A 114738-nucleotide genomic window follows, 5' to 3' on the forward strand; every position below is an offset into this window, starting at 1 on the left:
GCGTGGCCCTGGCCGCGCAGAACCTCGGCGCCGCGGGACGCACCATCGGCTGACCCGCACCGCCGCCGACGACGCCGGCCGGCCGCCTCCCGAAGGAGGGGGTCGGCCGGCGTCGTCGGTGAGGGCGGGGCAACCGGGGCGGGGTGCCCCCGGGTCTCAGGCTCAGTCGGGGATGCTGGGGGACTGTGCCGGCGAGGCGGCCGTGGAGGCGGCGGGCTCCGCGGAGGGATCCCCCGTCCCCTCAGCGGGGGTGGCCGAGGGCGAGGCGGCGCTCTCCGCGGCGGCGGCCGCACTCGAGGAGGCCGCGGCGGCGGCCGCCGCACCCTGGAACGGGCGGGGCGGCTGGCCCGGGGCCACGGGGCCCGGGGCGCCCTCGGGGCGGTCGATCGTGGACTGGTCCGTGAGCTGGTCCTCGGGGATCCGCCCGGTGGGCAGCGCGCGGGCCGCCTGGAGGGACTCCTCGTCCATCTGCGCGTCCAGGAAGAACGGGGAGCTCTTCTGGATGATCTCGCGGTAGTGCGAGGGGTCCTTCAGCACGGTGTCCGCGAGGTGGTCGCGGGCCTGGGTGACCACGGTCGTGCTCTGGGCGACGGGGGAGTCCTCCACCTGGGTGAGGCCGTCGTTGGCGTCGCCGTAGCCCTCCATGGCGCCGAAGATGACGGAGACCATCTCGGTGCCGTCCTCGGTGCAGGCCCACCCGGTGCGCTGGGGAAGCAGGGGTGCGCCGTCCTGGCCGCCCACCATGCCCGGACGCAGCAGCGCGAGCAGGCCCTTGCCTGAGGCCTCGTCGAAGGAGTACTCGTCGGCCACGGCGGCGGGCTCGGGCCGGCACCAGTCGAGGCGCTCGCCGTCGAGGTTGTGCTGGTAGCTCACGGTGACCACGGGCATGCCGGTGCTGCGCTTCGAGTCGCCCTGGTAGACGCAGGACAGGAACTCGTGGGTGGCGTCGCGCGAGGCGTACTGGTCCACGAAGCCGATGGCCGACGGATTCGGGATGTGGGTGGCGACGGCGTCCATGGTCCGCTGGTCCAGCACGTCCCGCGTGCAGTTCATGACGGCGACGGTGTTGTTCTTCGCGGCGGCCACAGACTGCCAGCCGCCGGAGGCGGCGCCGTCCTTGATGCCGGGGCCCACGGTCTGCAGGGCCTCGCGGGGCTCGGGGCGGCGCGTCCCCTCCGCGGCGGCCGAAGCCCTGGCGGCGGCCACGCGGGACGCGGCGGCGGCGGCCGGGTCCGTGGGGGTGGGGTCCGCGGTGGAGGCGGCGCCGGTGGCGGACGCGGACGCCGTGGGGCTGGGCGACGGGGTGGTGCCGCCCGACTCTCCGCCCGCGGCACAGCCGGCCAGGACGAGCGCGAGGGCGGCGGTGCCGGCGGCCGCGGCGGCGCGGCGACGCGGGGACTCGGGGTAGGACATGGCGTGGGCTCCTTCGACGGCATCGCGGGCCGGGCGCGCGGAGAGATGCCTCCCGGCCGGATGCTCGCCCTACGGTACCGGACCGCTGGATAGACTCGCGGGCGAGACCGCTCCGCGCGGTGACCCCACGCGGAACGCCCGAGGCACCCGAGGAAGAGGAGCACCGCATGTCCGAGTCCCTGATCGGCCGCAACCTGATGGAGCCCGCGGCCACGCGGCTGCCGGAGGAGCCGGAGGTGCTCGCCCGGCTCGAGGCGGGCGACCTCCCGGAGGACATCGTGCCCGTGGCCCCCACCTCCTCCCTCGTGTGGGCGCTCATGGCCGAGGACGCCTGGAGCGAGGGCCGTGCCGTGGACTCCTACGCGTATGCCCGCGTGGGCTACCACCGCGGCCTGGACGCTCTGCGCAAGGCCGGCTGGCGCGGTGCGGGCCCCGTGCCGTGGAGCCATGAGCCGAACCGCGGCTTCCTCCTGAGCCTGTACTCCCTCGGCCGCGCGGCCGCAGGCATCGGCGAGTCCGAGGAGGTCGAGCGCATCCGCACCTTCCTGCGCGACTCGGACCCCACGGCCGCCGAGCAGATCGAGGCCTCCCAGCAGGGCGGGGCCGCGCGGGCCTGAGGCCGGCGTGAGGCACTCCAGGGACGCCGACGACGACGTGGCCAAGCTCTACTTCCGCTACGGGGCGATGAACTCCGGCAAGTCCACGGGACTGCTGCAGGCGGCCTTCAACTACCAGGAGCGCGGCCAGCGCGTGCTGCTGGCGAAGCCGGCGGTCGACACGAAGGGCGACGCGCGGATCCTCTCCCGCCTGGGCGTCTCGAGCCCGGTGGACTTCGTGATCCCGTCGGGCGCCGACGTCGTGGAGCTATTCCGCCGGCACGCCGCCGGCGACGACCCGGACGCGCTCCTGGACCACGTGGACGCGGCGCCCGTGGCGTGCCTGCTCGTGGACGAGGCGCAGTTCCTCGAGCCGCGCCAGGTGGACGACCTCCTGCGCATCGCGGTGCTGGAGGGCGTGCCGGTGATGGCCTACGGCATCCGCACGGACTTCCGTACGCACTCGTTCCCCGGCTCCGCCCGCCTGCTGGAGGTGGCGCACTCCCTCGAGGAGCTCAAGACCATCTGCCGCTGCGGGCGCAAGGCCGTCTTCAACACCCGCAAGGTGGTGGACGCCGCCACGGGCGCCGGGCGCTTCGTGTTCGAGGGGGACCAGGTGGCCATCGACGGCGTCGAGGTCACCTACGAGTCGCTGTGCGCGGCGTGCTACCTGGACGAGTCGGGCGGCCGGCTGGGCTGACGTTGGAGCCTGGCGGGACGGGCGACCCCGTCACCGCGGCCGGTAGTCCTCGCGCACCGCCCGCTGGATGGCCTCGATCCGCTCGCCCGTCCACTCCTGCCCGAGCACGGCCGCCCAGTAGGGGGTCAGGCCGGGCTGGGAGGGGCGGGAGAGGAGCTGGCCGCGGCGGGGCCCGCCGGTGGGGGACGACGGCGGCGCGGGCGGGTACGCGACACGCTCGCCCGCGCGCTCGGGCCACCTCCACCAGGGTCGCCGAGGAGCGGGAGGGCGGGGGCGCTGGAGCTCGACGTCGGTCGACACGGGGTCAGCTTAGAGAGGGGCCGGGGCGGGAACGTGAACGGCGCGCGTCGTCTGACGGTCGACGGCCGGTGTCGTGCGACTCCTTCGAGTGGTCATCCCGCACTCGTCTCCTGAGGGCCGCCTGGCGGAGGCGGCCCGCGCTCTGGAGGCAGCTCTGGCGGCGGGGGCTCACGGAGGGGCGGTGACGCATCGCCCGGGGTGGAGTGCCGGCGCCGCCCCCGCACCCGCCACCTTGATGGCAGGCTGAGCTCGGCGGCGTCGCCGCCTCCGGTGGCACCCGCCGTTGCTCGGGTGCGCCCGACCCGACCGAACCCCGTGAGGACCGCCCCATGACCGCCGCACCGGACTCCACCGACGTCAACGGCCTGCCTCCGGAGCCCGCGCTCCCGGACCCGGCGGACTTCGACCTCGATGAGGACTGCTGCCTCGGCGGCTGCTGCGAGAAGGGCGCGGCCTATCGTGCCGCCCTGGACGCGGTGGAGCAGGCGAGGATCGTGCGGGCTGCGGCCGTGCGCGACGCCCGCGCGCGGTGACGATCGCCCCGTCCTGGTCGCGACGTCGTTCTCAGCGCCCTCCCGTCTCGTGCCGGAAGGCGCGCGGGCGGCGCCCGTTCCGGGCGGGCAGGAGTGGTTCCTGAACACCGTTCACTGAACACTGTTAGAGTATTGGCCGTCACTCCCACCGACGGGGCCGCGCCCCGCCCATCGAATGAGGCCCGCATGACCGCCACGCAGGACGCCCCCACCGCCGACGACGTCGCCGGGGCCATCCACGGCTCCCCGTCCGGCGCCGATCCCGCCGCCCCGCTCGACTACGACGCGCTCGTCGCCCGCGTCGACGCCGGCCACCGCCTCACCGCGGAGGAGGCCGTCGCTGTGCTGGACGCCCCGGACGCGGACACGTTCCGCATCGTCGCGGCGGCCTCGCGCCTGCGCGAGAAGCACTTCGGCCGCACGGTCAAGGTCAACTACCTGGTCAGCCTCAAGACCGGCCTCTGCCCGGAGAACTGCACCTACTGCTCCCAGCGTCTCGGCACCGAGGCCGAGATCCTGCGCTACACGTGGCTCAAGCCGGAGGAGGCCGTCCGCCAGGCGGGCCTGGGCATCGCCGGCGGCGCCTCGCGCGTGTGCATGGTCGCCTCCGGCACCGGCCCCACGGACCGCGACGTCGACCGCGTGGCCGGCATGGTCGGCGACCTCAAGGCCCAGCACCCGGACGTCGAGGTGTGCGCGTGCCTCGGCTTCCTCAAGGACGGCCAGGCCGAGAAGCTCAAGGACGCCGGCGTCGACGCCTACAACCACAACCTCAACACGGCCGAGTCCCACTACGAGTCCATCTGCACCTCCCACACCTACGAGCAGCGCGTGGACACCGTGCAGCGTGCCGGCGCCGCCGGCCTGTCCTCCTGCAGCGGCCTGATCGCGGGCATGGGGGAGACGCACGAGCAGCTCGTCGAGGCCGTCCTCGCGCTCCGCGACCTGGACTCCGACTCCATCCCCGTCAACTTCCTCATGCCCTTCGACGGCACACCACTGCAGGGCCATCAGCAGCTCACGCCGCTCGAGTGCCTCCGGATCCTCGCCATGGTCCGCCTGGCGTGCCCGGACAAGGAGCTGCGCATCGCCGGCGGCCGCGAGATGCACCTGCGCTCCCTGCAGCCGGTCGGCCTGCAGGTGGCCAACTCGATCTTCCTCGGCGACTACCTCACCTCCGAGGGCCAGGACGCCGAGGCGGACCTGCAGATGATCGCCGACGCCGGCTACACCGTGCTCGGCGCAGACACGGCCGCGGCCCCGGGGGCGGACGACGCCGCCGCCTCCTCCTCCGGCGGCTGCTGCGGCTCCGGCGGGTGCGGAGGAGAGGGCGAGCCGACCGCGGAGGCGGGCGCCGACGTCGTGATCCCGGACGAGCCGATGCCGGACATCGCGGACCCGGCGGCGGGCGGCCCTGCCGCGCCCAAGCCCGAGCTGCGCCGCCGCGGTGCAGGCACGGACGCCCCGGCGAACGCCTGAGCCGTCCGCGCTCCAGCGACATGACAGCGGTGCCGTTCGGCGGAGGTGCCGCTGAGGCGCGGTCGCCCCCGGGGCCGTGTCCTGGCCCACTGTTAGACTCCGGGGGTATCTGCCCGCGAGCCAGAAGTGAGTGAGAAATGCCAGCCATCGCGATCGTCGGCGCCCAGTGGGGCGACGAGGGCAAGGGCAAGGCCACGGATCTGCTGGGCGGCCGCGTGGACTACGTGGTCAAGCCCAACGGCGGCAACAACGCCGGCCACACGGTGGTGGTGAACGGCGAGAAGTTCGAGCTCAAGCTCCTTCCCGCCGGCATCCTCTCGCCCAACGCGGTGCCCGTGATCGGCAACGGCGTGGTGGTGAACCTGGAGGCGCTGTTCGAGGAGATCGACGGGCTCGAGGCCCGCGGCCACTCGTGCGACCACCTGCTGATCTCGGCGAACGCGCACCTCGTGGCGCCGTACCACCAGACGATGGACAAGGTCACCGAGCGCTTCCTCGGCAAGCGTGCCATCGGCACCACGGGACGCGGCATCGGCCCGGCCTACATGGACAAGGTGGCCCGCCTCGGCATCCGCGTGCAGGACATCTTCGACGAGTCCATCCTGCGCCAGAAGATCGAGGGCGCCCTGCGGCAGAAGAACGAGCTCCTGGTGAAGCTCTACAACCGCCGCGACGTGACCGTGGACGAGATCGCCGAGTACTTCCTGGGCTACGCGGAGCGCCTGCGCCCCATGGTGGTGGACTCCGTGAACCTGCTCAACGACGCCCTGGACGAGGGCAGGGTCGTGCTGATGGAGGGCGGCCAGGCCACCTTCCTGGACGTGGACCACGGCACCTACCCGTTCGTCACCTCCTCCAACCCGACGGCGGGCGGCGCGTCCGTGGGCGCGGGCATCGGGCCGACCCGCTTCTCGCGGACCATCGGGATCGTGAAGGCGTACACCACGCGCGTGGGCGCCGGCCCGTTCCCCACCGAGCTCTTCGACGAGATGGGCGAGCAGCTGCGCACCACCGGCGGCGAGTTCGGCGTGAACACCGGGCGCCCGCGCCGCACCGGCTGGTACGACGCCGTCCTGGCCCACTACGCCGCGCGCGTCAACGGGTTCACGGACTACTTCCTCACCAAGCTGGACGTGCTCACGGGCATCGAGAAGATCCCGGTGTGCGTGGCCTACGACGTCGACGGCGTGCGCCACGACCGCATGCCCATGACGCAGACCGAGTTCCACCACGCGAAGCCGATCTTCGAGCACTTCGACGGCTGGACCGAGGACATCTCGAGCGCGCGGACGCTCGAGGACCTGCCGGAGAACGCTCGGGCCTACGTGCTCGCCCTGGAGAAGCTCTCCGGCTGCCGCATCTCGGCGATCGGCGTCGGCCCGGGCCGCGATCAGGTGGTGCAGATCCGGGACCTGATCGAGGACTGAGCCCGGCCACTGCGCCGGCTTCCTGGTGAGGACACGCCCTCAACCGCCCGATTCAGGGCACCGTGACGGTGTGTCCTCACCAGTACGTGGGTACGGGCGTGCGCCCCCGGGCGTCAGCCGAGGGGGCCGGGGACGAGGACCTCGTCGCGCACCCCGCAGGAGGCGACGGCGTCCCGCACGTCCCGGGGGAGGTCCGCGGAGGGGACCATGCCGCCGGTGAAGCCGGTGGCGACGTCGGCCTTGACGATCCGGCCGCCGCCGGTGTCCACGGCGACCACCCGCCCGTTCTCGAGCACGACGGACGCCTCGGGCAGGGCGATCAGCGTCGGCCGCCGATCACTGGCCGCCACCTGAGGGTCCGGCAGCACGGCGAGGCACCCCTGAGCGGTGAGGCCCAGGGGACCGGAAAACAACGCGCTCGACTGCCCCTCGGGCTGCTCCCATGGTCTCTCCGCGCTCAACCAGCGGACGCCCTCGGCCTCCTGGAGGCTCACGCGGGGCACGTTCGCGTCCATGAGGGAGCATCCGATGAGGGCGACGGCGCCGCCGGCGGCGAGGGCCGTCGTCGTCAACGGGCGCGAGGCGCGAGCGGCGGAGGCGAGGGAGCGGTGCGGGTCGTTCATGGTGGTGTCCTCGGGTGATGGCGATCGGGGCGGTCGCGGATGAGGGCCACCCTAGGGCACTCCCCACCCGGTTGCTTTCGAGCGTGAAGAGGGCGCTGTATCGCGTTCAGAAGTGGCCATTCCCTCCTTTCCACGCTCGAAAGCGCGGGCGGACATGCCGAGGGGGCGGGGACCACACGGCCCCCGCCCCCTCGTCCTGCAGCCGGGTCAGTCGGCCAGGCGGCCGGTCGTCGGGAAGCGCTCCCACACGCGGTGCGCGGGCATGAGCTCCTTCAGCTGGGCGACGGCATCGTCGCCGCCGTCCACCGCGAGCACGCCCGGGGTGCCGGTCAGGCCGAGCTCGTCCAGCACGGTCGCGCCCTCGCCGACGGCCACGACGGCCTTGGCGTGGCGCCAGGCCTCCTGCACCAGCTTGGCGACGCGCGGGTCCACGGCGTCCGGGGCGTCGGCGGCGGCCTTCGCGTCCAGGCCGTGCTGGGCGTCCACCGCGGGCGGGGTGGCGCCGAGCACCACCACGGCGTCCAGCTCGACCGAGGCGGCGGTGAGGTAGGCGCGCTGCGCCACGACCTCGCCGGCCACAGGGCCGCCCTTGGGGGCGATCACGAGCGGCACCATGCCGGCGTCGTGGACGCCCTGCACAGCGTCGCCGAGCACCTTCTCGTCCACCTGCGGGCCCACCACGAGGCCCACCTGGCGGCCGTCCAGCGGCCAGGTCTGACCGATCTGGGACAGCGCCGGAGAGGGCTGCACGTCCGCGGGGGCCTCGGCCGGCTCCGGGACCTCGAGGCCCAGGCCGTCCGCCACGGTCTTCGCCAGGCGGGCGTCGATCGCGGCGAGGGCGCGCAGCTGACGCACGCGGATGGTCTCCTCGTAGCACTTGGCCAGCTCGAACGTGTATGCCTGGGCCACGTGCTCGCGCTCCACCTCGGAGAGGGAGAGGAAGAAGAGGCGGGCCTGGGAGAAGTGGTCGTCGAAGGAGGCGGCGTGGCCGCGCACCTTCTCCGCCGAGGCCTCGATCGGCTGCGGGTGGTCGATGAACGGGCGTCCGTCCGCCGGGGTTTCGAACGGCACGCCGCCGTCCAGGGAGTTCGGGCGGTACGGGGCCACGCCGCGGTGCACGGCGGTCTGGTGCATGCCGTCGCGCAGCATGTCGTTGACCGGGGCGTGCGGGCGGTTGATGGGCAGCTGGGTCCAGTTCGGCCCGCCGAGGCGGGAGAGCTGGGTGTCCAGGTAGGAGAACAGGCGGCCCTGCAGCAGCGGGTCGTTGGTGACGTCGATGCCCGGGACCAGGTTGGCCGGGTTGAAGGCCACCTGCTCGGTCTCCGCGAAGTAGTTCGAGGGGTTCGCGTTCAGGGTCATGCGGCCGATCGGCTGCACGGGGGCGAGCTCCTCGGGGACCAGCTTGGTGGGGTCGAGCAGGTCGATGCCCTCGAACATCTGCTCCTCGTTGTCCTCGAACACCTGCACGCCGAGCTCCCACTCGGGGAACGCGCCGGCCTCGATGGCGTCGGCGAGGTCGCGGCGGTGGAAGTCCGGGTCCGCGCCGTTGGCGATCAGCGCCTCCTCCCAGGTCACCGAGTGCACGCCGAGGACGGGCTTCCAGTGGAACTTGACCAGCACGGTGGAGCCGTCCGCCGCGATGAGGCGGAAGGTGTGGATGCCGAAGCCCTCCATGGTGCGGTACGAGCGCGGGATGCCGCGGTCGGACATGTTCCAGATGGTGTGGTGCTGCGCCTCGGTGTGCAGGGAGACGAAGTCCCAGAACGTGTCGTGCGCGGACTGGGCCTGGGGGATCTCCCGGTCCGGGTGCGGCTTCACGGAGTGCACGACGTCCGGGAACTTGATCGCGTCCTGCACGAAGAACACCGGCATGTTGTTGCCCACGAGGTCCCAGGTGCCCTCGTCGGTGTAGAACTTCGTGGCGAAGCCGCGGGTGTCGCGGGCCAGGTCCATCGAGCCGCGCGAGCCGGCCACGGTGGAGAAGCGCACGAAGACCGGGGTCTCCTTGTCCTTGGCGAACACGCCGGCCTGGGTGATCTTGGCGGCGGTGCCGTAGCCGCGGAACACGCCGTGGGCGCCCGCGCCGCGGGCGTGGACCACGCGCTCCGGAATGCGCTCGTGGTCGAAGTGGCTGATCTTCTCGCGCAGGTGGTGGTCCTGCAGGAGGGTCGGGCCGCGGCGGCCGGCCTTGAGGGAGTGGTCCGAGTCCGCCAGGCGCACGCCGTGCGCGGTGGTCAGGAACTGGCCGCCCTGGGCGACGGCGGCCGGATCGGCGCCGGTGGCCTGGCCGGTGGGGGACACCGTGGCGGGGCCCTTCTGGTCCGGGGCGGGGACCGCGACGGGGGCGTCCGGCGAGGTCTGCGCCGTCGGCTCCATCAGCTCGGGCGTGAGGGGCCCGGGGGTGCCGGGAATGGGGGGCTGCTTCGAGGTCATGATCGTTGCCTTCCGTGTCGACGGTCCCGCGCGGCTGCGCGCGGGCGAGGTCTGCCCTCCCAGCGTGGACCCCCCCTGTGGGTGCTGACCAGTCGTGGCAGGCTGGGTGCATGAGGATCAGCGTGGGACAGTTCGGGCCGGGGGCCCGGGTCGAGCAGAACCTGGCCGCCGCCGGACGGCTCGCCGAGCGCGCCGCCGCGGAGGGCGCGGGGCTGCTCGTGCTCCCGGAGGAGGCCATGCTCGCCGCCCGGGCGACGTCGGAGGCGGACTTCCCCGGCGCCGTCGCGGCTGCGTGGGGGCCCTTCGCCGAGGGGCTGGCGGGGCTCGCCCGCGAGCACGGCCTGGCGGTCATCGCGGGCGGCTACGAGCCGAGCGGATCCGACCGCCCGTACAACACCCTCCTCGCCGTGGACGCGGCGGGTGCCGTGGCCGGCTCCTACCGCAAGCTGCACCTCTACGACGCCTTCGCGCACCGCGAGTCGGACCGCATCACCCCGGGTGACGGCGGAACCGCCGTCGTCCAGCTGGCCGGCCTGCGGGTGGGCCTGCAGACCTGCTACGACCTGCGCTTCCCCGAGGTGTCACGGGCCCTCGCGCTCGCGGGAGCGGACGTGATCGCCACCCCCGCCGCGTGGTTCTCCGGCGAGCACAAGGTGGACCACTGGCAGACGCTCCTGAAGGCGCGCGCCGTGGAGAACACGGTGTGGGTGGCGGCGGCGGACACGTGCGCCCCGGACTCGTCCGCGAGCGGGGGCACCGTGGGCCACTCGGCGGTGATCGATCCGCTCGCGCTCACCGTGGCGGCCTTGACCGACGAGCCCGAGGCCGTGGCCACCGCCGATGTGACCCGCGAACGGATCGACCAGGTGCGGGAGTTCCTCCCCGTGCTCGCCAATCGACGCGCGGACGTCCTCTGACGGTCCGCGTTACCCCTTTGCCTGGGAGCACGCCTAAAATCAGCTCAGACGTGCATCCACGCGGGCGCCCCCCCCGGCGCTCGGAACGCGCCCCGTGCGACGGGGAGGAACGGGAGTATCCACATGAACACCGCCCAGAACCCCGCCCACGGCGCCACCGCCGTCGAAGCCCGCGCCGGCCGCACGGAGCCCGTGCGCCCGGTCCGCCACGCCACCGTGGACGAGACCATGATCGAGCCGACCCGTCCCGTGGACGGCTGGGGCTTCGCCAACCGCGTGATGATCGCCGCGGCGGTGCTGACCATCGCCTTCATGATCGCCCGCGTGGTGCTCTTCCCCGAGGCCGGCACCGCTGCGGTGCGGGACCTGAACCTGGAGCAGAACGGCTTCCTCCCGTCCACCGGCGAGACCGGCCGCGGGTGGGTCGTCACCCTGCAGTCCGTCATGTTCGGCCTCGTGGGCGGCGCCCTCACCGCCGCGTTCGGCTACGGGATCGTCCTCATGATGGGGGGCGCGGCCCGCTCCGCGGCCCGCTACGTGATCGGCGGCGTGATCGGCGGCCTGATCGCCGCCGCGCTCCTCCTGATGGTCTTCTCGAACACGGCGGTCGAGTCCATCGGCTTCCACGTCTTCTGGCTGCTTCCGCTGGGCGGCCTGATCGGCGGCCTCTGGGCGGGGCTCACCTCCGCGCGTCGCTGACCCACGACGGCGGTCCTCCCGTGCACGCCCGGCACGGGCGGTCAGAGGACCGCCGGACGGAACCAAGGCCCCGAGGCCCGGCATCGCGCCGGCCCTCGGGGCCTTGGTCCGTCATCACTCGCACCGTCATCACTCGCACCTTGATGAGGTGCCTTCAGCGTAGGAGCCGAGGGTGGGTAATCCAGGGGAGCCGCCTGTGGTTTGGCTGGGAACGGTTCAGTCGCCGGAGAGCACGCGCGCGATGCGCGCCGTGGCGGCCACCAGGGCCCGGCCGCAGCGCTCGGCCAGCTCGTCCGTGCACCGGTAGTCGGGCACCAGGGTGCTGAGCGCCCCCACGACGGCGCCCCGCACCACGACGGGGGAGGTCAGGGCGGTGACGTCCGGCTCCACGGAGTGGGTGCGCTGCGTGTACTCCCCGGCGGGCACCTCTCCCCGGAAGGCGCGGCCCACGGCGCTCTCCGCGAGCGGCACCGTGCGGCCCACCCAGTTGGTGTGCCGGACCGAGTGGGTGCCCTCCACGATCGCGATGTAGAGCGCGGTCTCGCCCGGACCGTGGATCGCCAGGTACACGGACTCGCCGGTCCCGGCGACCACCTCCTCCATCGCGTCACGCGAGAGGGCCACGAGCGGTTCCCGCGTGAAGGCCCGGGCGCCGATCTGGAGGAGACGCGGTCCGGGGCGGTACTGGGCGTCGTCGTCGCGGGCCACGAGTCCCGCGCTCTCGAGGCTGCGCAGGAGGCGCAGCGCCGTGGAGGGGGGGAGGTCGGCGGTCCGCGCCGCCTCCGAGAGACTCAGGGGCGCCTCCTCGGTGACGGCCGCGAGCAGCTCGAGCGCGCGGTCCACGGTGCGAGTCGATGCGGTGGCCATGAAGGGGAGAGTACTGCCCGGCACGCCGAGGGGGCTTGCATGTGTCGATGCTCACTGTTTCAATGGGTGACAACACGTTGCCGCTCAACGGCAAGCCTGGGGAGTCCCCCTCGGCGACGCCGCGCACCGCCTTCTCGAGAGGAACCACCATGGCCGAGGGCTTCACCCAGCACGATCCGTCCCGCACCATCCGCGCCGACCGCGGCACCGAGCTCTCCGCCAAGTCCTGGCAGACCGAGGCTCCCCTGCGCATGCTGATGAACAACCTGGACCCGGAGGTCGCCGAGCGCCCCGAGGACCTGGTCGTCTACGGCGGCACCGGCCGCGCCGCCCGCTCGTGGGAGGCGTTCGACGCGATCGTCGAGACCCTCAAGGACCTCGAGGACGACGAGACGCTGCTCGTGCAGTCCGGCAAGCCCGTGGGCGTCATCCGCACCAACACGTGGGCGCCGCGCGTGCTGATCGCCAACTCCAACCTCGTGGGCGACTGGGCCAACTGGAAGGAGTTCCGCAAGCTCGAGGCCGAGGGCCTCATGATGTACGGCCAGATGACCGCCGGCTCGTGGATCTACATCGCCACCCAGGGCATCCTGCAGGGCACCTACGAGACCTTCGCCGCGATCGGCCGCAAGAAGTACGACGGCACGCTCAAGAACACCCTGACCCTCACCGGCGGCTGCGGCGGCATGGGCGGCGCCCAGCCCCTGGCCGTGACCCTCAACGGCGGCGTCTGCCTGATCGTGGACGTCTCCGAGGAGCGCCTGCGCCGCCGCATGGGCAAGCGCTACCTCGACGAGGTGGAGACCGACATCGACAAGGCGATCGAGCGCGTCATGCAGGCCAAGCGCGACGGCGAGGCCGTCTCCGTGGGCCTCGTGGGCAACGCCGCCGAGGTCTTCCCCGAGCTGCTCGAGCGCCAGAAGGCCGGCGAGGTCGAGATCGACATCGTGACGGACCAGACCTCCGCCCACGACCCGCTCTCCTACCTCCCGCTGGAGTACACCGTGGAGGAGTGGCAGGCCGAGGCCGAGGCCGACGCGGACACGTTCACCAAGAAGGCCCAGGAGTCCATGGCCCGCCAGGTCGAGGCCATGGTCGGCTTCCAGGACATCGGCGCCGAGGTCTTCGACTACGGCAACTCCATCCGCGACGAGGCCCGCAAGGCCGGCTACTCCCGCGCGTTCGAGTTCCCGGGCTTCGTCCCGGCCTACATCCGCCCGCTCTTCTGCGAGGGCCTCGGCCCGTTCCGCTGGGTGGCGCTCTCCGGCGACCCGGAGGACATCCGCGTCACCGACGAGGCCCTGAAGGAGCTCTTCCCCGAGAACGAGCACCTGCACCGCTGGCTGGACGGCGCCGCCGAGTTCGTGGAGTTCGAGGGCCTGCCGGCGCGCATCTGCTGGCTCGGCTACGGCGAGCGCCACAAGGCCGGCCTGCTCTTCAACCAGCTCGTGGCCGAGGGCAAGGTGAAGGCCCCGATCGTGATCGGCCGTGACCACCTGGACTCCGGCTCCGTGGCGTCCCCGTACCGCGAGACCGAGTCCATGCTGGACGGCTCCGACGCGATCGCCGACTGGCCGCTGCTCAACGCCCTGACCGCCACCTCCTCCGGTGCCACGTGGGTCTCCATCCACCACGGCGGCGGCGTGGGCATCGGCCGCTCCATCCACGCCGGCCAGGTGGGCGTGGCGGACGGCACCGAACTGGCCGCGGCCAAGCTCGAGGCCCTGCTGACCAACGACCCGGCCATGGGCGTCTTCCGCCACGTGGACTCCGGCTACTCCCGGGCCGCCGAAGTCGCCGCCGAGCGCGGCGTGCGCGTGCCCATGGAGGCGAAGATCCGCGACTGAGCGGGTCTCGGCGCGGGCGGCAGCCGCCGCCCGCGCACCTGAAGAAGCGGCCCGGGCGGGCATGACCGCTCGGGCCGCTCGGTGAAAGGACACCACGATGGCGCAGGCCCATCCCGGAGACGCAGAGCTGCATACGAACACGACGGCGATGGCCGCCATCCGCAACGACGATCCCCGCCCTCCCGCGCGGTGGCGCATGCTGGTGTACTCGGCGATCGGCGTCTTCATGTTCTTCGTGCCGATCACCATCGACGGGGTCAGCACCATCCCCCTCGACCACATGGTGACCTGGGTCCGCAGGATCCTGGGACCGGCCGAGCGCTTCGTGGGCCTGGCCATCATCGCGGCCGGCGCGGTGTACCCGTTCGCGACCGGCCGGTGGCGCCAGGGCCCCATGCGGATGACCTTCGCCTTCCTCGCGGTGCTGGGCTTCGCCACCGCGAGCATGGTGGTGTTCGGCTTCGGCCCGAGCTGGATCCTGGACAAGGCCATCGGCCCGTTCCTGCTGGACAAGCTCGTGGTCCCGGTCGGGCTGATCGTGCCCATCGGCTCCGTCTTCCTCGCGCTGGTCATCGGATACGGACTCATGGAGTTCGTGGGCGTGTACCTGCGCCCGGCCATGCGGCCGATCTGGAAGGTGCCCGGCCGTGCGGCCGTGGACGCCGTGGCCTCGTTCGTGGGCAGCTACGCCCTCGGACTGCTTCTGACGAACCGCATGTACCGCGGCGGCCGGTACACGGCGAAGGAGGCGGCCATCATCGCCGTCGGCTTCTCCACGGTGTCCGCGACCTTCATGGTGATCGTGGCCCGCACGCTCGGTCTCATGGACGTGTGGCTCTGGTACTTCTTCGGCACCCTCGTGGTGACATTCCTCGTCACCGCCATCACCGTGCGCATCCCCCCGCTGAGCCGCATCCCGGACGAGGTCCACCCCGGCGTCGAGCACCATCCGGAGCAGCCCGTCACGGCCGACCGCTTCAGCGTCGCGCGCCGGGCCGCGGAGCAGACGCTCGCCGAGGCTCCGTCGCTGGGGCGCAATGTGTGGCTCAACTTCCGCGACGGTCTCGTGATGGTCATGCAGATCCTGCCGTCCATCATGTCCGTGGGCCTGATCGCGCTGCTGCTGGCCACCCATACCCCGGTCTTCACGTGGGTGGGCTACCTCTTCTTCCCGCTCTTCGCCCTCCTCGGCTTCTCGGACCCGGGCCTGTTGGCCACGGCGTCCGCCACCTCCATCGCCGAGATGTTCATCCCGGCCACCATGGCGGCGGGCCACGAGGACTTCGTGGCGCGCTTCGTGATCGGTGTGATCTGCGTGTCCGCGATCATCTTCTTCTCGGCGGTGGTCCCGGCCATCCTCGCCACGGACATCCCCGTGAAGCTCTGGCACCTCGTGGTCGTCTGGGCGGAGCGTGTGATCCTCACGATCCTGCTCGCCACCCCGGTGGCCCATCTCGTCGCCGCCCTGACCTGACATCCTGGGAACGTCGCTCCTCCGTCTCCCTCGCCCGCCCGCTCCGAAAGGCCCCCATGCGCTCCACGCTCCTCACCGACATCGCCGAGCTGACCACCGTCGACCCCGAGGGCCGGGTCCTGGCGGACGCCGCCGTCGTGGTGGAGGACGAGCGGATCGCGTGGATCGGCGCCGCCGCCGAGGCCCCCGGGGCCGACGAGCGCGTGTCCGTGGGCGGGCGTGCCGTGCTGCCCGGCTGGGTGGACTCGCACACCCACCTCGTGTTCGACGGCGACCGCTCGGCCGAGTTCGAGGCCCGCATGGCCGGGGAGTCCTACGCCGCCGGCGGCATCGGCGTGACCACGTCGGCCACGCGGGAGGCCTCCGACGAGCGTCTGCGCGCGCTGGTCGCCGGGCGTGTGGCGGACGCCGTCGCCGGCGGCACCACCTACCTCGAGACGAAGACCGGCTACGGCCTCTCCGTCCAGGAGGAGGCCCGTCACGCGCGCCTGCTCTCGGAGCTGAAGGCCGAGGGGCAGATCGACGAGGTGACGTTCCTCGGCGCCCACCTGGTGCCGAAGGGCCGCGAGGCGGAGGACTACCTCGACGACGTCGTCGGCCCCATGCTGGACGCCGTGCGCGAGCACGTGGGCTGGATCGACGTCTTCTGCGACAAGGGCGCCTTCGACGCCGCGCAGACCCGCCGCGTGCTCGAGGCGGGCACCGCCGCGGGCCTGCGCGTGCGCCTGCACGGCAACCAGATCGAGGAGGGCCCCGGCGTCGGCCTGGCCGTCGAGTTCGGCGCCGCCTCCGTGGACCACGTGAACTTCCTCGCCGACGCGGACGTCGAGGCGCTGGCCGGCACGTGGGGCGACTGGGACCGCGCGTCGGCCGCCGGCACCCCCGGCACCGTGGCCGGCTGCCTGCCCGCGTGCGACCTCTCCACCCGCGCCCCCCTGGCCCCGGCCCGCCGCCTGCTGGACGCCGGGATCGAGATCGCGCTGGCCTCCAACTGCAACCCCGGCACGAGCTACACCACGTCCATGAACTTCAACGTGGCCACCGCGGTGCTGCAGATGGGCCTCACGCTGGCCGAGGCGCTGCGGGCCGCGACGCTCGGCGGCGCGATCGGCCTGCGCGCGCAGGACCGCGTGGGCAGCCTCGAGGTCGGCAAGCGCGCGGACCTCCACGTGCTCGACGCCCCCGCCGCCATCCACCTCGCCTACCGCCCCGGCATGCCGCTCACCCACGCGGTGTGGCGGGCCGGCCGGCGCGTCGTCTGAGGTCGCCCACCCCGTACGATCACCGCCGGGACCACCCGCCCGGTGACGCCCGACGTCGGACACACCCGCCCGGCGTCGGGCCCGACCCACCCCACCACCCGAGGAGCGCACCGCCCATGACCACCCCTCCCGCCACCGTCACGCTCGGCACGTCCGGGGCCACCCTGGACGACGTCGTCGCCGTGGCCCGCCACGACGCCCGCGTGGTGCTCGCCGACGACGTGCTCGAGACCGTCGGCGCGGTGCGCCGCCACGTCCAGGCACTGGCCGAGGCCGAGACCCCCACCTACGGCGTCTCCACCGGCTTCGGCGCACTCGCGGACAAGCACATCCCGCTCGAGTCCCGCGCGCAGCTGCAGAAGTCGCTGATCCGCTCCCACGCCGCCGGCATGGGCCCCGTGGTGGAGCGTGAGGTCATCCGCGCGCTGATGTTCCTGCGCGCCACCACGCTGGCCTCCGGCCGCACGGGTGTGCGCCCCGTGGTCGTGGAGACCTTCGTGGCCATGCTCAACGCGGGCATCACCCCGGGCGTGCGCGAGTTCGGCTCGCTCGGCTGCTCGGGCGATCTGGCCCCGCTGTCCCACGTGGCGCTCGCGCTCATGGGCGAGGGCGACGTCGTCGGGGAGGACGGCGCGCTGCGTCCGGCCGGCGAGGCGCTCGCCGAGGCCGGGATCGAGCCGGTGGAGCTGCGGGAGAAGGAGGGCCTGGCCCTCGTCAACGGCACCGAGGGCATGCTCGGCATGCTGATCATGGCCCTGGCGGACCTCGACGAGCTCGCCGACACCGTGGACCTCACCGCCGCCATGTCCGTGGAGGCACTGCTCGGCACCGACCGCGTGTTCGTGCCGGAGCTGCACCTGCCGCTGCGCCCCCACCCGGGCCAGGCGGCCTCCGCGGAGCGGATGCTGAAGATCCTGGCGGGCTCGCCGATCGTGGCCAGCCACAAGGAGGGCGACTCCCGCGTGCAGGACGCCTACTCGCTGCGCTGCGCCCCGCAGGTGGCCGGCGGCCTGCGCGACACCCTCGCGTACGTGCGCACCGTGGCCGAGCGCGAGCTCGCCGCGACCGTGGACAACCCCGTGGTGCTCGACGACGGCCGGGTGAGCTCGAACGGCAACTTCCACGGGGCGCCCGTGGCGTACGTGCTGGACTTCCTGGCCATCCCGGTGGCCGACGTCGCCAGCATGTCCGAGCGCCGCACCGACCGCATGCTGGACCCGGCCCGCTCGCACGGGCTGCCCGCGTTCCTCGTGGACGACCCGGGCGTGGACTCCGGCATGATGATCGCCCAGTACACGCAGGCCGGGCTCGTCTCGGACATGAAGCGCCTGGCCGTGCCCGCGTCCGTGGACTCCATCCCGTCCTCCGCGATGCAGGAGGACCACGTCTCCATGGGCTGGCATGCCGCCCGCAAGCTGCGCTCGGCCGTGGAGAACTTCCGCCGCGTGCTCGCCGTCGAGCTCGTGGCCGCCGCCCGCGCGATCGAGCTGCGCGCCCCGCTGCAGCCCTCCGCCGCGACCGGCGCCGCCGTCCGCGTGATCCGGGAGGCCGGTGTCCCCGGCCCGGGCCCCGACCAGTACATGGCCCCGCAGCTGGCCGCCGCCGAGCAGGCCCTGCGCGACGGGTCCGTGCTGGCCGCCGTGGCCGAGGCGCTCGCGGGCGCGTCCGTCGACGCCGAGCCGCAGGACCTGGCCGAGGAGTCCGAGGGCGCGGAGGCCGAGGGGCACTGACGCCGCGGAGCGGTCAGACGCCACAGAGTGGTCACGACATGCCGCGTCCGTCTGCACGAGGCGGCGTGTCGTGACCACTCTGTGTGTGGAGGGGTCTGTGTGTGGAGGGGTCTGTGTGTGGAGGGGGCGGCCTGCGGGTCGGGCCCGGTCACCCCGGCTCAGGCCGCCAGGTCCACGTCCTTCGTCTCCTTCATGAACAGGCCGGTCAACCCGGTGAGGCCGCCGACCACCATGAGGTAGATCGGGAACGCGCTGGTCCAGCCCTGCGCCGTCAGCCACGTGATCAGGTACGGCGCCGTGCCGCCGAAGATCGCGGTGGCCAGCGAGAGCATGGTGGCCACGCCCCTGGCGCGCACCGCCGTGGGCAGCACCTCGGACCAGACGGCGCCGTTGACGCCGAACAGCAGCGCCACGGCCAGCAGGGCGATGGTCTGCACGAGCAGGAACGAGGCGAAGGTGCCGTCCAGCATGCCGAACAGCGGGAACGGCAGCAGCACGAAGAGCAGGCCGAAGGCGATGACCAGCGGACGGCGCCCGACCCGGTCACCCAGCAGGCCCGCCCCGAGGATGGCGGCCAGGAAGATCACCTGGGCCACGAGTGAGGCCGAGAGGGTGGTGGACTTGTCCATGTGATGGGCCACCTGCGCGTGCGTGGGCAGGTAGATCAGCCACGTGTAGAACATCAGGGAGCCGCCCGCGGAGACCAGGAAGATCGTCAGCAGGCCGCGCCACACCGCGCCCGGCTCCCGACGTGGGGCCTCGTCCGCGGTGGGCACCACCTGCTGCGCCGCCGTGAAGTGCTCCGACTCCGTCAGGCTCCGTCGCAGGTACAGCGCGTAGAGGCCGAGGACGCCGCCGATGCCGAACGCCACGCGCCAGCCCCAGGACGCCACCTGCTCGTGGGAGAGCAGCGTGTTGATGGCCAGACCCACGAGGGTCGCCAGGATCGTGCCCACCACCACGGACACCCACGACGTCGCCCCGAACAGCCCGCGCCGACCCTGCGGCGCGCGCTCCACGAGGTAGGTCACGGAGGTGCCCATCTCGCCTCCGTGCGCCAGGCCCTGCAGCAGGCGGGCGATGACGAGGATGACCGAGGCGAAGACGCCCACCGTGCCGTAGGTGGGGGTGACGGCGATGATCAGGCTGCCGAGCGCGGTGATCATCATCGCCGCGAAGAGGCTGCGCTTGCGGCCCACCCGGTCCGCGTAGGCGCCGAACACGTAGCCGCCGATGGGGCGGGCGACGAAGCCCACCGCGAAGACGGCCAGGGTCGCGAGCAGCCCGGAGGTGGGGTTGTCCGTGTGGAAGATCTGCGCCGCGAAGACCGGGGCGAAGATCGTGTAGACGTTCCAGTCGTACCACTCCAGCGCGTTGCCGAAGTTCACGGCCAGCATGTCCTTCAGGCTCCGGGGGCGGGCCTGGGGCACGGGAGTGGGCCGGGCCGCGCCGGTGGCCGCGGTGCTCATGCCCGTCCCTCGAGGCCGGCCTGGGCATCGCCGTCGGCGCCGGGCACCCGCATCTCGAAGGTCTCCCGCACCACGGTGTAGTCGAAGTAGCCCAGACGCGCGATCGGCTGGATGCGCGGGATGTCGATGCGGCCGTCGGCGGTGATGACGTCGTCGTCGATGTGGATGGTGTCCACGTGGGCGAAGACCACGTCGATGGTGCCGACGTTCGAGTCGCCCTTGATGCGGTGCGTCGAGTGGTAGCGGCACTCGAAGCGCACGGGGGACTCGGCGACCATCGGGATGGGGTGGTTGTCCGCGTAGACCTTGGTGACGCCGTGCTCCGCGATGCGGTCCCACTCGCTCTCGCCCGGCTCCAGGGCCATGGCGGAGACGTTGACGGCCTCGCGCAGGTCGTAGGTGGCCATGTTCCACACGAACCAGCCGGTCTGCTCCGCGTTGAGGACGGTGTCCTTGCGGCGTCCGTCCGGGTACTGGTTCGCGGAGAACATCACCATGGGCGGGTCGAAGGTGAGGTTCTGCCACTGGCTGTAGGGGGCGATGTTCTCCATGCCGTCCGGGCTGACGGAGGACAGCCAGCCGATGGGCCGCGGCACGGTGGAGCTCTTGAAGGGGGAGAAAGGCAGGGGGTTGGCGTCGTGCTGCGGGCGGTACTTCATGAGTCCTCCATGTGATGGCGGTAACAGGATGTGGGCCACGCTACGCCGCATATTCCGGATATATCAAGCGGATGTGCGCAGATGACTGCCTAGGCTGGGCTTATGAACAAGTCGGAGGAGGCCTACACCCGCCTGACGCAGAAGATCGAGACCGGGGAGCTGCCACCGGGCGCCGTCCTCAGCGAGGCGGCCCTCATCGCCGCCGCCGAGACGGGACGCACGCCCCTGCGCGAGGCCGTGCAGCGCCTCATCCGCGACCACTGGCTCCTGACCGGTGGGGGACGTGGCCTTCAGGTCCCCGCGATCTCCGTGGACGACCAGCTGGAGAGGCTGGAGGTGCGGCGGTCGCTCGAGGCGCTGGCCGTGGGATTGGCCTGCGCGCGGGCGGACGAGGAGCAGCTGGCCGCCGTCGCGGCCCACGTGCGGCACCTGCGCACGGTGGAGGATCTGCCGGCGTACGTCGCCGCCGTCGGGCGCTCGCACGAACTCCTGCGCACGATCGCGAACAACCGCTATCTCGCCGATTCCCTGGTCCCGCTCCAGGGGCTCTCCCGGCGGTTCTGGCTCGCCACCACGAAGGGTCTGCCCGACGAGGTCGAGCGTGGCCGGGCGTTCTACGTCCCGGCGCTGGAGGCGGTGACCCGGAGGGACTCGGCGGGAGCCCGGGCCGGGGTGCTGGCCCTGCACGACTTCCTGGCACGCTCGGCGCTGGACTACGCCGCCCGACGCGCGGCCCACGGCAGCGCCGAGCCCCCGGCCCCGTGGGCGGAGGGTCGCTGACGCGCGGCCCCCGCGCCTGAACGAGTCCCGGCCCGCTCAGGCCAGCAGCGACGCGTCCGTCCGGTGACGGCTGACGATCGCGTGGATCAGCCGGGCCGCGGCCTTCGCCGTGCGGCCGTCCACGTCCAGGGAGGGGTTGAGCTCCACGACGTCGGCCAGGGCCAGCTTCCCGGACTGGGTGGCCTCCAGCGTGCACGCGTGGATCACCTCGTACGGCACGCCGAAGCCGGCCGGTGCGCTCACCCCCGGGGCGACGGCGGCCGGCAGCACATCCAGGTCGATCGTCAGGTAGAGCACGTCCACCGCGTTGATGAACGAGCGCACCCAGCGGCGCACACCGGTGACGTCGGCGGTCTGGGCCTGCTCGTCGGTCACCCACGTGACCCCGCGTTCGCGCGCGGTGTCGAACAGGACGCGGGTGTTGTTGGCCTCGCTGATGCCCACCACCGCGTAGGAGAGCTGATGCTCCGCCCCCTCGGCGTCGCGCAGCACCTGCAGGAACGGGGTGCCGGAGCTGGGTCGCGGCGCCTCGCGCAGGTCGAAGTGCGCGTCCAGGTTGAGGATGCCCACGCGGGTGCCCGCACCCACGCGCCTGGACCCGGTCAGGCCCGTGATCGAGGCGTAGGCGGTCTCGTGCCCGCCGCCGAGCACGACGGCCAGGTCGTGGGCGTTCAGCAGCCCGCTGACCACCGTGCTCAGCTCGGCCTGGCCGGCCTCGAGCTCGCCCGGGGCGCCGTCGTCGCCGCGGTCCACGGACACGTCGCCCGCGTCCACGAGCGTGCCCGTGCCCGCGAGGTACGCGAGCGAGGCGAGCGCGCCGCGCAGCGCCTCCGGGCCGTCCTCGGCGCCCACGCGGCCGTGGTTGCGGCGCACGCCCTCGTCCGAGGCGAAGCCGACGAGCGCCGTGGACCGCGCGCCCGACGTCGGCGCGCCGGCACCGGGGTGGCGCTGCGTCGTCGTGGGCTCACCGCGGCCGTCGGCGGGGCGCACGACCTGGTGCCAGCGCAGATGCTCGGGGGCGTCGCCGTCGGTGCGGCCGGTCCAGGCGGGGGAGGGGGAGGGGAGCTCGGAGGTCATGGTCCCATCCCACGCCATCGACGGGCGGGTGCGCAACGAGGGCCGGACGACGCCCGACACGGGGCGTCGCCCGTTCAGCGGTCCAGTTCCTGGCGCCGCGAGCTGATCACGCCGGTGACGAAGCCGGCGAGGTTGAGCCCGCCGTGGAAGCGGGCGTGTTCGATCTTCACGCAGCGGTCCATCACGATCTCCAGGCCCGCGGCCTCGGCCTGACGCGCGGCGTCCTCGTTCCAGATGCCCAGCTGCAGCCACACGGTCCGGGCGCCCACGCGGGCGGCGTCCGCCACCACCTCGGGGGCGTCGGAGGACTTGCGGAACACCTCCACGAGGTCCGGGGTGACGGGCAGGTCGTCGAGCGAGGCGTAGACGCGGTGGCCGAGGATCTCCTTGCCGGCCGCGGCGAGCACGGGATTCACGAAGTAGACGTCGTATGTGGTCGAGCTCAGCAGGTACGTGGCCACGAAGTAGGACGCACGGGCCGGCTTGTCCGAGGCGCCGACGATCGCGATCGAGCGGGTGCGCCGCAGGATCGCCAGGCGCTCGGGGGCGCTGGGGCCGGTCCAGGTCCGCTCGGGGTGGGTGGTGCTCATGGCTCAGGCCTCCTTCTCGACGTCGGCCTCGACGGCGGTCGGCGCACGGACCGGGGCGACGTCGTCGTCCTCTCGGGTGCGGCCCGTGGCTGCGGTGAGGGCCTGGTCCAGGTCCCACAGGATGTCCTCGACGTCCTCGATCCCCACCGAGATGCGGATCAGGTCCTCCGGCACGCCGCCGGCCACGAGCTGCTCGGCGGTGAGCTGCTGGTGCGTGGTGGACGCCGGGTGCAGCACGAGCGTCTTGGCGTCGCCGATGTTGGCCAGGTGGCTGGCCAGCCGCAGGTGCGCGATGAAGTCCGCGCCGGCGTCGCGACCGCCCGCCACGCCGAAGCTGAACACCGAGCCGACGCCCCGGGGCAGCAGCTCCCGGCCGCGCGCGTGGTGGGGATGGCCCGGCAGGCCCGCGTACGCCACCCAGGCGACGCGCGGGTCCCCGTCCAGCCACTGCGCCACGGCCTGCGCGTTGGCCAGGTGCGCGTCCATGCGCTGCGCCAGGGTCTCCACGCCGATCATCAGCTGGAACGAGGACTGCGGCGCCAGGGACGGGCCGAAGTCGCGCAGCTGCTCGGAACGCAGCTTGGTGAGGAACCCGTACTCGCCGAAGTTGCCCCACCAGGAGACGCCGCCGTACGAGGGCACGGGCTCGGTCATGGACGGGAACTTGCCGTTGTCCCACGGGAAGCGGCCGGACTCCACCACGACGCCGCCCAGCGTGGTGCCGTGGCCGCCCAGGAACTTCGTGGCCGAGTGGATCACGATGTCCGCACCGTGCTCGATCGGGCGGATCAGGTACGGCGGCGTGAGCGTCGCGTCCACCACGAGCGGGACGCCGTGGCGGTGCGCGACGTCGGCCAGGCCCGGCAGGTCGACGATGTCGCCCGAGGGGTTGGCCACGATCTCCACGTACACGGCCTTGGTGTTCTCCTGGATCGCGGCCTCGTAGTCGGCGGCCTCCATCGAGTTCACGAACGTGGTCTCCACGCCGAAGCGGCGCAGGGACACGTCGAGCTGGGTGATCGTGCCGCCGTAGAGCTTCGAGGAGGCCACGATGTGGTCCCCGGCCCCGGCGAGCGCCGCGAAGGTGACGAACTCGGCGGCCATGCCGGACGCCGTCGCCACCGCGCCGATGCCGCCCTCCAGCGTGGCGATCCGCTCCTCGAACGCCGCGACCGTGGGGTTGCCGATGCGCGAGTAGATGTTGCCGTACTTCTGCAGCGCGAAGAGGTTGGCCGCGTCGTCCGCAGACTCGAACACGAAGGAGCTCGTCTGGTGGATCGGCACCGCGCGGGAGCCGTGGACGGCGTCCGGGACGGCGCCGGCGTGCAGGGCCTTGGTGCGGAATCCGAACTCGTGGTCGGCCACGGCGGTCCTCTCTGGCAGGGGGCGAGAATGCGCGCCCCACCCTGCCAGGCCCGGGCGACGACGTCGGACACCGCGTCACATACGCGCCGCCGGGGCGCTCGCGGCCCCCGGCCGCCGGCCCCCGACCCCGGCCTCCCCGGCGAACGAGGTGTCACGAAACGTTGGAATGGCGCCCGCATTCCCACATTTCGTGACACCTCGTTCCGAGAGGAGGGGGAGCGTGGCGGGGAGCAGCAGGCGCGTGGTCATCGGTTCAGGGCCGCCGCGATCCAGACGGCCGCGGGCAGACCGACGATGAAGACGCCCACGAACCCATAGGTGAGAAGGCGGCCCGTGCGCGAGGCGAGGTTCACCGTGGCGCCCACGCCGTAGCCCTCGCGCTTGGGCGGGAAGGCAGAGGGGTCGTCGGGGTCGCGCTTCAGGCCCGCCGCGGTCCACTTCTCCTCCTCGGCGGCCTCCTCGGCGGTGGGGCGGTGGCCGAGGTCCTGGGCGACGCGGTCCGACCAGCGGGTGCCGCCGCGGATCGCCGCGCTGAGCGCGACCATCACCCCGACCATGAGGAGGGTGAGGCTGAGCGGCATGAGCCACCAGGGCATCCGCCACGCGCCCGCGGTGAGGACCTCCACCGTCGACGGGAGCATCGGGAGCAGGGTCAACGCGGCGATCCACCCGAGGGCCGTGCGCATGCCGCGGTCCACCCCGGCCTGCCGCACGCGCCGCCACGGGGAGGCGTCCGGAGGCAGGGGAGACATCATCGGCACGATGGCGGCCATGAGCGCCATGAGCACGGTCATGCCGAGGGCGACGATCGGCCCCATGCCGACGGTGCCCAGGGACTTCTCGTCCCAGTCGTCGGGACGGCCGTCGATGCCCCAGTGCACCGGGACCCGGTCCGGGAGGTCGGGCAGAGCGACCGTGACCCACCCGAGCATGCCGATGCACACCGCCGCGGTCAGCAGGAACGGCAGCCAGGGCCGCCACGCCCCGCGGCGCAGGGCCTCCCGCTCGGCGGCGGGGACGTCGTCGTCGGGCCGGCCCGGGCCGGGGGGTGTGGCGGGGGTCATGCGTTCAGGCTACAGAATCCTGTGGACGCGCTGAGGGCGGCGGGCGTCAGGCCCGCGCCGCCCGGTCACCGCGGTCCGTCGCCCGGCGCATGCGACGCTCCGGCGCCCGCCCCAGCCACACCGCCGCCGCACACGCCGCGACCACGAGCAGCATCCCGGCCACGTCCGGCACGTCCAGCACCTGCCCGCGCACGGCCCACGCGGTGAGCGCGGCGGCCACGGGGGACAGGCACGTGAGGAGGGAGAACAGTGCGGTGGGCATGCGGCGCAGCACGTGCATCTCGATCCCGTACGGCAGCGAGGAGCTCAGCACCGCCACCACCAGCCCGACGCCCAGCACGACGGGGTCGAGCAGGGCGGGCCCCGCCGTCGTCGCGCCGATGGGCAGGGCGAGGAAGGAGCCCGCGACCATGGCCAGCGCGAGCCCCTGCACCCCGGGCAGATGCCCGCCCGCGGCCCGACTCATCAGGATGCAGCCCGCCCAGAAGGCGGCGGCGCCCACGGCGCACGCCACGCCCACGGGATCCAGCCCGGCGCCCGCGCCCGCGCTGAACCCGTCCCGGCCGAGCAGCACGATGCCCGCAAGGGCGACGCCGGCGCAGGCCCATGCGTCCCAGCGCCGCCGCGCCAGGACGGACAGCGCGAGCGGTCCGAGCACCTCGAACGTGACGGCCACGCCCTGGGGGATCCGGTCGAACGCCTCGTAGATGAGCAGGTTCATCCCGGCCATGGTCAGCCCCAGCCCGACGACGGCGGTCCATCCCTGCGCGGTCAGGCTCGCCAGGGCGCGGCGCCCGGGGCGGGCGAAGGCCAGCAGCAGGAGGGCGGAGAACACGAGGCGCAGGGCGACCATCCCGGAGGCGCCGACCTGACCGAACAGCAGGCCGGCGATGGAGGCGCCGAGCTGCTGGCACAGCACGGAGAGCAGGACCAGCAGCACGGGAGGCACGCGGCCAGCGTACGGGTCATCCAGGGGCGGCCGGACGCGTTCGGCGGTGCGGCAGCGCCGTCGTGACTCCGGCCCGGGGCCCGGTTCAGACCGTGGGCGGGCGCGCTCCTAGCGTGGCGGCAGACCACGCACTCGGCCGTCGGTGCCGGACACCACCGCTGACCGCCCCGCTGACAAGGACCCCCATGACCGAGACCCTCACCGCCGCCCGCGCGGAGGACGTCCGCCCCGAGCCGCCCCGCGCGGAGGCCTCCGTCCTCACCCCGCCCGAGGTCGACGTGGCCGACCTGCCCCGCGACCTCGCCGGGCTGCGCGCCCACTTCGCGCCGCTGTTCGCGCAGATCGCGGAGGGCTCCCGCGAGCGCGATCACGAGCGCATCCTGCCCTTCGAGGAGGTCCGCGCGCTCCACGCCGCCGGCTTCGCGGTGCTGCGCGTCCCGGCCGAGGCGGGCGGGCCCGGCGTCGACGTGCGCACCGCGATCGCCCTGCTCGTGGACCTCGCCGAGGCCGACTCCAACGTGGCCCACCTCTACCGCTCACACCTGGGCTTCCTCGACGCGCTGCGGTTCCAGCCCGAGGACGTCCGCACGCGCTGGTACGGGCGCGTCCTCGCCGGCGCCACGGTGGGCAACGCCTCCACGGAGAAGGGCGGCAACGCGCTCGGCACGCTCAACACGGTGCTCACGGAGGACGCGGCGGAGGCGGGCGACGACGGCGCGGCGGACTCCGCGCCCGCGTGGACGCTCTCCGGCACGAAGTACTACGCCACGGGCTCGATCTTCTCCTCGCACACCCGCGTCTCCGCCTCCGTGCGCCGCGCCGACGGGAGCGTGGACGCCGGGCGCGGCTTCGCCGTCGTGCCCGTGGACGCCGCCGGCGTCACCCTCGAGGACGATTGGGACGGCTTCGGGCAGCGCCTCACCGGCACGGGCACCGCGGTGTTCGAGGATGTGAGGATCCCCGCGGGCGACGTGCTGCGGCGCATCCCCGGCACCCCCGAGGCCGTGTTCGAGGCCGCGTACTTCCAGCTGATCCTGCTCGCGGTGCTGGCCGGGATCGCCCGGGCCTCCCGCCGCGACGCCGCCGCCCGCGTGGCCGCGCGCGTGCGCACCTTCAACACGGGCCTGGGCCTGCCGTTCCGTGAGGACCCGCTGATCCAGGAGGCCGTGGGCCGGATCGCCGCGAAGGCGTTCACCGCGGAGGCCGCGGTGCTGGCGGCGGCGGAGGCGCTCGACGCCGCGCTCGCCGCCGGGGCGGCCACCGGCGCCGACCGCTGGGGCTACGACGGGGAGACGCCGCTCGCGTTCGCGAACGCCGAGGTCGCGGTGGAGCACGCGCAGATCACCGTGCCCGAGCTCGCGATCGGCGCCGCGCAGGAGCTCTTCCTCACCGGCGGCGCCTCGGACACGTCCACCGCCAAGGGCCTGGACCGCCACTGGCGCAACGCGCAGACCGTGGCCACACACAACCCCATCGCCTTCCGCGCCCGGGCCGTGGGCGACTACTGGATCAACGGCACCCTGCCCGAGGGGCTCTCCGCGATCGGCGATGCGCCGGCGACGGGTTCAGGGCCGACCGACGCCGCGGCGTCCGCCGTCGTCATCACCGAGGGGGACGCCCGATGAGCACCGTCCTGGACGCTCCGGAGGCGACCCCGCCGTCGTCGGGGCCCGGCACCGGGAACGCGCCCGCCTCCCCGGCCGCCCCCGCCGAGGACCCCGCGGCCCGGCGCCATCGCACGCGCGCCGTCGTCTCCTCGCTGCTGGGGACCACGATCGAGTGGTACGACTTCTACCTCTACGGCCTGGCCGCCGCCCTCGTGTTCAACGTGCAGTTCTTCCCGGGCGCCACGCAGCTCGGAGCCACGCTCGCCTCCTTCGCCACCCTCGCGGTGGGCGTGGTGATGCGCCCGCTCGGCGGGGTCGTGGCCGGGCACTTCGGGGACCGCGTGGGGCGCAAGGCCCTCCTCGTGGTCTCCCTCCTGCTCATGGGCGTCTCCTCGTTCCTCATCGGCCTGCTGCCCACCTTCGCGCAGGCCGGCTGGTGGGCCGTCGCCGGTCTCGTCCTCCTGCGCCTCGTGCAGGGCGTCTCTGCCGGGATGGAGTGGGGCGGGGCCGCGCTGATGTCCGTGGAGCACGCCCCCGCGCACCGCCGCGGCTTCTTCGGCTCCTTCACGCAGATCGGCTCCTCGGCGGGCATGCTGCTGGCCACGGCCGCGTTCAGCATCGTCCACCTGTTCACCACGGAGGAGCAGTTCGCCGCCTACGGCTGGCGCATCCCCTTCCTCGCCTCGGCCGTGCTCGTGGCGATCGCCCTGGTGATCCGGCTCGGCGTGCAGGACGCGCCGGAGTTCCAGGAGCGGCGCGCGGCCGGCGAGCTCAGCGCCTCCCCGGTCCGCGAGCTGCTGCGGGACCACGGCCGGGCCGTGCTCGTCACGGCCGGCCTGCGCCTGGGACAGAACGGGGTGTACTACCTGATCACCGTGTACCTCGTGAGCTTCCTCGTGCTGCGCGGGCATGACAGCGGGATCCTCCTCACCTCGATCATGGTCGCCTCCGCGATCGGACTCGTGAGCACCCCGCTGTGGGCCGCGCTCTCCGACCGGTGGGGCCGGCGCCGGGTGTCCCAGCTCGGCTACGCCCTCATCGCCGGCGCCGGGTGGGCCGTGTTCGCCGTGACCGAGGCCGGGCTGATCGCGTGGCTGCCGATCGTCGTCGTGCTCGTGATCAACGTGGCCCACGACTCCGTGTACGGCCCGCAGGCGGCGTGGTTCGCCGAGCAGTTCCCCGTGCAGGTGCGCTACTCCGGCGTGAACCTCAGCTACCAGATCGGCACGGTGCTCGGCGGCGGCATCGCCCCGTTCGTCGCGGCCCTGCTCTTCGAAGCCGGAGGGCGCACCCCGTGGCTGATCGCCGCGTACCTCACCGTCCTGGCCGGGCTCTCCCTGTGGGCGTCCAGCCAGGCCGCCGATCCGACCGCGCGCCGCGGCGAGGCGTCCGGATCGGCGCCCGCCGTCTCGACCGTCCAGGAGACCCGATGACCCCGCAGCCCGAGGCGCAGAGCGCCCAGCCCTTCCTGCTCAGCGCGTTCGAGATGATGACGCCCGTGCACCAGTCCCCGGGGCTGTGGCGGCACCCGGACTCGCGGATCGCCGAGTTCGACCGCCTCTCCTACTGGATCGACCTCGCCCGCACCGTGGAGGAGGGCGGGTTCACCGCGCTGTTCCTCGCGGACGTCCTGGGCCTGTACGACGTGTACGACGGCGGGGTCGAGGCCACTGTGCGCGGCGGTGTCCAGTGGCCGCTGCTCGAGCCGACCGTGGCCGTGCCCGCCATGGCCGCCGTGACCGACCGCCTCGGCTTCGGCGTGACCGCGTCCGTCACGTACGAGCAGCCGTACCAGTTGGCCCGCACCTTCGCGACGCTCGACCACTTCACGCAGGGCCGCGTGGCCTGGAACGTCGTGACCAGCTACCAGGACTCCGCGGCCCGCAACCTCGGGCTGGACGGGCAGCTGCCGCACGACGAGCGCTACGACCGCGCCGACGAGCACCTCGACGCCGTCTACCGCCTCTTCGAGGGATCGGTGGAGCCGGGCGCCGTGGTCAAGGACGCCGCCGCCGGCGTCTTCGCGGACCCGGAGCGCGTGCACCCGGCCGGCGTGGCGGGCACGCACTTCCGCGTCCCCGACACCGCGCTCACCCACCCCGGTCCGCAGGGCACCCCGTTCCTCTTCCAGGCCGGCGCCTCCGCGCGGGGGCTGCGGTTCGCGCAGGAGCACGCCGAGGCCGTCTTCGCCATCGGCCCGACGGCGGCGCACGTCCGCCGCTTCGTCGAGCAGACGCGGGCGGGGCTCGTCGACGCCGGCCGCGCCGAGGACGCGATCCGTGTGCTCGCGATGGTGACCGTCGTCGCCGCCGAGACGGACGAGGCGGCGGAGGAGCGGCTGCGTGGCTACGCGGACTTCGTGGACGTCGAGGGTGCCCTCGCCCTGTTCGGCGGATGGACCGGCGTGGACTTCGCGGGCCTGGACCCGGACGCGCCGCTGGAGCACGTGGTGACGGACGCGAATCGCTCCGCGCTCGCGGCCTTCACCGCGGACCCCTCGGGGAAGCTGTGGACGCTGCGGGACGTGGCCGAGTTCGTGGCGATCGGCGGGCGCGGCCCCGTGATCGTGGGCTCCCCGGCGACCGTGGCGGACGAGCTCGAGCGCTGGCAGGCCGAGACCGGTGTGGACGGCTTCAACATCTCCGCGGCCGTGCGCCCGGCCGACCTCGAGCGGTTCACCACGCTCGTGAGCCCGGAGCTGCGCCGCCGCGGCGCGCTGCGCGAGCCCGAGGCCGGGAGGACGCTGCGCGAGAACATCACCGGCGCGGGGCCGCGCTTGCCGGAGGATCACCGGGGCGCGGGGTTCCGCGGCTGACCTCCCCGTCCTCAACGAGCCCTGCGTTGTGCTGCCGTTCCCGCGGGAACAGGCACCACAACGCAGGACTCGTCGCGCCGTGGCGTGGGAGAGTGAGGGCATGACCCGCCCCGAAGAGCCCGGCCGCCCCGCCCGCCCCCAGACCGTGCTGACGGTCCAGCGCACCGAGCGCCTCAGCCCGCACCTGGTCCGCCTGACGCTCGGCGGCGAGCAGTTCGCGGACTTCCACGCCCGCTGGGCCGCCAAGGGTGCGGCGGATCAGTACATCAAGCTGCTCTTCACCGACCCCGTGCTCGGCCTCACCCCGCCCTACGACCTGGACGCCCTCCGCGAGCGCCTCACGCCCGAGCAGATGCCCGTCCGCCGCACCTACACGGTGCGCGCCGTGGACGCGGCGGCCGGCACGGTGGACGTGGACTTCGTGGTGCACGGGACCGGTCCCGACGACGGCCTCGCCGGTCCGTGGGCCGCCTCGGCACAGCCGGGGGACACGGTGGCGTTCATGGGACCCGGCGGCAGCTACAGCCCCGATCCCGGGGCGGACTGGCACCTGTTGGTCGGTGACGACTCCGCCCTGCCCGCGATCGCCGCCGCCCTGGAGGACCTCGCGCGCACGGCCCCGGACGCCGTCGGGACCGCGCTGATCGAGGTGGGCGGCGCGGAGGACGAGCTGCCGCTCGAGGCACCGCTCGGCGTCGAGGTGCGCTGGCTGCACCGCGGCGGGGACTTCACCCCGGAGGCGACGCGCTGGGCTGCCGAGCTGCGCGCGCTCCCGTGGCACGAGGGCCGGGTGCACGCGTTCGTGCACGGGGAGCGCGAGCAGGTGAAGGCCGCGCGGGCGTACCTCACGGACGAGCGCGGGGTGGACCGGCGGTCCATGTCCGTCAGCGCCTACTGGGCGTTCGGCCGCGCCGAGGACGCGTTCCAGGCGGAGAAGCAGACGCCGGTGGGGCAGATCTTCCCCTGAGGGGTGACGTGCCCATGCGACGAACCCTGCGTCGTTGTGCCTGTCGCGCGGTCTCCAGGGCGACAGCGCAGGGCTCGTCACCCGGGGCAGGGCTCACGCCGCGTCGGCCGCCGGGCGCTTCACGAACCACACCGCCACCACGTTGAGCGTGAACACCGCCGCGCCAGAGAGGAACGCCAGGTGCACGCCGTCCATCATGGCGGCCCGCGCCGGCAGGCCTGCCGCGGCCGACGACGCCGTCCCCACCGTGAGCAGCGTGATGAACAGCGCCGTGCCCGCCGCGCCGGCCACCTGCTGCAGCGTGGACATCAGGGCGGAGCCGTGCGCGTACAGCGGCCGGGGCAGGGCGCTGAGCGCCGTCGTCATGAGCGGGGAGAACAGCAGGGAGAGACCGATCGAGATGGCCACGTGCAGGCCCACCACCATGAGGGCGCTCGAGTCCTCGCTCAGCGTGGTGTAGCCCCACAGTCCCGCGGCGCCGAGAACCGAGCCCGGCACGACGAGCGGGCGCGGGCCGACGCGGTCGTAGAGGGTTCCCACCACGTAGCCGAGCACCGCCATCACGACGCCGCCGGGCAGCAGAGCCAGGCCGGACTGCTGGGTGCTCCAGCCGAGCACCTCCTGCAGGTAGATGGGCAACAGGATGATGGTGCCGAAGAGGGCCATCATGGACACGAGCATCACGCCCAGCGCCACCGTGAACGTGGGCCGGGCGAGCGTGCGCAGGTCCAGGAGCGCGCGGTCCTTGAGCCGCAGCTGGCGGGCCGCGAACGCCGCCAGGGCCAGCACACCCACCAGGATCGGGATCCACGGCGCGACGGCCGCGTGCCCGCCCGCGGCCTCGCCGATGCTGGAGAGGCCGAAGACCAGGCCCGCGAAGCCGACGGCGGAGAGCGCTCCGGAGGGCACGTCCAGGCGGACAGGATGCGGCTCGGTGACGTTGCGGACCCACGCGGCGCCGGCGGCCAGAGCGAACAGGGCGATGGGCAGCACGGTGAAGAACAGCCAGCGCCACGTGAAGTGCTCGAGGATCACTCCGCCCACGGTGGGGCCGGTGGCCGGGGCCACGGCGATGACGATCGAGATGACGCCCATGATGCGCCCGCGGCGGGCCAGCGGCACCACGTTGAGCACCGTGGTCATCAGCAGCGGCATCATGATGGCCGTGCCGACGGCCTGCACCACGCGTCCGGCGAGCAGGATCCCGAAGGTCGGCGCCAGTCCCGCCAGAGCGGTGCCGAGCGTGAACGCGCTCATGGCGATGATGAACACGGTGCGGAGGGTGAACCGGTTCAGCAGCCACCCCGTGAAGGGGATGACCACGGCCATCGTCAGCATGAAGCCGGTGGAGAGCCACTGCGCCGAGGCGGCCGAGACCGAGAACTGCTCCATCAGGCGCGGCAGCGCCACGGACATGATCGTCTCGTTGAGGATCACCACGAAGGCGGCGGAGACGAGCAGGCCGATGAGTCGGCCGGTGCCGGGGGCGAGGGTGTCGGCGACGAGGGCGCGCTCGCCGTCGTCGTGCGCGGGGCCCGGGGAGCCGGCGTCGGGGGATGAGGTCACGGGGGCCTTTCAGGGGGCGGGACCGAGCGGGGAACGGCCGCCAGTCTATGGGGGCGGGCGGGACCCCGCCCCGTGACGGTTCCGGACGGGGGTGAGAGGCTGACGTCGTCATCCTCGATCCGCGAGTCGGCCAGGCCCGCGGGCTCGCCCTCCTCCGAGATCCAGTCCGCGAACGCGGACCTCGCCGGCGAGAGCGGGGCGGTCAGGCGCGGGCGGCCAGCACCTCCGCGATCTGCCCGACGCACCACTCGTTCTGCAGGCTCGTGGTGTCCCCGAGGCGGTCCCCGGTGTGCAGCTGCGAGAGGAGGCGCCGCATGATCTTGCCCGAGCGCGTCTTCGGCACATCCGGGACGAACACCACCTCGCCCGGCTTGGCCACCGGGCCGATCACCCGGCCGACGTGCCGGCGGAGCTCCTCGGCGCGCTTCGTCGCGACGTCCTCGCCCCCGTCCGCGAACGCCGTCGCCCACTCCCGGCTCGGCACGACGAAGGCCACCGCCGCGTGACCGGTGCGCTCGTCGGGCACGGGGCACACGCCCGCCTCCACCACATGGGGGTGCGCCACGAGCGCCGATTCGATCTCGATCGTGCTCAGCCGGTGCCCGGAGATGTTGATGACGTCGTCGATGCGCCCGAGGATCCAGACGTCGCCGTCGTCATCGGTCTTGGCGCCGTCCCCGGCGAGGAACCAGCCCTGCTCCGCGTAGTCCGCCCAGTAGGAGCGGAAGTACCGTGCCGGGTTGCCCCACACCGTGCGCGCCATGGACGGTGAGGTCCGGGTGACCACGATCTTGCCCTGCAGGTGCGCGGACACGGGCGCGCCGTCGTCGTCGACCACGGCCACGTCGACGCCGGGCAGCGGGCGGGAACCGCAGCCCGGCTTGAACGTGGTGTCCGTGGGGCGGGGGGAGATGACGGTGGAGCCCGTCTCGGACTGCCACCACGTGTCCACCATGGGCACCGGGGTGCCGGTTCGCTCGAGCCCGGCCCGGCCGATCTGGGTGCGGGCCCACGCCCACGCCTCGGGATTCACGGCCTCGCCCACGGTGCCGATCAGGCGGATGGACGCGAGCGAGGGGCCGCCGGCATCCTCCGCCGGGATCCCGTCCGGGTGCCAGCCCATGAGCGAGCGGATGAGCGTGGGCGCGGTGTAGTAGCTGGTCACACGGTAGCGGTCGATCACCTCGAAGTGACGGCCCGGATGTGGCGCATTGGGCACGCCCTCGTAGATCACCTGCGTGACGCCGTTGGAGAGCGGTCCGTAGATCTCGTAGGTGTGGGCGGTGACCCACGCGAGGTCAGCGGTGCACCAGTGCACGTCGTCGCCCCGGCGGGACACGTCCGGGTGGGAGAAGAGGAAGTCGTGCGTCCACGAGGCCGCGGCGAGGTAGCCCGCCGAGGTGTGCACGAGACCCTTGGGCTGCCCCGTGGTGCCCGAGGTGTACATGATGAACAGCGGGTGCTCGGCCTCGAAGGCGCGCGCGGCGTGGGTGGCCGGCTGGCGGTCCACGACGTCGTGCCACCACAGGTCCCGGCCGTCCGTCCACGCGATCTCGCCCGGTCCGGTGAGGCCGCAGCGGTCCACCACGAGCACGTGCTCGACCTGGTTCTGACCGGCGACGGCGGCGTCTGCGTTCTCCTTGACGGGCACCACCTTCCCACGGCGGTGCTGGCCGTCCGTGGTGACGAGCAGCTTGGCGCCGGTGTCCTCCACGCGGAAGCGCAGCGCCTCGGCGGAGAAGCCCCCGAACACGAGGGAGTGCACCGCGCCGATGCGCGCGCACGCCAGGGCGATGACGATCGTCTCCACGATCACGGGCAGGTACACGACCACGCGGTCGCCGGCGGTGATGCCCAGCTCCTCGAGCGCATTCGCCGCGCGGGCCACACGGCGCTGCAGGTCCGCGTAGGTCACGGCCTCGCGGTCGCCCGGCTCGCCCTCGAAGTACAGGGCCACCTTCTCCCCGCGGCCGGCGTCCACGTGCCGGTCCACGCAGTTGACGGCCACATTCAGGGCGCCGTCCGCGTACCAGCGGATGTCCGGGCCGCGCTCGGCCGCCGGATCGGACGGGGCGAGGTCCTGCACGCGGGTGAAGTCACGGTCCCACGTGAGGCGCCGTCCGACGGCCTCCCAGAAGGCGAGCCGCTCCTCCTCGCGCACGCGCTCGCCATCGCCGCGGCCCCCGTGCGCGAGGCCGGCGGGACGGCCCGGGTGCACGTCCGGGTCGGCGGCGTCCACGACCTCCCGCGGCAGCGGGCCGGGCAGCGTGGCGAGCGCGGCGGCGGGGACGCCGTCGTTCGGGCGGCGCACCGGATCGGCGGGGGAGGCTGCGGGGACGGACGCGGTCACGGGAGGGAACCTCGGTTCGGTCGGGGGTGTGGCGAGCGCAAGCGGCGGGCGTCTCGGAGGAGCCCGGGCTCGGTCCTCGAGCGTACGAATGCCCGCGGCCGCCCCGCCCGCCCCGCGTCACGCAGGGCCGGCCGCCGCCTGCCGCGCCGCCGGCTGCCCGGCACCCCCGGGGCGCTCTGGAAGAGTGGTGCCCATGCAGAGCCCCGCCGCCGACCACGCATCCCTCTCCGCCGAGTTCGCCGAGGTGTTCCACGCCGCCGCCCAGGGCGAGCGGGCCCGCGAGGCCGGGCGCCACCTGCCCTTCGTGGCGCAGCAGCGGCTCCAGGAGGCCGGGCTGGGGAAGGTCAGCGTCCCGGCCGAGTTCGGCGGGCGCGGAGCCGGGCACGAGACGGTGCTGCGCCTGCTGGCCGACCTCGCCGCGCGGGACGTGAACACCGCACACCTGTGGCGTTCGCACCTGGTGTTCGTGGCCGCCGTCGACGACCAGCCTCAGCGCCTGAGGAAGGCCTGGATGCCTCACGCCGCCGCGGGGGAGTGGGCCGGCTCCGCCCTCGCGGAGCGCGCCGGATCCGGGGCCGCGCCGGGCCGGGCGGCGGCGCGTGCCGCCCGCGACGAGGGCGGCACGTGGGTGGTCACGGGCCACAAGTACTACGCCACGGGCTCGGCGTTCGCGCAGTGGACCATCGTCACGGTGGGCGTGGACGGGGCCGACCTCGTCTCCCGACGCAACTCGAAGCGGGCCGGCGGCGCGGTGCGCGAGCCGGAGCGGGCGATCGCGGTGGTGCGCGTTCGCCAGCCGCGCGTGCGCATCAAGGATGACTGGGACGGATTCGGCCAGCGGCTCACCGCCACCGGGTCCGTGGTGCTCGACGGCGCGGCCGCGGAGGACCTGCTCGAGGTGCCGCGTTCGCACGGGCCCGTGCCGGTGCTCGAGGAGGCCACGCTGCTGGCCCTGCAGGTGGGCGTGGCCCGCGCGGCCCTCGACGAGGGCGTGGCCCTCCTGAAGGCCCGCACCCGAACGTTCAACACCGGCACGGCGGACCGCCCGCAGCAGGATCCGCAGCTGCTCGAGATCGTGGGGCGCATGGCCGGGCAGGTGAGCGCGGCTCGGCTGCTCGTGCGCGAGGTCGGGAGGGCCATGGACGCCGCCGCGGCGTGGGACGCGGCCCATCCGGACGACGTCGAGGGCGAGGTGAGCGCCCGCCTGTGGGACGAGGCGATGGACGCGGCCTACCGGGCTCAGGCCGTGGTGCCGGACTTCGTCCTCGAGGTCTGCACCCGGATCTTCGACACCCTCGGCGCCTCCGCGACCTCCACCGAGCTGCAGCTGGACCGCCACTGGCGCAACGCCCGCACCCTGGCCACGCACGATCCTGCCGTGTTCAAGGTCCGGATGGTCGGGGACCGCCTGGTCAACGGCGCGGCCCCGGTCGCGTACACCTCCGCCGGCGAGGTCCCGGAGGACTGAGCGCGGCGGGGTCGGCGGGCACGGTGGCCCCACCACGACGACGGCGGCGCACCCGGGCGGGGGCGTCGCCGTCGTCGTGGTGGGGGCGGTCCTGTGACGACGTGTGCGCGGCGCCGAGATCCCCCACGGCCCTGGCGGCCGCGATGCGTCCTCGCCGGTCGGCCCGGCTGTGAGGCGCGGGGCCGGTGTGATGAAGTCATTGCACCCATCCAGAGCGGCCGAGAGATCTGGCTCGACGACGCCGCAGCAGCCCGCCTCACCCGCCTCCCGCAGGCAGGGTGAGGGCCAGGGTGCTCCCGCCAGGACCGATGGACGCGTCCACGCTTCCCGGGCCCCGCCGTGCGGCGGCCCGACGCGAGAACCCGTGCGCCGGTCGCGACCCGATGAAGGAGACGCCGTGCTGGAGATCGTCGATCTGCACAAGAGATACGAGTCGAAGACCGGGCGACCGGTCGAGGTGCTGAAGGGCATCGACCTGACGGTGCCGGACGGATCCATCACCGCCGTGGTCGGTCCGTCGGGGGCCGGCAAGTCCACCCTGTCCCGCTGCATCTCCCTCCTGGAGACGCCCTCCTCCGGGCAGATCCTCGTGGACGGGCGCAACCTGTCCGAGCTCTCCGGGCGTGCGCTGCGGGACAGCCGCCGCTCGATCGGGACGATCTTCCAGCACTCGGCGCTGCTGCGCCGGATCACCGTCGCTGAGAACGTCGCACTGCCGCTGCGCAACCTCGGAGTGGAGCACGGGGAGATGGAGGCGCGGGTGGCGGAGCTCCTGGAACGGGTGGATCTGCTGCACAAGGCGGACGCCTACCCCGGCCAGCTCTCGGGTGGTCAGGCGCAGCGGGTCGGCATCGCCCGGGCGCTCGCTCTTCGACCTCGCATCCTCCTCTCGGACGAGTCCACCTCAGGTCTCGATCCGCGCTCGACCCATCAGATCCTCCGCCTCCTCACCGAGCTGCGCGCCGACCTCGGAGTCTCGATCGTCCTCATCACCCACGAGATGGAGGCCGTCCGGGCCGCGGCCGACGAGGTGGCCTTCCTGGACCACGGGCGGATCGCGGAGCACGGACGGGTCGCCGACCTGATCGGACGCGGGGACTCTCCGGCGGCCGGCCAGCTCCTGCCCGTCCACCCGGTGGAGCGGGTGCCCGGTGTGCGCACCGTCCTGCGCGTCTCCCTGGGCTCCGTCCCCGTCGACCCCGCTTGGTTCGGCGACCTCGCCCGCGCCGTGTCCGCGGGGGTGAGCCTGCTGGGCGGCACCCTCGAGGACCACGGCACCCGTCCGCTCGGCCGGCTGGTGATCGGGCTCGACACCGACGATCAGCGGCAGGTCGCCGCCGCCGTCGCGGTTCTGGACGCCGCCGGGCTCCGGGTGATCGTGGAGGGCGGTGCCGACGTGCCCGTGCGCGGGCGTCCGGCCGACGCCGACCTGACGCGTGAGGTCGCGGGGGTCGCCGCATGATCGCGCTCGCCGCCGCCGCCTCCGAGCCGCTCACCTTCGACACCCCGTGGAGCGAGATCCCTGCGCTCCTGCTCCCGGCCTACGGCGAGACCTGGGCGATGGTCGGGATCGTCATGGTCTTCGTCGTGGCCTTCGGCGGGATCGGAGGCGTGCTGCTGTACAACACGTCCTCCCGTGGGCTCTTCCCCCATCCCCGCTGGCACGGCGTCCTCAGCTGGGTCGCCAACATGGGGCGCTCGCTCCCCTTCCTCGTCCTGATGGCCGCGATCATCCCCTTCACCGCGTGGATCACGGGGACCACCCTGGGCATCCGTGCCGCCGTGGTGCCCATGGTCATCGCCGGCGTCCCCTTCTTCGCCCGGCTCGTCCAGAACACCCTGAACGACCTCCCTCGGGAGAACCTCGCCGTCGGCCTCGTCACCGGCAGCTCGCCGGTCCAGATCATCCTGCAGACCCAGCTGCGGGAGGCGGTGCCGGGCCTCGTCTCGGCCCTCACCCTCAACACGATCTCGATGCTCGAGTACTCGGCCATCGCGGGGACCATCGGTGCCGGCGGCATCGGCTATCTGGCCGTCACCTACGGCTACCAGCGGTTCGACATGACCGTCATGGCGGCGACCATCGTCGTGCTGATCGTCAGCGTGCAGCTGGTCCAGTTCGCCGGCGACCGCCTCGCCCGGTCCCTGGAACGCCCGTGACCGATCACGGCCGGGCGTCCTCGCCGGGACGCCCACGTTCTCATCCTCGCCCTTCCCCTCGCCCGCTCGACCTCATCAGGAGGCACCCCTTGCCGCGTTCCACTCCGTCCACCACCGGCCACGACCACGGGTTCACCCTGCGGCGGCGCACCGACCGCCTCCCCTGGACCGTGGCCGCCGTCGCCGCGATCGTCGCCCTGGCTCTGGGGGTCATCCTGATGCGGGGTGCGGCCCATCCGGCGGTGGCCGCCGGCGGATCGGCGGCGGCCGTCGACCGGCCCCTGCGGGTCCACTACGAGCCCGCCATGGCAGGCGAGGAGCGCATCCTCGAGTACGTGGCGGCGGAGATCGCGCCGCAGCACGGTGTCACCATCGAGCCGGTCGGGATCGCGGACTCGGTCCAGGCGAACCGCGCGGTGGCCACGGGTGAGGTGGACGCCACCATCTTCGAGCACCAGTGGTACATGAAACAGGTGGCGGACGGGAATGGGTTCGACCTGACGCCCACCACGGAGCTGTACCAGTGGGCGTTCGGCCTGTACTCCTCCCGCTACGACTCCCTGGACGGCGTCCCCGCCGGGGCCGTGGTGGCCGTGCCCACGGACCTCGCGAACCAGGGGCAGGCGTTGTGGCTGCTCCAGCGTGAGGGCCTGATCGAGCTGGACCCGTCGATCGAGCCGCGCACTGCCCGCCTCAAGGACGTCACCGCGAACCCCCGCGGCTTCGACTTCCAGGAGATCGACCTGCTGTCCATGCCGCGGACCCTGGACTCGGTGGACGTCGCCGTCGGATACACGAACCTGTTCGACGCCGGCAAGGTGAGCCGGGACAAGGGGATCCTCTTCCCGGACCCGCCCCGGAGCTTCGCCTCCCGCCTGATCGTCGCCACCGACGCCGTGGAGTCGCCGGAGACCAAGAAGCTGCAGGAGGTCTTCAGCGACCCGAAGTTCAAGGAGTACCTCGAGACCACCGACGATCCCCTGGTCGCCGGCGTGCTCACCCCCGTCTCCGAGGACTGACCCGTCGGGCACCCCGCAACCCCGGGTCACACGCCGGCGGCCGCGCGGCCCTCCCTGCAGGGCGCGGCGAAGGTGACGTTCCGCGCGCCTCGCCGCCACCCCGAATTGCCCCCCGCATCGGCCGGGGCTGGACTGAGCGTCCGACCTCTTCTGCCCTCCACTCCCGAAGGACCTCCTGCCATGACCACCGAGAACACCGCCCAGCCCGCCGTCCCCGCCGCCCCCCCGGCCCCGGGCCGCGGCCGCGAGCTCCTCTTCAACGCCTTCGACATGAACTGCGTGGCCCACCAGTCGCCGGGCCTGTGGCGCCATCCGGACGACCATGCCCGCGACTACAACACGCTGGGCTACTGGACGCACCTGGCCAAGACCCTTGAGCAGGGTCTCTTCGACGGCCTGTTCATCGCGGACGTGCTCGGCCCCTACTCCGTCTACGGGGGCACCTCCGAGGCCGCCATCCGCACTGGTGCGCAGACCCCGGTCAACGACCCGTTCCTGCTGGTCTCGGCCATGGCCGCCGTCACCGAGCACCTCGGCTTCGGGGTCACCGCCGGCACCGCCTACGAGCACCCGTACCCGTTCGCCCGCCGCCTGGCCACGCTGGACCACCTCACGGGCGGCCGCGTGGGCTGGAACGTCGTCACCGGCTACCTGCCCTCGGCGGCCCAGAACATGGGCCAGGACGACCAGATGGAGCACGACGAGCGCTACGAGCACGCGGACGAGTACCTCGACGTCGTCTACAAGCTCCTCGAGGGCTCGTGGGAGGACGACGCGGTGGTCTACGACAAGGAGACCGGCGTGTTCGCGGACCCGGCCAAGGTCCACGACATCGCCCACGAGGGGACGTGGTTCAAGGTGCCCGGCCATGCCGTGACCGAGCCCTCCGCGCAGCGCACCCCCGTGATCTACCAGGCCGGCGCCTCGACGCGCGGCCGCGCCTTCGCGGGCAAGCACGCCGAGGCGGTCTTCATCAACTCCCCCACGAAGGAGCTGGCCAAGGCCACCACCGCGAAGATCCGCCAGGCCCTCGTCGAGGCCGGCCGCGACCCCTACGACGTCAAGGTCTTCGCCATGCAGACCGTGGTCACCGGCGCCACCGACGACGACGCCCGCGCCAAGTACGACGACCTCGCCCAGTACGTGGACCCGCTCGGCGGCCTCGTGCTGATGTCCGGCTGGATGGGCATCGACCTCTCGCAGTACGAGCTGGACGAGCCGATCGGCGACGTGCAGTCCAACGCCATCCAGTCCGCGGTGGAGACCTTCCAGAAGGCCTCTGGCACGGACGAGGAGTGGACGGTCCGCAAGCTGGCCGAGTGGGTGGGCATCGGCGGCTTCGGCCCGGTGATCGTGGGCGGCGGCGCATCGGCGGCCCGGCAGCTGGCCGAGTGGGCAGACGAGACGGACGTGGACGGCTTCAACCTGGCCTATCACATCACCCCCGGGACGTTCGAGGACGTCGTGGAGCACGTGGTGCCCGAGCTCCAGCGTCTGGGCCGCTACAAGACCGCGTACACGGACGGCACGCTGCGCCACAAGCTCTTCGGTCGTGGCGACCACCTCCCGGAGGGCCACCACGGGGCGTCCTTCGCGCTGCGCCGTCGTCGGTAAGGTGAGGCGCGAGGACCGCGGGCCCACCCCGCGGCCGCACCGAGGAGGAGAACATGCAGCGCAGACGTGCCGTCCACGCGGCGGGACTGGGGCTCATCGGCGCCCTGGCCCTCGCCGGGTGCGCGTCGGATCCCCAGCCCGGGGGTGAAGCCTGGAAGCAGGCCCGCACCCAGCTCGACGAGGCGGACTCGGTCCGCCTCTCCACCGCGTACACCACGGGACGCCAGGGCCCCAGCGTGGTCACGTGGGACATCGCCGGCACGCTCGACGGCGGCAACGCCACCTCGACCGCCACCATGGGCGTGGGGGAGGACTCCCGCATGGTCGTGGACACCCGCACCGTGGGCGAGGACGTCTATGCGCGCGTCAGCACGGAGGGCCAGGACGTCCCCGCGCAGGTGCGCGCCGCGTACGGCGACGACGGGTGGAAGCGCCTCCCCGCGGACCAGGCGCAGGCCCAGGCGAACCCGCTGCGCACCGAGCTGGACCGGATCGCCCTCCCCGCCGCGGACGCCCTCGAGGGTGCGGACGTGGAGCCGGAGGAGGTCGAGCTCCAGGACGGCCACGCCCAGCGGTACGCGGTGCCGGCCGACGTCGCGGGCGCGGCCCAGGCCGCCGCGGGCGAGGGCGAGCCCGTCCGCGTGCGCTCCTTCACGGTGGATGAGGACGGCTCCCTCGTGGGCCTGCAGGTGGAGGCCGCGAACGCCCTCCAGCAGTACGAGCTCAGCGACTGGAACGCGATCGACCCGGCCGAGGTGCCGGAGGAGGTGTCCGAGTGATGCGTGGCGACCTGATGAAGCGGCGCGGCGCGCGCCGGGCCCTCCCGCTGGCCGTCCTGGGGACGGGGGCGGCCCTGCTGCTCTCGGGGTGCGGGGCTGACGGCGGCGACGCCCCCGAGGCGTGGGCGAAGGCCCGCACCCAGCTCGAGCAGGCCGACTCGGTCCGCATGGTCACCGAGCTGCGCGCCGGCGCGCAGACGTCCGCCGGCGCCACCGTGCCGGACTCCACGGACATCTCCGGGTCGACGTCGGGAGAGGCCTTCCGCTACGTGAGCGAGTTCCGCGACGGCGCGTACACCACGCGCGACGAGAGCCGCACCGTGGACGGGCGCACCTTCTCCCGCTTCACGCTCGAGGAGCGCGGCGGCGTGGCCGGGGAGGACCCCGAGTACGCCGAGAAGTGGACCGCGGCCGAGGCCACGGGCGACCCGTCCGCACAGGGCATGGGGGCCATGGTGGACTCGCTGCTGGCGGCGCTGCCCGCCGGCGACGGCCTGGACGGCAAGGAGGCGGACGCGGACACCCTGCGCCGCAGCGGCCAGGACGCCGTGCGCTACGTGCTCGACGTGCCGGCGAGCGGGGAGGGCGGCGGCGTCGCGCTGCGGGCCTTCACCGTGGCCCAGGACGACGGCGAGCTGCTGACCGTGGAGACCGAGTCCGCGGGCACCGGGGCCGTCACCACGTTCTCCGAGTGGAACGCCGTGCCGCCCATCGAGGCGCCGGCCGAGGATGCGATCGCCGAGCCCGCCGCGGCACCCGCGACCTGACCCTCGACGGACGCGACGCGGCCCGCCGCCCCGGAGGGGGAGGCGGGCCGCGTCGTCGGTCCGGGGTGCGCGGGTCAGCGGGCCGTGGGGCCCTCGTCGCCGAGCGGGGTGGAGGGATCCGAGATGAAGTCCGGATCGGCGCCGGTCGCGTTGGCCGCCTGCACGTTGTCGTTGTTGGACTCGGTCACGCGCTGGTCGGCGAAGGAGTCCTCCGAGCGGCTCGCGCGGTCATCGCCCTTGAGCGCGTCCTTCTCACCCGCGCCGACCTTGGCGGCGAGGTCCTGGACCTTGTCCGAGTTCTTCACCTCGGCGAACTTCTGCTGAGCGGTCTCCTGCACGTGTCCCACCTTCTCCTGGGTCTTGGGGTCGTTCCAGAGCTTCTGCGCGTTCTGGGACATCTTGTCGAGGTTCTGGCGGCCCTCGCCGGAGGCGAGGAAGTAGCCGAGGGCGGCACCGAGGCCGAGAGTGAGCCAACGCATGGTGTTCTCCTTCTGTGTCTGACGGTCAGATCTGCCCCGCTGCGGAGGGCCCACCCGGAGGAGGTGCCGTTCCACAGTGGAATCACGCCCTACTCTCGCCCCGCCGAGGGCACAGCGTCAACGTCTCAGGGGCACCGTGCGCTCCCCATGACGCCGGTGCACCCGGTGGATCGCCTCGATGCCTGCGCACGCGAGCCCGGCGATCACCAGGGACGCGGTGAGCACGTCCGGGGCAGGGACCTCGAGGACGTGGTACCAGCGGGAGGCCGGCACGAGCACCACGAGGGCGAGCACCGCGTACATCGCGGCGATCAGCACCGCCGTGCCGCGGGTGAGCGGCCGCGCCATGGTGCTGAGGACCCAGAGGCCCGCCAGCGTCAGGGTGATCATGGCGGCGGTCTGCAGCTGCGCCGTGCCCACCTCGCCCGCGGCCCGGTTCCGCACGTACCAGCCCAGGGCCAGCATGGCCGCGAGGATCACCGCGCCGCTGGGCAGGGCGAACCGCAGCGCACGCCCGAGGAACCCCGGCACGTAGCGCCGGGCGTTGGGCAGCAGCGCGAGGAAGAACGTGGGCGCGCCGATCATGATGAGGTCCACCGTGGAGGCCTGCCGGGGCAGCAGCGGGAACGGCCAGGCCAGGAGGGAGAACACCACGCCGAGCAGCAGCGCATACGTGGTCTTCGTGAGGTAGATGTGCGCCAGGCGCTCCATGTTGGCGATCACCTGGCGCCCCTCCGCGAGCACAGCCGGCAGGCGGTCGAAGCGCCCGTCGAGCAGCACCATCCGGGAGACGGCCTTGGTGGCGGATGCGGCGTTGCCCATCGCGATCCCGAGGTCGGCGGTCTTCAGCGCGAGGGCGTCGTTGACGCCGTCGCCCGTCATGGCCACCACGTGGCCGCGGCTCTGCAGGGCCGCGACCATGGCCCGCTTCTGCTCCGGGGCGACGCGGCCGAACACGCTGTGGGCCTGCATGACCTCCGCGAGCTCCTCCGGATCCGAGGGCAGGGTGCGCCCGTCCACGGCGTCGCCGGGCACGTCCACACCCACGGTGCGGGCGACGGCGGCCACCGTGCGCGGACTGTCCCCCGAGATCACGGCGATCCGCACCCCCTGATCCCGGAAGTACCCCAGGGTCTGCGCGGCGTCCGGGCGCACGTTCTCCTGGAACGTGAGCACGGCGGCCGGATCCCGGCCCGCGGGGAGCTCCTCGCCGACGGGCGCGGCGTCCGCGCGGCACAGCAGCATGGTGCGCAGCCCGCGGTCCGCGCTGTGCGCGCAGCCCGCCCCGACGGCGTCGGTGCGCTCCGGGCCCAGGTGCGCGGCGTCCAGCAGCGCCTCGGGGGCGCCCAGCAGCCACGTCCCGGCGAGGCCTGGGGCGTGGGCGTCGGCGTCTGGACCGAAGACGACGGCGGACCAGCGCCGGGCACTGGAGAACGGGACCGCGGCGATCGGGATGGGCACGGGCGCGGCGGCGAACGGCTCTCGGAGGGCGGCCGCCGTCGGGTTGGCGTCCGGGTCCGCACCGAACCAGGCCAGCGCCGCCCGGGTGGCCGGGGAGATCTCAGCCCTGATGCCAGGCGCGGCACCGGCGTCCCCGGCGTGCGGCGGGCTGGCGCCGTGGAAGCTCACGCCGCCCTCCGTGAGCGTGCCGGTCTTGTCCAGGCACACGGTGTCCACGCGGGCCAGGACCTCCACGGCGGGCTGCTCCTGGATGAGGACCTCGCGCCGGGCCAGCTTGAGGGCGGCCACGGCGAACGAGATGGTGGTCATGAGCGCCAGGCCCTGCGGGATCATGCTGGTCACGGCGGCCACGGACGCGATCAGCGCGGGCTCGAGCGTCTCCTCGCGCGGGGCGGAGAGCGCGCGTCCCCAGCCGCCGGCCGCGGTGACCTGGCCGTTCACGATCACGGCGATGATCGGCACCAGGGCGATCGTGAGCCAGCGGGCCACCTTCTCGAGGCCCTCGCGCAGCTCCGAGTGGATCGCCCGGTACTTCCTGGCCTCGGCGCCGAGGCGGGCGGCGTGCGAGTCGGGGCCCACGGCGGTCGCGCGGACCAGCCCGGTGCCCGCGACCACGGAGGAGCCGGAGAGCACGGCGTCGCCGGGGCGCTTGGGGACGGGGTCGTTCTCCCCGGTGAGGAGGGCCTCGTCGAGGTCCAGGCCCTCCGAGGCGAGCACCTCGGCGTCCACGGGCACCTGGTCGCCGCGGCGCAGCACCACGACGTCGTCGAGCACGATCTGGACGATCCGCACGGGGACGCGCTCCCCGTCGCGGACGACGAGGGCGTCGTCCTGGTTCAGCAGGGCGATCCGGTCCAGGGTGCGCTTGGCGGAGTACTCCTGCACCACGCCGATGACCACGTTGGCCACGGCCGCGAGGCTGAAGAGGAGGTCGAACCAGCGGCCCAGCAGGACCACCACGAGCGCGCACAGGCCGATGGCCAGGTTGAACAGCGTGAGCACGTGCACGCGCAGGATGGTGGCGAGGCTGCGGGAGGTGTCCCGCGGCTGCGCGTTCGTGAGACCGGCCGCCTCCCGCTCGGCCACCTCGGCGTGGGTCAGCCCACAGATCGGATCGGCCCGCAGGCGCACGCTCGCATCGGTCACCCCATGAAACTAGGGGGACGGGCCGGGGGGGCACATCCGCCCCAGGGTGGATCTCGGCCCCTGCCCACCCCACCCTGAGTCCCCCGCGCCGCCGCCTCGCTCAGCCCCCCCACGCGACGAGCCCTGCGTCGTCGCTGCCATCCGGGGCGGATGACGGCGACGACGCAGGGCTCGTCAGAGGCGGGCTCAGCCGCCGGGTCAGGCGTGTGTCAGATCAGGCGTCGACGCGGCGGCCGACGCCGTTGCGCACCTCGGTCTCGCGACGGTGCACGGCGCGGGCGCCGGCCACACCGGCGAGGGAGGACACGAGCGCGCCGAGAAGCAGGCCGCCGAAGGTCCACCAGGCGCCCTGGGCGATCTCGTCGCGGTTCTCCTCGAACGTGCGCTGCGCGTCGTTCGCGGCCTGCTCGGCCTGGGTGCGGGCCTGGTCGATGTCCTGCTGGTCGACCTGCTGACCGGCCTCCTGCGCGTCCTGCGTGGAGATGTCGGTGGCCTGGGCGGCGGTGTTGGCCACGCCGCCGATCACGCCGCCGATGCCGCCGATCACGGACGAGCCGAGCAGCGTGGCGGCCAGGATGAGGCCGACGAGGGAGGTGGCCCAGGTGGCGAGGCCGTGCAGCAGGCCGCTGCGCACGCCGAGCGCGCCCGCCACGAAGCCGGCGGCGGCGAGGCCGAGCACCAGCGTCACGAGCGCCCAGATGCCGGTGGCCGTGCCGCCTGCGGCGCTGAGGCCCAGGGCGGTCGCGAGGACGCCCAGCAGCACCAGCACGGCGAGGAAGGTCATGACGCCGGCGAAGATCGCGCCCCACGAGACGTTCGAGGAGCGGCGGCCGTAGTCGGTGCCCAGCCACGAGTCCCGGGCGGCGTCGTCGTGACGGGCCGCCTCGACGTGGGGGGCGGAGGAGCCGTGGTCCGGCGTGCCGACCGTCTCGGTGCGATGCGTGGTCTCGGTGACGTGCGGGCCCTCGGTCGGCACGGTGCGGACGGACTCGACGGTCTCGTTCGGGCGGGCTGCGTCTCCGTGACGCGGCGGGGTGCTGTTCGTGGACATGGTCATCCTTTCAAGGCGGGGAAGCGCGCCGTGCTTTCCACGGCGGCAAAAGAGACCGCGATCGTTGGCTGACTGAACATCACCAGGCTCTCCGGTCTCCGTCCACAGTCTCAACACGCGGCCCGGGGGGTTCGGCAACACCTGGCCGCTCCCGGATGCGGACGGATGACACGGTCCCGGCATGAGGACGAGCCCTGCGTCGTCGCTGCCATCCGGGGCGGATGACGGCGACGACGCAGGGCTCGTCACAGGGGTGGGGCGCCCGCTCAGCCGAAGTGCTTCGGCAGGGTGGCCTCCCAGGCCTCGCGCAGCTCGGCGATCGGCAGCTCGAACCCGCCCTGCACCTCGAGGGCGCCGGACTCCACGTCCACCACGCCGATCCGGGTCACGGTGTAGCCGCGCGCGGTGGTCATGTCGTTGAAGCGGACCTCCTCGGTGCGCGGCACGGACACGACGGCGCGGCCCTGCGTCTCGGAGAACAGCGCGGTGAACAGGTCCACGCCGTCGCGGCGGAGGACCTCGTCCAGCACGATCCGCGCGCCGACGCCGAAGCGCAGCACCATGTCCGCCAGGGTCGCCGCGAGGCCGCCCTTGGAGACGTCGTGCGCGGCGTCGATCATGCCGTCGCGCGAGGCGTTGACCAGCAGCTCGCCGAGCAGGCGCTCCTGCTCGAGGTCCACCTTCGGGGGCGTGCCGCCCAGGTGGCCGCGCAGGTTCGCGAACTCGGAGCCGTCCAGCTCATCGCGGGTGACGCCGAGCAGGTAGACCGCCTGCCCGTCCGCGTCCCGGCCGAAGCCCGAGGGCGTGCGGCGCGCGACGTCGTCGAGCTGGCCCAGCACGCCCACGGTGGGGGTGGGATGGATGGCGACGCCGCCGGTCTGGTTGTAGAGCGAGACGTTGCCGCCGGTGACGGGCACGCCGAGCACCTGGCACGCATCGGCGAGGCCGCGGACGGCCTCGGCGAACTGCCACATCACCTCGGGGTCCTCGGGGGAGCCGAAGTTGAGGCAGTCGGTGACGGCGAGCGGCACGGCGCCCACGGTGGCCACGTTGCGGTAGGCCTCCGCGAGGGACAGCTGCGCGCCCGCATACGGGTCGAGGTACGCGTAGCGGTCGTTGCAGTCCGTGGCCAGGGCCACGCCCATGCCCGTCTCCTCGTCCACGCGGACCACGCCGGCGTCGTCGGGGGAGGCGAGCGCGGTGTTGCCGCGCACGTACCGGTCGTACTGCCGGGTGATCCAGGAGACGTCCGCCATGTTGGGGGAGGCCATCAGCTCGACGACGGCGGCCTTGAGCGCGTCGCCGTCCTGCGGCAGGTCCTGGCCGGCCGCGGAGGCACGGAACGTGTCCGCCTGGAGCGCATCCTGGAAGGAGGGGCGGTGGTACGGGCGCTCGTACACGGGGCCGTCATGGGCCACGGTGCGCGGGTCGACGTCGACGATGACCTCGCCGTCCCACGTGATGACGAGGCGGCCGTCGCCGGTGACCTCGCCGAGCCACGAGTACTCCACGTCCCACTTGGCCATGACGGCCTCGAACGCCGCGACGTTCTCCGGCGTCACGACGGCCATCATGCGCTCCTGCGACTCGGACATGAGGATCTCGCCCGGGGTCAGCGTGGAGTCGCGCAGCAGCACGTCGGTCAGCTCGACGCGCATGCCGCCCTCGCCGTTGGAGGCGAGCTCGGAGGTGGCGCAGGAGATGCCCGCGGCACCGAGGTCCTGGATGCCCTCCACGAGGGAGCCGTGGAACAGCTCGAGACAGCACTCGATGAGCACCTTCTCCGCGAACGGGTCGCCCACCTGGACGGAGGGGCGCTTGGCGGGCTTGCCGCCGGCGTCGAAGGACTCCGAGGCCAGCACGGACGCGCCGCCGATGCCGTCGCCACCGGTGCGGGCGCCGAAGAGCACCACCTTGTTGCCGACCCCGGACGCGTTCGCCAGGCGCAGGTCCTCGTGCTTGAGCACGCCCACGGCGAGCGCGTTCACGAGCGGGTTGCCCTGGTAGGAGGCGTCGAAGGAGACCTCGCCGCCGATGTTCGGCAGGCCGAGGCAGTTGCCGTAGCCGCCGATGCCGGAGACGACGCCGTGCACCACGCGGGCGGTGTCCGGGTGGTCGATCGCGCCGAAGCGTAGCGGGTCCATGACGGCCACGGGGCGGGCGCCCATCGAGATGATGTCGCGCACGATGCCGCCGATGCCGGTGGCCGCGCCCTGGTAGGGCTCCACGAAGGAGGGGTGGTTGTGCGACTCCACCTTGAAGGTCACGGCCCAGCCGTCGCCGAGGTCGGTGACGCCGGCGTTCTCGCCGATCCCCACCATGAGGTTCTTCTTCATCTCCTCGGTGAGCTTGTCCCCGAACTGGCGCAGGTGCACCTTCGAGGACTTGTAGGAGCAGTGCTCCGACCACATCACGGAGTACATCGCGAGCTCCGCCGCGGTGGGGCGGCGGCCCAGGATCTCGCGGATCCGCGCGTACTCGTCCTCCTTGAGGCCGAGCTCCGCCCACGGCTGGGCGACGTCCGGGTTCGCCGCGGCGTGCTCCACGGTCTCGATGTTGAACTGCTGGCTCATGCGGCGCCTCCCCGGCTCGCGAGGGTGGTCAGGACGGAGGTGAAGAAGCCCAGGCCGTCGGTGCCGGCGCGCACGCCGTCCGCGGTGTCCGGGCCGAAGCCGGCCTCGACGGCGTGCTCCGGGTGCGGCATCAGGCCCACCACGTTGCCCGCCGGGTTGGCCACGCCCGCGATGTCGCGGCGCGAGCCGTTGGGGTTCCAGCCCTTGTAGCGGAACACCACGCGGCCCTCGGCCTCGAGGGCGTCGAGGGTGGCGTCGTCGGCCACGTACTGGCCGTCCTGGTTCTTCAGGGGCACGGTGATGGTCTGGCCCGGCGCGAAGTCGCGGGTCCACGCGGTGTCCGTGGACTCGACCGTGAGCTCCTGGTCGCGGCAGATGAAGTGCAGGTGGTCGTTCTTGATCATCGAGCCCGGCAGCAGGTGGGACTCCGTGAGGATCTGGAAGCCGTTGCAGATGCCGAGCACCGGGAGCGCGTCCGCGCCGCCCTGCGGGCCGCCGGCCGCCTCCGCGATGGCGTCCATCATGGGGGCGAAGCGGGAGATCGCGCCGGCGCGCAGGTAGTCGCCGTAGGAGAAGCCGCCGGGGACGACGACGGCGTCCAGGCCGGACAGCGCGGCCTGCGGGTCCGCGTCGGCGTGCCACAGGGCCACGGCCTCCGCGCCGGCGAGGCGGATCGCGCGGGCGGCGTCGACGTCGTCGAGCGTGCCCGGGAAGGTGACGACGCCGATGCGGGCGCCGGACAGGGGAGTGGCGGGCGTCGAGTAGTCGCCGATGAGGGGGAGGTCCGCGGCCATCAGGCGTGGGCCTCGTCGTCGGTCCCCGCCTCGTCGACGAGCTCGACGTTCACGACGTCCTCGATCACCGGGTTGGAGAGCATCTCCTCGGCGGCCTTGCGGGCGGCGGTCAGGATCTCGTCCGTGACCTCGCCGTCCACGGTGAGCTCGAAGCGCTTGCCCTGGCGGACCTGGCTGAACTGGGTGAACCCGAGGCGGGGCAGGGCCCCGTTGATGGCCTTGCCCTGCGGGTCGAGGATCTCGGGCTTGGGCATGACGTCGACGACGATGATGGGCATGACACGCTCCTGGGTGCGGGATGGACGTGGCGCGGGAGGGCCCGCGAGGCTGAGGTCGCGGAGCGTGACGGGGTCGATGCCGTCTCACGCCCGGTTCCGAGCGCTCCGCGAGCTTGCCGCCCCAGTCTACGCGGGCGGGTGATTCTTCGGGTCGGTGGACATGGACGGGATCTGTGGCCTGGACGCAGATTCCGTCCATCTCATCAGACCGTCCGGCGTTCCCCTGCCGGACCGGAAGCCAGCGTCGATCTCGCTGGCACTGAGCACCGGCCTGGAGCTGGGAGTGGTGCTCGCCGTTCCCCTTCCCGCCGTGCAGCGGCACCTCGGCGGGCACCTGCCTCTCCGCGAGTCGATCCCGTCCCTGGACGCCCTGCCCCTCCGTCACCCGGCGCCCGCCTCGCACTGGGCCGAGGAGGACGCGGAAGGCCTGCCGAGCAGATCGGCGCGGGAGCGGTTCCGGGAGGCATGGGACTTCGCCGATGCCAGGTCGGAGTCTCCGGGCGAGTCCCTCAGCCGCGTGCTGATCCATGACCTCGGGTTCGCCGCACCGGGGCTTCAGCACAGGGTCGACGACGCCGGTGGGAGGTTCGTCGCCCGGTGGATCGGCCCGCCGGGCTGTCGGCTCAGGGGGAACGCCCGGCCATCGTGCCCGGCGTCCCGCGTACTCTGGCGCCATGCGTCAGACCAGCCGCCCCGTCCGCCCCGCTCGTCCCTCTCGTTCCGTCCGCCCGATCAGCCCCCTCGGCCCCGCCCTGCTCGCGGCCGCCGCCGGCGTCGTGCTCACGGGCCTGCGCGGCATGCGTGCCCGCTCGCAGCGGCGCACCGAGGCCGAGTCGGCCCGGAAGCGCGTGAGCCGCCGCGACCGCGCGTGAGCACGGCCCGCACGGAGCACGAGGCGCCCTGCCCGTGCGGATCCGGCTCCGCGCTCGCCGCGTGCTGCGGCAGGATCCACGCCGCCTTCACTCATGACGGCGCGCTGACCGCGCCCACCGCGGAGGCGCTCATGCGCGCGCGGTTCAGCGCCTTCGCCCGGCTCGGCGCCGCAGAGGTCGCCCACGACGGCGGCGCCCGCCTCGCCCGCGCGATGGTCGCCTACCTGCGGGCCACATGGGTGCCGGAGACCAGGCCCGCCGTCGAGGACCTGATGCCGACCTCTGCCGACCCCGCGCCGCGGTTCACCCGCCTGGCCGTGCTGGACCTCGGCGGCGTCGGCCCCGACGCAGCGGAGGTGGAGTTCGTGGCGGTGGGGCAGGGCGAGGGAGGCAGGTTCCGCCTGCACGAGCGCAGCCGCTTCCGCCGCGACGCCGGGGCGTGGCTCTACGTGGACGGCCAGATGCGCTGAGGCGGCTCCCCCGGTGAGGAGTCGGCGATCATGCGTCCTCGTCGGGGGCGAACAGCTGCTCGATCGGCCGCCCGAGGACCGCCGCGAGGCGGAAGGCGAGCGCCAGCGACGGGTCGTGCCGGCCCTTCTCGAGCGAGATGACGGTCTGCCGGGAGACGCCGAGCTCGTCGGCCAGGCGCTGCTGTGACCAGCCGAGGCGTGCCCGCTCCTCCGGGAGGGAGTTGTCCACGCTCTCAGCCCCGGCGCTTCTGGACGAGGTAGCGGGCCGCGACGTCGAGCATCATGAATGCCACCAGGCACGCGCCGACGAGCCCGAGCTCTGCCTCCCACCGGGTCATCGTGACGACGAAGGTGCCAAGTCCCAGCACCACCAACAGGTCGTGGAACGCGCCGGTTGCCGCCTTGTCGTACCACTGCGACTCGATCGACTGCTCGGGGTGCCGCACCGCGCCCTCGAGGGTGTCCCGGTCCACGAGGAGGGCCCAGACCAGCACGAAGCCCACGGGCAGGCAGGAGGCCGTGATGAGGGCGGCCACGAGCCAGGGGCGGCCGGGGTCCGGGTCGCCCGCGAGCGGGCCGAGCCACCAGGCCGCGGCACCGATGAGCGCCGCGAGCACGATGCCGCCCGCAAGGCTCATCCCGATCAGGCGCCCCGTCCCGCCGCCGAGCTTCGCCGACCGGCCCCAGCGACTCCGGGGTGCCGCGGCGGCATCGGGGTGCACGGTGTCTCCGCGACCCTCCGTGAACTGCGTGGTCTGGGTGATCTCGTCCATGGTTCCCTCCTTGTGGCCGTGACGGGCGCTCGGTCGCACCCGATGACACGAGGATGCATGTAAAGCACGCTTTACGTCAAGTGTGCTTTACAGGCGTGTCGCAGGGTGTCCCGAGTGGGCTCGGGCGCAGCCCGCCGCCCTGGGCCGGCCTCCGCGGACCCCCGAGGAATGTCCCGCCCTCACCTGACGTTGGCCACCGGAGTGGACGAGCCGCCGACCCGCGACGGCCGTGGAATCCCGGAAGGTCGGATCCCCGTGAAGATCGACGTGTGGTCGGATGTCATCTGCCCGTTCTGCTACATCGGCAAGCGCCGCCTCGAGCTCGCCATCGAGGAGACCGGCGTGGACGCCGAGATCGTGTGGCACAGCTTCGAGCTCAACCCGCAGGCGCCGGCGTCGTACGGCATGACGCTGCCCGAGGTCATGAGCACGGCCTACGGCGCGAGCACGCCCCAGGCGCTCGCGGTCCTCTCCCACGAGGAGGAGCAGGCCCGGAGCGTGGGCCTGGACTTCCAGTGGCGCACCGCGAAGCCGGGGAACACGTTCACCGCCCACCGCGTGCTGCAGCTCGCCGCGTCCCGCGGGCTCGGCGCCGAGGCGGAGGAGCGCTTCTTCCGCGGCTACTTCTCCGAGGGGGAGGAGATCGGCTCGGCCGACGTCGTCCGGAGGCTCGCCCTGGACGTCGGCCTCGAGGCGGCCGAGGTGGACGAGGTCCTCGCGGGCGACCGCTATGCGCGCGAGGTGCGCGCGGACGAGCAGCGTGCCGCGGACCTCGGCGTGCGCGGCGTCCCGTTCTTCGTGGTGAACGACTCCGCCACGGTCTCCGGGGCCCAGAGCGTGGAGCACTTCGCGGCAGTCCTGCGCGACGAGGCCGCCCGGGTCCAGGCCCCGCCGTCCGACGGCGGCGCCGTCTGCCACGACGGGGTGTGCGAGTTCCCCTCGGCCTGAGGACGGGCCGCCACCGCGGGTCCGCGGACTCTCAGCCCCGGGGCCGGCCGGCGGGCGTGAGGGGGAATCGAGGCGCCCCTCCCGGGCCTCCGACGCGCCCTCAGAACGAGCTGAAGATCCCCGCCGCCACACTCATCACGAGGCCGATGATGCACAGCCACGTCACGATCAGCACGATCGGGCGTGGGCGGCGGGGCGCGTCGTCGTCGTCGAAGCGCACGCCGCGCAGTTCCGGGGGCAGCTCACTCATGCCGCTCATCCTCCCAGGCCACGGCGCGTCTCCGGCACCCCGATGCCTGCTGACGCCTCCAGGCCTTCCGACCCACCGTGCCCCTCCAGCGCCTCCATCGCCTCCAGCAGCCGCCTCCGCAGCGCCTGCGCCCGCTCCGCGAACCCGCGCTGCGCCCGCGCGTACTCGGCCCGGCCCTCGGGCGTCTCGATCCGCACGGGCGGGTAGTCGCCGCCGGCCAGGTCGGTCACGCCGGTGAGGTCGTACGGCGAGGCCCGCATGTCCAGGGCCCGGATGTCCCACGCGAGGTCGAAGCAGTCCGCCACGATCTCCGAGCTCACCCACGGCACGAGCTTGTACGCCCACTTGTAGAGGTCCATGCCCGCGTGCAGGCATCCCGGCTGCTCCATGTCCCGCATGCCCTCCCGCGTGGGGAGCGCACCGTCGTCGCCCTCGTTGAGCCCTCGCGCCTCGGGCGCGAAGAAGCGGAAGGCGTCGAAGTGCGTGCACCGGATCCTCTGGGACTCGACCACCGCGTCCGTCCCCGCCGCGCCCAGGCGCAGAGGCAGCTGGGAGTGGCGCACGCCGTGCACGTCCGCGCGGTACGCCATGGCCCACTCGTGCAGGCCGAAGCACCCCAGCCGGGGCGCTCGAGCGGAGGTCCGGGCGAGAAGGTCGCGCGTGAAGGCGACGCCGGTCGCCCGGTCGCGTGCGAAGGCCGTCTCGTCCACGGTCCAGCCCGCGGCCGGCGACGGCGGCCCGCCCGGCGCGAGCGGCTCTCCCGCGCGCACGCGGCGCACGTGCTTCCACGTCCCTCGGGCCGGGGCGCCGGACTCCTCGGCCTCAGCGGCGGAGTTCGACCCGGCGTCGTCGTCGGCGAGGAGCATGCCCGCCCCGGGATGCCAGCGCGCCAGCGCCGCGGGGGAGTGGGCGTAGTAGCCGAACAGGAAGTCCTGCACGGGATGCTTCTCGCCGCGCATGTGCAGCGCCACCAGCGGCGCGGTCCGCGCGGAGATCCGCTCCCGGTGCGCGCGGGCGCGCGCCCGCCACTCCTCGGCGGGGAGCACGACGACGGCGGGGCGCGCGTCCCCGGTCGGCGCGGCGACAGGAGTGGGCGGGTCGGTCTGGATCTGGAGCATGGCGCATCCATTCTCCCGCGCCGCGCCTCCCTCCCGGTCCCGACGACGTCCACGCGGCCGCCGGCCGGACCGTGCCCCGCGCCCGGCGGGCCCTCTGTGTCGCTCCTGGGGGGGGGGGGAGGGCTGACGATCGTCTGGCCAAACCGGACGCTGTGAGCTACATTGCATCCATCCGACTGTGGTGCGAGTCACACAGGCCCTCCGGCCTCGACTGCCCCCGCTCCCACCGCCTCAGCGACGAAGCGGCACCCGGACCTGTCCTTGATGAGAAAGGCGGAGGCCATGCCCCGTTCCCACACCCCTGCCCGGCGTCGTCTCGCCGCCGCCGTCCTCGGCGCCAGCCTGCTCGGCGCTCCCGCGCTGGCCGCTCCGGCCTCGGCTGTCCAGCCGCCTTCCGGCGCCGCCGCCTCCAGCCCCCAGGGCAAGCTCAGCGTGGACCAGCAGTTCGAGGACGGCCGCTACTTCGTGATCCTCGCGGATCAGCCCTCGGTGACCGCCGAGGAGGCCGGAGCCCCGGCCCCGGGCGCCGCGCCCAAGGAGAAGTTCGATCCGTCGCACCCCCGCGTGAAGAACTACGAGGCCAAGCTCAAGCGCCAGCAGGAGAAGGTCGCGCAGGCCCACGGCGTCGCGCCGGCCATGACCTTCCAGCGCGCCGTGAACGCGTTCGTCGCCGAGCTCACCGCGGAGGAGGCGCTCCAGCTGAGCAAGGACCGCAGCGTCCTCGCTGTGACTCCGGACGAGCAGGTCGCCCCCGACTACACCTCCACCGAGTTCCTCGGCCTTCCCGGCAGCAACGGCACCTGGAAGACCACGTACGGCTCCGAGAAGAACGCCGGCAAGGGCGTCGTGGTCGGCGTCATCGACTCCGGCATCCACCCGGACAACCCGTTCATCGACGGCGAGCCGGTCGGCCCGCTCAAGGGCAAGCCGAAGGTGGGCGAGCCGTACCGCACCGCGGACGGCCAGATCGCCATGCTCAAGGCGGACGGCACCACCGCCGTCGCCGAGTGCGAGACCGGCCCCGACTTCCCGGCCTCCTCGTGCGACAGCAAGCTGCTGGGCGCCTACGCCTTCTCCGAGGACTTCGAGCGCTTCGTCCCGATCGACGAGCGCGACCCCAACGAGCGCATCTCCCCTCTCGGTGTCGCCTCCCACGGCACCCACGTGGCCACCACGATCCTGGGCAACACCGGCGTGGCGCAGGACATCAACGGCGACTCGTTCGGCGAGGGCGCCGGCGTGGCCCCCGCCGCGAAGCTGATCTCCTACAAGATCTGCTGGGAGGACACCGATCCGGACACCGGCGGCTGCTACACCTCCGCCTCCGTGGCCGCCGTCGAGCAGGCCATCGAGAACAACGTGGACGTGCTCAACTACTCGATCTCCGGCAACAACACCTCCGTCGTGGACCCGGTGGCCATGGCCTTCCGCTCCGCCGCCGAGGCCGGCATCTTCGTCTCCGCCTCCGGCGGCAACTCCGGCCCCACCGCCAACACCGTGAACCACTCCTCCCCGTGGGTCACCACCGTGGCCGCGGAGACCTTCTCCAACGAGCTCACCGGCACCGTGGAGTTCTCGGACGGCACCAAGGTCCGCGGCGCCTCCTCGTCCCGCACCGGCGTCGGCCCGGCGGAGGTCGTGCACGCGTCCCAGGTGGCCGCCGCCGGCGCCACCGCCGACCAGGCCCGCCTGTGCCTGCCCGGCTCCCTGGACCCGGCCAAGACCGCCGGCAAGATCGTGCTCTGCGAGCGCGGCCAGAACGCCCGCGTCGAGAAGTCCCAGGTGGTCGCCGAGGCCGGCGGCGTCGGCATGATCCTCGTGAACGTCACGCCCAGCTCCCTGGACGCGGACATCCACTCGGTCCCCACCGTGCACACGAACGACGCCTCGATCATCGAGAAGGTCAAGGCCGGCGGCCTCACCGCCACGATCGTGCCGCAGGACACCACGGGCCTGCCCGAGGACCCGCTGCCCCAGATCGCCGGATTCTCCTCGCGCGGCCCGTCCAACGCCGTGAACCAGGAGTTCCTCAAGCCCGACGTCGCCGCCCCCGGCGTGAACGTGATCGCCGGCGTCTCCCCCCTGGACCCGTCCTACGAGGGCAACGAGTTCGGGCTCATGTCCGGCACGTCCATGGCGGCCCCGAACCTCGCCGGCATGGCGTCCCTGCTGATCGGCAAGCACCCGGAGTGGTCGCCCATGGCGGTCAAGTCGGCGCTCATGACCACCGCCGGCGACGTGTTCACCGCGGACGGCTCCGTCAACGAGGACAACTTCGCCACCGGTGCCGGCTCCGCGGACCCGAAGGCCGCCGACCGCCCGGGTCTGGTCTACGAGTCCGACGCCACCCAGTGGGACGCCCTGATCATGGGTGACATCGCCGGGCGCGAGGTCAACATCCCCTCCGTGGCCATCCCCGATGTGGTGGGCTCCACCTCCGTGACGCGCACCGTGACCGCCCTCGAGAACGGCCGCTGGCAGTTCTCCGGCTCGGTGCCCGGCTTCGAGGTGACCGCCTCGCCGTCGTACCTGGACCTCAAGAAGGGCCAGTCCGCCGAGGTCACCCTGACCTTCACCCGCACGGACGCCCCGACGAACGAGTGGACCCACGGCTCCTTCACCTGGAGCACCGCCAAGGGCAAGTCCGTCCCGGAGGTCACCTCCCCGGTGACCCTCAAGGCCCTGGCGGCCACCGCGACGTCGTCGGTCACCGGCTCCGGCGCCTCCGGCTCCGCCACGGTGGAGATCAACCCCGGCATGACCGGTGAGCTGACCCCGCAGATCCTGGGCCTCGGCAAGGTGGACGCCACCCCCGTGACCAAGACCCCGGGCGAGTCCATCTCCGTCAACGAGAACACCTCCACCGCGGTGAAGACCGTGACCGTGGGCGAGGGTGCCAAGTCCTTCGTGGCCAGCATCAACGCCGGCGCCTCGGACGCCGACTGGGATCTCGCCGTGGTCACCCCCGAGGGCAAGGTCGTGCAGATGGCGACCGAGTCGGCGAGCGAGACCATCACCCTCGACAACCCGGTGGCCGGTGAGTACCTCGTGATCGCCAACCTCTACGCCACCGCCGACGGCGGCGCGGACGACGCGTCCCTGGACACGCTCGAGCTGCGCGAGGACGCGGGCAACCTCACCGTGACCCCGAACCCCGTGCCCGTCACCAACGGTGAGCTCACCGAGGCTGAGCTGTCCTGGTCCGGCCTCACCGACGGCACGTGGCGCGGACAGGTCATCTGGGCCGACGGCGCTGCGACCGACGTGACCGTCACGGTCCCGTGACCGGAGCCTGACCCCCATCGTCCTCGTTGACGAGACGGGCGCTCACGACGCCGCCCCTGCACCTTCTCCGTGACGGTGCGGGGGCGGCGTCGTCCATGTGCGCGAGGGAGGGCGACGGCGGCGCGTGCGCCGCTCAGTCCTCCTGGTCCAGGCGCGGGGAGAGCAGCGCTGCGAAGCCGGTCCATCCGGCGTCGGGCTCGAGCAGGGCGCCCGGGCCCCCGGGGCCGGCGTCCGGGCTCAGCGCCCGGTGCCCCCGTAGACGGTGGCCTGCTCGTCGGCGTCCAGGTCGAACGCGGTGTGGATGGCGCGCACGGCGTCGTCGAGCTTGTCCTCCGCGGTGACCACGGAGATGCGGATCTCCGAGGTGGAGATCATGTCCACGTTCACGCCGGCGTCCGAGAGGGCCTTGAAGAAGGTGGCCGAGACGCCCGGGTTGGAGCGCATGCCCGCGCCCACGAGAGAGAGCTTGCCGATCTCCTTGTCCGACTCGATGTCCTCGAAGCCGATGCGCTCCTGCGCTGCGCGCAGGGCGGCCAGGGCGTCCTTGCCCTCCACGATCGGGAGGGTGAAGGAGATGTCCGTGCGGCCGGAGCCCGCGCGCGAGACGTTCTGCACGATCATGTCGATGTTCACGTTGGACTCGGCGATCACGCGGAAGATCTCGGCGGCCTTGCCCGGGACGTCCGGGACGCCGACGATCGTGACCTTGCCCTCGGAGCGGTCGTGCGCCACGCCGGCGACGATGGGCTGTTCCATGGGAGCGCCTTCCTGCAGGGTGATGGTGTCGTTCGGGTCGGGCATGATCCACGTGCCCTCGTGGTCGGAGAAGGAGGAGCGCACGTGGATCGGCACGCCGAAGCGGCGCGCGTACTCGACGGAGCGCAGGTGGAGCACCTTGGCGCCGGAGGCGGCCAGCTCGAGGGTCTCCTCGGAGGAGAGCTCGCCGATCTTGCGGGCGGTGGGCACGACGCGCGGGTCGGCCGAGTACACGCCGTCCACGTCCGTGTAGATCTCGCACACGTCCGCCTTGAGCGCCGCGGCGAGGGCGACGGCGGTGGTGTCCGAGCCGCCGCGGCCCATCGTGGTGATGTCTTGGGACTCGGGGCTCATGCCCTGGAAGCCGGCCACGATGGCGACGGCGCCGTCGTCGAGAGCGCCCTGCACGCGGTGCGGGCTGACCTTCACGATCCGGGCGCGGCCGTACGACGTGTCCGTCATCATGCCGGCCTGCGATCCCGTGAAGGAGCGGGCCTGCACGCCCTCGGCATGGATGGCCATGGCCAGCAGGGACATGGAGATGCGCTCGCCCGCGGAGAGGAGGATGTCCATCTCGCGGGCGGGGGCGGCGTCGGTGAGCTCGGCGGCGAGGTCGAGCAGCTCGTCCGTCGTGTCGCCCATGGCCGAGACGACCACGCACACACGGTGGCCCGCGGCGACGGTGGCGGTGACGCGGCGGGCGACGCGCTGGATGCCGGCGGCGTCGGCCACCGAGGAGCCGCCGAACTTCTGCACGATCAGGCTCATGGAGCTCCCTTCGGGCGGGGTCGAGACGAGGTGTCCCCACGGACCGCTCCAGTGTAGGGGCGCACCGCCTCCGGTCCCGCAGTGTGATCCGGGACGTCCGCATCGTGAGCTGCCGGGGCTGCGGGGACCGTGGGGTCGGTCCGGGCCACCCGGAACCGCCCGGAACCGCCCGAACCACCCGTGAGGATGACCCCGCGCCGCGCGGGATCATCCTCTGGGCGGACGACGTCGTCGCCCCGCCCCGGTCAGCATGGAGGCATGACCCTCTCCTCGGTGCTCGACGTCTCCCCACCTCCGCCCGCCGCGGGCAGCGGGATCGTGGCCCACGGCCTGGCCCGCTCCTTCGGTCCCGTCCACGCCGTGCGGGATGTCTCCCTCACCGCGCCCGCCGGGACCGTGACCGCCCTCGTGGGGCCCAACGGCTCCGGCAAGACCACGCTCATGCTCCTGCTCGCCACGCTCCTGCGTCCCGACGCCGGCTCCGTCGCCGTGGCCGGCGTGGACGCGACGGCCGACCCGCAGGAGGCCCGCCGGCATCTGGGCTGGATGCCGGACACCCTCGGCGTGTGGGAGTCGCTGACCTGCCACGACATCCTCACGAGCCTGGGACGGCTCTACGGGATGGGCCGCGTCGCCGCCGCCGCAAGGGCGGACGAGCAGCTGGAGTGGGTGGAGCTCACCGAGTTCGCCCGCCGCCCCGCGCGCGTCCTCTCCCGTGGCCAGCAGCAGCGCCTCTCCCTGGCCCGCGCCACCGTGCACCGCCCCGCCGTGCTCCTGCTGGACGAGCCGGCCAACGGGCTCGATCCCACCTCCCGCATCCGCCTGCGGGACGACCTGCGCGCCATGGCCGCCGCGGGGACCGCCGTGCTCGTGTCCTCCCACGTGCTCGCCGAGCTCGAGGAGATGTCCGACCGCGCGGTGTTCGTGCGCGAGGGCGCCACCGTCTCCACGCAGGACTTCGCCGCGGCCGGCGCGCAGACCCGTCCCTACCGGATCGCAGGGCCGGACCCCGCGCGTCGGGACGAGCTGGTCCACGCCCTGGCCGCGCACGGTCTGGTCCCCGGCGCCGATGCCGGGAACCGCCGGGACGGCGTCGTGGTGCAGGTGCGCGGCGAGCAGGCCGCCGCCGAGCTGCTCGCGGACCTCGTGCGCGACGGCGTGCCCGTGAGCCACTTCGCCCCGGAGGGCTCCCGCCTGGAGAACGCCTACCTGGACCTCGACCTGGACCACCGCCGTCACACCGAAGGAGAACGCCCGTGAGCCACGTCCTCGCCCCCTCGAGCGCGACGCCGGGCGCGCCGACTCCCGGCATCGTCCCCCCGCGCCTGGGCGCGGGGGCGGCGGTGCGCACCGTCGTCGGGATGGAGCTGCGCCAGCGGCTGCGATCCCGCGGCTGGTTCGCGCTGCTCGGCGTGTTCTTCCTCGTGGTCGGCGCCGTGACTCTCGGCGCTCTCGGCCTGCACGCCTCCACCCTCGGCGAGATGCAGGGGGTGTCCGACGCTGAGCGTGAGACCTCCCTGCGCATGGCCGGCCAGTGGCTGTTCGACGGCGTCCTGATGTTCGTCCTGACCCTCTCGCTGCTGGTCTCCCCGGCGCTCGCGGCCAACGCGATCTCCGGCGACCGGGCGGGCGGGACGCTGGCCATCACGCAGGTGACCCTGCTGAAGACGTGGCACCTCATGGCGGGCAAGTGGCTCGCGGCATGGGTGGCCTCGGCGGCCTTCCTGGTGGCGGCCCTGCCGTGGCTCGTGGTGGCCGCGCTGGTGGGACGGGTCTCTCCGCTGTTCGTCCTCGTGGGCCTCGCGATGATCCTGGTGGAGTTCGCCGTGATCACGGGGATCGGCGTGGCGGTCTCGGCCATCACGGGGCGCACCCTGTTCGCCGTCGTCGTCACCTATCTGCTCGTGGCGCTGCTGACGCTGGGCACCCTGATCGGCTTCCTGCTCTCCCTCTCCGTCATCAACATCACCGTGCAGGCCAGCCAGCCCCGGTACGGCTACGAGACGGCCACGATGGACGAGGCCACCACGCCGGAGGAGATGGACGCGCAGGCGGCCGAGGACCCGGCAGCGTGGGACCTCGTCGCCGACCAGTGCGGGGGCCCTGTGACGGACCAGGTGGTCCCGGACCCGCGTCGGACGGGGTGGATGCTCGCGCCGAACCCGTTCGTGGTGCTCGCGGACGCCACGCCGTGGTCGCCGGTGCCCCAGTCGGAGCCGTACATGGGCCAGATCGGCGCGCTGAACCTCATCTCGGGCGGGGTGCGGTGGACCCAGAGGGACCCCCTGCAGTCCGTGGAGTGCCTCAACGGGGAGCTGCGCGGGATCGACCAGGCGGGTGAGCCGAACCGCGAGGGCACATGGCCCGTGTGGCCGCTCGGCCTGGCCATGCAGGGCGCGCTCACGGCGGGCCTGCTGTGGTGGGGACACCGCCGCCTCGACACGCCGGCGGGGAAGCTGGCCGCGGGCACGCGCGTGGCCTGAGCGGTCCCCCGGAGGCTCCCTCCCCCGCGGGCGGCCACGGCGGCACCGACCTCCGGTGTCGCCGTCGCCGTGGGTGCCCGGTCAGCCGCTGATGAGGCGGCGGCCCTCGAAGGCGCGGCCGAGGGTGACCTCGTCCGCGTACTCGAGGTCGCCGCCCACGGGAAGGCCGGAGGCCAGGCGGGTGACGCGGATGCCGGTGGCGCCGAGCAGACGCCCGAGGTAGGTGGCCGTGGCCTCCCCCTCGAGGTTGGGATCCGTGGCGAGGATGACCTCCTGCACGGTCTCGTCCTGCAGGCGGGTGAGCAGCTCGCGCACGTGCAGCTGCTCCGGGCCGATGCCCGCGATCGGATTGATGGAGCCACCGAGCACGTGGTACTTGCCCTGGAACGCGCGGGTGCGCTCCATGGCCATCACGTCCTGGGACTCCTCCACCACGCAGATCTGGGCGGCGTCCCGGCGAGCGTCGCGGCACAGTGCGCACACGTCCTGCTCGGAGACGTTGAAGCACACCGAGCAGAGCCGCACCTTGTCCTTGACGGTGCGGATCGCGTCCGCGAGGCGCGTCATGTCCTGCGCGTCCGCCTCCAAGATGTGGAACGCGATCCGCTGGGCGGACTTCGGCCCGATGCCCGGCAGCCGCCCGAGCTCGTCGATCAGGTCCTGAACCGCTCCCTCGTACACGTCGTCCCTTCGTCTTGCGTGGGCCCGGCCGGCTCCGTCCGGTCCGTCCGCGCGGGGTCACCGCGCTGACGCGAGTCTGCCACGACCACCGGACATGACAAGGGCGCGGGTCGGCCGTGTGGGTCAGCGCACGGGCTCGTGCGGCCGCTCCTCGAGGAGCTGGCCGCCGAGCACGCGTTCGACGACGGCCCGGCCCACGAGCCCGGAGTCCTCCAGCGCCACATCGTCGTCGCTGGCCACCTCGTCCGTCCACGCGACGGCGGGGGAGGACGCGGTGGCCGGCGCGGCGGGCCGAGCCGGCGCGCGGCCCTGTGCGGCCTCGCGGGCCGCCCGGATCGCGGCGGCACGCGGGTCCATCGCGGGAGGAGCGGGAGGCTCCCCACCGGCGGCGGCACGGCCGTCTCCCGTTGGGCGGGCGCCCAGGGCGGTGGGGCTCGGCCGACCCGACGGCGGAGCGGTGCTCCCCGACGGCCCGGAGGAGGCGGAGGGGCCGTTCGAGGAGGGCCCGACCGTCCCGTCTCCGCCGGCGTCGCGGGCGTTGACGGGCGGCTCCAGGGGCCCGCCCGCCTCGAGACGCTCCATGAGGCGCGGGAACATGCTGGCGGGATGCCCCGAACCGCGCGGCGCGGTCCCCGCTGCGGGGGGTCCACCCCCGTCGTGCGCGGGCACGCCGGGGGCCGGCGTCCCGTCCGAGGAGGGCTCGCCGGTGGCGTCGGGGTGGGCGTCGCTCGAGACCGCGGCCGTCGAAGCGGCCGGGTGGGGGTCCTCTCGTTCCGAGGCGGCGGGGTCATCGCCCTGGCCCGGGGGGACGCCGTCGCCGCCGGCCCGTCCCGTGCGCGTCTGGTCCGAGGCGGCCGGCGGTGCCGTGTGCTCCGCCCCGCGTGCGTCGGAGGCGCCGCCGCGGGAGCCGCCGTCGAAGCCGGCGGGCCGCGTGGTGCCGAAGCGGGCCTCGAACTCGGCACGCAGCTCCGCCTCGGGCCGGGCGAACACGGGAATGGTGGGGGCGGACTCGCGGACGAGGGGTCCGGGATCGTAGGCGCGCTCCGCCGCTTCAGGGGTCACGTCCTGGAGCCGCTGCGCGGCGTCCGCGGTCGGGGCGGGCCCGGCGGGGGGCCAGGGCTCGGCCCCGGGCGAGGCCGCCTCGTCCGGCCGGGGGGCCGGGGCGGGCTGGTCGGCCTGCGGCGGCGTGCCCCAGTCCGACGGGCTGGGCACCGGCCCGTCCCACCCGGGCGTGCCGCTCGAGGCGTTCTCCTGCGGTCCGCCGTCCTCCTGGGCACCCTGCGGCGGCACCCATCCCTCGGGACCGGGGGAGTCCTCCATGTCCGAGTCCGGGTCGAACTCGGGGAGGGTGTCCCACGGGTCCTCCTCGCTCGGCGGGGCGTCCTCCCACGCGGGGGGCGCCTCGCCGGCATGGCCCCAGCTGTCCGCGGTCGGAGCCGAGGGAGCGGGGGAAGCAGACGCGGGCGCGGACGGAGGAGCGGGCGCGGCCGCAGGTGGCGCGGACGCGGCGGACGTGGGGCGCCCTGGCTCGGGAGAGGTCCGTGTGTCGGCGGGCGCGGGCCACGCGGTCGCTGGCTGGGCCGGAGGGCGCTGGAGGCCGCGGGTGTCCGATGCGTCCTGCGGGGGCTGCTGCTGGGGGCGCGGCGACCCCGATGCGGGCCGGCCGGAGGCCTGGCGGGCGTCGGCGGACGCGCGGTGCTCGGGGCGGGGAGCATCCCCGCCGAGGATGAGGTCGAGCTCCGGGCGGATGCCGAGCACACGGTGGACGGCCTCGGCCAGCACCCGGTCACCGCCGCGGCCCAGCAGCGACTGCCGCGGGCCGTCCTGCTGGAATCCGATCGTGAGCAGTGAGCCGTCGTATCCGGTGACCGACGCGTTGTCCTTCACCAGCATCCACACCAGCCGCGAGGAGTCCTCGAGGGCGGCCAGGATGTCCGGCCAGGCGCGGCGCACCATCTCCACGGGGTTCGCGGAGGAGGGGCCCGTGCCGGAGGTGCTCGGGGCCGCGGCCCGGCCCTCGGCCTCGCCGGAGCGCTGGGACGACGGGGCCGCGGAGGTCGGCTCCGCGCCCGTGTTCTCCGGGACCGGCTTCTCCGGGCCCTTGCCCTCCGCGTCCGCCCTGCCGGCGGCCTCGTCCGGCGTGGGGGATCCGTCCTGCTGCGGCGGGGACCACTGCTCGGGGGCGCTCGGCGGCGTCGGCGCGGTCGGCGCTGCGGGGGCGGTCGACGACGGCGGGGTCTCGGGCGCGGCGGGCGCCTGCGTGGGGGCGGCCGGGCGCTGCTCCTGGCGGGCCGGCGCGTCCTGCTGCCGGGCGCTGGGGGTGGTCTCCTCGGCCTCGGGTCGGCGCATGGCTGCGCGGGCCAGGGCGGCACCGGAGAGGCCGGCCGCCTCCCCGACGGCCCCCGTGTGCGGGGTGCCCTCGGCGGCCTCGGCGGCCTGGGCCGGTGCAGAGGCCGCGGGCGAGCCCCCGTACTCGAGCCGCCGCTCGAGCGCCTCGAGGCGGGCGGAGAGGCCGCGGTGCGTGTCGTCCGTGGCGGGCAGCACGAGGCGTGCCATCAGCAGCTCGAGGTGCAGGCGGGGGCTCGTGGCGCCCACCATGTCCGTCAGCGCGAGGTTGGTGACGTCCGCCAGCCGGGAGAGCTCCGCGCGGGAGAGCTGGGCGGCCTGCGCGGACAGGCGCCGCACCTGGTCCTCCGGCATGCCGTGCAGGATGGCACCGGCCTCCTCCGGCAGCGCGCGCGCGATCACGAGATCGCGGAACCGGTCCAGCAGGTCCTCCACGAATCGGCGCGGGTCCTGGCCGGACTGCACCACGCGGTCCACCACGCGGAACACGGTGGGGGTGTCGTCCGCGGCCACGGCGTCGATCACGTCGTCCAGCAGGGCCTCCGGCGTGAAGCCGAGCAGGCTCACCGCGAGGTCGTAGGACACCGCACCCTGCTCGGCGCCGGCGATGAGCTGGTCCAGCACGGAGAGGGTGTCGCGCACCGAGCCCGTGCCGGCCCGCACCACGAGGGGAAGGACGCCGGGCTCCACGCGCACCTGCTCCTCGGCGCACAGCTGCTCGAGGTACGCGATGAGCGGCTCAGGCGGCACGAGGCGGAACGGGTAGTGGTGGGTGCGGGAGCGGATGGTCCCGATGACCTTCTCCGGCTCCGTGGTGGCGAAGATGAACTTGAGGTGCTCCGGCGGCTCCTCCACGATCTTCAGCAGCGCGTTGAAGCCTGCCGCCGTGACCATGTGGGCCTCGTCGATGATCAGGATCTTGTACCGGTCCCGCACCGGGGCGAAGGTGGCCCGCTCCCGCAGGCCGCGGGCGTCCTCCACGCCGCCGTGGGAGGCGGCGTCGATCTCCATGACGTCCAGGGAGCCGGGCCCGCCCGTGGCCAGGTCGCGGCACGAGTCGCACTCGCCGCACGGCGTGGGCGTGGGGCCCTCCGCGCAGTTCAGGCAGCGCGCGAGGATGCGGGCGGAGGTGGTCTTGCCGCAGCCGCGCGGGCCCGAGAAGAGGTAGGCGTGGCTCACCCGGTCCTTGGACAGCGCGGTGCGCAGCGGGACCGTGACGTGATCCTGCCCGATGACCTCCTCGAATCGGTCCGGGCGATAGCGTCGATACAGGGCGGTGCTCACCTGGCTCACCCTAGCGGCTCACCCGGACGCCGTACGGCCCGCCGGCCGCCGTCGTCGGCCCCCGCCGCCCGCTGCGACGCCTGTGCAGGAGCGGCGGGAATGGCGTGCGTCCGCGCGGGCGTTGACGCCGTCATGACCCGGATCGACCACGCCTCCTTCCTGCCCGCCCTCTTCGAGGACCGCCACACCACGAACCACTTCACGGACCAGCCCGTGGACACCGCCCTCGTCCGCGAGGCCTACGAGCACGTGCGCTGGGCGCCGACCGCCATGAACAGCCAGCCGCTGCGCCTGACCGCGGTCGAGTCGCGCGAGTCCCGCGAGCGGCTGGCCCCGCACATGGCCGGGTTCAACGCGGACAAGACCCTCGCGGCGCCGCTCACCCTGATCGCCGCCTACGACCCGCGCTGGCACGAGCACATGCCCCACCTCGCCCCCTTCCGCGAGGGCTTCCGGGAGCAGTGGGAGAGCAAGGCCGAGCTGCGCGACGGCATGGGCCGCACCAACGCGCTCCTCCAGATCGGCTACCTCACCGTGGCCCTGCGCGCCCTCGGCCTCGAGGTGGGCCCCATGGCCGGCTTCAGCACCGACGGCGTCGACGCCGCTTTCCATGCCGAGAGCGGCTGGCGCTCGCTCGTGGTGATCAACGTGGGCCACGCGGCCTCCGACCACGAGAAGGCCGTCAGCCCGCGCCAGGGCCGCCTCGAGTTCGACCAGGCCGCGCAGGTCCTCTGAGCCGCGGCCGCGGTCGGCGCCTCGGGTGCCGGCCGCTGCCAGCCGGGTCAGGCCACGAAGCCCGCCGGGTCGAACACCCACGGCTCGCGTGGCAGCCCCCGCGGGTCGAACGCCGCCACCGCGCCCTCGAGAGGGCCGGCCGGCAGGCCGAGCGACTCCAGCAGGCGGTCCCGGACGCGCTCCGGCGTCCAGCGGGGGTCCTGCGCCGCGAGGTCGGCGAGGGTGACGGCGCCGTCCCGCTTGGCCAGTCGCCTCCCCCCAGCATTGAGCACGAGGGGAACGTGCAGGTACTCGGTGGGCGGCGCCGTCTCGCCGCGCGCCGCGCTGAGCAGCTCAGCCAGCCAGCGCTGGCGTGGCGTGGAGTCGAGCAGGTCGTCGCCGCGCACCACCTGGTCCACGCCCTGGGCCAGGTCGTCGACGACGACGGACAGGTTGTACGCGTAGGCGCCGTCGTTGCGGCGCAGGACGAGGTCGTCCACGAGGCCCGTGACCTCGCCGTGGAGGACGTCGCGGGCGTGGGCCCGCGGCACGGTGCCCGCCGGCAGGCCGGCCGCCCGGGCCGCGTCGATCCGCAGCGCCGCCGGCCGCGTCCGACGACGCTCGGCCCGCTCGTCCTCCGTCAGGCCGCGGCACGTGCCCGGGTAGAAGCCCGGAGGCCGCCGTGCGGCGCCCGAGGCGAGGGGCGTGTCGGGGGCCGCGGCGCCGTCGTCGTCCCTGGGCTCCGCGGTGGGGTGCGGTGCGGACGTGGCCTCCGCGATGTCCTTGCGGGAGCAGAAGCACTCGTACACCACGTCCGCGCCGTGGGCGGCGCGCAAGGCGGCGACGGAGGCGTCGTAGCGGGGAGTGCGCTCGGACTGGCGCACGGGCGGGGCGTCCCACGTGATCCCGACGGCGGCGAGGTCGGCGAGCTGTTCGGCCTCGGCCCCGGAGCGGACGCGGTCCAGGTCCTCGACGCGCAGCAGGAAGGGCCGGCCCGACGCGCGGGCCGCCAGCCACGCGACCAGTGCGGTGCGCAGGTTGCCCAGGTGCAGGGTCCCCGTGGGCGAGGGTGCGTAGCGGCCGGCGGACATGGGACCTCCTGACGACGTGAAAGACCCCTCACGCACCTGCCAGAGCCCACCTACCCTTGCTACCTTCCGGTCCTGGGGGAGTTCAGCGAGATGACACCACGTGAGGGGCCGTCCACGAGTCTACCAGCGCTCGGACGCAGGGCCAGTCGGGCGGGCGATTGGCGTCCCGGCGCACCACCTGGTTATGATGGAGCCTGCCCTTGTGCGGTCTTCCGCATCGGGGCAGCCAAGGAGGATTCGCCTAGCGGCCTATGGCGCACGCCTGGAACGCGTGTTGGGTTAACGCCCTCGGGGGTTCAAATCCCCCATCCTCCGCGGGTAAGCCCCGTCACCCCCGTGGTGACGGGGCTTTTCGCATGACTGGAGGATCTGGGCGACCCGTCCGGAGGATCTGGACGAGCGCGGGTGTGGGTGCGGCGGCGGGCGCACGGGCTCAGGGAGTCACGCGTCGAACAATGATGAGACGGGCATCACAGAGTGGCGTACTGTTCCCCTCAGCAGATTCCCTTCCTGCCGCGGGGCGCCTTCCCTGATCCCGCTCCGTCTCGGTGCTCGCACCCCGACTTCGGAGACTCACCATGACCTTCGCCGAATTCATCGATGAGGCCAACGGCTACATCTGGTCGTTGCCCCTGATCGGTCTCTGCCTCCTCGCAGGCGTCTACTTCTCGCTCCGCACGGCCTTCCTCCAGGTCCGGGGCATCCCCGACATGCTCGCCCAGCTCAAGAACGGCGAGAAGTCCGCGGACGGCACCTCGTCCTTCCAGTCCCTCATGATGTCCCTCGCCGGCCGTGTCGGCATGGGCAACATCGGCGGCGTGGCCACGGCCATCGCCTTCGGCGGTCCGGGCGCTGTCTTCTGGATGTGGACGGTCGCCTTCCTGGGCGCCGCCACCTCCTTCATCGAGTGCACGCTCGGCCAGATCTACAAGGAGAAGGACAAGGACACCGGCGAGTACCGCGGCGGTCCGGCGTACTACTTCGACAAGGCCTACAAGCACACGGCGTTCGGCCCGGTCCTGAAGGTCTACGCCGTGATCTTCGCGATCGTGACGGTCTTCGCCACCAGCTTCTTCCTCCCGGGCGTGCAGGCCAACGGCATGGCGTCGTCCATCAACGAGGCCTGGGGTGCGCCCGCGTGGGCCGTGGCCATCGGCATCGTCATCATCCTCGCGTTCATCGTGGTGGGCGGCGTGAAGCGCATCGCGACGTTCGCCGTGTACGTCGTCCCGGTGATGGCGGTCCTGTACATCATCCTGGCGCTGATCGTCTTCTTCCTGAACTTCTCCCAGATCCCCGCCGTGTTCGGAGCGATCTTCTCCAGCGCCTTCGGCGCGCACGCGATCTTCGGCTCCATCCTCGGCCTCGCCGTGCAGTGGGGCGTCAAGCGCGGCGTCTACTCGAACGAGGCCGGTCAGGGCACCGGCCCCCACGCGGCCGCCGCTGCGGAGGTCTCCCACCCGGCCAAGCAGGGCTATGCGCAGGCCTTCGCCGTCTACATCGACACCCTGTTCGTCTGCACGGCCACGGCGTTCATCATCCTGTCCACCGGCATGTACCGCGTGTACCAGGGCGAGGCCGTGACCACCCCGGTCCTCTTCGAGGGGAACCTCCCCGCCGACTCCAAGGTCGGCCCCGCCTTCGTGCAGAACGGCTTCGACACCGTCTTCACCGGCTTCGGCCCCTCCTTCGTGGCGGTGGCCCTCGCGTTCTTCGCGTTCACCACGATCGTGGCGTACTACTACATGGCGGAGGTCAACGTCGCGTACCTGTTCCGCGGCGCCAAGAACTCGACCGTCCGCCGCGTGGTCATCCGACTGCTGCAGGGCCTGATCCTCGTGTCCGTGGCCTACGGCGCCGTCACCACCACCGGTGCGGCCTGGGGCCTCGGCGACATCGGCGTGGGCTCCATGGCGTGGATGAACATCATCGGCATCCTGTTCCTGCAGGGCCCCGCCCTGAAGGCCCTCAAGGACTACCACGCCCAGAAGAAGCAGGGCCTGGACCCGCAGTTCGACCCGCGCCCGCTCGGCATCCACAACGCCGACTTCTGGGAGCTGCGCGCGGACGGGCTCGTCCGCGAGGGCATGACCGGCGAGGAGCTCGAGCGCCACGCGGCCGGCACCCCGGGTGCCACGTCGGTGCGCGACGGCGGCGTGGACGAGGCCGGCTCGCACCGCGCCTGACGCGTCGTCCGCCGACACGACGGGCGCCGGCCCGGTCGGCAGAAAGGGACAGGATCTGCGTCCTCGACGCAGATCCTGTCCCTTCTCGCAGGTCCGACCGGAGGGACGGTCCGACCGGGGGGCGGGCTGTCCGGCTCCGGTGATGCCGGGCCGCCGCCGTCGGCCGCCAGGGTCCGCTCAGAACAGCTGGCGGATGTTCGCCTTGGCGAGGTCGATGAGCTCGGTGCCCTTGCCGTCCAGCACGGTGCGTATCGCGTAGAGCGCGAAGCCCTTGGCCTGCTCGGCCTCCACGCTCGGCGGGATCGTCAGCTCCTGGCGCTCGGTCGTGACGTCGAGGATCGCGGGGCCCTCGTGGGCCAGGAAGGCGTCCACGGCGTCCGGCAGCTCCTTCGACGTCTCCGCGTGGAAGCCGCGCAGGCCCACCGCCTCGCCCACCACGGAGAAGTCCGGGCTCTTCAGGTCCGTGGCGAACGTGACGAAGCCCGCCGCCTTCATCTCGAGCTCCACGAAGTTCAGCGAGGAGTTGTTGAACACCACCACCTTGACGGCCAGGCCGTTCTGCACGAGGGTGAGCAGCTCGCCGAGCATCATGGAGAGGCCGCCGTCGCCGGCGAGCGCGATCACCTGCCGCCCGGGGTACGCGGCCTGTGCGCCGATCGACTGCATGATGGCGTTGGCCATGGAGCCGTGGTTCATGGACCCGATGAGCCGGCGGCGCCCGTTCATGGTGAGGTAGCGCGCTGCCCAGATCACGGGCGAGCCCACGTCCGGGATGAAGACGGCGTCGTCGGCGGCGCGCTCGTCGATCAGGCGGGCCAGGTACTGCGGATGGATCGTGGAGCGGGACGGCGTGGCCAGCTCGTCCAGGTCCTTCCGCGTCGTGCGGTACTCCTTCAGGATCTCCTCGAGGAACGCCGACGACGCGTTGCCGCGCAGCCGCAGCAGCAGGGCCTCCGCGGTCTCCTTCACCCCGCCCACGAGGGGCACGTCCACCGCGATGCGCCGGCCGATCTGCTCGCCCCGGATGTCCACCTGGATGACCGTCGCGTCCTCGGGGTAGAACTGGCGGTAGGGGAGCGAGGAGCCGAGGATGAGCAGCGTCTCCGCTCCCTTGAGCGCCTTGTAGCCGGAGGAGAAGCCGAGCAGCCCGGTGAGGCCGACGTCGTACGGGTTGTCGTACTCCAGGTGCTCCTTGCCGCGCATCGCGTGGACGATGGGCGCCTGGAGCCGCTCGGCGAGGGCCACCACCTCGCGGTGGGCGCCCGCCGCGCCGGCGCCGGCGAGGATCGTGATCCGCTGGGCGGCGTTGAGCGCCTGGGCCGCCTCCGCGAGCAGCGTGTCCGCGGGGACCACGGTGGAGGGCATGTGCCGGACGACCTCGGCGGGGGCGTCGAGCTCCGTCAGCGCCACGTCGCCGGAGATCACCAGCACGGCCACACCGCGCTGCTCGACGGCGGCGCGCATCGCCGTGCGCAGCAGGCGGGGCATCTGGTCCGCGGAGGAGACGTGCTCCACGTACACGGAGCACTCGCGGAAGAGCTCCTGCGGGTGGGTCTCCTGGAAGTAGCCGGAGCCGATCTCCTCGGAGGGGATGTGCGCCGCGATCGCCAGGACGGGCGTGCGGGTGCGCTGCGCGTCGAACAGGCCGTTGACGAGGTGCAGGTTGCCCGGGCCGCACGAGCCGGCGCACACCGCGAGCTCGCCGGTCAGCTGGGACTCGGCCGAGGCCGCGAACGCCGCCGACTCCTCGTGCCGGACCGGCACCCACTCCACGCCCCCGTGGTCGCGCAGCGCGTCCGTGAGGCCGTTAAGGGAGTCTCCGGAGACGCCGTACATCCGGCGGACCCCGGATGCGTGGAGGCTCTCGACGATGTTGCGGGCGACGGTGGCCATGGTGCGCACCTCTCTGGGTCGGGGGAGGCGCCCCGCTCGGGAGGGGAGGCGCCGCTTCCCGGTCCACGCTAGGACCGAGCCGTGCGGAAGGACAGGGCCCGGGGTCCACTCGGGCCCTGTCCTCCTGCTCACACCTCCGCTCCCGCGGGGTGGCTCAGCGGTTCAGCAGCCCCGGGTGGAACCGCTCGGTCACCCGCGGATGGGCGCGCGCGAAGCCCTTGAGCATGTTGGAGCCGAAGGAGGCGAGCATCGGGTTGGTCGGGTCGTCGGAGACCCCGCGGGCGTCCGCGGCCAGCTCGGCCGGGAGCTCCACCTTCTCGATCACCGCGTCCAGGCGGGGGGAGTAGAAGAACGGCACGGAGTAGCGGTCCACGCCCGGCGGCGGGGACTGCACGCGGTGGATCGTGGCCATGAGGTAGCCGTCCGTGGCCACCTCGAGCATCTCGCCGAGGTTCACCACGAGCGCGCCCGGGATCGGCTCCACCGGCAGCCACGCGTCCTGGCCGTAGGGGCGCACCTCGAGGCCGCCGACCTCGTCCTGCAGCAGGAGGGTGATGAACCCGTAGTCGGCGTGCAGCCCCACCCCCTGCGTCCCGGCCTCGGCCACGCCGCCGACGTAGTGCGCCAGCTTGGCCATCCACGCGCGGTCGCCGTCGAACGCCGCGGAGAAGTGGTCCTCGTCCAGGCCGATGGCCACGCAGAGCGCCTTGAGGAGGTCCTCGCCCACGCGGTCCATCAGCGCCGTCCACGCCATGGCGGTGCGCTCGAGCTCCGGCATGCCGGCGGGCCACTGGTTGCGGCCCTGCAGGTGCCAGAACTCCTCCCCCTCGCCGATCCGCTCGGCCGGGATCGGCTCGCGGTCGGCGGAGAAGTCCAGCTGCTCGCGGGAGTCGGGGCGGCCCTGCGTCCGCTCGGCGGCGATCGCCGAGTAGCCCCGGTAGTGCGGGGACTCCTGGTTGTGCAGCGCCAGCTTCTCCGCCTCGGGGCGGGCGAAGAACTCGGCGGTCACGCGGAACAGCGCGTCCACCTGGCCGGGCTCCGCGCCGTAGCCCACGATCTGGAAGAAGCCCACGTTGTGCGCCGCGAAGCGCAGGCGCTCCAGGAACGCGGGGTCGAAGGAGCCGTCGGCCCGACGCATGGTCGACAGGTCGAGGACGGGAACCTCGAGCGGGGCGGTGCCCCGCGCATCGGCGGGGGAGGGGGTGTCGGTTGCGTGCACGGTCATGGGCCCAGTGCACTCTCGATGCCGGCCGGCCGCCACTTCCGGTGTCGCCGTGTTGACGCCGGTGACGCCCCGTGACGCGGACCCGCTCAGCCGAGGAGGTCCCGCTCCGCCCACCGCAGGAGGGACTCGCCGGCGCGCTCGTGCACGTCCTCCGCCTGGCCGACGCCGCGCTCCGCGAGGTCGGCGGCGGTGAGGACGCCGTACGCCTTCTCCGGGATCCCGTCCTCCGGGCGGACGTCCATGTGCTCCACGCGCGCGCCCATGGCGTGCAGGGCGTCCGCCATGGCGTAGTCGGAGCGGGAGTCGCCCGCGGTGATCCAGCGCTCGGGGACGGCGACGCCGTCGTCGGCCATCAAGCCCAGGCACCGCGCGACGCCGAGGTCCTTGCCGGAGGAGGCGTGCTCCACGTCGATCGAGATGATGGTGGGGTCCACCTCGAACTCCTCGGCGAGGCCCCGCCTCTCCAGCAGGTCCTCGATCGCCGCGACGACCTCGTCGCGCACCCGGGTGAACTCGGCGTCGTCCGCGCCCACCTCCTCCTCGAGGGAGACCATGACCAGCTTCGTCCGGTCGGCGAACATGACGCCCTCGTCCTGCTCCTCGTTCACGGCCCACATCGCCTCGCGCAGCTCGGGGTCGATCGCCATGTCCGGATCGGTGCGGACCCAGTTAGGGACGGGGACGTCGACGCTCACCTCGGGCAGCTCGCCCTCGGGGACGGCGGAGAAGGGGAACCACACGGCGCCCTTCTCGCAGACGGCGTAGAACGGCGCGTCGTCGGGAAGCCCCGCCGCCCGCAGCGGGGCGATCACGCTGTGCAGGAGGAAGTCGGCGGAGCGGCCCGTGTTGAAGCCGATCGGCACGCGCCGCTGGGCGAGCCGGGCGAGGGTGGTGATGATCCCCTCCGGCACGGTGCGGGTCTCGGTGGAGGCCAGGGGACCGTCCACGTCCAGCAGGAGTCCGAGGGGGGAGGGGGCGCTCATGCCCCCAGCCTAGGCGGGGCGCGGGGGTGGGAGGCCAGACGGCGTGGGAGAGGCACCTGACGGAGGCCGCTCCGGGTTGGCTACGCTGACCACGAACGGCATCCGCATGCGCGGGCGCCATCCGACCCCGACCTGGGAGAGACCATGAGCACCGCCGCCCCCGGCCAGCCCCCCGCCCCGCACTCCGCCCACGCGGCCACCGCCCGCGCCGACCGGAGCGTCGACCTGGGCCGGACCTCCCGCGGCCGTCAGGCGGTCATGCTGCTGGTCGTCCTCGCCTCCCTCGTGGCCGCCTTCCTCGGCTCCGGGGCGTTCCTCCGCGACGCGACCGGCGGCTGGTTCACCGACGACGGCTCCTGGCTCTCCCCGTCCCGCCCCGCCCTGTGGCTGTGGGCCCTGGTGGGACTGGGGCTGCTCGCCTCTGCGCTGTGGCAGTTCCTGCCCGCCGCGCAGACCGTGCGCCACGACCGCCTGCGCCCGTGGATCATGGCGAGCGCCGTGCTCGGCGCCGCGTGGATCTGGACGATCCACGCCGCCTGGCTCCTGGTGAGCGTCGTCGTCGCGCTGCTCCTCGTGGCCGTGCTGTTCCGGATCCTCACGCTCCTGGAGTCGGGCCATCCCCGCACCGTGGCCGAGCGCGTCCTCGTGGACGGCGTGCAGGGGCTGCACCTCGGCTGGGCCACGTTCCTCCTCGTCGCGAGCCTCGCGGCGTGGCTCACCTCCGCCGGCTGGGCCGCGGGGCTCATGCCCACCACGTGGGCGCAGACCCTGATCGTGGTCGCCGCGATCGTGGGCCTCTTCACCGCCGTGTACGACGGCGGCCGGCTGACCCCGGCGCTCGCCCTCGCCTGGGGGCTCCTCTGGGTGGGCGTGGGCCGCTCGGACGGCGCCGGCCTGTTCTCCGGCGCGGTGGCGGTGACGGCGTGGGGCGCGGCCGTGATCGTCCTGCTCGGGTGGGTCGCCTCCCTCCTGCTGTCCCACGTGTCCGCGACGGGTGAGGCGCGCGACCTCGTCCTCGACGCCATCGACGGCGGCGACGACCCGATCGATGGCCGCCGCTGACTCTGGACCTGACCGGAGACGGCAGGGGCGTGCCACACGAGAGCCGGTGCAATGACCGTGGGAGGATGACTCCGACGGAGGGCCCCGCCGCACGGCGGGGCCCTCGCCCGTCCCCACCACCGTCAGGAGCCCCCGTGACCCCTCTCCGTCCTCTGCGCACCGGACTCGCCGCCGCGTCCGCAGCCCTCGCCCTCGTCGGCTGCACCGCCTCCGATCCGTCGCCCGCGAGCGGTCCGCCGTCCGCCGTGGGCACCAGCGGCGCCGCCGTCCATCCCGCGGCGGAGGTGTCGCCCTCCACCGCGCCCTCCGATGCCGTGGAGGGCGACGCAGCGGTGGTCGTCCGGGTGGTCGACGGCGACACCGTCGACGTGCGCAAGGACGGCGAGGCCGCCGTCACCCGGGTCCGCCTCCTGAACATCGACACCCCCGAGACGAAGCACCCGAGCAAGGCGGTGCAGTGCAGGGGCCCGGAGGCCGCCGCGCTCCTCGAGTCCCTCCTGGAGGAGGGGGACCACGTCACCCTCCAGTACGACGAGGAGCGCTACGACAGGTTCCACCGCACGCTGGCCGGCGTGTTCGAGGGCGCCACGCTCGTGAACGCGGAGATCGCGCGAGCCGGCCTGGGCGTGCCCGTGGTGTTCGAGCCGAACCGTCGCTTCTACGACGAGGTGCTCGCCGCCTGGAACGAGGCGGAGGAGGACGGCGCCGGGCTGAACCAGCCGGGCCTGGACTGCTCCCTGCCGGTCATGGCCGAGCAGGCACCGGCGGGAGCGGAGCCCGCGGAGGGCGTGCTCGAGGAGCTCGCACTGGCGTACGCGGGCGCCGCGTCCGGTGAGCAGGCCTGGATGAGCGCCCTCTACCCGGACGTGCTCTCCCGTGTGAAGCACCTCGTCTCCACAGGCACGTCGAGCGCTGGGGAGGGCGCCGGCGGGGACGAGGCGCCGACGGCGAGCGCGGCTCCGGAGCAGCGGGCCGAGGGTCAGCGTGCCGCGGAGGGCCGTGCCGCCGAGCAGCGGGCCGAGGAGGAGCGGGCAGCCGAGCAGCGGGCGGCACAGGAGCGCGAGGCCGAGCAGCGGGAGGCTGCCCGGAAGCGCGAGGCGGCCGCAGCGTCGGCCCGGGCTGCTGAGGCCGAGGCCGAGGAGAGGGCCGCTGCCGCGCGTCGCGCCGCAGAGGAGAAGGCGGCCGAGACCGCGCCCCGGAACGTCGCGGGCACGTCCGGCGGATCCGGCTCGGGGTCCTCGTCCTCCGGCCGGCCCTCCGGCGGGACGTCCAGCAAGGCGCCGAACCGCTGCTACGCCCCGGGCGGCGAGACCTTCGTCTACTGCGACGAGGAGGGGTCCTCGGGTTCAGGCGGTTCAGGCGGTTCAGGCGGCTCGGGATCGGGGTCGTCGGGCTCCGCAGCGGGCGCCGGCGGTCCGGTGGCCGGCAGCGGCGGCGTCTGCCCGGACGGCTACCCGGTCAAGGTGAGCAGCTCGGGCAAGTACCACGTGCCCGGCGGAGAGCACTACGACCAGACGAGCGCGAAGAACTGCTACGCGTCGACCTCGGCCGCGGCGGCGGCCGGCTTCATCGCCTCCCAGCGCTGAGGCCGTGAGCCTCCTCGCAGAGGAGGCCCCCCGGCCTCGGCCGCGAGGAGACGAACGGGCGCCCACCTCGATGAGGTGGGCGCCCGTTCGTCGTGCCGGGGACGTGAGGCTCAGGACGTGGCGTGGCGGGGGCCGGAGCCGCCGTCAGAGGTGTCCGGGGCGTCCTCGTGGGCGGCCCGCAGCTCGTAGCCCTTCTCCTCCAGCTCCTCCTGCTTCTCCACCTTCTTCACCAGGGCGTCGGTGTCCTTGGGGGGCAGGCGCACGGCCTTCTCGGCGGGCATGCCGGCGGTCAGCTGCTTGGCGCGCTCCACCTCGGTGTCGATCTCCGCGCCGAGCAGCAGCACGATGTTGAAGATCCACAGCGCGAAGAGCAGGGCCATGATGCCGCCGATCGCGCCGTAGGCGCTGTAGCCGGCGAACTGCGTGAGGTACACGGACAGCGCGACGGCGGCGAGGGCCAGGCCGACGAGCGCGAAGACGTTGCCCGGGCCGAACATGTGGAAGCTCGGCTTCTTCACGTTCGGGGTGGTGTAGTACAGGGTCGCGATGAGCAGGAGCAGCAGCACGATGACCACGGGCCACTTCACCCAGGCCCAGATCGGCAGGAAGGTGTCGAGCAGGAAGTCCACCACGCCGCCCAGGCCGAGCGGCTGGGCGATCGGCGCGAGGAAGCCCTCGACGAGCGACTTGTTGAGGGCCAGGGAGATCAGCACGAGCACGATGCCCACGATCAGGATGAGCGTGGTGAGGAGGTTGGTGAGGGTCAGCTTGACGAAGCCGCGCCCCTCCTCGTAGTTGTAGACCTGGTTCATGCTGCGGTTGAACGCCTTCACGTATGCGGAGGCGGACCACAGGGCGGTCAGGATGCCGATCACCAGGGCGATGATGCCGCCGGTCGCCTGGTTGCTCATGGTGGTGATCAGGTCCGTCACCATGGGCTCGTACTCGACGGGCACCGCGCCGGCGATCTGGTTGATCAGGTCGTCCACGGCCTGGCGGTTGTTGGAGAGGACGAGGCTGAGGATGGAGAAGATCGCGAGCAGGGACGGGGCCAGCGAGAGCACCATGAAGTAGGTGAGCTTCGCGGCGAGGTCTGTGCCGCCGTCGTTGCCGAACTCCTTGAGGGCACGGGTGAGGGCGTACTTCCAGCCCTTGCCGTCCAGCTTGACGTCCTTCAGGCGCTCCGTGCGCTCCTCCGGGTCGATCCTCGCGCCCTCGAGGGTCGCGTCGACGGGGTGAATGGCCACGGTGGGTCCTTCCGCATGACAGGTCAGGGGTCGCGCCCACAGTAGCCGACCCGGGCCGTCAGGGCCCGGGCCGGGGACCCGTCAGCACTCGGGGACGTTGACGGCGAGCCCGCCGCGCGAGGTCTCCTTGTACTTGGACTTCATGTCCGCACCGGTGTCACGCATCGTCTTGATCGCCTGGTCCAGGCTCACGCGGTGCGTGCCGTCGCCGAGGAGGGCGAGGCGGGCGGCGTTGATGGCCTTCACGGACGCGATGGCGTTGCGCTCGATGCAGGGCACCTGGACGAGGCCGCCCACGGGGTCGCAGGTCAGGCCGAGGTTGTGCTCGATCCCGATCTCCGCCGCGTTCTCCACCTGCTCGGGGGTGCCGCCGAGCACCGCGCACAGCGCGCCGGCCGCCATGGAGCAGGCCGAGCCGACCTCGCCCTGACAGCCGACCTCGGCGCCGGAGATGGACGCGTTGCGCTTGTACAGGATGCCGATGGCCGCGGCGGTGAGGAGGAAGTCCACCACCTTGTCCTCGCGCTCGGCGTCCGTGGAGTCCTCCGACATCTCGAACCGCTTGAAGTAGTGCATCACCGCGGGGATGATGCCGGCGGCGCCGTTGGTGGGGGCCGTGACGATGCGTCCGCCGGAGGCGTTCTCCTCGTTCACCGCCAGGGCGAAGAGGTTCACCCACTCCATGGCCCACATCGGGTCCTTCTCCCCGGTCTGGGCCTCGAGGTGCGCGCGCAGGGCGGGGGCGCGACGGCGGACCTTCAGCCCGCCGGGCAGGATCGGCTCGGTGCGGGTGGTGCCGTTCTCGACGCACTCCTCCATGACGGCCCAGATGGCCAGGAGCTTGCCGCGCAGCTCCCCGAGGTCGTGCTTGACCGCCTCGTTGGCCAGCATCAGCTCGGCGATCGAGATGCCGTTGGCGCGGCAGTGGGCCACCAGCTCGGCGCCCGAGGAGAACGGGTAGGGCTCAGCGCCCTCGGTGGCCTCGTCCTTGCGGTTCACGTCCCGGGCCTCGTCCAGCTCGGCCTCGAGCTCGTCCGAGGTGACCACGAATCCGCCGCCCACGGAGTAGTAGTCGCGCGTGTGCAGCTCCTCGCCGGCCTCGTCGAAGGCGGTCAGGCGCATGCCGTTGGGGTGGCCGGGCAGGTTCTGCCGCATGTGCAGGACCATGTCCTTCCTGCGGTCGAAGTGGATCTCCCGGCGGCCGTCGAGCGGCATGCGGCTGCTGTCCACGATGTCCTTGACGAGCCCCACGCAGGCGTCGGGGTCGATGGTCTCCGGGTCCTGGCCCGCGAGGCCCAGGAGGACGGCGGTGTCGGAGCCGTGGCCGATGCCCGTGGCGGCGAGGGAGCCGTACAGCTCCGCCTTCACGCGGTGGGTGGAGTCGAGCACGTCGTTCTGCTGCAGGCTGGAGGTGAAGCGGCGCGCGGCGCGCATGGGACCCACGGTGTGGGACGACGACGGGCCGATGCCGATCGAGAACAGGTCGAGGACGCTCAGCGACATGCCGGGGACTCCTTGGTTGCCGGGACGGGGCCCGGGATGTGGGGCGCTCCGCGGGAGGCGTCCGGCGCGTCGGTCCGGGCTCACCGGACGACGGGCGCCGTGGTCGACCCTCCCGTGCTGTCCAGCGTAGGGGCAGACCGGGCCTCAGAGCACGTTGTCGGGGCTCTCCTCCACGGTGGCGGCGGCCCGGAAGGCGGCCAGGTCGCGCAGGTAGTCGGCGGCACCCGTGAAGTCGGGGCGGGGGGCGTTCGCCCTCAGCATGACGGCCTGCAGCGGCTCGAGGCTCCGGCTCAGGGGCACCACGTCCTCGCACCCCTCGGCGTCGGCGAGGGCGCGCAGCTGCCACCACGTCGGGGCCATGAGGTTCACCGCTCCCGCCCGGAAGCGCTCGAGCAGCGCCGCGGGGGTGGCCCAGCCGTGATGGGCGGCCTCGGTCGAGACCCGCTCGGGGGACTGGCCCGCGGGCAGGCGGACCACGAAGAAGAAGGTGTCGTAGCGCCGCGCGCCGCCGGGCGGCGTGATCCAGCGCGACCACGGGACGAGCGCCCCGACGTCGGGGGCGAGGCCCTCGTGCGCCAGGAACGCGCCGAAGTCCACCTCGTGGCGCTCCACCTGCGCGCGCAGCTCAGCAGGGAGCGCGGCCACGCGCTGCGCGTCCACCGGGACGCCGGTGGCCGCGTCCCGGGCCAGGAGCACACCCACCTCCTCGAAGGTCTCCCGCACGACGGCGGCCAGCAGGCGCCCGGCGGCGCGCTCCGGGGCGAGGTCCCCGAGGGTGCTCCGCGCGCCCTCCGGCTCACCGGGCAGGCCGAGCCTGTCCGCCCACCCCGCGAGGTCGACCCCGTCCCACAGGGCGGGCGGCAGCTCGTCGGCCGGGTCCACCCGTCCGCCGGGGAAGGCCGTGGCGTGCGCGCTGAAGGCCATGGTGGCGGCGCGCTGGAGGGCGAACACCTCGAGGCCGCCCTCCTCGCCCGGGCGCACCAGGAGGAGGGAGGACGCCGGGCGGGCGGGCGCATCGAGGGGCGGAGTGCCCTCGTGGGGGGCGCGGGGCGGGTGGGAGGCTGTCACCACCGTCACACTAGTCAACCGGGGTTGTGTAGCGTGAGCCCTGCATGCCGTGCGCGCCAAGAGCAGGGCCTCATCCCGCTCGGCGCCGCGCGGCCCCGAGCGGAGATTCGAGGAGGAGAGGCCGTGAAGATCCTGGTGCTGGCCAAGCAGGTGCCGGACACGTGGCAGGAGCGTGAGCTGAGCCTGGAGACCGGTTGGGTGGTGCGCGACGGCGCGGCCGAGCCCGTGCCGGACGAGATCAGCGAGCGCGTCATGGAGGTCGCCCTGGGCTGGCGGGACGCCGGCGCGGACGTCGAGGTCGTGGCCCTGACGGTGGGCCCCGAGGACTCCTCGAAGACCCTGCGCAAGATGCTGGCCATGGGCGCGGACTCCGCCGTGCAGATCACCGACGACGCCCTCGTCGGCTCGGACGCCGTGGAGACGGCCCGCGTGATCGCCGCGGCCGTCGAGAAGGAAGGCGCCGACCTCGTGCTCGCCGGCACCTTGTCCACGGACGGCGGCACCGGCGTGGTGCCGGCCATGGTCGCCGAGCTCCTGGACCGGCCCTACCTGCCGCATGCTGAGGCCCCCGAGTTGGTCGACGGCGAGCTGACCGGCACCGTGGCGACCTCGGACGCGGACGTGCGCGCCGCCGTCGCCCTGCCCGCCGTGGCGAGCCTGACGGAGAAGACGCCCGAGCCCCGGTTCCCGAACTTCAAGAACATCATGGCGGCCAAGAAGAAGCCGCTCACCGTGCTGTCCCTGGCCGACCTCGGCATCGCCGCGGGCCCGGCCCAGGCCGCCTACCGCTCCGTGATGGTCTCGGCGGACACGCGCCCCGAGCGTGCCGCGGGCGAGAAGATCACCGACGACGGCACCGCCGCCGAGCGGCTGGTGGAGTTCCTCGCGGGTCGGGGGCTCGTGTGAGCGCGAACGTGGAGGAGACCGAGATGACGACGCAGACCGATGCCGCGAACAGCGGTCAGACCGTGCTGGTGCACGCCGAGATCGGCGCGGACGGCGCGCTCCGCCCGGTCGTGGCCGAGCTGCTCGGCGCCGCCGCCACCGTGGGCGTGCCCGAGGCCGTCCTCGTGACCGGCGCGGAGGGCAGGGACGCCGCCGTCGCCCGTCTGGGGGAGTACGGCGCCACGCGCGTCCACGTCCTTGTGGCCGACGACGCCGCCACCACCCTGGGTGACGCGGCCGTGCAGGCCCTGACGGCCGTGACCGCCCGCACCGCTCCCGTGGCCGTGCTGCTCTCCGGCAGCCCGGAGTCCCGCGCGGTGGCCGGCCGTCTGTCCGTTCGGGCCCGCGGCCCCGTGTGCGCGGACGCCGTGGGGCTGCGCTGGGCCGACGACGAGGTCATCGCCCGCCACTCCGTGTTCGGCGGCGACTACCTCAGCGAGTCCACCGGCGAGGGCGGCCCCCGGATCATCACCATGCGCCCCGGCGCCGTCGCGGACCGGGCCCCGGCCGTCGAGGCGCCCGAGGTCGTGGAGCTGGCCGCCGCCGAGCTGGGCCCGGTGACCGCCGGCGCCCGGGTGCTCGAGGTGAGCGCCCGGACGCAGAACTCCGCCCGCCCGCCCCTGCGCGGTGCGAAGACCGTCGTTGCCGGCGGCCGCGGTGTGGGATCCGAGGAGGGCTTCGCGATCGTCGAGCAGCTCGCCGACGAGCTCGGCGCCGCCGTGGGCGCCTCGCGCGCCGCCGTGGACTCCGGCTACACCGCGGCCGACCGCCAGGTGGGTCAGACCGGCGTGATCGTGTCCCCGAACCTGTACATCGCCCTGGGCATCTCCGGAGCCATCCAGCACCTGGCCGGCATGAAGACCGCCAAGACCATCGTGGCGATCGACAAAAACGAGGACGCCGAGATCTTCGAGCACGCCGACTTCGGTGTGGTCGGGGACATCTTCCAGGTGGTCCCGCAGGTCATCGAGCAGCTGCGCACCCGCCGCGGCTGAACCGGTGCGGGCGCGGTCCGCCTCGGACCGTGCCCCTCGGACGAGGAGAAGCATGCCCAAGCAGCGAATGGCCGGATACGTCCCCCTGAAGGGCGCCCCGGCCGAGACCGAGCCCGCCCCCGCCCTGGCGCAGGACACCACGACGGCGGCCCCGGCCCCGGTGGTGGCGCCCGCCGCACCGGTGGCCGCGGCCGCCGCCCCGGTGGCGCCGACCGCACCGGCGTCGGCTCTGACCCCCCTGTCCACGCGACGCCGCATGGCCGGATACGTCCCGTTCGCCCGCGATGCCGAGTGGCTCGGCGGGGCCCCCGCCCCGGCCGCCGGCTCGACCCCGGCCGCGGCTTCGGCGCGGCCTGCCGCCCCCGAGCCGATCGCCGCCTCGGCGTCCCCGACGCGGGCCCCCGCACCCGCGGAGACCGAGCCCGTCGTGCCGGACGTGGCGGCCGCCGTCGCCGCCGCCGCGACCGGTGCGCCCGCCGCTGCCGGGGTGGGCGCTCCCGTGGAGTCCGACCTCGTGCCGCTCGCGGAGCGGCGACGCATGGCCGGGTACGTGCCGTTCGCCCGGGAGGGGGAGTGGTTCACCGAGCTGGCCGCCGTGGGCGTCCCCACCGCGCCGGAGACGGTGGCGCAGGAGGTCGTCGCACCGGAGTCGGTCACCGCCGAGCCCGCCGCCCCGGCGCCGGCCCGGCCGGTCGTCGCCGAGCCGGCCGATGCGGAACCGGCCGTCGCCGCCCCCGTGGCCGCGGCGTCGGCCGCGGAGCCGGCTCCCACCGCGCCGGACACCCGTTCGGCCCCGCCGGCCTCCGCCGCGCAGCCGCCCCGGGCCGCCCCCGGGGCCGCCACCGGCACGCCCGCTCGGGCCGCGGAGACGGACGCCGCCGTGTCCGCCGCCCCGTCCCGTCTGCGCAAGGCGCTGCCGGCGGTGGCCGGCGTCGTGGTGCTGGCGCTGCTCGCGGTGCTGGCCGGACGCTGGCTGCGGAGCCTCGACCCGGTGGCGGACTTCATCGCGACCTATGACGGGCACCCGGTCCTGCCCGAGGGCACCCCCGAGGGGATGCCCTGGTGGATGGGCTGGCAGCACTTCCTGAACATGTTCCTGATGGTGCTGATCATCCGGACGGGCCTGCAGATCCGCCACGAGACGCGGCCTCCGGCCAACTTCACGCCGACGAAGGACGGCCTGTTCTCCGCACGGGGCAACACCCCAAAGAAGTTCTCGCTCACCATCTGGATGCACCAGGCACTCGACGCGCTGTGGCTGCTCAACGGCGTGATCTTCGTGGTGCTGCTGATCGTCACCGGCCACTGGGCGCGGATCGTGCCCACGGACCCGCACGTGTTCCAGCACGCCCTGTCCGCCGGCATTCAGTACCTGTCCCTGGACTGGCCCACGGAGAACGGCTGGGTGCACTACAACGCGCTGCAGATGCTCTCCTACGCGCTGGTGGTGTTCGTGGCTGCCCCGCTCGCCGCCCTCACGGGCTGGCGCATGTCCTCGTGGTTCCCCACGGAGGCCAAGGGGCTGAACAAGGCATTCCCCATGGGGGCGGCCCGCAAGGTGCACTTCCCGGTGATGGTCTTCTTCGTGGCGTTCATCCTGGTGCACGTGTTCCTCGTGGCCTTCACGGGCCTGCTGACGAATCTGAACCACATGTACACCTCCCGGGGCGGGGCCACAGACGCGTGGGGCCTGGTGGTGTTCCTCGTGAGCGTGGCGGTCACCGCCGCCGCGTGGTTCTTCCTGAAGCCCGCCTTTACGGCCCCCGTGGCCTCCCGGTTCGGCACCGTGGGCCGCTGAGTCGTCGTGTGGTCCACCAGATGGTCGTGGCGAAGAAAATAGTTGCACGTCCGACTTTTGCCCCTTAGTGTGATCTAGAACACAGCGACGTCGCCCGTCGCGGTGCCCCCGCACCCTAGGAGCGTCCCCATGGCCGAGTCTCTCGCCCCGCCCGCGGCCCCCGTCGCCGAAGCCCCCGTCACCCCCGTGCAGCGCCGGCGCGCGTTCGTCGGCGCCATCGCCGGCCACCTCATCGAGTGGTACGACTACGGCGTCTACGGCTTCCTCGCCGTCTACGTGGCCGCCAACTTCTTCAAGAGCGAGGATCCGATGGTCGGCATCCTGGCCGCCTTCGCCGTCTTCGCGCTCAGCTTCTTCGTCCGTCCGCTCGGCGGCCTGTTCTTCGGGCCCCTCGCGGACCGGATCGGCCGCCGCAAGACCCTCATGCTCGTGCTCGGGCTGATGTGCAGCGCCACGGCCGTGATCGGCATGCTGCCCACCTACGCGACCATCGGCGTCGCGGCCCCGGTCCTGCTCGTGCTCATGCGCCTGGTCCAGGGCTTCTCCGCCGGCGGCGAGGTGTCCACCATCTCGGCGTTCGTGGCCGAGTACGCCGTCAAGGGCCGGCGCGGCTTCGCGACGTCCTTCCTCATGGTCACCGCCGCCGTGGGCCTGCTGCTGGGCGGCGTCGTCGCCAACGGCCTGGGCGCGATCATCGGCACCGAGGCCATGGCCGCGTGGGGCTGGCGCCTGCCGTTCCTGCTGGCCGGCGTGCTGGGTGCGGTGGCGGTGTTCATCCGCATGAAGCTCGAGGACAGCCCCGAGTTCCAGCGCCTGCACACCGAGGGCCGCACCTCGAAGGCCCCGCTGCGCGAGACCCTGCGTCACCAGCGGCAGCTCTTCCTCATGGGCGCGGTCATCACACTGCTGGGCTCCACGTTCTACCTCGTGCTGACCTACCTGACCACCTACATGAAGACCATCCTGGAGGTCGAGCCGGGCGCCATCTTCTGGCTGGTCCTGCTGACGGGCGTCACCGCCGCGGCGTTCATGCCGGTCGGCGGCGCGATCTCGGACCGCATGGGCGACCGCCGCCCCATGCTCGCGATCGGCGCCCTGCTGGTCTCCGGCGCCGTGGTCTGGTTCTTCCTCACCGCGCCCGGCACAGAGGGCTCCCTGCCCCTCGTCCCCTCGCTGCTGGCCCTCGGCGTCACCACCGGCCTGTACTGCGGCGTCCCGTACGCCACCATGACCGAGCTCATGCCGGCGCACGTCCGCTCCACCGGCGTCGCCCTGGGCTACAACGTGCCGGTGGCCCTGTTCGGCGGCTCGGCCCCGTTCATCGCGACCTGGCTCATCAACCAGACCGGCGACGTCGCCTCCCCGATGTACTTCTTCCTCGCCACTGCGGCCGTGTCCCTGCTCGGCGTGGCGATGCTGCGCCCGGCCGACCTGCTCGGCCACGAGGACGTGCCGGTGATCGGCTCGCCGGACGCGGTGGGCGCCCCCGTACTCCCGGTACTTTCGAACGTGACTTCGGGGAAATGAGCGCTTTCGAACGTGAGATAGGCCCTATCTCACGTTCGAAAGCGCTCGGGCGTGCGGGGCGTCAGCCCCGGGCCGCGCGGAAGGTGACCTGCACCTGGACCATCGGCTTGTCCGCCACGGGGTCGCCGTCGGCGCCGACCGGCACGAGGTCCACGTCCACGAGGCGCAACGACCGGCCGGCGTGCCGCACCCGCGTGAGGGCGACCATCTCGCCGTGGCCCGGGCGCACGAACACCACGCGCACGGCCTGGACGTCGTAGCGCTCGCGGTCCGGCATGGCCGCCTGCGCGGCCGTGACCGCCCGCAGGGTCATGGCCCCGCCATGCACCGCACCGGAGGGGTTGGCCAGCTCGGGCTTGGGGGCGAAGCGGGCGCCCGGGGTCGCCGCGGCGGCGACGGCGGGGCGCACGTCCCGCTCGGCCGGAGTCAACGACGCCGGGCGGGCGGCCAGCAGCACCGGCATGGGCACGCGGGTCTCGGCTCCGCGGGGCAGCCGTCCGGCGGCGACGAACTCGGCCATCCGCTCCGGTGCTCCGGCGGGCACCGACTGGAACCAGCCGGTCGCCTCGACCACGCGGCGTCCGCCCGCGTCCTCGAGCCAGGCCCGGGCCACGCCACCCCCCGCATCCCAGCTCAGCGGGCGGGTCCAGCACTCCAGCAGCGGGCCGTCGTCGTCCCCGGCCGTGACGGCCGCGGCGTCGAAGGCGGGCAGCGGGCCGAGCACGTTGACCTGCAGCTCGGTGGTGACCACGGCCTCGATGTCCCGGGCCGCGTGGTGCACGGCCACTGCGGTGGCGTTGTCCATGATCACGGTGGCGGCCGCGCCGGTGGGCCGTCCGTCCAGGTCGAGGCACCAGGGGCCGACCTCGAACGCGGCCGGGTTGAGGGCGCCGCCCCGCGCGCTCATCAGGGCGTGACGACGGATGCCGAACAGCTGCTCCGTGCGTCCGGAGGCGTGGGAGCGGGGGCCGGTGGGCGAGTCCGCGGTGGGGCTGGTGGTGGTCTGCACGGGCAGAACGTTAGTCCACGGCCCGGTGGTGAGGCGCAGAATCGTTGGATGTCCTATTATCGTGGTGACGACAGTCACACCCTGTCGCCGCCCGTGACATCACCCTCGCCCCACCCCGTCGTGGACCGCCCGCGCGGCCGGACCGAGCCCCAGGAGGACGAACCCATGTTCCCCATCACCGACGACCAGAAGGCCCTGGTCGACGCCGTCCGCGACTTCGCCGAGCAGCGCGTCGCCCCGCACGCCCTCGACTGGGACGCCGAGAAGCACTTCCCGGTGGACGTCCTCGCCGAGGCCGGTGAGCTCGGCCTGGGCGGCATCTACGTGGGGGAGGAGCACGGCGGCACCGGCCTGGAGCGCACGGACGCGATCCTGATCTTCGAGGAGCTCTCCAAGGCGGACCCGGCCTTCGCCGCCTACATCTCCATCCACAACATGGTGGCCTGGATGATCGACTCCTTCGGCAGCGACGAGCAGCGCGCCCGCTGGATCCCCGAGCTCGCGCGCATGGAGCACCTGGCCAGCTACTGCCTCACCGAACCCGGCGCCGGCTCGGACGCGGCCGCGCTGAAGACCCGCGCCGTCCGCGACGGCGACCACTACGTCCTCAACGGCGTCAAGCAGTTCATCTCCGGCGCCGGCTCCTCCGACTTCTACGTGGTGATGTGCCGCACCGCGGACACGGGCGCCCGGGGGATCTCCGCCGTCGTGGTCCACAAGGACACCCCCGGCCTGTCCTTCGGCCCCAACGAGAAGAAGATGGGCTGGCACACCCAGCCCACGCGCCAGGTGATCTTCGAGGACGTCCGCGTGCCCGTGGCCGACCGTCTCGGCGAGGAGGGCGACGGCTTCCGCATCGCCATGAAGGGCCTCAACGGCGGCCGTCTGAACATCGGCGCCTGCTCGATCGGCGGCGGCCTGGCCGCGCTGGACAAGGCCACCCGCTACCTCAAGGAGCGCAGCGCGTTCGGCGAGCCGCTCGCCACCAAGCAGGCCCTCGTCTTCGAGCTTGCGGACATGTCCGTGAAGCTGGAGACCGCCCACACGATGCTCATGCGCGCCGCGGACGCCCTGGATCGCAACGACCCGGACACCGTGCGCCTGTGCGCCATGGCCAAGCTCGTGGCCACCGAGTCCGGCTACGAGGCCGCCGACACCGCCCTGCAGCTGCACGGCGGCTACGGCTACCTGCACGAGTACGGCGTGGAGAAGCTCGTCCGCGACCTGCGTGTGCACCGGATCCTCGAGGGCTCCAACGAGATCATGCGCATGATCGTGGGCCGCGGCCTGATCGGCTGACGGCGGGGGCCCCGCCTGGCCGCCCCGCCCGGCCGCCCCGCACAGCACGGCGCTCCGGGGTCACGTCCTGTGACCCCGGGGCGCCGTCCGTCGGGGCGGGCTCAGCCGAGCTCGAGCAGGTCCACCCCGGACACGGGCTCGAAGTGCCCGGCCACGTCCTCGGCCGAGACGTCCTCGAGCCGGGCCGGACTCCACATCGGATTCTTGTCCTTGTCCACGAGCAGCGCGCGGATGCCCTCGGCCATGTCCGGCTCGCGCATCAGGTGGGTGCCGATCGTGAACTCCTGGCGCAGCGCGTCGGCCACGGTCAGGTCTGCTGTGCGCGCGGCCAACCGGCGCTGGGCCTCATGGGCCACGGCGACGGCGGTCGGCGACTTGGTGCGGATGGCCTCGGCGGCCTTCCCCGCGGCCTCGGCGTGCTCCCCGCCCGCGGCGGCGCGCTCGTCCAGGGTGGCGAGGACCTCGGCGGCCGTCTCCCGGCCGTAGGCGTCCTCGATCCACTCGCGGCCGGCCACGAGGGCGGAGGCGGGCCGCTCGCCCTCGGCCACGGCGAAGCGAGCGAGCACCTCATCGGCGGCGGCGAAGGCGGCCTCATCGCGCGTGCCCGCGCCCTCGGCTGGGGCGAGGGCACCGAGTGCCCCGGCGAGCGCCTGCTCGAGCTCGTCCAGCCGGGCGGACTCCACGAAGACGTCCGCCAGGCCCAGGGCCACCGCGTCGGAACCGGAGGCGTGCGCCGAGGTCGCGGCCAGGTGGCGGCCCGCCTGGAAGGGGGCGCGGGCCAGGTGGAACGAGCCGCCGACGTCGGGGGTGAACCCGATCGCCGTCTCGGGCATGCCGGCGCGGGTGCGCTCGGTGGCCACGCGGTGCGAGCCGTGCACGGACACGCCCATGCCGCCGCCCAGGACGATGCCGTCCATGAAGGCCACGTACGGCTTGGGGTAGGTGGCGATGCGCTCGTTCATCGCGTACTCGTCGCGGAAGAACTGCTCGGCCTCCGCGAACCGCCCGGCCAGGAGGGAGGCGCGCAGGGAGACGACGTCGCCGCCGGCGCACAGTCCCTTCTCCCCGGCGCCGCGGATCAGCACGCCGCGCACGGCGGGGTCCGCGGCCCAGTCGGTCAGGGCCGCGTCGATCGCCCGGACCATGTCCTGCGTCAGCGCGTTCAGGGCGCGCGGACGGTTCAGCGTGATGCGGCCGAGACCGTCGCGGACCTCGAGGAGCACCTCGTCCGCCGCACCGTCCTGCCCGGCCGCGGGGGCCGTCGTCGTGGTGGTCTGCGCCTCGCTCATCGGTGCTGCCACCCCGCCTCGCGCTTGCTCGCGAACGCGTCCATGCCCTCCTTCTGGTCCGCCGTGGCGAACGCGGAGTGGAACACGCGGCGCTCGAAGGCGATGCCCTGGGCGAGCGTGGTCTCGAACGCGGCGTTGACGGTCTCCTTGGCCATCCAGGCGGCGGGCTTGGACTTGGCCGCGATGGTCGCGGCCACCTCCTGCGCCTCCTCGAGGGCCTGCCCGTCGGCCACCACGCGGGAGACCAGGCCGATGCGCTCGGCCTCCTCCGCCCCGATCATGCGGCCGGTGAGGATCATGTCCATGGCCTTCGCCTTGCCCACGGCGCGGGTCAGGCGCTGGGAGCCGCCCATGCCGGGGATGACGCCGAGGTTGATCTCGGGCTGGCCGAACTTCGCGCCCTCGCCGGCCACGAGCACGTCGGCCATCATGGCCAGCTCGCAGCCGCCGCCGAGGGCGTAGCCGGTCACGCACGCCACGATGGGGGTGCGGGCGCGGGTGAGCCCGTCCCAGCCGGCGAACCAGTCGGCCGCGTACATCTCCGAGAAGTCCTTCGTGGCCATCTCCTTGATGTCCGCGCCGGCAGCGAACGCCTTGGGGGAGCCGGAGAGCAGGATCGCCCCGATCTCCGGGTCGGCGTCCAGTTCCTGCACGGCCGCGACGACGGCGCGCATCGTCGCGTCGTTCAGCGCGTTCAGGGCCTTCGGGCGGTTCAGGCGGATGTGCCCGACCCGGCCCTCCCGCTCCACGATGATCGGCGACTCGGCGCCGTTCGGGGTGGTCTGTTCGCTCATGCCTCGCTCCTGTCTGTGTGTGCTGCCCGGATGTCCTCGATGATGCCGGAGAAGTCGCGCCCGGCTCCATCCCCGGCCGCGTACTCGGCGTACTTGGCCTGCGCGAGGCGGCCCATGTCCGCCGCCACGCCCTGCTGGTCCAGGGCCTGCAGGGCGAGGCCGAGGTCCTTGGACATGAGGGCGCCGGCGAAGCCCGGCCGGTAGTCGCGGTTCGCGGGGGAGCCCGGCACCGGGCCGGGCACGGGGCAGTTGGTGGTGAGCGCCCAGCACTGCCCGGAGGCCTGGCTCATCACGTCGTAGAGGGCCTGGTGGTCGAGGCCGAGGCGCTCGCCGAGCACGAAGGCCTCGGCCACGGCGATCTGCGTGACGCCCAGGACCATGTTGTTGCAGATCTTCGCCGCCTGGCCCAGCCCGGACCCGCCGCAGTGCACGATCCGCCCGCCCATCACCTCGAGCAGCGGCAGCACCTCGGCGTACACGTCGTCGTCGGCGCCCACCATGAACGCGAGCGTCCCGGCCTCGGCGCCCACCTGGCCGCCCGAGACGGGCGCGTCGGCGGCCCGCATGCCCGCGGCCACGGCCGCCTCGGCGGCCTCGCGGGCCTCCGCCACGTCGATCGTGGAGCAGTCCAGGAACACGGTGCCCGGGCGGGCGGCGCCGAGGAGCCCCGGCGCGTCGCCCCGGCCCCGGTACACGTCCAGCACGAGGCGCCCGTTGGGCAGCATGGTGAGCACGACGTCGGCCTCGGCGGCCGCCGCGGCGGTGTCCGAGACGGTCTCGACGCCGGCCGCGCGGGCCTTCTCGAGCGCTGCGGGGACGAGGTCGAAGCCGAGCACGCGGTGGCCCGCGGCGGCGAGGTTGGCGGCCATGGGGCCGCCCATGTGGCCGAGGCCGAGGAACAGGACGGTGGTCATGGGGATCCTCCGGGTCGGGGTGGGTGCGTGAGGGGCGGGTCAGGACCCGGCGGGCATCACGAAGCTGGCGCCCTCGCGGTTGCCCGAGGGCCAGCGCGTGGTGATCGTCTTGGTCTTGGTGTAGAACTTCAGCCCGTCCGTGCCGTGCTGGTTGAGGTCGCCGAAGCCGGACGCCTTCCAGCCGCCGAACGTGTAGTACGCGATCGGCACGGGGATCGGCACGTTCACGCCGACCATGCCGACCTCCACGCGGGTGGTGAAGTCGCGGGCCGTGTCTCCGTCGCGGGTGAAGATGGCCACGCCGTTGCCGTACTCGTGCTCGTTCGGCAGGGCGAGGGCGTCCTCGTAGTCCTTCGCGCGGACCACGCAGAGCACGGGGCCGAAGATCTCCTCGCGGTAGATCCGCATGTCCGGGCTCACGCGGTCGAACAGGGTGGCGCCCACGTAGAAGCCGTCCTCGTGGCCCTCGACGACGACGCCGCGGCCGTCCTCGACCAGCTCGGCGCCCTCCTCGACGCCCGAGGCGATGCACTCCTCGATGCGGCGCTGCGCGTCCTTCGAGACGACGGGCCCGAAGTCCGAGGACTCCTCCAGCGACGGACCGACCCTCAGGCCCTCCATGCGCTCGCGGAGCAGGGCCACGAGGCGGTCGGCGGTCTCCTCCCCGACGGGGACGGCCACGGACAGGGCCATGCAGCGCTCGCCGGCGGAGCCGAACGCGGCGCCGATGAGGGCGTCCGCGGCCATCTCGAGGTCCGCGTCCGGCATGATCACGGCGTGGTTCTTGGCCCCGCCGAAGCACTGGGCGCGCTTGCCCATGCGGGCGGCGTGCTCGTAGATGGACTGGGCGATCGGGGTGGAGCCCACGAAGCCCACGGCCTTCACGCGCGGGTCCTCGATGAGGGTGTCCACCGCGAGCTTGTCCCCGTGCACCACGTTGAGGGTGCCCTCGGGCATGCCGGCCTCGAGGGCCAGCTCGGCCAGGCGCACCGGCACGGAGGGGTCGCGCTCGGAGGGCTTGAGGATGAACGCGTTGCCCGCGGCCAGCGCGATGCCGGCCTTCCACAGGGGGATCATCGCGGGGAAGTTGAAGGGGGTGATGCCCACGACCACGCCGAGGGGCTGGCGGATGGAGTGCACGTCCACGCCGCGGCCGACCTCGGAGGAGAACTCGCCCTTGAGCAGGTGCGGCGCGCCGGCGGCGAACTCGACCACCTCGACGCCGCGCTGGATGTCGCCGCGGGCGTCCGGGACGGTCTTGCCGTGCTCCTGGGCCAGGGTCCGGGCCAGCTCGTCCGCGTGCGCGTTGATCAGGTCCACCCAGCGCAGCAGGATGCGGGCGCGGCGCTGCGGGTTGAGGCGGGACCAGGCCTGGAACCCCTGCTCCGCGGAGGCGACGGCGGCCTCCACCTCCTCCTTCGTGGCCAGCGGCACGCGTCCGGCCACCTGCCCGAGGGCCGGGTGGTACACGTCGCCGAAGCGGCCGGACTCGCCGTCGGTGCGGCGTCCGTGCACGAAGTGGGGGATCACGGGGGTGGAGGTCTCGAGGGACATGGTGGCGGCTCCTGAAGCGATGGTCGAGGCGGTGGAGGTCGGTCCCGGGAGCCCGGAGCTGGCGCTGCCGCGGGGCCGTGCGGTGTGATCTGGATGACGTTGCCGCTAATCTATGGCGAGAACGTAGGACATGCAACTATCGAGCGCCGGGAGTAATCCCCGGCCCGAGGTGAGGAGCCCTCATGGACCTGAAGAACGCCAGCGCCATCGTCACGGGGGGCGCCTCCGGCCTCGGCCACGCCACGGCGCGCCGGCTCGCGAAGGCGGGCGTCGCCGTCGTGGTGGTGGACCTGCCGGACCGTGAGGGGGAGACCCTCCGCGCCGACGCCGTGGCCTCCCTGGGCGAGCGGGCGCGGTTCGTCCCCGGCGACGTCACCCAGGAGGCGGCGGCGGAGGCCGCCGTCGCCGCGGCCGCCGAGCTCGCGCCCCTGCGCGTCCTGGTCAACTGCGCCGGCGTGGCCACCCCCGGCAAGCTCGTGGGCCGCGAGGGCCCGCTGCTGGCCGAGACGCTGGCGCGCGTCCTCGCGATCAACACCGTGGGCACCGTGAACTTCATGGCCCGTGCCGCGCAGGCGATGCAGGGGCAGGAGCTGTGGGGCGAGGACCGCGGCGTGATCGTCAACACCGCCTCCGTGGCCGCCTACGACGGCCAGATCGGGCAGATCGCCTACGCCGCGTCGAAGGGCGCCGTGGTCTCGATGACCCTCCCGGCGGCGCGCGAGCTCGCCCAGAGCGCGATCCGCGTGGTGACGATCGCGCCGGGCCTGATGGAGACTCCGATGATGGCCGGCCTGCCCGAGGCCGCGCGCGAGGCGCTCGCCACGAAGACCCCGCATCCCGCCCGCCTGGGCCGCCCGGACGACTACGCCCTGCTCGTGGAGCAGATCGTGGCCAACCCGTTCCTCAACGGCGAGGTCATCCGCCTCGACGGCGCCGTGCGCCTCGAGCCCCGCTGAGCCGTCCGGCGGGGCTTGGCTGCCCGGGCGGACAACGGGGCGGGCCCGTTCACGAGAAGCGGACGAAGCCGCGCATGCCGCCGTGCGGGAAGTCTCGGATCTCCCGGAACCCCAGGGACTCGTAGAAGGCGCGCTGCCTCTCCTCGGCGTCCGTCATGAGGATGTGCTGACGGACGGACGCGAACGGCGCGAACGCCCTGCCGACCAGCTCGGAGGCGATCCCGCGGCGCTGGTGCTCCGGATCGACCAGCACGTCCTGCAGGTACGCGATGGTGTGGCCGTCCGAGATCACGCGGGCCAGGCCCACGAGGCGCTCGTCCCTCCACGCCGTCACCACGTGCGCCGAGCCGGCGAGCCCGCGCATCAGGGAGTCGAGGTCGTCGGTGTAGGCGGACCAGCCGACGGAGTCGTAGAGCGCCCGCACGTCCTTGGCGCCGGGGATCCTGCCGGCGGAGCAGCGGATGTCCGCGGGCGTCCCGCTCATCGGTCCCGCCCGGCCGGGCTCTCCGCGCCGTCCCCGGCCTCGAAGTCCCCCGCCTGGGCCCGGAAGCGGGCGAGGATCTCGTTGAGCTGCGCGACGTCGCCGTCCTCGAAGCCCGTCTGCCCGAACACCTCCGCGTTGAGCGCCTCCGTGGCCTCCGCGGCCACCCTCGTGCCCTCGTCCGTGAGCACCAGCACGAAGGCCCGACGGTCGGACTCGTGCGGCCGGCGCTCCACGAGGCCCGCGGCCTCGAGCCGGTCCACCGCGTTGGTCACGGACGTGGGGTGCACCTGCAGGAGCGCGCTCGCCTTGGACATGAGCAGCCGCTTCTCCCGGGAGAAGTTCAGGAGGGCGAGCAGCTCGTAGCGGGCGAACGTCAGGCCGAACGGCTTGAGCACCGTCTGCGTGCGCGCCAGGAAGATCTGCTGGGCGCGCATGATCGAGGTGACCGCCGCCATCGGGGCCGCGACCTCGCCCCATCCGTGGCGCTCCCAGTTCAGGGCGGCCTCCGCGATGGGGTCCTTGGTCAGGGGCGTGCTGTTGACGGTCATGGATTCCAGCCTAGTCAGCGCTGCAGGTCCAGGTCCTCCTCGCGGTACTCGGCGCCGTAGCCCTCGGGGGCCTCGCCGGTCTCGGACCGGGAGACCTCCGCCTTGCGCAGCTCCACGCGGCGGATCTTGCCCGAGATGGTCTTGGGCAGCTCGAGGAACTCGATGCGGCGGATCCGCTTGTACGGGGGCAGCTGCGTGAGCGTGTACTGCAGGATCGCCCGGGCCGTCTCCGCCGTGGGCTCGTGGCCGGGGGCGAGGGTCACGAACGCCTTGGGCACGGCCAGGCGCACCTCGTCCGGGGTCGGCACGATGGCCGCCTCCATGACGGCCGCGTGCTGCACGAGCACCGACTCGAGCTCGAACGGGGAGACCTTGTAGTCGGAGGACTTGAACACGTCGTCGGCGCGGCCCACATAGGTCAGCACGCCGTTCTCGTCGCGGGAGGCGATGTCGCCGGTGTGGAAGACGCCGTCGCGGAAGACGTCGTCGGTCTTCTCCTGGTTGCCGTAGTAGGACTTCAGCAGGCCCACGGGGCGCGGGTCCAGGCGGAGGCAGATCTCGCCCTCCGCGGCCTCCGCGCCGGTCAGCGGGTCGATGAGGACCACGTCCATGCCGGGCAGGGGGCGGCCCATGGAACCGATGACGACCTTCTGCTCCGGCGTGTTGGCCACCTGGAGGGTGGTCTCGGTCATCCCGAACCCGTCGCGGATCGTGGCGCCCCAGGCCTTCTGGACCTGGTCGATGACCTCGGCGTTCAGGGGCTCGCCGGCGGAGATCGCCTTCGTCGGCGGGGTGGCCAGCTGGGTCATGTCCGCCTTGATCAGCATGCGCCACACGGTGGGCGGGGCGCAGAAGCTCGTGACCCCGTAGCGGGCCATGTTCGCCATGAGGGAGGCGGGGTCGAACTTGCGGGCGTTGTGCACGAAGATCGTGGCCTCCGCGATCCACGGGGCGAAGAAGTTGGACCACGCGTGCTTGGCCCACCCCGGCGAGGCCACGTTCAGGTGCACGTCGCCGGGCTCGAGGCCGATCCAGTACACCGTGGTCAGGTGGCCCACGGGGTAGGAGGTGTGGGTGTGCTCCACGAGCTTGGGCTTCGAGGTGGTGCCGGACGTGAAGTAGAACAGCAGCGTCTCCTCGGCCGGCGTCGGCTCGTCCGGGGCCAGCTCCGAGGAGGAGGAGGCGGCGTCGTCGTAGGAGAGCACCGTGTGGCCGGCGACTCGAGGGGCCGTGCGGTCCGCACCCTCGGCGAAGACGCCGGGGACGTGCACGAGGCGCAGGCCCTCGCCCACCCCCGCGAACTTGGCGAGGTCCTCGGCGCCGGCCACGGCCCACGAGGCCTCGGCGCGCTCGACGCGGTCCTCGAGGTCGGCCGACGTCATCTGCGTGGTGGTGGGGATCATGACGACGCGCAGCTTGATGCACGCGAGCATGAACTCCCACAGCTCCACCTGGTTGTTCAGCATGAGGATCAGGCGCTCGCCACGGCGCAGGCCCTGCTCGGTGAGCCAGGTGGCCACGCGGTTCGAGGCGGCGGAGAGCTCCGCGAAGGTCCGCTCGGTGCTGCGCCCGTCGTCCTCCGCGATGATCAGGGCGGGCACGTCCGCGCGGGCGGGGTCCTTCGCCAGCTGGTCGAACCAGTCGAATCCGAAGTTGAAGTGCTCGAAGCGGGGCCACGCGAACTCGGCGCGGGCCCGGGCATAGTCGGTCTGGCACTCGACGAGGAGGTCGCGGGCGGCGCGGAACGCCGCGGTGACCTCGCTCTGGTCTGTGGTGGCGGGGGCCTGGGGAGTGGTGTCCGGGGTGGTCAAGGGAGTCCTCCTCGTCGGGGCGGGCGGCAGGGGCGCGGGCCGCCCGTGGCCGATGTCCGCTGTGATCTGCAACACTACTCACAGACATGGATAGTCGGAAGTCCTACAGTCGGACTGACGCGAAGACGTCGGCGGCCGCCGGCTCGTGCGTCCGCCGCGCCCGAAGGAGACACCGTTGACCAGCCCCGCCACCCCCTCGCCCTCCGCCCTGCCGCACGTGGACCTGCTCCGTCTGCGGGACTGCCTCGACGAGGCCGAGCGCGCGCGACTCGAGGCGATCGAGGAGCACCTGCAGACGCAGGTCCGCCCGCGCCTGGCCCCGTACTGGGATGCCGAGGAGTTCCCCTTCGACCTCCTGCCCGGGCTGGCCGGGCTCGGCCTGGGGCGGCTGCTCACGGACGGCTCGTCGTCGCTCTTCCAGCACCTCGTGCACGCGGAGATCGCGCGCGTGGACCTCTCCCTCTCCGCGCTCGTGGGCATCCACAACGAGCTGAACCTCGGGATGATCGTGCAGCTGGGCTCGGACGAGCAGAAGGCCCGCTGGCAGGGGCCGCTCGAGCGGTTCGAGGCGATCGGCGCCTTCTGCCTGACCGAGCCGGAGCACGGCTCGGACATCGCGGGCGGGCTGGAGACGACCGCGACGCGGGAGGGGGACGAGTGGGTCATCCGCGGCGCCAAGCGCTGGATCGGCGCGGGGACCATCGCGCAGGTGGCGCTCGTGTGGGCGCGTGACACGGCCGACGGCGAGATCAAGGGCTTCGTGGTCCCCACGGACACCCCCGGCTACGAGGCCTCGAAGATCGCCGGGAAGATGGGCCTGCGCATCATGCAGAACGCGGACATCACGCTGGACGTGCGCCTGCCGCTGGACGCTCAGCTGCCCGGCGCGGCCACCTTCGACGCCACGCGCGACCTCCTGCGGGACTCGCGCATGTGGGTGGGCTGGCAGGGGGTGGGCGTGCAGATGGGCCTGCTCGACGTGCTGCGGGCGTATGCGCTGGAGCGCCGGCAGTTCGGCCGCCCGCTCGCCAAGTTCCAGATGATCCAGTCCCAGATCGCCGAGGTGGCAGGCAACCTGGCGGCGGCCTCCGGGATGATGATGCAGGTGCACCGGCTCAACGAGGCCGGGACGATGGACATGATGCACGCGGCCATGGGCAAGGCCACGTCCACGCGCCTGGCGCGCTCCTCCGCGGCCCTCGCCCGGGACGCCTTCGGCGGCAACGGCCTGCTCAGCGAGTACGAGGTCTCCCGGATGATGGGCGACATCGAGGCCATCTACAGCTACGAGGGCTCCTACGGCATCAACGCGCTGATCGTGGGCCGCGCCCTGACGGGCGTCTCGGCCTTCGTCTGAGCCACGCCTCCCTCAGGTCCTGGACGAGGGGCCGGTGGGCGATCAGCAGGAGCACCGCGGCCACGGGCACCACCACCTCGAAGCCGAGCCAGAGGTACCCCAGGGCGCCCGCCATGCCTCCCAGGAAGAACAGGGCCACGAGCCCGGCCAGGGCGGCGATGCGCCGCGGCTCCCCGACGACCGGGTCCGCGGCGTCCGCGGGACTGCGGTAGAGGGCCTTCCCGATCTCGACGCCGATGTCCGTGACCATGCCCGTGATGTGGGTGGTGCACACGGGCCACTCGCCGATCCGTGTGATGAGCGCGTTCCGGAGGCCCATGGTGAAGCAGAGGACACCCACCACGACCACGGAGCGGTGGGCGTCCTGCAGGCGCTCGGCGAGCAGCCCGAAGAGCAGCATCCCCATGCCCTCGAGCAGCAGGATGTTGGCGTAGCGCGAGTGCAGTCCCCGGACCCGACCCCAGTTGAAGACGAGCGCGCAGGCCACCGCCCCCAGCACGAAGGCCGTCAGCGCGAGTGCTCCCACGGCCACCAGGTCCGGCAGGCCCAGGGCGATCGCGTCCGCCATCGAGGCGACGATGCCGGTCATGTGAGAGGTGTACCGGGCCACGGCGACGAACCCGACGGAGTTGAGGATCCCCGCCACCACCGTGAGGACGCAGGCGAGGTGGAGGTTGCGGCGCACGGTGCGCTCGGGGCTGCACAGGTTGAGCACGTCGTCACCCTAGGTCGCTCTCGCAGAGGACGCGGGCGGGTTGCGCCGCCGGTCGTCGACGCGGCCTGCTCCGGAGCGCCCGTTTCGCACACGGAAGCGGGCGCCCTCACGCCAGCAGGGCCGCGCCCGCTCCGCCCACGGCGACCGCGACGGCGGTGCTCCCCGCGCCGAGCACGAGCGGCCTCGGGCCCACGGCGGCGATCGAGCGCAGGTGCACGTTCAGGCCCAGCGCCACCATGGCGGCGGCCAGCAGCACCTGCTGCAGCACGGCGACGGCGTCCAGGACTCCGGCGGGCAGCACGCCGGTCGCCCGGATCGCGACGGCGGCCAGGAACCCGAGCACGAACCACGGCACGAGCGGTGGCCGGGTGACGCTCGCGGCCGGATCCGCGCCCGGGACGGCGGCGTCCTCGCCCGTGGCCGACCCGGCCGGACGGCGCCGCTCCCACCAGGCCAGGCCCGTCATGACCGGCGCGAGCAGGACGACGCGCGCGAGCTTCACGGTGACCGCCACGGAGAGCGCCGTCGGGCCGACGAGCCCGCCGGCCGCCACCACCTGGGCGACCTCGTGCGTGGACGCGCCGATCCACAGCCCGGCCACCCGCTCGTCGAGCCCGAGCCCACCGATGAGCAGCGGCATCAGCGGGATCATGAGCGTCCCGAACAGCACCACGAGGCCGATCGCCGTGGCCGCCATCTCGCGGCGCGCGCGCACCACGGAGTCCGCGCCGGCGACGGCCGCCGCGCCGCAGATCGAGAACCCCGAGGCCACGAGGGCCGTCAGGTCCCACGGCAGCCCCAGCGCGCGCCCCAGCGCCACGGTCGCCGCGAACGTGAGGCCGACGGCGGCCACCACCAGCGCGATCACGCCCGGGCCCAGCGCGAGCACGTCGGCGAGCACCAGCTGCAGCCCGAGCAGGACGATGCCCGCGCGCAGCACCGGCTTCGCCGCGACCGCGATGCCCGGGGCGAGGGTCGCCGGCACGCGGGCGAGGTTCCGCCACGCCAGGCCCACGAGGATGGCGAGCAGCAGCGGGCTGAGCGCGGGCACCCAGGGGCGCGCCGTCGCCGCGATCAGGACGCAGACGACGCCGAGCACCGTGCAGACCGCGAGGCCGGGCAGCCAGGCGGCGCGGGCGGGGCCGGCCGTCGGCCGCGGGGCGGACCTGGGGGTGGAGGAGGGTGACGCGCGCACGGGGCCACCCTAGGGGAGGCCGCGCGACACGGCTGCGCCGGTGCGCCCACCCTGAGGTCCGTGCCGCGACGCCCTCGACGTCGCGGCACGGACCTCAGGGTCGGCGAAGGGGACCGGTGTCCGTCAGCGGCGCGGCTTCGGCACTCCGCTGCGGTCGAAGCGGACCACCTGGACGTCGTCGTACGCGCGGCGCTCCGTGCGCACCAGCCGGTACTGGGCGTCCAGGATCGGGAACACGTACATCGGCGTCAGCGTCATCTCGGCCTCCTGGCCGCGGCGCTTCAGGTCGATCTGCAGGTGGCCGTAGTGCATGCCGCCGTCCACGAGCTGGCGCACGCCGTCCACGTCGGCCCAGGTCTCGGGCTCGTGCGTGTTGGCGGTCCACTCCATGTGGGTGTTGAAGCGCACCGGAACGTACTCGCCCGCCGCGTTCTTGGCGTACTGCTCGCCGCGCAGGCCGTCCGCGGCCACGCCCACGTCGTAGGCGTGGAAGCCGCGGCCGTCGCCGTCCGCGTCCACCCACGAGCGCTGGAACATCTCGTCGTGCCCGGAGATGACGACGGCGACGCCGTACTTCTCCAGCAGCGGCGTGTACACGCGCATCGCGACGCCGGACTGGTCGTCCGGGAACTCGTGGTTCGGCGGGGTGCCGTGCACGCCCACGGAGTAGGGCGCGTGGTGGAACTCGACCATGATGATCTGCCCCTTCGCCCGCGCGTCGGCGAGCTGGCGCTCCGCCCAGGCCCACTGGTCGTGGCCGGGGTTGAACACGGGGAGGTCGGCGTCCGCGGCGGTGGTGCCGGGGAAGACCTCCGTGAAGGCCTCCTCGTAGGCGGCCTGGGTGAACGAGCCCTGCGTGTCGGTCGGCATGCGCTCGGCCGTGAGGTTGCGGTCGTCGCCCGAGAACGTCTCGCCGGAGAGCAGGCCCGCGCCCACGGACTCGTCCGGCACGCCGTTCGTGGAGTCCAGCGTGATGATCGTCAGCGGCCCGTGGTCGGTGCGGTAGTAGGAGCCGCGGTACTGCGGGTTCTCCTGGTCCGTGCCGGCGCCGGTGCGCTCGAAGTAGGCGTGGTACTTGTTGCGCGAGCGGACCACGGGGGAGCGGTCCTCGGGGGTGCCGTAGCCGCCGTTGATCGAGGCGAAGGTCTCCCAGTTGCCCAGCGAGGTGATGAGCGGGACATGCGAGGCGATGTCCGAGAGCTCGCCCGCGAAGTGGCGGAAGAACTCGTCCCAGCCCGGCTGGTAGCCGCCGCCCTGGCCGAGGTCGCCGGCCACGAGCAGCAGGTCCGGGTCCGCGGCCTCGATGTGGCGGACGTTCTCGGTGAGCGCGACGTCCTGGGTCAGGGGGTATTTCAGCGTGAACTGGCCGTAGCGCGTCGTGGAGCCGAAGGTGTGGTGCCACAGCGAGCCCTCGCCCGGGCGGGGCAGCGAGCTCTCGGTGTAGGGGGTGACCTGGTTGAGCTCCCACTCGCGGTTCTCGACGCGCCCGAAGGGCTCGGTCTCGGTGTCCGAGAAGGCGATCACGCGCAGGTCGTGCCAGCCGTTGCCGGCGTCGGCCGTGCGGAACGTGGCGGTGTGGCGCTGCCCGCCCTGGGTGACGGTGTAGGTGTACTCCTTGCCGGGCTTCAGGCCGGTGAGGGAGACGCGGTGCTTCCAGTTCTGCGCGCCCAGCAGCCACGAGCCGTGGGCGAGGCCCTCGATGCTCTGGGCCAGCTCCGCCTCGGTGTAGTCGAGCAGGGGCTGGTGCTCGGGGGCGGAGACGCGCGTGCCCGCCGGGCGGGTGCGGCCCTTGCCGTGGTTGTTGCCCAGGCCCGGGCCGGAGACGACGACGGTGCCGGCCACGCCGCGCTCGGAGAACCACACGAGGTCCATCGAGGTGGCGGTGGGCTCCATGAGGTAGGGCAGGACGCGGAAGCCGTCGCCCCCGGCGGGGGCGGCCGAGGCGCCGGCGGCGGTCTTCGCCAGGGCGGCGGGGGCCGCGGTGGACACGGTGCCCGCGACGACGGCGGCGGCCAGCGTGCGCAGGCCGGTGCGGCGGGAGAAGGTCGGGTTCAGGGCGTTCACGGTGGCCTCCGGGAGGGTGGGTGGCGAGGGTACGGCTCCGATCCTGCGCCCCGGAGTCGGCGGGCGGCTCAGCGTCAGGTGGACGGCCGGCGTCGGGCGGGTGAACTCGGGTCGCCCGCCGTCGTCCTGCCCCCGTCCGGCCGGGCGACCGTCCACCCGGCCTCTGTGTCCCGCGCGACACCGTGTGGGATACTCGAGCCACGCCGCATGCCCCCCGCGGGAGAGCGTCGACGCGCCCCGTGCCCTGCCGGGCCCGGAGCGCCGGTCGGCCGCCGAAGGAGCAAGTCCTCCCCGGGAATCTCTCAGGCACCCGTACCGCGAGGGGTCAGGCGCTCTGGAAAGCGTCCTTGTCGCGCCCGCACCCGCGGCCGTGCAGGGGCCACCGACGGTGCAAGCCGGCCCCTCAGGCCGGCGGAAACTCTCAGGTCCATGACAGAGCGGGGAGGAGCAGACCACGCCGTGACCGGCAGGATCCCCCGGAGGTAGCTCGTGACCAGCCCCCAGACCGCAGCCCAGACGACGGCGGACACGCCCGCCACGGACGGCCTCGAGCCGCGCGACGGCGCGTCCGCCCCGTTCGTCGCCCGGCACATCGGCGCCCGTGACGAGGACGTCCGCCACATGCTCGAGACGCTGGGCTACGACTCGCTGGACGCCCTCGTGGACGCCGCCGTGCCCGCCGGCATCCGCCAGCCCAGGCCGCTGGACCTGCCCGCCCCCCTCACCGAGGCGGCGGTGCTGGAGCGCCTGCGCGAGATCGCCGGCCGCAACGTCATGAAGACCCAGATGATCGGCCAGGGCTTCTCGGACACCGTGACCCCGGGCGTGATCCTGCGCAAGGTCCTCGAGAACCCGGCCTGGTACACGGCCTACACGCCGTACCAGCCGGAGATCTCCCAGGGCCGCCTCGAGTCGCTCCTGAACTACCAGACGATGGTGCAGGACCTCACCGCCCTGCCGATCGCCAACGCGTCCCTGCTGGACGAGGCCTCCGCGGCCGCTGAGGCCGTGCTGCTGATGCACCGCGCCAACCGCAAGAAGGGCGACGGCGTCACCCTCCTCGACGCGGACCTCTTCCCGCAGACGCTCTCCGTCGTCCGGATGCGCGCCGAGGCCGTGGGCATCGACGTGCGCGTCGCGGACCTCTCCGCCGGCATCCCCGAGGACGTCCGCGCCGAGGTCGAGGAGAAGGGCCTGTGCGGCGTCGTGCTGCAGCAGCCCGGCGACTCCGGCCGCCTCCACGACCACGCCGCCGTGATCGCGCAGGCCAAGGAGGCCGGCGCCCTCGTCACCGTGGCCGCGGACATCCTCTCCCTCGCCCTCATCACGCCTCCCGGCGAGCAGGGCGCGGACATCGCGGTCGGCTCCACGCAGCGCTTCGGCGTCCCGCTGTTCTTCGGCGGCCCCCACGCCGCCTACATGGCGGTCAAGGACGGCCTGCAGCGCTCCATGCCGGGCCGCCTCGTGGGCGTCTCGCACGACGACGCCGGCAAGCCCGCCTACCGCCTGGCCCTGCAGACCCGCGAGCAGCACATCCGCCGCGAGAAGGCCACCTCCAACATCTGCACCGCGCAGGCGCTGCTGGCCATCGTCGCCTCCATGTACGCCGTCTACCACGGCCCCCAGGGCATCGCCGCGATCGCCCGCCACGCCCACCGCCAGGCCGTGCGCCTCGCGGAGGCGCTGCGCTCCGGCAGCGTCGAGGTCGCCCACGAGGCCTTCTTCGACACCCTCACGGTGAACGTGCCCGGCCGCGCCGAGGAGATCCTGCGCGCCGCCGAGGAGAACGGCGTGAACTTGCGCCTCGTGGACGCGGACACCCTGCGCATCGCCGCGGACGAGACCACCGTGGACGCGGACCTGGCCGCCGTGCTCACCGCCTTCGGCCTCGACGCGGGGACGCTGCCCGCCGGCGCGCACGACGGCGCCGTGGCCACCCCGGCCATCCCGCGGGAGCTGCGCCGCACCTCCGCGTTCCTGACGCACCCGGTGTTCAACAGCCACCACTCCGAGACGCAGATGCTGCGCTACCTGCGCCGCCTCTCCGGCTACGACCTGGCGCTGGACCGCACCATGATCCCGCTGGGCTCGTGCACGATGAAGCTCAACGCCACCGCGGAGATGGAGGCCATCTCCTGGCCCGAGTTCTGCTCGATCCACCCGTACGCCCCGGACCACCAGACCGAGGGCTGGCGCTTCCTCATCGAGGACCTCGAGGACAAGCTCGCCGAGATCACCGGCTACGCGGGCGTCTCGGTGTCGCCGAACGCCGGCTCGCAGGGCGAGTTCGCGGGCCTGTGGGCCATCCGCCAGTTCCACCTGGCCAACGGCGAGGGCGAGCGCGACGTCTGCCTCATCCCCGCCTCGGCGCACGGCACCAACGCGGCCTCCGCGGTGCTCGCCGGACTGAAGGTGGTCGTGGTGGCCACCGCGCAGGACGGCACGATCGACGCCGCCGACCTCGACGCCAAGATCGCGGCGAACGAGGGCCGGATCGCCGCCATCATGATCACCTACCCCTCCACGCACGGCGTGTACGACGCGGACGTGAAGGACGTGTGCGCGACGGTGCACGCGGCCGGCGGCCAGGTGTACATCGACGGCGCCAACCTCAACGCGCTCGTGGGCCTCGCCCAGCCGGGCGAGTTCGGCGGCGACGTCTCCCACCTGAACCTGCACAAGACCTTCTGCATCCCGCACGGCGGCGGCGGCCCCGGCGTCGGGCCCGTGGCGGTGGGCGAGCACCTCAAGCCCTACCTCCCGAGCCGCGACGTGCTGATGACGGCGGCGCCGCACGGCTCCGCCGGCGTGCTTCCCATCTCCTGGGCGTACATCCACCTCATGGGCGCCGAGGGGCTGAAGGACGCCACCGAGCACGCGCTGCTGGGGGCGAACTACATCTCGCGCCGCCTGGCGGACCTCTACCCCACGCTGTACACGGGCAACGACGGGCTCGTGGCGCACGAGTGCATCCTCGACCTGCGCGAGCTCACGGCCAAGACCGGCGTGACCGCGGAGGACGTGTGCAAGCGCCTCATCGACTACGGCTTCCACGCGCCGACCCTCGCCTTCCCGGTGGCCGGCACCCTGATGGTGGAGCCCACGGAGTCGGAGGACCTCGGCGAGATCGAGCGCTTCATCGAGGCCATGACGGCCATCCACGCCGAGATGCTCGAGACGACGCCGGAGACGGTCGAGGACTCGGTGCTGCGCCGGGCCCCGCACACGGCCACCACGCTCATCACCTCGTCGTGGGACCGCGCCTACTCCCCGGAGAAGGCCGCGTTCCCCGTGCCGAGCCTGCGCATGGACAAGTACTTCCCGCCGGTGGGCCGCATCGACGGCGCGTACGGCGACCGCAACCTGATCTGCTCGTGCCCGCCGCCGGAGGCCTTCGAGGAGGCCGCCGCCGACTCGGCCGCCGCGACCGGCACCCCGGACGCCCCCGTCTCCACCGCCACCGCGTCCCTGGGCCACTGAGAGAGGAACCTGACATGACCGACTCCCTGCGCAACTCCCCGCTCCATCCGGTCCACGAGGCCGCCGGGGCCTCCTTCACCGACTTCGGCGGCTGGAACATGCCCCTGAAGTACGGGTCCGAGCTGGCCGAGCACAAGGCCGTCCGCGGCTCGGCGGGCCTGTTCGACCTCTCCCACATGGGCGAGGTCCGCGTGAGCGGCCCCGAGGCCGGCGCCATGCTGGACCACGCCCTCTCCAGCACGCTCTCCGTGCTGAAGCCGGGCCGCGCCAAGTACGCGCTCTGCCTCACGGACGCCGGCACGATCCTGGACGACCTGATCGTCTACCGCAGGGACGACGGCGCCGCGGGCTCCGAGCCCGACTTCCTCGTGGTCCCCAACGCCGGCAACATCGCCGCGGTGCACACGGCCCTGAACCAGCGCGCCTCCGGGTGGGACGCGACGGTCGAGGACGAGTCCGCCTCCACGGCCCTCGTGGCGGTGCAGGGCCCGCGCGCCGAGGCGATCCTGGCCCACGCCATGCCCGCGCAGGCCGAGCAGCTGGCGGGCCTGAAGTACTACGGCCACCTCACGCTGAGCCTCCCCACCGACGCCGGCGAGGTCACCGTGCTCGTGGCCCGCACGGGGTACACGGGCGAGGACGGCTTCGAGCTGTTCGTGCCCGCGGACTCCCGCCAGGAGGCGGGCGACCGCGGCTCCGCCGTGTGGAACGCGATGCTGCAGGCGGCCGAGGCCGCCGACGTCGAGCTCACCCCGTGCGGCCTCGCCTCCCGCGACTCGCTGCGCCTCGAAGCCGGCATGCCGCTGTACGGCAACGAGCTGGACACCGCGCACCAGCCCCATGCCTCCGGTGTGAGCTTCGCGGTGCCTGCGGCCAAGGAGGCGGACTTCGTGGGCAAGGCCGCCCTCGTGGGCGCCGACGGCGTCCAGGAGGTCCTCGTGGGCCTGCGCGGCGAGGGCCGCCGGGCCGCCCGCCACGGCTATCCCGTCCTCGACGCCGAGGGCAACCGGGTCGGCGAGGTCACCTCGGGCGCCCCGAGCCCGACGCTCGGCTTCCCGATCGCGATGGCCCGCGTGGCCCGCGAGCACGCCGCTGAGGGCACCTCCCTCCAGGTGGACCTGCGCGGCAAGGGCGAGCCCTTCACCGTGGTGCCGCTGCCGTTCTACCGACGCGAGCGCTGACCGCGGGGGGCCCTCGCGCGCACCCGGCGCCGCAGCGCCCCGGACCCGCCGCACGGCAGGTCCGGGGCGCTTCGCTAGACTCGGCCTCCGGGCCCGACGGCCCCGCCCGCGGGGCGGTCGTCGTCCCCCACCCTCCATCGCCCACCTGCAGGAAGTCCGCATGACTCACGTCGCCGCTCAAGCCCGGGTGCCCAAGAAGGGCTTGCTCATCTTCCTCGGGGTGGGGGGCCTGCTCCTGCTCCTCGGGGTGCTCTCCGTGCTCAAGGGCATCGTGGACGAGCGCTCCCGCGTGGACATCGTCTCCGTGGTGGACGGCAACACCGTGGTGGTGAACGCGGGCGGGGAGCAGAAGACCCTGGTCATGGCCGGTGTGACCGCGGCCCCGCGCAATCCGGACGGCCTGCGCGTCGGCACCGAGTTCTGCCTGGGCGAGGAGTCGTACGCGTGGCTGCGCGACCGCCTGCCGCAGGGCGCCGTGGCCACCGTCAAGACGAGCCGTCACGGGGCGCCCGAGGGCACCGAGTCGGCGGTGTTCACGCTCGCCGGCTCCACCGTGAACGTGGACATGGCGGAGGCGGGCATGGCGGCCCCCACCGGCGAGGGCGTGGGCCGTGGTCTCCGGGAGGAGATCGCCCAGGCCAACGAGACGGCGCGGAAGAGCGCGAACGGCCGGGGGTCGGGGCTCTACGACGTCGAGGAGAACTGCACGCTCAACCACGAGCTCTACGAGTCCTCCTACGCCCTCGAGCACGCGCCGACGAGCGCCGAGGCCACCGTGGACGCGCTCGACCAGCGCTCCGTGGAGTACGCCGACACGCTGGACGAGGTGCGGCTCGTGCGCCAGGACATCGCCGAGCTCGACGCTTCGCGTGGCACCTTCACGGACCTCGCGTGGGCCCCGGCCAAGGAGGACCTCCAGAAGAAGGCGGACGCCGTCGTCTCCGAGGGCCTGCAGGTGCTGCGGGACCTCAACGCGAAGCGCAACGAGCTCGTCGCGCAGGGCTGATCACGCCGCGGCGGGATCCTCGGCGCCCGGCGTCACGACGTCCACGAGCGGCCGGGCGGCCATGCGGCCCAGGCCCATGAGCACGCCGGCCGGGAACCCGATCACCGGGATAAGCATCGGCAGCACGCCCCCGGCGCCCTGCGTGAGCACCACGAGCCCGTAGAGCATGCCCACGAGGGCGTAGGCCAGCACGTGGACCCACTGGTTGGTGACGTGGCGGAAGGCCACGTTGACGAGCAGGCACAGCGGCAGGCCCACCACGAGGCCCGCGATCCCGACCACGCTCAGCAGCGGCGTGAGGCTGCCGAACTCCTGGAGCCCCGGGATGAGGGAGAGCGCTGCCACGATCGCCGCCATCACCAGGTTCGGCGCGAGCCAGGCCACGAGGAACCCGTTGAGGCCCATCCGCAGGCGCGGACGCGGGCCCGCGGCGGCGCGCTGGGCCGCGCGGCGGGCGCGTGCGGTGGACTTGACCGGGGCGGGGGTGGTCATGGGGCACTCCGTGGTTGGACGACATCGGGCGGCTCCCCACTCTAGTGGGGAGCCGCCCGACGCCGGTCGTCCAGGGTGTCAGCGGCGCTCGCCGTCCACCTCGAAGGACAGCTGGTGCACGCCCGGCCAGGTCTGCACCGTGGGGATCTCGTCCCACACGAGGCGGCCGGACTCCTCATCGGGGGAGACGGTCAGGGCGCCCAGCTCACCGTCGATCACCAGGAGGGTGAGCTCGAACGGCTGGCCCTCATGGGTGAAGTGGCCGCGCACGGGCCAGGTGAAGTCGTGGGGCACGGCGCGCTCCACGTCCTCCTCCGCCTCCACCACGAGGGGGAGCCAGTCGATGCCCTCGGCGTCGCCGTCGGCGGGGATGCGGACAGCGTCGGCGACGGTGCGCATGTGCGGCAGCTGGGCGCGCAGGGCGGCCGCGCCGGGCAGGTCACGGCCCTCGAAGAGCGTGGGGTCCAGCAGCGTCTCCACCAGGACGCGCGCCTCCACCGGCACGGGCGCGGTCTCCACCGCGTCGTCGGCCTCGTCCGTGACGTCCGTGGCGAGGGGCACGTAGGCGTCCTCCAGGGCGGGGCGGCGGTCCGTCTCCGCGGTGGCCACGAGGGGGGCGTAGGAGTACACGCCCTCGGCCTCGTCCTCACGGCGGCGGGAGCGCGCGGAGCGGGTGAGCCCGACGGCGGCGGCGACCGTGGCGGCGAGGGCCGCGAGGGCGGGGCCGTACGCCTCGGGTCGCAGGAGGCGCTCCATGGGGGTGGGCTCCGGGGTGCGGACGTGACGCACGGCCGCGGTGACCGCCGTGGCGAGGGCGCCGGTGGCGAGGGCGCCGCCGCCGAGCAGCCAGGGGAGGCGAGAGGACTCCGAGGACTCCTCCACGCGGCGGGTCGGGGCGTCGGTGCCGGTCACCACGGTGCGCACGACCGGGGGCTCGGGCGTGGTGGTGTGCACGTCCACGGTGCGCTCGACGCGTTCCTGGGCGGGGACGCGGGTCTCCACCACGACCGGCGGGGCCGGGGTGGTGCGGGTGGCCATGACGTCGGCGGGGTCGGTCAGGCCGAGGTCGTCGGCCGGGGGGACGGGGGCGCCGGACGTGGCGGGGCGATGAGTGTCCATGACCCCAGTCTGTGCCATGACCCCGCGGGGTGTCCCGGGTTGGCGGCTCCGTCGTCCCGCCCGCGGCGGCACCGGTCCCGCCCGCCCGGCTCAGCGGCCGAGCACGTGCAGGATCCCGGCGAGGGCGGCGTGGACGCCCGTGGTCAGGGTCGGCTCCAGCACGGGGGCGAACTGCGGGGTGTGGTTGGCGGGGTTGTCCTCGAGCTCGTCGCCCTCGAATCCGCCCAGGAACCAGTAGACCAGCGGGACGCCGAGCGCGTCGGCGAGGGCCCCGACGTCCTCCGAGCCCATGAGCGGCGGCATCTCGGTGACGGCCTCGGCCCCCAGCTCCGCGCGCAGCGCGTCCATCACGGACGGGGTGAGCTCGACGTCGTTGTGGGTGCGGGGGAACGAGTTGTACCGGACGATCTCGGGTTCGGGGGCGCCGGAGGCCAGCGCCTCGGCCGTGAGGATCCGGTGGATCGCCGCGGAGACCTTTGCGCGGACCTCGGGCGTGGGCGTGCGCACGTTCAGCGCGATCTCCGCGGTGTCCGGGATGACGTTCTCCTTGAGCCCGGCGTGGAAGGTCCCCACCGTGACGACCGCGCGATCGGACGGGGCCACCTCGCGGGAGACGACCCCCTGCAGCCGCGTCACCGCGTGGGCGGCCAGGAGGATGGGGTCGATCGAGCGCTCCGGCATGGACCCGTGCGCCCCCCGGCCGCGGAAGGTCACGCGGAAGGAGTCGGCGAGGGACATCGCGTCGCCGGTGACGTAGCGGACGGTGCCCGCCCGCGCCGGCATGACGTGCTGGCCCAGCACGGCGGCGGGGCGGGGCACCCGGTCCCACAGTCCGTCCTCGAGCAGCGCGGCGGCGCCGGCGGCGGTCTCCTCGCCGGGCTGGAACACGAACACCACGGTGCCGGCCCACGCCTCAGGGTGGCGGGAGAGCACCCGGGCAGCGCTCAGCCCCATGGCCACGTGCGTGTCGTGGCCGCAGGCGTGCATGACCGGGGCCTCCGTGCCGTCCGGCAGGGTGCCGCGGGCGGTGGAGGCGTACTCCAGGCCGGAGTCCTCCTTCACCGGCAGGGCGTCCGTGTCCGCGCGCCAGGCCACCACCTGCCCCTCGGCGCCGTCCGGGTGGCGCAGGATCCCGACGACGCCGGTCCCGCCGACGCGCTCGTGGTCGATTCCCAGCTCGTCCAGGCGTGCCTCGATCCATGCGGCGGTCTCGTGCTCCTGCATGGACAGCTCCGGGTGACGGTGCAGGTGGATGTACTCCTCATGCAGGGTCTCTGTCAGCTCCGGGGTCAGGTGCATGCCCTCGGGCAGCGGTGCGGCGGTGCGGGTGGTCTCGGTCATGGTGTGCTCCTCGAGGGGTCGTGGGGATCGGTCCGGCTCCATCGTCGGTCCGCTGGGGGAGCCCTGACCAGGCAGGAGGGCCGGGCCGGGGCGGATCGCCTCAGTAGTGCAGGTCGGCGGAGTCGGTTGCGGCCGGAGAGGTCTTCGGGCGCACGAGGTAGGCGACGACCACGGTGAGGATCACGGTGATCGGGGTGCCCAGGAAGGACAGCGGCTTCCACACGGGGGCCAGGGACGGGATGAGCAGGAACGCGACGGCCGCACCGAGCGCGAGGGCCACGATGGTGGTGCGCGGGGCCTTGGAGGACCAGATCGCCTGGACGATCACGGCGCCGAGCACGGCCGGGAGGATGTAGGAGCTCACCACGAGCAGGACGTCCTTGGGCAGCAGCGACACGAGCCAGGTGCCCAACAGGCCGACGAACACCAGGAGGCTGAGGAGATGCACGGTGGCGGCGCCGCAGATGGCCATCACGGCCGCGACGTCGCCTCGGGGGGTGCCGGGCCTGGCCTTGACGGTGTCCTGCGCGACGACGGCGGCCGGCAGCAGCTTGGAGGAGATGTTCCCGATCAGGAACGCCTGGTACATCGCCGAGGAGCCGAGCACGGGGAAGTAGGCGATGGGCTCGACGACCCACAGGACGCCGAACGTGGTGGCGACGAGGCCCCAGGCGGTGAACACCTCCTGAGGGGTGACCCCGAGGTCGGTGAAGAAGTAGAGCCAGGCGGGGCCGGCGAGGGAGAGGGCCAAGCCCGCGAGCATGGTGATCATGCCGGTGCGGGAGGTGCTGCGGACGAATCCGTCCATCGCGGCGGCCTGGGTGCCGGAATGCCGGGCCGTGGTGGCCTGGACGGCGGGGGTGGAGGTGGTCATGGTGCGCTCCTGAAGGGCGGAAGGACGGGGAAGGGGGGCGCTCAGGCGGCTGGGACGAGGGCGACGTTCGCGAAGTACGCGGCCACGAGGCCCGCGATGATGGAGATGCCCAGGGCCCACTCCTTGAGCCAGTGCGCCGTGAGCGCCCGGGCCACGAACTGCAGCAGGAGCATGACGCCGGCGGCGACGCCGGCGGTGATCCAGACGACCGGGGCGGCCGGGGTCTGCTTGGCGAGCTCGCCGAAGGTCAGGCCCGCGAAGGCGCCCAGGACGGCGGCGGCGGGGATCACGGTGAGGACGACGGGGTTGACCTGGGCGAGCTTTGCGGATCCGCGGCGCAGGATCGGCGTGGACAGCAGGGTGGCCAGGATCCAGCCGGCGCCGCCGAGGGACATGGTGATGAACGCGAGGGCGAAGATGTGCTGGTCGTACCCGGCGCCGCCCAGCGGGGCGCCGGCCGACTGGGCGGCGATCTTGGCCGCGCCCGTCTCGAAGGCCGCGGAGCCGATCAGGCCGATGCGCACGAGCACCGCGGGAGTGCCGAACAGGGCGAGCAGGGAGATCGCGACGATCACCACGGCCAGGGACGGGCCGACGGAGGCGATCGCGCCGGAGCGGAACGCCGACGTCAGCTCGGAGCGCTCGATGCCGAGGTCTGGGCAGCCCGGCGCGCGGCCCGGACGTAGAGGAACGACTGCACGAAGATGATGCCGAACACGCCGATCGCGAAGATCCAGAGGATCGGGGCGTTGGCCACGGCCAGGATGTCGGTCGAGGTGGTCGGCGCCTCGCCGACGAGCAGGGTCACGGGCATGGGGTCCTCCGAGGGGGTGCGGCCTCCGCGGTCGCGGGGTTGGCCTTCACCGTGACATGCCTCACGGAGGGTGGCAATGATTGGAGGAATCGGACGAAGAAATGGCTGATTCCGTCATGACCCAGCTGAAGGCGGGGTGTGGAGGGTGCGAAAGGGGGGAATCGGCCGATTCACTCCGACCAGGGCATGAATCGGCCGCCGCGCTTGCGGGCGTGGAGCACCAGCGAGGTCTCGACCGCCGCTGCGTGCGCCACCCAAGGTGCGCCGGTGATCATCTCGTACAGCTCTGTGCTGGTCCGGCAGGTCACGTCTGCGACCACCTGGTGGTCCCCGGCCACGGCCACCGCATACCGCACGCGCGGATCCTCGGCGAGCAGGGCACCCAGACGGTCGACGGCGTCCGGCGCTGCGGAGATCCACAGCACCGCCTCCACCGGCAGCCCCACCCGCGCCGGCTCCACGAGCGCCCGCACCTGGACCCGCGCGGAGGAGAGCAGCGCGGAGAGCCGCCGTGCCGCCGTCGACTCGGAGACGTCCGCGGCGCGCGCCAGTGCCTCCACGGTGGCCCGCCCGTCCGCGACGAGGGCGTTCAGCAGGGCCTCGTCCACGCCCGTCAGCGGCTCCGTGTAGCCCATGGCCGCCAGCTCCGGCCCGTCCGTCGTGCGCAGCGCCGCCACCTGCTCCGGTGCCAGCGCGCCCGAGGTCCAGTGGCGGATGGTGCGGAAGTAGCGCAGCACGGGGTACGTGTGCACATGCGTCAGTCCCACGACGGTGGGGATCTCCTGCATGAGCACGGGCGTCATCCGGCCGGCCTCGAACAGGAGCTCGGCGACCGCGTCACTGCCACCCGTGACCGCGTAGGCGAACGTGGTGTCCGCGCGCTGGGCGAGCGCCTCCACCGCCACGCGCCCCGTGCCCGGCGCGCACCGCACGCTGAGCAGGGCGGTCTCCGCCCGCGCCGGCATCCCGGCCACCTGCACCGTTCCGGACTCCAGCAGCGCCGCCCCGTGGCGGGCCACCGTGCGCTCCGGGGCGTCGAGCACCGTGGCGATCCGTCGCCAGCTGGCGCGGGGGTCCACCTGCAGGGCCGTCGCGACCGCCAGGTCCAGACCTGCGAGCGGGGTGGGGGATGCGCCCACGCTCACGCGTGCGGCCGCCCGCTCACGCGCGCCCGCCGCCCGGTGCCACAGTCGGGCGCACGGGGTCGTGCGCCTTCCGCAGGCCGCCCTGCCAGAGGGCGGCGAACGGGGTGGCCCCCTCCACGGCCTGGGCGATGCCCGCGGCCACGAACTCCTTCGCGCGACGGGCGGCCTCGAGGGGGGTGGCGCCCTTGGCGAGCTCGGCGGTGACGGCGGCGGCCAGCGAGCAGCCGGCGCCGGAGACGCCGGCCTGCCCGATCTTCGGGTGGACGAGCACCTCCACGGTGTCCCCGTCCACG

Annotated in this window: 96 protein-coding genes, 1 tRNA gene, 1 other RNA gene and 1 riboswitch (1 of these 99 only partly in view); of the genes, 44 read left to right on the forward strand and 54 right to left on the reverse strand. The window is 73.3% G+C overall.

Annotation, left to right across the window (positions count from 1 at the left end; all coding sequences use genetic code 11):
• Window positions 1-162: 162 nt before the first annotated feature.
• On the reverse strand, window positions 163-1413 hold the full coding sequence (locus NJC10_RS06680; RefSeq protein ID WP_319075430.1) for a hypothetical protein: 1251 nt from the start codon (window positions 1411-1413) through the stop codon (window positions 163-165).
• A 167-nt stretch (window positions 1414-1580) separates the two neighbouring features.
• Here NJC10_RS06680 and NJC10_RS06685 point away from each other — a divergent pair, with 167 nt between their 5' ends.
• Together NJC10_RS06685 and NJC10_RS06690 are read left to right on the forward strand one after the other, a co-directional pair.
• Window positions 1581-2030, forward strand: a complete 450-nt coding sequence (locus tag NJC10_RS06685; RefSeq protein WP_248116422.1) for a DUF3151 domain-containing protein — start codon at window positions 1581-1583, stop codon at window positions 2028-2030.
• A 37-nt stretch (window positions 2031-2067) separates the two neighbouring features.
• The gene (locus NJC10_RS06690) at window positions 2068-2709 is read left to right on the forward strand and encodes a thymidine kinase (protein ID WP_248116424.1); all 642 of its coding nucleotides are present in this window, start codon (window positions 2068-2070) and stop codon (window positions 2707-2709) included.
• A gap of 30 nt (window positions 2710-2739) precedes the next feature.
• Here the strand turns inward: NJC10_RS06690 and NJC10_RS06695 are convergent, their stop codons facing one another.
• A complete protein-coding gene (locus NJC10_RS06695; RefSeq protein ID WP_319075432.1) occupies window positions 2740-3009 on the reverse strand; it encodes a hypothetical protein in 270 nt (89 codons plus the stop codon).
• 329 nt (window positions 3010-3338) lie between these two features.
• Here NJC10_RS06695 and NJC10_RS06700 point away from each other — a divergent pair, with 329 nt between their 5' ends.
• The 3 genes from NJC10_RS06700 to NJC10_RS06710 all read left to right on the forward strand — a co-directional run bounded on the left by NJC10_RS06700 (window position 3339) and on the right by NJC10_RS06710 (window position 6448).
• The gene (locus NJC10_RS06700; protein ID WP_319075433.1) at window positions 3339-3542 is read left to right on the forward strand and encodes a hypothetical protein; all 204 of its coding nucleotides are present in this window, start codon (window positions 3339-3341) and stop codon (window positions 3540-3542) included.
• 186 nt (window positions 3543-3728) lie between these two features.
• A complete protein-coding gene (gene bioB, locus NJC10_RS06705) occupies window positions 3729-5021 on the forward strand; it encodes a biotin synthase BioB (protein ID WP_319075435.1) in 1293 nt (430 codons plus the stop codon).
• Between the two features lie 137 nt (window positions 5022-5158).
• Window positions 5159-6448, forward strand: coding sequence for an adenylosuccinate synthase (locus tag NJC10_RS06710; protein ID WP_319075436.1), 1290 nt, complete (start codon window positions 5159-5161; stop codon window positions 6446-6448).
• 113 nt (window positions 6449-6561) lie between these two features.
• Here NJC10_RS06710 and NJC10_RS06715 read toward each other — a convergent pair whose 3' ends face one another.
• Both NJC10_RS06715 and NJC10_RS06720 read right to left on the reverse strand, forming a co-directional pair.
• Window positions 6562-7071 (reverse strand): hypothetical protein, encoded by a 510-nt coding sequence (locus NJC10_RS06715; protein WP_319075437.1) that lies wholly within the window; start codon window positions 7069-7071, stop codon window positions 6562-6564.
• 207 nt (window positions 7072-7278) lie between these two features.
• On the reverse strand, window positions 7279-9504 hold the full coding sequence (locus NJC10_RS06720) for a catalase (RefSeq protein WP_319075439.1): 2226 nt from the start codon (window positions 9502-9504) through the stop codon (window positions 7279-7281).
• A 110-nt stretch (window positions 9505-9614) separates the two neighbouring features.
• Between NJC10_RS06720 and NJC10_RS06725 the strand changes: the two genes are divergently transcribed.
• Window positions 9615-10421, forward strand: coding sequence for a carbon-nitrogen hydrolase family protein (locus NJC10_RS06725; RefSeq protein WP_248116438.1), 807 nt, complete (start codon window positions 9615-9617; stop codon window positions 10419-10421).
• Between the two features lie 123 nt (window positions 10422-10544).
• Entirely contained in the window at window positions 10545-11120 is a 576-nt protein-coding gene (locus NJC10_RS06730) for a hypothetical protein (protein WP_248116440.1), read from the forward strand.
• 216 nt (window positions 11121-11336) lie between these two features.
• Here the strand turns inward: NJC10_RS06730 and NJC10_RS06735 are convergent, their stop codons facing one another.
• Window positions 11337-11987, reverse strand: a complete 651-nt coding sequence (locus NJC10_RS06735; protein WP_298710530.1) for an IclR family transcriptional regulator — start codon at window positions 11985-11987, stop codon at window positions 11337-11339.
• 149 nt (window positions 11988-12136) lie between these two features.
• Here NJC10_RS06735 and hutU point away from each other — a divergent pair, with 149 nt between their 5' ends.
• The 4 genes from hutU to hutH all read left to right on the forward strand — a co-directional run bounded on the left by hutU (window position 12137) and on the right by hutH (window position 18300).
• Window positions 12137-13834 carry a urocanate hydratase gene (gene hutU / locus NJC10_RS06740; protein WP_298710863.1) on the forward strand — a complete coding sequence of 566 codons (1698 nt, stop codon included), beginning with the start codon at window positions 12137-12139 and terminating at the stop codon, window positions 13832-13834.
• Between the two features lie 97 nt (window positions 13835-13931).
• On the forward strand, window positions 13932-15308 hold the full coding sequence (locus tag NJC10_RS06745) for a YjiH family protein (RefSeq protein ID WP_319075442.1): 1377 nt from the start codon (window positions 13932-13934) through the stop codon (window positions 15306-15308).
• 56 nt (window positions 15309-15364) lie between these two features.
• Window positions 15365-16570 carry an imidazolonepropionase gene (hutI, locus tag NJC10_RS06750; RefSeq protein WP_298986439.1) on the forward strand — a complete coding sequence of 402 codons (1206 nt, stop codon included), beginning with the start codon at window positions 15365-15367 and terminating at the stop codon, window positions 16568-16570.
• Window positions 16571-16686: 116 nt separating this feature from the next.
• The gene (gene hutH, locus NJC10_RS06755) at window positions 16687-18300 is read left to right on the forward strand and encodes a histidine ammonia-lyase (RefSeq protein WP_319075444.1); all 1614 of its coding nucleotides are present in this window, start codon (window positions 16687-16689) and stop codon (window positions 18298-18300) included.
• Window positions 18301-18458: 158 nt separating this feature from the next.
• Here the strand turns inward: hutH and NJC10_RS06760 are convergent, their stop codons facing one another.
• On the reverse strand, window positions 18459-19769 hold the full coding sequence (locus NJC10_RS06760) for an MFS transporter (protein ID WP_319075446.1): 1311 nt from the start codon (window positions 19767-19769) through the stop codon (window positions 18459-18461).
• The gene (locus NJC10_RS06765; RefSeq protein WP_298710524.1) at window positions 19766-20428 is read right to left on the reverse strand and encodes a flavin reductase family protein; all 663 of its coding nucleotides are present in this window, start codon (window positions 20426-20428) and stop codon (window positions 19766-19768) included. The genes NJC10_RS06760 and NJC10_RS06765 overlap by 4 nt, the downstream gene beginning before the upstream one ends.
• Before the next feature lie 102 nt (window positions 20429-20530).
• On the opposite strand from NJC10_RS06765, the gene NJC10_RS06770 reads away from it, so the two are divergent.
• Window positions 20531-21208: a GntR family transcriptional regulator gene (locus tag NJC10_RS06770; protein ID WP_319075449.1), complete on the forward strand. Its 678-nt coding sequence runs from the start codon at window positions 20531-20533 to the stop codon at window positions 21206-21208.
• A gap of 36 nt (window positions 21209-21244) precedes the next feature.
• On the opposite strand, the gene hutG is transcribed toward NJC10_RS06770, so the two are convergent.
• From hutG to NJC10_RS06795, 5 genes are all read right to left on the reverse strand, one after another.
• Window positions 21245-22285, reverse strand: coding sequence for a formimidoylglutamase (gene hutG / locus NJC10_RS06775; protein ID WP_319075450.1), 1041 nt, complete (start codon window positions 22283-22285; stop codon window positions 21245-21247).
• Window positions 22286-22359: 74 nt separating this feature from the next.
• A complete protein-coding gene (locus NJC10_RS06780; RefSeq protein WP_319075451.1) occupies window positions 22360-22875 on the reverse strand; it encodes a CoA-binding protein in 516 nt (171 codons plus the stop codon).
• A gap of 3 nt (window positions 22876-22878) precedes the next feature.
• The gene (locus tag NJC10_RS06785; RefSeq protein ID WP_319075452.1) at window positions 22879-24240 is read right to left on the reverse strand and encodes an O-acetylhomoserine aminocarboxypropyltransferase/cysteine synthase family protein; all 1362 of its coding nucleotides are present in this window, start codon (window positions 24238-24240) and stop codon (window positions 22879-22881) included.
• Between the two features lie 245 nt (window positions 24241-24485).
• Entirely contained in the window at window positions 24486-25304 is an 819-nt protein-coding gene (locus NJC10_RS06790) for a DUF1648 domain-containing protein (RefSeq protein WP_319075454.1), read from the reverse strand.
• A gap of 46 nt (window positions 25305-25350) precedes the next feature.
• Window positions 25351-26253 (reverse strand): EamA family transporter, encoded by a 903-nt coding sequence (locus NJC10_RS06795; RefSeq protein ID WP_319075456.1) that lies wholly within the window; start codon window positions 26251-26253, stop codon window positions 25351-25353.
• Window positions 26254-26438: 185 nt separating this feature from the next.
• On the opposite strand from NJC10_RS06795, the gene NJC10_RS06800 reads away from it, so the two are divergent.
• The 4 genes from NJC10_RS06800 to NJC10_RS06815 all read left to right on the forward strand — a co-directional run bounded on the left by NJC10_RS06800 (window position 26439) and on the right by NJC10_RS06815 (window position 31642).
• Window positions 26439-27878, forward strand: coding sequence for an acyl-CoA dehydrogenase family protein (locus NJC10_RS06800; RefSeq protein ID WP_319075457.1), 1440 nt, complete (start codon window positions 26439-26441; stop codon window positions 27876-27878).
• Window positions 27875-29293, forward strand: a complete 1419-nt coding sequence (locus NJC10_RS06805; RefSeq protein ID WP_319075459.1) for an MFS transporter — start codon at window positions 27875-27877, stop codon at window positions 29291-29293. The genes NJC10_RS06800 and NJC10_RS06805 overlap by 4 nt, the downstream gene beginning before the upstream one ends.
• Entirely contained in the window at window positions 29290-30675 is a 1386-nt protein-coding gene (locus tag NJC10_RS06810) for an NtaA/DmoA family FMN-dependent monooxygenase (protein WP_319075461.1), read from the forward strand. The genes NJC10_RS06805 and NJC10_RS06810 overlap by 4 nt, the downstream gene beginning before the upstream one ends.
• A 100-nt stretch (window positions 30676-30775) precedes the next feature.
• On the forward strand, window positions 30776-31642 hold the full coding sequence (locus tag NJC10_RS06815; protein WP_319075463.1) for a siderophore-interacting protein: 867 nt from the start codon (window positions 30776-30778) through the stop codon (window positions 31640-31642).
• 93 nt (window positions 31643-31735) lie between these two features.
• Here NJC10_RS06815 and NJC10_RS06820 read toward each other — a convergent pair whose 3' ends face one another.
• Window positions 31736-33208 (reverse strand): MDR family MFS transporter, encoded by a 1473-nt coding sequence (locus NJC10_RS06820; RefSeq protein WP_319075465.1) that lies wholly within the window; start codon window positions 33206-33208, stop codon window positions 31736-31738.
• Window positions 33209-33410: 202 nt separating this feature from the next.
• Complete coding sequence (gene acs, locus NJC10_RS06825) at window positions 33411-35558, reverse strand: acetate--CoA ligase (protein ID WP_413466408.1); 2148 nt, start codon at window positions 35556-35558, stop codon at window positions 33411-33413.
• A 193-nt stretch (window positions 35559-35751) separates the two neighbouring features.
• Here acs and NJC10_RS06830 point away from each other — a divergent pair, with 193 nt between their 5' ends.
• The 7 genes from NJC10_RS06830 (at window position 35752) to NJC10_RS06860 (ending at window position 43365) form a co-directional block, all read left to right on the forward strand.
• Window positions 35752-37026 carry an acyl-CoA dehydrogenase family protein gene (locus NJC10_RS06830; RefSeq protein WP_298710501.1) on the forward strand — a complete coding sequence of 425 codons (1275 nt, stop codon included), beginning with the start codon at window positions 35752-35754 and terminating at the stop codon, window positions 37024-37026.
• Window positions 37027-37423: 397 nt separating this feature from the next.
• The gene (locus tag NJC10_RS06835) at window positions 37424-38488 is read left to right on the forward strand and encodes a methionine ABC transporter ATP-binding protein (protein ID WP_319075466.1); all 1065 of its coding nucleotides are present in this window, start codon (window positions 37424-37426) and stop codon (window positions 38486-38488) included.
• The gene (locus tag NJC10_RS06840) at window positions 38485-39186 is read left to right on the forward strand and encodes a methionine ABC transporter permease (RefSeq protein WP_135030714.1); all 702 of its coding nucleotides are present in this window, start codon (window positions 38485-38487) and stop codon (window positions 39184-39186) included. Before NJC10_RS06835 ends, NJC10_RS06840 begins: the two co-directional genes overlap by 4 nt.
• Window positions 39187-39275: 89 nt before the next feature.
• Window positions 39276-40205: a MetQ/NlpA family ABC transporter substrate-binding protein gene (locus NJC10_RS06845; RefSeq protein WP_319075469.1), complete on the forward strand. Its 930-nt coding sequence runs from the start codon at window positions 39276-39278 to the stop codon at window positions 40203-40205.
• Window positions 40206-40385: 180 nt separating this feature from the next.
• A complete protein-coding gene (locus NJC10_RS06850; protein WP_319075471.1) occupies window positions 40386-41819 on the forward strand; it encodes an LLM class flavin-dependent oxidoreductase in 1434 nt (477 codons plus the stop codon).
• Between the two features lie 53 nt (window positions 41820-41872).
• The gene (locus NJC10_RS06855; protein ID WP_319075472.1) at window positions 41873-42598 is read left to right on the forward strand and encodes a Tat (twin-arginine translocation) pathway signal sequence; all 726 of its coding nucleotides are present in this window, start codon (window positions 41873-41875) and stop codon (window positions 42596-42598) included.
• Window positions 42598-43365 (forward strand): hypothetical protein, encoded by a 768-nt coding sequence (locus tag NJC10_RS06860; RefSeq protein WP_319075474.1) that lies wholly within the window; start codon window positions 42598-42600, stop codon window positions 43363-43365. Before NJC10_RS06855 ends, NJC10_RS06860 begins: the two co-directional genes overlap by 1 nt.
• Before the next feature lie 74 nt (window positions 43366-43439).
• Here NJC10_RS06860 and NJC10_RS06865 read toward each other — a convergent pair whose 3' ends face one another.
• The 6 genes from NJC10_RS06865 to purS form a co-directional block, all read right to left on the reverse strand.
• Window positions 43440-43844 carry a YtxH domain-containing protein gene (locus tag NJC10_RS06865; RefSeq protein ID WP_248116492.1) on the reverse strand — a complete coding sequence of 135 codons (405 nt, stop codon included), beginning with the start codon at window positions 43842-43844 and terminating at the stop codon, window positions 43440-43442.
• 117 nt (window positions 43845-43961) lie between these two features.
• Entirely contained in the window at window positions 43962-46451 is a 2490-nt protein-coding gene (locus NJC10_RS06870) for an HAD-IC family P-type ATPase (RefSeq protein ID WP_319075476.1), read from the reverse strand.
• A gap of 214 nt (window positions 46452-46665) precedes the next feature.
• The gene (locus tag NJC10_RS06875) at window positions 46666-47502 is read right to left on the reverse strand and encodes a hypothetical protein (protein WP_319075477.1); all 837 of its coding nucleotides are present in this window, start codon (window positions 47500-47502) and stop codon (window positions 46666-46668) included.
• Window positions 47503-47768: 266 nt separating this feature from the next.
• Window positions 47769-50075, reverse strand: coding sequence for a phosphoribosylformylglycinamidine synthase subunit PurL (gene purL / locus NJC10_RS06880; protein WP_319075478.1), 2307 nt, complete (start codon window positions 50073-50075; stop codon window positions 47769-47771).
• Window positions 50072-50869 (reverse strand): phosphoribosylformylglycinamidine synthase subunit PurQ, encoded by a 798-nt coding sequence (gene purQ / locus NJC10_RS06885; protein WP_248116496.1) that lies wholly within the window; start codon window positions 50867-50869, stop codon window positions 50072-50074. Before purQ ends, purL begins: the two co-directional genes overlap by 4 nt.
• Complete coding sequence (purS, locus tag NJC10_RS06890; RefSeq protein WP_298710481.1) at window positions 50869-51147, reverse strand: phosphoribosylformylglycinamidine synthase subunit PurS; 279 nt, start codon at window positions 51145-51147, stop codon at window positions 50869-50871. Before purS ends, purQ begins: the two co-directional genes overlap by 1 nt.
• Before the next feature lie 674 nt (window positions 51148-51821).
• Here purS and NJC10_RS06895 point away from each other — a divergent pair.
• Both NJC10_RS06895 and NJC10_RS06900 read left to right on the forward strand, forming a co-directional pair.
• Complete coding sequence (locus NJC10_RS06895) at window positions 51822-52019, forward strand: hypothetical protein (RefSeq protein WP_319075479.1); 198 nt, start codon at window positions 51822-51824, stop codon at window positions 52017-52019.
• Window positions 52016-52489 carry a YchJ family protein gene (locus NJC10_RS06900; RefSeq protein WP_319075481.1) on the forward strand — a complete coding sequence of 158 codons (474 nt, stop codon included), beginning with the start codon at window positions 52016-52018 and terminating at the stop codon, window positions 52487-52489. Before NJC10_RS06895 ends, NJC10_RS06900 begins: the two co-directional genes overlap by 4 nt.
• Window positions 52490-52517: 28 nt before the next feature.
• Here NJC10_RS06900 and NJC10_RS06905 read toward each other — a convergent pair whose 3' ends face one another.
• Window positions 52518-52718 carry a helix-turn-helix transcriptional regulator gene (locus NJC10_RS06905; RefSeq protein ID WP_319075483.1) on the reverse strand — a complete coding sequence of 67 codons (201 nt, stop codon included), beginning with the start codon at window positions 52716-52718 and terminating at the stop codon, window positions 52518-52520.
• A 4-nt stretch (window positions 52719-52722) separates the two neighbouring features.
• Window positions 52723-53262, reverse strand: a complete 540-nt coding sequence (locus NJC10_RS06910; protein WP_319075484.1) for a hypothetical protein — start codon at window positions 53260-53262, stop codon at window positions 52723-52725.
• A 255-nt stretch (window positions 53263-53517) separates the two neighbouring features.
• Here NJC10_RS06910 and NJC10_RS06915 point away from each other — a divergent pair, with 255 nt between their 5' ends.
• Window positions 53518-54210, forward strand: coding sequence for a DsbA family oxidoreductase (locus NJC10_RS06915; protein ID WP_319075486.1), 693 nt, complete (start codon window positions 53518-53520; stop codon window positions 54208-54210).
• Between the two features lie 100 nt (window positions 54211-54310).
• Here the strand turns inward: NJC10_RS06915 and NJC10_RS06920 are convergent, their stop codons facing one another.
• Together NJC10_RS06920 and NJC10_RS06925 are read right to left on the reverse strand one after the other, a co-directional pair.
• Complete coding sequence (locus NJC10_RS06920; RefSeq protein WP_248116516.1) at window positions 54311-54460, reverse strand: hypothetical protein; 150 nt, start codon at window positions 54458-54460, stop codon at window positions 54311-54313.
• A gap of 5 nt (window positions 54461-54465) precedes the next feature.
• The gene (locus NJC10_RS06925) at window positions 54466-55578 is read right to left on the reverse strand and encodes a 3-methyladenine DNA glycosylase (RefSeq protein WP_319075487.1); all 1113 of its coding nucleotides are present in this window, start codon (window positions 55576-55578) and stop codon (window positions 54466-54468) included.
• Between the two features lie 282 nt (window positions 55579-55860).
• On the opposite strand from NJC10_RS06925, the gene NJC10_RS06930 reads away from it, so the two are divergent.
• A complete protein-coding gene (locus NJC10_RS06930; RefSeq protein ID WP_319075488.1) occupies window positions 55861-58863 on the forward strand; it encodes a S8 family serine peptidase in 3003 nt (1000 codons plus the stop codon).
• Window positions 58864-59100: 237 nt separating this feature from the next.
• Here the strand turns inward: NJC10_RS06930 and NJC10_RS06935 are convergent, their stop codons facing one another.
• Window positions 59101-60387, reverse strand: coding sequence for an aspartate kinase (locus NJC10_RS06935; protein WP_319075489.1), 1287 nt, complete (start codon window positions 60385-60387; stop codon window positions 59101-59103).
• Between the two features lie 258 nt (window positions 60388-60645).
• On the opposite strand from NJC10_RS06935, the gene NJC10_RS06940 reads away from it, so the two are divergent.
• Both NJC10_RS06940 and NJC10_RS06945 read left to right on the forward strand, forming a co-directional pair.
• Window positions 60646-61647 (forward strand): ABC transporter ATP-binding protein, encoded by a 1002-nt coding sequence (locus NJC10_RS06940; RefSeq protein ID WP_298710463.1) that lies wholly within the window; start codon window positions 60646-60648, stop codon window positions 61645-61647.
• Entirely contained in the window at window positions 61644-62870 is a 1227-nt protein-coding gene (locus NJC10_RS06945) for a hypothetical protein (RefSeq protein ID WP_319075491.1), read from the forward strand. Before NJC10_RS06940 ends, NJC10_RS06945 begins: the two co-directional genes overlap by 4 nt.
• Before the next feature lie 81 nt (window positions 62871-62951).
• On the opposite strand, the gene recR is transcribed toward NJC10_RS06945, so the two are convergent.
• The gene (recR, locus tag NJC10_RS06950; RefSeq protein WP_298710459.1) at window positions 62952-63551 is read right to left on the reverse strand and encodes a recombination mediator RecR; all 600 of its coding nucleotides are present in this window, start codon (window positions 63549-63551) and stop codon (window positions 62952-62954) included.
• A gap of 123 nt (window positions 63552-63674) precedes the next feature.
• The gene (locus NJC10_RS06955; protein ID WP_319075493.1) at window positions 63675-67181 is read right to left on the reverse strand and encodes a DNA polymerase III subunit gamma and tau; all 3507 of its coding nucleotides are present in this window, start codon (window positions 67179-67181) and stop codon (window positions 63675-63677) included.
• A 132-nt stretch (window positions 67182-67313) separates the two neighbouring features.
• Between NJC10_RS06955 and NJC10_RS06960 the strand changes: the two genes are divergently transcribed.
• Window positions 67314-67916: a malonic semialdehyde reductase gene (locus tag NJC10_RS06960; protein ID WP_319075494.1), complete on the forward strand. Its 603-nt coding sequence runs from the start codon at window positions 67314-67316 to the stop codon at window positions 67914-67916.
• A 47-nt stretch (window positions 67917-67963) separates the two neighbouring features.
• Here NJC10_RS06960 and gluQRS read toward each other — a convergent pair whose 3' ends face one another.
• Complete coding sequence (gene gluQRS / locus NJC10_RS06965) at window positions 67964-68986, reverse strand: tRNA glutamyl-Q(34) synthetase GluQRS (RefSeq protein ID WP_319075496.1); 1023 nt, start codon at window positions 68984-68986, stop codon at window positions 67964-67966.
• 16 nt (window positions 68987-69002) lie between these two features.
• Window positions 69003-69099, reverse strand: an RNA gene (gene ffs / locus NJC10_RS06970) — signal recognition particle sRNA small type.
• Between the two features lie 117 nt (window positions 69100-69216).
• Between ffs and NJC10_RS06975 the strand changes: the two genes are divergently transcribed.
• Window positions 69217-69301, forward strand: a tRNA-Ser gene (locus tag NJC10_RS06975).
• Window positions 69302-69564: 263 nt separating this feature from the next.
• Window positions 69565-71172, forward strand: a complete 1608-nt coding sequence (locus NJC10_RS06980; protein ID WP_319075497.1) for an alanine/glycine:cation symporter family protein — start codon at window positions 69565-69567, stop codon at window positions 71170-71172.
• A gap of 177 nt (window positions 71173-71349) precedes the next feature.
• Here the strand turns inward: NJC10_RS06980 and poxB are convergent, their stop codons facing one another.
• The 3 genes from poxB to NJC10_RS06995 form a co-directional block, all read right to left on the reverse strand.
• Window positions 71350-73065 carry a ubiquinone-dependent pyruvate dehydrogenase gene (gene poxB, locus NJC10_RS06985; protein WP_319075498.1) on the reverse strand — a complete coding sequence of 572 codons (1716 nt, stop codon included), beginning with the start codon at window positions 73063-73065 and terminating at the stop codon, window positions 71350-71352.
• Window positions 73066-73219: 154 nt separating this feature from the next.
• A complete protein-coding gene (locus tag NJC10_RS06990) occupies window positions 73220-74290 on the reverse strand; it encodes an isopenicillin N synthase family dioxygenase (protein WP_319075500.1) in 1071 nt (356 codons plus the stop codon).
• An 86-nt stretch (window positions 74291-74376) separates the two neighbouring features.
• Window positions 74377-75273 (reverse strand): haloacid dehalogenase, encoded by an 897-nt coding sequence (locus NJC10_RS06995; RefSeq protein ID WP_319075501.1) that lies wholly within the window; start codon window positions 75271-75273, stop codon window positions 74377-74379.
• A gap of 144 nt (window positions 75274-75417) precedes the next feature.
• Here NJC10_RS06995 and NJC10_RS07000 point away from each other — a divergent pair, with 144 nt between their 5' ends.
• Entirely contained in the window at window positions 75418-76335 is a 918-nt protein-coding gene (locus NJC10_RS07000; protein ID WP_298986602.1) for a tryptophan-rich sensory protein, read from the forward strand.
• Window positions 76336-76469: 134 nt separating this feature from the next.
• Complete coding sequence (locus NJC10_RS07005) at window positions 76470-77921, forward strand: thermonuclease family protein (protein ID WP_319075503.1); 1452 nt, start codon at window positions 76470-76472, stop codon at window positions 77919-77921.
• Between the two features lie 110 nt (window positions 77922-78031).
• Here the strand turns inward: NJC10_RS07005 and NJC10_RS07010 are convergent, their stop codons facing one another.
• The 3 genes from NJC10_RS07010 to NJC10_RS07020 form a co-directional block, all read right to left on the reverse strand.
• Window positions 78032-79168 (reverse strand): YihY/virulence factor BrkB family protein, encoded by a 1137-nt coding sequence (locus NJC10_RS07010; protein ID WP_319075504.1) that lies wholly within the window; start codon window positions 79166-79168, stop codon window positions 78032-78034.
• 81 nt (window positions 79169-79249) lie between these two features.
• Window positions 79250-80671, reverse strand: coding sequence for an L-serine ammonia-lyase (locus tag NJC10_RS07015; protein WP_319075506.1), 1422 nt, complete (start codon window positions 80669-80671; stop codon window positions 79250-79252).
• Between the two features lie 144 nt (window positions 80672-80815).
• The gene (locus tag NJC10_RS07020; protein WP_319075508.1) at window positions 80816-81739 is read right to left on the reverse strand and encodes an NUDIX hydrolase; all 924 of its coding nucleotides are present in this window, start codon (window positions 81737-81739) and stop codon (window positions 80816-80818) included.
• 123 nt (window positions 81740-81862) lie between these two features.
• Between NJC10_RS07020 and NJC10_RS07025 the strand changes: the two genes are divergently transcribed.
• The 4 genes from NJC10_RS07025 (at window position 81863) to NJC10_RS07040 (ending at window position 87004) form a co-directional block, all read left to right on the forward strand.
• On the forward strand, window positions 81863-82645 hold the full coding sequence (locus NJC10_RS07025) for an electron transfer flavoprotein subunit beta/FixA family protein (protein WP_319075509.1): 783 nt from the start codon (window positions 81863-81865) through the stop codon (window positions 82643-82645).
• Window positions 82642-83679 carry an electron transfer flavoprotein subunit alpha/FixB family protein gene (locus NJC10_RS07030; RefSeq protein ID WP_404464191.1) on the forward strand — a complete coding sequence of 346 codons (1038 nt, stop codon included), beginning with the start codon at window positions 82642-82644 and terminating at the stop codon, window positions 83677-83679. The genes NJC10_RS07025 and NJC10_RS07030 overlap by 4 nt, the downstream gene beginning before the upstream one ends.
• Before the next feature lie 52 nt (window positions 83680-83731).
• On the forward strand, window positions 83732-85477 hold the full coding sequence (locus tag NJC10_RS07035; RefSeq protein ID WP_319075512.1) for a cytochrome b/b6 domain-containing protein: 1746 nt from the start codon (window positions 83732-83734) through the stop codon (window positions 85475-85477).
• Between the two features lie 129 nt (window positions 85478-85606).
• Entirely contained in the window at window positions 85607-87004 is a 1398-nt protein-coding gene (locus NJC10_RS07040; RefSeq protein WP_319075514.1) for an MFS transporter, read from the forward strand.
• Window positions 87005-87065: 61 nt separating this feature from the next.
• On the opposite strand, the gene NJC10_RS07045 is transcribed toward NJC10_RS07040, so the two are convergent.
• Window positions 87066-88013 (reverse strand): PaaI family thioesterase, encoded by a 948-nt coding sequence (locus tag NJC10_RS07045; RefSeq protein WP_319075516.1) that lies wholly within the window; start codon window positions 88011-88013, stop codon window positions 87066-87068.
• Between the two features lie 165 nt (window positions 88014-88178).
• Between NJC10_RS07045 and NJC10_RS07050 the strand changes: the two genes are divergently transcribed.
• The gene (locus NJC10_RS07050; RefSeq protein WP_319075517.1) at window positions 88179-89312 is read left to right on the forward strand and encodes an acyl-CoA dehydrogenase family protein; all 1134 of its coding nucleotides are present in this window, start codon (window positions 88179-88181) and stop codon (window positions 89310-89312) included.
• 101 nt (window positions 89313-89413) lie between these two features.
• Here the strand turns inward: NJC10_RS07050 and NJC10_RS07055 are convergent, their stop codons facing one another.
• The 4 genes from NJC10_RS07055 to NJC10_RS07070 are packed head-to-tail and all read right to left on the reverse strand — an operon-like array spanning window position 89414 to window position 93863.
• On the reverse strand, window positions 89414-90601 hold the full coding sequence (locus tag NJC10_RS07055; protein ID WP_319075518.1) for an enoyl-CoA hydratase/isomerase family protein: 1188 nt from the start codon (window positions 90599-90601) through the stop codon (window positions 89414-89416).
• Window positions 90598-91395: an enoyl-CoA hydratase gene (locus NJC10_RS07060; protein ID WP_319075520.1), complete on the reverse strand. Its 798-nt coding sequence runs from the start codon at window positions 91393-91395 to the stop codon at window positions 90598-90600. Before NJC10_RS07060 ends, NJC10_RS07055 begins: the two co-directional genes overlap by 4 nt.
• Window positions 91392-92309, reverse strand: a complete 918-nt coding sequence (gene mmsB / locus NJC10_RS07065; RefSeq protein WP_319075522.1) for a 3-hydroxyisobutyrate dehydrogenase — start codon at window positions 92307-92309, stop codon at window positions 91392-91394. Before mmsB ends, NJC10_RS07060 begins: the two co-directional genes overlap by 4 nt.
• A 39-nt stretch (window positions 92310-92348) precedes the next feature.
• Window positions 92349-93863: a CoA-acylating methylmalonate-semialdehyde dehydrogenase gene (locus tag NJC10_RS07070; protein ID WP_248116574.1), complete on the reverse strand. Its 1515-nt coding sequence runs from the start codon at window positions 93861-93863 to the stop codon at window positions 92349-92351.
• 182 nt (window positions 93864-94045) lie between these two features.
• Between NJC10_RS07070 and NJC10_RS07075 the strand changes: the two genes are divergently transcribed.
• Complete coding sequence (locus NJC10_RS07075) at window positions 94046-94819, forward strand: SDR family NAD(P)-dependent oxidoreductase (protein WP_319075524.1); 774 nt, start codon at window positions 94046-94048, stop codon at window positions 94817-94819.
• 49 nt (window positions 94820-94868) lie between these two features.
• Here the strand turns inward: NJC10_RS07075 and NJC10_RS07080 are convergent, their stop codons facing one another.
• The 3 genes from NJC10_RS07080 to NJC10_RS07090 are packed head-to-tail and all read right to left on the reverse strand — an operon-like array spanning window position 94869 to window position 97662.
• Window positions 94869-95303: a GNAT family N-acetyltransferase gene (locus tag NJC10_RS07080; protein WP_298713664.1), complete on the reverse strand. Its 435-nt coding sequence runs from the start codon at window positions 95301-95303 to the stop codon at window positions 94869-94871.
• Entirely contained in the window at window positions 95300-95851 is a 552-nt protein-coding gene (locus NJC10_RS07085) for a MarR family transcriptional regulator (protein ID WP_319075526.1), read from the reverse strand. The genes NJC10_RS07080 and NJC10_RS07085 overlap by 4 nt, the downstream gene beginning before the upstream one ends.
• Window positions 95852-95865: 14 nt before the next feature.
• On the reverse strand, window positions 95866-97662 hold the full coding sequence (locus NJC10_RS07090) for an AMP-binding protein (protein ID WP_319075527.1): 1797 nt from the start codon (window positions 97660-97662) through the stop codon (window positions 95866-95868).
• A gap of 175 nt (window positions 97663-97837) precedes the next feature.
• On the opposite strand from NJC10_RS07090, the gene NJC10_RS07095 reads away from it, so the two are divergent.
• Window positions 97838-99019 (forward strand): acyl-CoA dehydrogenase family protein, encoded by a 1182-nt coding sequence (locus NJC10_RS07095; RefSeq protein ID WP_319075528.1) that lies wholly within the window; start codon window positions 97838-97840, stop codon window positions 99017-99019.
• On the opposite strand, the gene NJC10_RS07100 is transcribed toward NJC10_RS07095, so the two are convergent.
• From NJC10_RS07100 to NJC10_RS07110, 3 genes are all read right to left on the reverse strand, one after another.
• Entirely contained in the window at window positions 98967-99734 is a 768-nt protein-coding gene (locus NJC10_RS07100) for a YoaK family protein (protein ID WP_319075529.1), read from the reverse strand. The genes NJC10_RS07095 and NJC10_RS07100 overlap by 53 nt on opposite strands.
• Window positions 99735-99840: 106 nt before the next feature.
• The gene (locus NJC10_RS07105) at window positions 99841-100929 is read right to left on the reverse strand and encodes a YeiH family protein (protein WP_319075531.1); all 1089 of its coding nucleotides are present in this window, start codon (window positions 100927-100929) and stop codon (window positions 99841-99843) included.
• Window positions 100930-101052: 123 nt separating this feature from the next.
• Window positions 101053-102993 (reverse strand): metallophosphoesterase family protein, encoded by a 1941-nt coding sequence (locus NJC10_RS07110; RefSeq protein WP_319075533.1) that lies wholly within the window; start codon window positions 102991-102993, stop codon window positions 101053-101055.
• A gap of 207 nt (window positions 102994-103200) precedes the next feature.
• Window positions 103201-103321: riboswitch (glycine riboswitch) on the forward strand.
• Window positions 103322-103482: 161 nt separating this feature from the next.
• Here NJC10_RS07110 and gcvP point away from each other — a divergent pair.
• The 3 genes from gcvP to NJC10_RS07125 all read left to right on the forward strand — a co-directional run bounded on the left by gcvP (window position 103483) and on the right by NJC10_RS07125 (window position 108660).
• Window positions 103483-106473, forward strand: coding sequence for an aminomethyl-transferring glycine dehydrogenase (gene gcvP / locus NJC10_RS07115; protein WP_319075535.1), 2991 nt, complete (start codon window positions 103483-103485; stop codon window positions 106471-106473).
• Window positions 106474-106487: 14 nt separating this feature from the next.
• Window positions 106488-107654, forward strand: coding sequence for a glycine cleavage system aminomethyltransferase GcvT (gene gcvT, locus NJC10_RS07120; RefSeq protein ID WP_319075537.1), 1167 nt, complete (start codon window positions 106488-106490; stop codon window positions 107652-107654).
• 160 nt (window positions 107655-107814) lie between these two features.
• Window positions 107815-108660 (forward strand): nuclease, encoded by an 846-nt coding sequence (locus tag NJC10_RS07125; RefSeq protein ID WP_319075538.1) that lies wholly within the window; start codon window positions 107815-107817, stop codon window positions 108658-108660.
• Here the strand turns inward: NJC10_RS07125 and NJC10_RS07130 are convergent, their stop codons facing one another.
• The 8 genes from NJC10_RS07130 to NJC10_RS07165 form a co-directional block, all read right to left on the reverse strand.
• A complete protein-coding gene (locus NJC10_RS07130; protein ID WP_248116598.1) occupies window positions 108661-109152 on the reverse strand; it encodes a hypothetical protein in 492 nt (163 codons plus the stop codon).
• A gap of 78 nt (window positions 109153-109230) precedes the next feature.
• Entirely contained in the window at window positions 109231-110271 is a 1041-nt protein-coding gene (locus tag NJC10_RS07135; protein WP_319075540.1) for a hypothetical protein, read from the reverse strand.
• Between the two features lie 90 nt (window positions 110272-110361).
• The gene (locus NJC10_RS07140) at window positions 110362-111612 is read right to left on the reverse strand and encodes an amidohydrolase (RefSeq protein WP_319075542.1); all 1251 of its coding nucleotides are present in this window, start codon (window positions 111610-111612) and stop codon (window positions 110362-110364) included.
• A gap of 100 nt (window positions 111613-111712) precedes the next feature.
• Window positions 111713-112486: a hypothetical protein gene (locus NJC10_RS07145; RefSeq protein WP_319075544.1), complete on the reverse strand. Its 774-nt coding sequence runs from the start codon at window positions 112484-112486 to the stop codon at window positions 111713-111715.
• 41 nt (window positions 112487-112527) lie between these two features.
• A complete protein-coding gene (locus tag NJC10_RS07150) occupies window positions 112528-113133 on the reverse strand; it encodes a DUF5058 family protein (RefSeq protein ID WP_319075598.1) in 606 nt (201 codons plus the stop codon).
• On the reverse strand, window positions 113115-113300 hold the full coding sequence (locus tag NJC10_RS07155) for a hypothetical protein (RefSeq protein ID WP_319075546.1): 186 nt from the start codon (window positions 113298-113300) through the stop codon (window positions 113115-113117). Before NJC10_RS07155 ends, NJC10_RS07150 begins: the two co-directional genes overlap by 19 nt.
• Before the next feature lie 170 nt (window positions 113301-113470).
• Window positions 113471-114439, reverse strand: coding sequence for an AsnC family transcriptional regulator (locus NJC10_RS07160; RefSeq protein WP_319075548.1), 969 nt, complete (start codon window positions 114437-114439; stop codon window positions 113471-113473).
• A gap of 22 nt (window positions 114440-114461) precedes the next feature.
• Window positions 114462-114738, reverse strand: partial view of a hydroxymethylpyrimidine/phosphomethylpyrimidine kinase gene (locus NJC10_RS07165; RefSeq protein ID WP_319075549.1) — the final stretch only. Its footprint extends 608 nt past the window's final position; only the last 277 of its 885 coding nucleotides appear in the window; its start codon lies off the right edge, out of view; it ends in the stop codon at window positions 114462-114464.

Origin of the sequence: Micrococcus sp. M4NT, assembly GCF_033790745.1 — a bacterium.
GTDB lineage: Bacteria > Actinomycetota > Actinomycetes > Actinomycetales > Micrococcaceae > Micrococcus.

Bases quoted from the DNA above. Each gene is read 5' to 3' on its own strand.
- NJC10_RS06680 (WP_319075430.1), bottom strand. From the start codon at position 1,413: ATGTCCTACCCCGAGTCCCCGCGTCGCCGCGCCGCCGCGGCCGCCGGC.
- NJC10_RS06685 (WP_248116422.1), top strand. From the start codon at position 1,581: ATGTCCGAGTCCCTGATCGGCCGCAACCTGATGGAGCCCGCGGCCACG.
- NJC10_RS06700 (WP_319075433.1), top strand. From the start codon at position 3,339: ATGACCGCCGCACCGGACTCCACCGACGTCAACGGCCTGCCTCCGGAG.
- bioB (WP_319075435.1), top strand. From the start codon at position 3,729: ATGACCGCCACGCAGGACGCCCCCACCGCCGACGACGTCGCCGGGGCC.
- NJC10_RS06710 (WP_319075436.1), top strand. From the start codon at position 5,159: ATGCCAGCCATCGCGATCGTCGGCGCCCAGTGGGGCGACGAGGGCAAG.
- NJC10_RS06715 (WP_319075437.1), bottom strand. From the start codon at position 7,071: ATGAACGACCCGCACCGCTCCCTCGCCTCCGCCGCTCGCGCCTCGCGC.
- NJC10_RS06720 (WP_319075439.1), bottom strand. From the start codon at position 9,504: ATGACCTCGAAGCAGCCCCCCATTCCCGGCACCCCCGGGCCCCTCACG.
- NJC10_RS06725 (WP_248116438.1), top strand. From the start codon at position 9,615: ATGAGGATCAGCGTGGGACAGTTCGGGCCGGGGGCCCGGGTCGAGCAG.
- NJC10_RS06730 (WP_248116440.1), top strand. From the start codon at position 10,545: ATGAACACCGCCCAGAACCCCGCCCACGGCGCCACCGCCGTCGAAGCC.
- NJC10_RS06735 (WP_298710530.1), bottom strand. From the start codon at position 11,987: ATGGCCACCGCATCGACTCGCACCGTGGACCGCGCGCTCGAGCTGCTC.
- hutU (WP_298710863.1), top strand. From the start codon at position 12,137: ATGGCCGAGGGCTTCACCCAGCACGATCCGTCCCGCACCATCCGCGCC.
- NJC10_RS06745 (WP_319075442.1), top strand. From the start codon at position 13,932: ATGGCGCAGGCCCATCCCGGAGACGCAGAGCTGCATACGAACACGACG.
- hutI (WP_298986439.1), top strand. From the start codon at position 15,365: ATGCGCTCCACGCTCCTCACCGACATCGCCGAGCTGACCACCGTCGAC.
- hutH (WP_319075444.1), top strand. From the start codon at position 16,687: ATGACCACCCCTCCCGCCACCGTCACGCTCGGCACGTCCGGGGCCACC.
- NJC10_RS06760 (WP_319075446.1), bottom strand. From the start codon at position 19,769: ATGAGCACCGCGGCCACCGGCGCGGCCCGGCCCACTCCCGTGCCCCAG.
- NJC10_RS06765 (WP_298710524.1), bottom strand. From the start codon at position 20,428: ATGAAGTACCGCCCGCAGCACGACGCCAACCCCCTGCCTTTCTCCCCC.
- NJC10_RS06770 (WP_319075449.1), top strand. From the start codon at position 20,531: ATGAACAAGTCGGAGGAGGCCTACACCCGCCTGACGCAGAAGATCGAG.
- hutG (WP_319075450.1), bottom strand. From the start codon at position 22,285: ATGACCTCCGAGCTCCCCTCCCCCTCCCCCGCCTGGACCGGCCGCACC.
- NJC10_RS06780 (WP_319075451.1), bottom strand. From the start codon at position 22,875: ATGAGCACCACCCACCCCGAGCGGACCTGGACCGGCCCCAGCGCCCCC.
- NJC10_RS06790 (WP_319075454.1), bottom strand. From the start codon at position 25,304: ATGACCCCCGCCACACCCCCCGGCCCGGGCCGGCCCGACGACGACGTC.
- NJC10_RS06800 (WP_319075457.1), top strand. From the start codon at position 26,439: ATGACCGAGACCCTCACCGCCGCCCGCGCGGAGGACGTCCGCCCCGAG.
- NJC10_RS06805 (WP_319075459.1), top strand. From the start codon at position 27,875: ATGAGCACCGTCCTGGACGCTCCGGAGGCGACCCCGCCGTCGTCGGGG.
- NJC10_RS06810 (WP_319075461.1), top strand. From the start codon at position 29,290: ATGACCCCGCAGCCCGAGGCGCAGAGCGCCCAGCCCTTCCTGCTCAGC.
- NJC10_RS06815 (WP_319075463.1), top strand. From the start codon at position 30,776: ATGACCCGCCCCGAAGAGCCCGGCCGCCCCGCCCGCCCCCAGACCGTG.
- NJC10_RS06830 (WP_298710501.1), top strand. From the start codon at position 35,752: ATGCAGAGCCCCGCCGCCGACCACGCATCCCTCTCCGCCGAGTTCGCC.
- NJC10_RS06840 (WP_135030714.1), top strand. From the start codon at position 38,485: ATGATCGCGCTCGCCGCCGCCGCCTCCGAGCCGCTCACCTTCGACACC.
- NJC10_RS06850 (WP_319075471.1), top strand. From the start codon at position 40,386: ATGACCACCGAGAACACCGCCCAGCCCGCCGTCCCCGCCGCCCCCCCG.
- NJC10_RS06855 (WP_319075472.1), top strand. From the start codon at position 41,873: ATGCAGCGCAGACGTGCCGTCCACGCGGCGGGACTGGGGCTCATCGGC.
- NJC10_RS06860 (WP_319075474.1), top strand. From the start codon at position 42,598: ATGCGTGGCGACCTGATGAAGCGGCGCGGCGCGCGCCGGGCCCTCCCG.
- NJC10_RS06865 (WP_248116492.1), bottom strand. From the start codon at position 43,844: ATGCGTTGGCTCACTCTCGGCCTCGGTGCCGCCCTCGGCTACTTCCTC.
- NJC10_RS06875 (WP_319075477.1), bottom strand. From the start codon at position 47,502: ATGTCCACGAACAGCACCCCGCCGCGTCACGGAGACGCAGCCCGCCCG.
- purL (WP_319075478.1), bottom strand. From the start codon at position 50,075: ATGAGCCAGCAGTTCAACATCGAGACCGTGGAGCACGCCGCGGCGAAC.
- purQ (WP_248116496.1), bottom strand. From the start codon at position 50,869: ATGGCCGCGGACCTCCCCCTCATCGGCGACTACTCGACGCCCGCCACT.
- purS (WP_298710481.1), bottom strand. From the start codon at position 51,147: ATGCCCATCATCGTCGTCGACGTCATGCCCAAGCCCGAGATCCTCGAC.
- NJC10_RS06895 (WP_319075479.1), top strand. From the start codon at position 51,822: ATGCGTCAGACCAGCCGCCCCGTCCGCCCCGCTCGTCCCTCTCGTTCC.
- NJC10_RS06910 (WP_319075484.1), bottom strand. From the start codon at position 53,262: ATGGACGAGATCACCCAGACCACGCAGTTCACGGAGGGTCGCGGAGAC.
- NJC10_RS06920 (WP_248116516.1), bottom strand. From the start codon at position 54,460: ATGAGTGAGCTGCCCCCGGAACTGCGCGGCGTGCGCTTCGACGACGAC.
- NJC10_RS06925 (WP_319075487.1), bottom strand. From the start codon at position 55,578: ATGCTCCAGATCCAGACCGACCCGCCCACTCCTGTCGCCGCGCCGACC.
- NJC10_RS06930 (WP_319075488.1), top strand. From the start codon at position 55,861: ATGCCCCGTTCCCACACCCCTGCCCGGCGTCGTCTCGCCGCCGCCGTC.
- NJC10_RS06935 (WP_319075489.1), bottom strand. From the start codon at position 60,387: ATGAGCCTGATCGTGCAGAAGTTCGGCGGCTCCTCGGTGGCCGACGCC.
- NJC10_RS06940 (WP_298710463.1), top strand. From the start codon at position 60,646: ATGACCCTCTCCTCGGTGCTCGACGTCTCCCCACCTCCGCCCGCCGCG.
- NJC10_RS06960 (WP_319075494.1), top strand. From the start codon at position 67,314: ATGACCCGGATCGACCACGCCTCCTTCCTGCCCGCCCTCTTCGAGGAC.
- gluQRS (WP_319075496.1), bottom strand. From the start codon at position 68,986: ATGTCCGCCGGCCGCTACGCACCCTCGCCCACGGGGACCCTGCACCTG.
- NJC10_RS06980 (WP_319075497.1), top strand. From the start codon at position 69,565: ATGACCTTCGCCGAATTCATCGATGAGGCCAACGGCTACATCTGGTCG.
- poxB (WP_319075498.1), bottom strand. From the start codon at position 73,065: ATGGCCACCGTCGCCCGCAACATCGTCGAGAGCCTCCACGCATCCGGG.
- NJC10_RS06990 (WP_319075500.1), bottom strand. From the start codon at position 74,290: ATGACCGTGCACGCAACCGACACCCCCTCCCCCGCCGATGCGCGGGGC.
- NJC10_RS06995 (WP_319075501.1), bottom strand. From the start codon at position 75,273: ATGAGCGCCCCCTCCCCCCTCGGACTCCTGCTGGACGTGGACGGTCCC.
- NJC10_RS07000 (WP_298986602.1), top strand. From the start codon at position 75,418: ATGAGCACCGCCGCCCCCGGCCAGCCCCCCGCCCCGCACTCCGCCCAC.
- NJC10_RS07015 (WP_319075506.1), bottom strand. From the start codon at position 80,671: ATGTCGCTGAGCGTCCTCGACCTGTTCTCGATCGGCATCGGCCCGTCG.
- NJC10_RS07035 (WP_319075512.1), top strand. From the start codon at position 83,732: ATGCCCAAGCAGCGAATGGCCGGATACGTCCCCCTGAAGGGCGCCCCG.
- NJC10_RS07040 (WP_319075514.1), top strand. From the start codon at position 85,607: ATGGCCGAGTCTCTCGCCCCGCCCGCGGCCCCCGTCGCCGAAGCCCCC.
- NJC10_RS07050 (WP_319075517.1), top strand. From the start codon at position 88,179: ATGTTCCCCATCACCGACGACCAGAAGGCCCTGGTCGACGCCGTCCGC.
- NJC10_RS07055 (WP_319075518.1), bottom strand. From the start codon at position 90,601: ATGAGCGAGGCGCAGACCACCACGACGACGGCCCCCGCGGCCGGGCAG.
- NJC10_RS07060 (WP_319075520.1), bottom strand. From the start codon at position 91,395: ATGAGCGAACAGACCACCCCGAACGGCGCCGAGTCGCCGATCATCGTG.
- mmsB (WP_319075522.1), bottom strand. From the start codon at position 92,309: ATGACCACCGTCCTGTTCCTCGGCCTCGGCCACATGGGCGGCCCCATG.
- NJC10_RS07070 (WP_248116574.1), bottom strand. From the start codon at position 93,863: ATGTCCCTCGAGACCTCCACCCCCGTGATCCCCCACTTCGTGCACGGA.
- NJC10_RS07075 (WP_319075524.1), top strand. From the start codon at position 94,046: ATGGACCTGAAGAACGCCAGCGCCATCGTCACGGGGGGCGCCTCCGGC.
- NJC10_RS07080 (WP_298713664.1), bottom strand. From the start codon at position 95,303: ATGAGCGGGACGCCCGCGGACATCCGCTGCTCCGCCGGCAGGATCCCC.
- NJC10_RS07085 (WP_319075526.1), bottom strand. From the start codon at position 95,851: ATGACCGTCAACAGCACGCCCCTGACCAAGGACCCCATCGCGGAGGCC.
- gcvT (WP_319075537.1), top strand. From the start codon at position 106,488: ATGACCGACTCCCTGCGCAACTCCCCGCTCCATCCGGTCCACGAGGCC.
- NJC10_RS07125 (WP_319075538.1), top strand. From the start codon at position 107,815: ATGACTCACGTCGCCGCTCAAGCCCGGGTGCCCAAGAAGGGCTTGCTC.
- NJC10_RS07130 (WP_248116598.1), bottom strand. From the start codon at position 109,152: ATGACCACCCCCGCCCCGGTCAAGTCCACCGCACGCGCCCGCCGCGCG.
- NJC10_RS07135 (WP_319075540.1), bottom strand. From the start codon at position 110,271: ATGGACACTCATCGCCCCGCCACGTCCGGCGCCCCCGTCCCCCCGGCC.
- NJC10_RS07140 (WP_319075542.1), bottom strand. From the start codon at position 111,612: ATGACCGAGACCACCCGCACCGCCGCACCGCTGCCCGAGGGCATGCAC.
- NJC10_RS07145 (WP_319075544.1), bottom strand. From the start codon at position 112,486: ATGACCACCTCCACCCCCGCCGTCCAGGCCACCACGGCCCGGCATTCC.
- NJC10_RS07155 (WP_319075546.1), bottom strand. From the start codon at position 113,300: ATGCCCGTGACCCTGCTCGTCGGCGAGGCGCCGACCACCTCGACCGAC.